This is a genomic window from Bradyrhizobium sp. Mp19 (assembly GCF_029952935.1).
In the GTDB taxonomy this organism is placed as follows: domain Bacteria; phylum Pseudomonadota; class Alphaproteobacteria; order Rhizobiales; family Xanthobacteraceae; genus Bradyrhizobium; species Bradyrhizobium elkanii.
In genome coordinates this window covers 1-111,096 of sequence record NZ_JASAUT010000028.1, presented here as the reverse complement: position 1 = coordinate 111,096, position 111,096 = coordinate 1, and the positions used below count along the sequence as shown (strand labels likewise).

The window sequence follows — 111,096 nt, the reverse complement described above, 5'->3', positions numbered from 1 at the left end:
ATTCCTGACTTTATAAACTATTTTGATTGGCGAACTGGCCAATGCATATTGAACCCGGCGGTAGGGGAATCTCGATCGTCCCGTTGCGGTGATCGTTCAAGTCCGTCGCACACCACAGATTGATCTGAGGGTGCGGGGTTTGGGGAAAACGGTCTTGGACAATGCGGGAGGATCACGGGGCGCTCGCGGCCTCGGACTCTCCGCATATGAGCAACTTGGAGGTTTAATATGAATTTGAAGAGCCTTATCCTGGGCTCGACGGCTGCGCTGGTCGCGGTCGGCGGGGCACAGGCGGCCGATCTTCCCGTCAAGGCCAAAGCGGTCGAGTACGTGAAGGTTTGCTCGCTTTACGGTCCGGGCTTCTACTACATCCCCGGCACCGACACCTGCATCAAGCTGGGCGGCTATGTGCGTGCTGACGTCGTGGTGAACGGCAACAGCGTGTACGGCGCGAACTACAACGGCGCCAGCGGTGCCAACAACCGTTTCACGAACGGCTACACCTGGCGTTCGCGTGAAGACTTCAACATCGATACGCGCACCGCGACCGAATACGGCGTGGTCCGCACCTATTTCGATGCGGTGTTCACCTGGACGTCCGACACCTACGCCGGCCAGGGCAACGGCTCGACCGTGTACTCGGCGATCGGCTCGTCTTCTGCGCCGAACAACGCAGGTTCGGGCAACGTGGCTGCCGGCACGGTCGGCGTCTACTATGCCTTCATCCAGTTCGCCGGCTTCACGATGGGTAAGGCGGTTTCGCAGTTCGCTGCCCCCTGGAACGGTTATCCGGGCAACAACTACGACGCGCTCGTCGGTGGCGTGAACACCACCAACGGCATCAACCAGTTCACCTACACCGCGCAGTTCGGCAACGGCGTGTCGCTCGCTCTGTCGGCGCAGGACCAGGTTGCCTACATGCAGGCTGGCGTGAACAACCTCGGTGTCGGTGGTGCTTACGGCTCCAGCGACTACGCCGGCACGATCGCTCCGGACTTCGTCGCTTCGCTCAAGGTCGACCAGGCTTGGGGTATCTTCCAGGCGTCGGTCGCCGCGCATGACAACCACGCTGCCTACTACGGCGGCACCGAGTTGACCGGTCATCCCGACGACAAGTGGGGTTGGGCTGGTGCGTTGGCCCTGTCGATCAAGAACATCCCGACCGGACCCGGCGACACCATCAACATCCAGGGCGTCTACACCGACGGTGCGACCCGTTACAACATCCAGGAACTGGCCAGCCAGGCCAGCTCGATCGCTATCTTCGGTGGTTCGAGCCTGCCGGGCGTCTATGGCAGCGTTGGCTTCGGTACGGCACCCGACACGGTGTTCGGCCCCGGCGGTCAGCAGCAGTCCATCAAGACCTGGGGTATGCGCGGTGCGTACACCCACAACTGGGATCCCTACTGGAACACCAGCTTGTACGGTGCGTTCGCCGCTGTTTCGTACAACGACGCGGCTAAGTCGCTCATCTGCGGCGTTGGTGGCGTCGGTGGTTCGTTCCGTGCTGCATTCGCTGGCGGCGCTGGCGTGACCGCCTGCAACCCCGACTACAACATCGCGCAGATCGGCGTGATCACCCGTTGGACCCCGGTCAAGAACCTGACCTTCTCGGCCGACGTGACCTACTCGCACCTCGATCAGAAGTATGCCGGCATCATCACCACGTCGTCGACTGCTATCGGCAAGCCGACCGCGACCTACGAGCTGAAGGATCAGGACACTGTCCAGATGCTCTTCCGCGCTCAGCGCAACTGGTAATACCGGTTGATCTGATCACGATCCAACAGAACCCCGGCAGGCAACTGCCGGGGTTTTTGTTTGCGGAAGATTCCGAGAAGAGCTGAGCTGCGTCATTTCGGTCCACGCGAACGACGAAGACGAGCCATGCGATTCATTAGCCGCAAACTTATTTACTTACCTGATCTACTAAACTATATACGCCACGGCCAACACATTGAATGTGGCTCTTAGCTAGCTGCTAAGCCTCCCAAACCTCCGGCAATGCCCTGCCGGAGGTTTTTGATTCAAGGGCCCAGCCGGCGTCGACGACGGTGGCGTGCGCGGCCCGCGCAAGCTGCGGCTGGCGATCGGGTTGCCGTCGCCTCGCCGATTCGACGCCGTCAAGATTTGACGGAATCGATCCGCAGTGCATTCTCGCCATTCATGGGACGCTTCAAGAACAGCCGCCTGGCGCGCATGAGCAGCGGCCACTATTGCCTGATCCGGGATCTCGGGCTGGTGAAGGGCGGCAAGGGATTGCGGCACCATGAGGTGATCATCGATTTCTCGTGGCGCGGCCTGCTCAAGCTGGCCCTGAGCGCGGGTGTGGGCGTCCTGCGGCGACGCGCATCCGTGCGCATCGAGACAGCCGAATAGCGCGGGGCCGCGGCTTGGCCTGCGGCCAAGATGCGCGCGATCATCGCGTGAGGCTCACGCGCTTCGCGAACAAGTATTCGAATTCGGGCGACCTGATTCCAGCTTTGTCAGAGCTTCGCCTATGAGGAGCGCGCGCTGTGTCACGCCGCGCGCCGCGCTCTGCGCCGATTGCGATCAACGTGGTCCATCTGCGCAGGTGCTGTCGTTCTGCTTCGCTGGAGTTACCTCGGCGGCCGCGGCCGCGGTGGAAATTCCGGCCGCGATCGCCATCAGCGTTGTCGCGACCAATCTGTTCAGGATGTGCACGATCATCGTCTCCTGGTGTCGATGTCGGATTGTTCGCAACGCGGAATGATTTCGTTACGCGGCCGCTGCTTCAATTTGCTGCAAGCGGCTCACTTGCGCGTGAGGAGGCGCCGTTGCTGGGCGACAATTCGGTGATGTAAGGTGCCGCAGCCAAGCGGTTGGGACTGCGATCCGCGCTCCGGCCGAAACAAAGAAGAACCAGGGCAAGAAAAATAACGGAAGGAACGAATCTCACATGAAGGATTTTGCCGGAAAGATCGCCGTCATCACCGGTGGCGGCACGGGCATGGGGCGCGAGCTGGCACGGCAGCTCGTTGCCGAGGGCTGCAATGTCGCGATGTGCGACGTCTCGGCCGAGGCGATGGCCGAGACCAAGCGGCTGTGCGAGGTCGAGAAGCTGCCGCAGGGCCTGCGCATCACGACCCACGTGGCCGACGTCTCGATCGAAGATCACTACAAGCGCTTCCGCGATGAGCTGATCGAGCAGCAGGCGACAGACAAGATCCACCTGCTGATCAACAATGCCGGCATCGGTGGCGGCGGCAGTCTGTTCAGCAACACGCGCGAGCAGTGGGAGCGCACCTTCAACATCTGTTGGGGCGGCGTCTATCTCGGCGTCCGCACCTTCCTGCCGCTGCTCGTGAAGGCCGACGAGGCGCACATCGTCAACACCTCGAGCGTCAACGGTTTCTGGGCCTCGGTCGGCATGGGCGTGTCGCACACCGCCTACAGCGCGGCGAAATTTGCCGTGAAGGGATTCACCGAGGCGATGATCAACGATCTCCGCCTCAATGCACCGCATGTGAAGTGCTCGGTCGTGATGCCCGGTCACATCGGCACCTCGATCGTGTCGAACTCGCGCAAGGTGCAGAACGGCTCCGACCAACTCAATGCCGACGAGCTCAAGCAGGCCCGTCAGCGTCTGCAAGGGCAGGGGATCGACGTCGCCAAGATGTCGGATGCCGACATCCAGCAGCTCGCGCTCGATCGCGCCCGCATCTTCCATGACGAAGCCCCGACCTCGGCGGCGGCCGCCGCCAAGATCATCCTCGACGGCGTCAAGGCCGAGCGCTGGCGCATTCTGGTCGGTGACGATGCGCATCTGCTCGACGAGCGCGTGCGCAAGACTCCGGAACAGGCCTACACGCCGGAGTTCTATCAAGGCATCGTAGCGGCAACCGGCTGGAAGGTCGGCTGAGCGACCGTCCCGCATCGCGTGCGGGACGGCTTCACTCAGGGCTAGCCGCGCATCGCGCGCTGGCGCGAGCCCGCCTGATAAGCGAGGCGGTAATGCCCCGAGCAATAGGGCATGCCGCCGAGCGGCGTGTTGCCGCAGAAGCAGAAATCATCGGCGCCCGGGGTGCTGATCGGCCAGCGGCAGCGCTGCTCGCTCAGTTCGAACAGCGAGCAGCTGTTGGCGCTGACGATCGGTGCGTCGTCGGGCTCCTGCTCGTAGACCGCCTGGAGCAACCGGAGCTGCTGTTTCGCGGTCGCCCGTTGCGCGGCGTGGGCGGCGGATTTCTTGCGCCGCGCCCGACGTTCGTCCGGCGTCGTGCGTGTGAGGTTCAGCCGCGACAGCTTGCCGATCACCGCATTGCGGCTGACGCCGATATTGACGGCGATGTCGCGGCAGGAGAGGCCGGCTTCAAAGTAGATCTTGAGTTGGTCGACGCGCTCCGGCGTCCAGGTTGGTTCGATGGCAATCATCTGACGGTTCCACGTTCTGTGTTGAACCGCCGCGCCGGCACATGCCTGAGCTCACCACGCGATGACAAGCGATCGCGCCGTGATCTCATCCCCTTTTGAGCATGATCTCTTCGGAAAACCGGTTTCCACTTTTCCGGATCATGCTCTAGGGCGTGCGGCCGTTGTCGCGGATTGCAAGCAACCCGTCCTTGATGGCGAGCCGAATGCCTTCCTCGATCAATGTCCGTGCGACGCCCGGGACGCTCGTGCCGTGGGTGCCCTGTCTCACCAGCTTCTCGAGGTATCCGATGGTCGAGAGCGCCAGCGTGACCGGGACGCGGTCGGTTTCGGCCTTTTCCGTAGCCATGGTGAAACGCTTAACCCTGAACGCCTGTACTGAAAAGTATCTATTTAGAGTCTATTTAGGAATATGACGGTCCGTCAAGCCTGGACCGCAAAATACGGGCGGCCGCGTCCAGCCGCGCCGGAGGCCAGTTCCGGCGCGGTATTGTAGTCAGATTGTCTTGAATAATGAGGCTGTTAGGACCGTAACTCGACCTTGACCGGGAACTTCTTGAGAAGCCGCTCAGCGGTCTCGGCCTTGTCCGGAGGCGCGCTCACACTCAGGTACAGCCCGCGGGACGGATCGGTGACCGCGTCGACACTGACCACGCCGGACAATCCTTCCAGCGCCAGCAGTTCGCGCGCGGCCTCGGCGGCGGCGATCTCGCGCAGCTTCGGCTTGAAGATCTTGCCGACAGGCGTGACCGGCATCTCAGGAATCACCGACACCACGCGCGGGCGTGCCGGCGGCTCCAGGATGTTGTCCTGCACGAAGGCGGCGAGCGCGTTCGGATCGATATGGGAGCCGGGCTGCGCCGAGACGAATAGCATCGGGACTTCGCCGGCGTAGGTGTCGGGACGTCCGACGGCCGCGGCAAGCGCCACGCCCGGGAAGGCCAGCGCGGCGTCCTCGATCGCGCGCGGATCGATGTTGTGGCCGCCGCGGATGATGACGTCCTTGGCGCGGCCCAGGATGTAGACGAAGCCGTCGGCATCGATCCGGCAGATGTCACCGGTGCGCAGCCAGCCGTCGCGGAACGCCTCCTCGGTCTGCTTCTTGTCGACATAGCCAGCGAACACCTGCGGGCCCCTGGTCAGCAGTTCGCCGACCGGCGAGGGCCACGGGCCGGTGTGGAGCTTGCCGCCGTCGAGGATCGCAAGCTCGACCAGCGGATTGCGGGTGCCGACGCTCTCGGCGCGCGGCTTCACGCCGTGCACATCGTGAGTGATGGCACCGGCGAGTTCGGTCATGCCGTAGAGCTGCTGGATGCAGGGACCGCCCCAGGTCGCAAGATAACGCCGCTCGATCTCCGGTGGGCAGATCGAGGCGCCGGTGGCAGTGACACGCAGGGTCGAGATGTCGCTGTCCGCGACCGGGATATCGGCGAGGGCGCCGAGTATCGTCGGCACGTTGCCGGCGATGTTGATGCGGTACTTCTCGATGATCTGCCAGAAGTGCCGGACCAGCGCCGGATCCCGCGCGCCGGCGGGGCCAGGGACGACCATCGTCGCGCCGGCCGCCAGGGAATTGGCCGTGGTGCAGAACAGGCCGCCAACATGGAACAGCGGCATCGTGATCATCGCGCGCTCGCCGCGATGGAAATCGAGCGCCATCCGCGAGGATACCGTGGAGGCGACCATCGCGCGATTGGTGAGCCGCGCCACCTTGGGGTGGCCGGTGGTGCCGCCGGTCGGCAGCATCACGGCGACGCGGTCGGCCTCGCTCATGTCCTTGGACTTGCCGTAGTCGTCGCGCCAGGCGGGATCAGGCCGCAGCACCTCGCCGTCGAAGGCGATGCTCCCGTCGAGCGGCACGGTCATGATGCGCTTCAGGGACGGCACCTCGCGCTGCAGGCCCTCGACCCTCTCATAGAGCCCGCCCGGCATGCCCGGCGGCGGCGCCAGCAACAGCTTTGCGTTGATCGCATTGAGCTGGGCGACGATCGCCTCGCGCGTGAACAGCAGGTTGAGCGGCTCGGCGACACCGCAGGCGGCAGCACCGAAGATCGCGACGACGGTCGCAGGGCACGCCGGGAGCAGGACAGCCACCGCATCGTCCTTGCCGATGCCGTGCTCACGGAAATAGGTTTCAGCGGCCTTGATGCAGCCCATCAAATGATCGTTCGAGATCACGACCGGGTCGGGATCGAGCGGCGAGCGCAGATAGATCGCGGCTTCAGCGTCCGGCGCGCCCTGCGGGCCGCGGGCAATGAGGTCGAGGATGCGCGGGCAGGCGGCGAGCGTCTCCTGCATCTCCCTGTCGCGCGCAGCCTCGTCGGCCGGCGAAAGCCTGTCCTTCAGCATATCCGTCCCCGTCCATTCTTGTTCGTTGGGACGGGGATTGTATCGAGCCGTGCTCGCGGAACACAAGTGCGGCTTATCGACCGCCTGTCAGCCGTGGACCACGGATTTGGCGATCATGCAGTGGATGCCCTTGGAGCCGTTGACCGTCTGCGTCACGCGCAGGTCGGCGGCCAGACTGCACAGCGTGTAGGCGTCCTCACGCGACAGATTGCGCTTCTCGCCGAGCAGCACGATCATGTCGCGTAGCGCCCGCACCACGCACTGGTCGAGATCGGGATCCATCGCCATGGTCATGTAATGATCGGCGGTCTCTGCGCGCGGATAGGCGAGCTTGATATCCTTGCGCAGTGTGAGGCGGAAGCGGCCGGTCAGCGCGGTCTCGATCGCGGTGACGCAGACCTCGCCGTCGCCCTGCACGCCATGGCCGTCGCCGCAGGAGAACAGCGCGCCCGGAACGAACACCGGCAGATAGAGCTTGGCGCCGGCGCCGAGCTCCTTGTTGTCGAGATTTCCGCCCATCGCGCGCGGGATCAGCGAGGAGATGCGGCCCCAGGCCGGCGGCGGCGACACGCCCATCACGCCGAAGAACGGCTTGAGCGGCAGATCGAGCCCCCAGGGCATGCGGCCGACCATGCGCCCGCGATCGAGCGGGATGTTGAGGACGCGTGTCTCGTGGAAATCGTCGGGCAGGGTGCCGGACAATGGCTTGATCAGATTGTAACCCCAGTCCTGTCGCAGCTGAACGTCGAGAATATCGACCTCGAGCACGTCGCCGGGTTCGGCGCCGGCAACCGCGATCGGCCCGGTCAGAATGTGTCCGGGTACCATCCGCTCGCACTTGGCATGGATGTCGTCGAGCTCCGGCGGAACGAAGAATTTGCCGCGGTCGGGCACCACGTCCGGGCCGCCGCTGACGGTCTCGATCGTGATCTCGTCGCCGCTCGCGACGGTCAGAACCGGTTTCAGCTTGGCTTCAAAGAAGCCCCAATGGCAGGTTTCGGGGCTCGACTTCAGATGATGATGGGTCATGTGACGGCTTTTGATTGGTTTCCCAGCAGCGTATGACGCTGTAGCAGAACTTCTCAGGGGCTTCTCTTGTTTTTTGTGCTCTCCAAGACGCTCGGCATCATGCTGCTGCCGATCAACTTCCTGATCGGCATCGGCGTGATCGGCGCCGTGCTGCTGTTGACGCGGTTTGCGCGCCTCGGCCGCAGGTTGATGGTCGCCGCGCTGCTGCTGCTCGCGATCTGCGGCTTCTCGCCGCTCGGCAATGTCCTGATCTCCACATTGGAGCAGCGCTTCCCGCCATGGGACGCCTCGCGCGGCGCGCCGGACGGCATCATCGTGCTCGGCGGCTCGATCGATGCCGATCTGTCGGTTGCGCATGGCACGCCGGTAGTGCGCAGCGCGGCCGATCGCGTCATCGCGGCGGCGGCGCTCGCGCGCAGATATCCGAATGCGCGCCTTGTGTTCACCGGCGGCAGCGCAAACCTGATCTCGAACGATGCGCGCGAAGCCGACTATGCCGCCGAGATGTTCGAGGGTCTCGGCATTGCCAGGTCGCGATTGATCATCGAGCGCCGCTCCCGCAACACGGTGGAGAACGCCGAATTCTCCAGGGCACTGGTCGATCCCAAGCCCGGTGAGCGCTGGCTGCTCGTCACCTCGGCCTACCACATGCCGCGCTCGGTCGGGCTGTTCCGCAAGGCGGGATTCAATGTCGAGGCCTATCCGGTCGACTGGCGCGTCGGCAATGTCTTCAGCTTCGCGACGCTTGCGATCGAGGGCCTGTCGCGCACCGATCTCGGCACACGGGAGTGGATCGGGCTTCTGGCCTATCATCTGGCCGGCAGAACCGATGATTTGCTGCCGGGACCGGCCGCGCGCTGAGCCGCAGGCACTTGTCGCCTCCAACGGCCAATCCTAACATCGACGCAACAGGCGGCGCCAAGCCGCCGATCACGGGAGTTCACGCCATGCAACAGCAGACACCGCCGGAACAGTTCGACCTCGGCGCAATCGTCACCGATCTGAACAATCTGCTGCGGTTGAAGACCACGGTCATCGGCATCAAGATGTTCGCGCGCGTCGAGGAGATGGAGGCGATCCCGAAGATCCGCCGTCCGTCGGCGGTCCACACGACGGACCAGATCGTCAGCATGGCCTCGCGACTCGGCTGGACCGTCGGCATCACCGGCGACGATCTGGTCGGCGCGCAATGCCGCGCGGTGATCGGACTCGCGCCGCAGGACGAGAAGTGGCTTGCCGGCGAGAACTATGTCGGCGTCTGGCACGGCACCGCCGAAGACGCGCGCAAGCGCCAGGAGGCGCTCGATGTGGTGCCTTACGGCCGGTACCAGGCGATGGCGGTGAGCCCGCTGACCAGCGGCCGCCTCAATCCGCCCGACATCTGCCTCGTCTATGCGACGCCGGGACAGATGATCATCCTGATCAACGGGCTCCAGTATACCGGCTACAAGAAGTTCGAGTGGGGCGTGGTCGGCGAGACCGCCTGCGCGGATTCGTGGGGGCGGGCGCTGAAGACCGGCGAGCCGAGCCTGTCGCTGCCATGCTTCGCCGAGCGGCGCTATGGCGGCGTGCCGGACGAGGAGATGCTGATGGCGCTGCCGCCGGCCTATCTGGTGAAGGCGATCGCCGGCATGAAGCAGCTTGCCAAGAACGGCCTGCGCTACCCGATCGCGCCCTACGGCATCCAGGCCGACGTGCGCGCCGGCATGGGCGTATCGTACAAGAAATAGCCGATTGCGTCGCCGCGCCCGCGATGACAAAAGGGCGCCCAATTCGCTGCGCAGGGAGCCTGATCCATGTCCTCGTCGAAACTCGACATCGTCGTCTACGGTGCGACCGGCTTCACAGGCCAGCTCGTCGCCGAATATCTCGCGGCGCATTATCGCGACGGCAGCCTGAAATGGGCGATGGCCGGACGCAGCAAGGACAAGCTCGCCTTGGTACGCGACGCGATCGGCGCGCCCGCCGACACGCCGCTGATTGTTGCCGATGCCGGCGATGCCGCCTCGCTGAAGGCGATGCTGGCGCAAACCAAGTCGGTCATCTCGACGGTCGGACCGTATCAGCTCTATGGCAACGAGCTGATCGCGGCCTGCGTGGAAAGCGGCACCGACTATTTCGATCTCTGCGGCGAGCCGGTCTGGATGCGGCAGATGATCGACAAATACGAAGCCGCCGCGAAGACGAGCGGCGCGCGCATCGTATTCTCCTGCGGTTTCGACTCGGTGCCGTTCGAGCTCGGTGCGTTCTTTGTCCAGGAGGAAGCGAGGCGGGTGTTCGGCGCGCCGGCGTCGCGCGTCAAGGGCCGCGTGCGCGACATGCGCGGTACGCTGTCCGGCGGTACCGCGGCGAGCGCCAAGGCGACTTTCGATGCGGTCGCGAAGGACCTCAGCCTGGTTGCGATCCTCAACAACCCGTTCGCGCTGACGCCGGGCTTCGAGGGTCCGAAGCAGCCGCGCGGCAGCAAGCCGGCCTACGAGGAGGATCTGCACTCCTGGACCGCGCCGTTCATGATGGCGCTGATCAATACGCGCAACGTCCACCGCTCCAACATGCTGATGGGCTTTCCCTACGGACGGGACTTCGTCTACGACGAGATGGTCCTGACCGGCCCGGGCGAGAAGGGCGAGGCCAACGCCAAGCGCGTGATGGCGCTGAATGCCGAGAAGACCGGCCCAAGCGCGCCGAAGCCGGGCGAGGGCCCGTCAAAGGAAGAGCGCGAGAACGGCCGCTACGATCTGCTCTATCTCGCGGTCGCACCCGACGGCCGGATGGTCCGCGCCGGCATCAAGGGCGATCGCGATCCCGGCTATGGCTCGACCTCGAAGATGATCTCGGAATGCGCGATCTGCCTGTTGCGCGATACGCCCGACGTTGCGCCCGGCTTCTGGACGCCGGGGGCCGCGATGCAGCACAAGCTCATCAAGCGCCTGGTCGATCACGCCGGGCTGACATTCGAGGTCGAGAAGTAACTTTATGCCGTCCCTATCGGCGTCATCGCCCGGCTTGACCGGGCGATCCAGTACTCCGCGGCCTCTCGGTTGAAGCACGAACGTCTCTGGAATACTGGATGCCCCGCTTTCGCGGGGCATGACAGCCGGCGCTACGCCGCCGCCCGCGGATCGTACGCGTACATGAAGTCCATGCCCTTGGACGACACCGGCAGCAGCAGCTTCAGGATATGATCGCGCAGCCAGGCGCCGGTCGGGCTGAACTCGCGCTTGCTGTTGCCGTTGCGGCGGGCGATCGCCACGATCTTCTCGGCGCGCGGCCGCCGCTCGTGCTCGAAGGCCTGGAACGTCATGCCGAACTCCTGGCCCTCGCGCATCAGGATCCCGAGCCGCAGCGCGTCCTCCAGCGCCAGCGATGCGCCCTGGCCGGCATGCGGGCTGGTGGCGTGCGCGGCGTCGCCGATCAACAGTGTGCGCTTGCGCGACCAGGTCGGTAGCGTTGCGACGTCGAGCGTGTCGGTGACCACGATATTCTCGGCGGCTTCGATGATCGCGGGGATCGGCGCGTGCCAGCCGGCGTGGAAATCGCGCAGATGCTGCCTGATCGCGTCCTGGCTCTGCAGCCGGTAGGCCGCCGCGGTCATGCCGTGCGACGGCTGCGTGCTCCACCACATCGCGCCCGTGTCCGGATCGGGGCTGCACATCCCATAGCCGAAGAAGCCGCTCTGCCCGAACGTGGTCGCCACCCTCAGGCCGATCGGCAGCTTCTCGATCACCGCGCGGGGCACGAATCCGCCGAAGCCGATCAGCCCGGTGTCGAACGGCGTCGGCCCATCCGGAATCACGTGGCGCCGCACCGCCGAGTGCACGCCGTCGGCGCCGATCACGAAATCGCCTTCGGCGGTGGTGCCGTCGTTGAAATAGGCGATCACGGGCTGGTCGCCTCGGTCTTCGATCTTCACCAGTTTCTTCTCGAAGAACACCGAGACGTTGGAGGCCCAGGCCTTGTCGATCAGCGTCTCGTTCAACGTCGCGCGGCACATGTTCACCGCTGGCTGGCCGAAGCGCTGCTGCATGTTCTGATTAAGCGAGCCGAGCTTCTTGCCGCCCTGCGAATAGAAGTCGAAGGACTCCGCGATCGAGCCGTTGCGGATCAACTCGTCGGCGAGGCCGAGCTCCGCCAGCACATGCATGCCGTTCGGCGCGATCTGAAGCCCGCCGCCGATCCCGGTGGAATAGGGCCAGGCTTCATAGAGCTCGGTCTCGATTCCGGCGCGGGTCAGGAACATCGCGGTCACTGGACCTGCGATGCCGGCGCCGATGATCAGAGCTTTACGGGGACGAGAGGTCATGCCTTGCTCCATGCATCCGTGTGGGGTAGGAAAGGTCAGTTGCTAACTATCTTAGTATCTAAGATATAAGGCGAGTAAGATACAGGAGCCGCTTTGTCAAGTGCGAAGTCGCGTGCAGCGCTGATGCAGGAACTCGAGGAGGCGATGCGCCGGTCATCGGCGCAGGGCGTGATGTACGGCCAAGCCGTTGCGAACATGGCCGGAATCTCCAACTCCGACATGGAATGCATGGACATCCTGCATCTGGAGGGGCGCGTGACCGCCGGCCGTCTCGCCGAAGTCACCGGCCTGACCACCGGCGCGATCACCGGCGTGGTCGATCGTCTGGAGAAGGCGGGTTACGTGCGCCGCGAGCGAGACGAGAGCGACCGCCGCAAGGTCTTCATCTCGGTTGTGGAGGAAAAGGCGGCGGAGATCGGCAAGTTCTACGTGCCGATGCAGGAGGCGATGCTCAAGCTGTGGAGCGGCTACACCGACGACGAGCTGCGCTTGCTGCTGCGCTTCGCCAATGACGGCTACAAGGGCGTGCTGGAAGCGACCGGAGCGTTGAAGGCGGTGATCGACATGCCGCCGGAGCAGCGCGCCAGTCTCAAGATGCCGCCGAAGACTCGTCGATGATCCGTGCCGACGTCGCGCGATAGCGCTCGGCGGCCGCATACATGCCCCACATCGTGCCCAGCATCATCCAGAAGTGCCGCCAGTGGTCGGTGTCGATGATGAAGCTCTCGCCGACGAAGCCGAGGAACGCCGAGAAGACCGCGAGATAGTCGCGCTGCCACGGCACCCGCAGATAGATGTAGCGGAAGCCGATAATCGCGGTGACGAACACCAGCGCCGGATAGCAGATGCCGGAGATCCAGCCGCCCGACATGAAGGCGTTGAGATAGGAATTGTGGGTGTCCTCGGGGAAGTAGGTGTGGAATTGCAGCGGCCCGATGCCGAACGGCAGCTCCAGCGCCATCTGGGCGCCGAGGATGTGGCGGCCGAACCGGCCGAAGCGGCCTTCGTCGTAGCTCTGGTCGAAGCTCGCGCGCTGCTTGAACATGTCGGCGACCGAGCCGATCGAGAGCAGCACCGCGATCAGCGCCACGGCCAGGATCGCGGCGATCAGCGTCATCACGATGATGCGCGAGCGCTGCGCCTGCGAGCGGCTGGTGAACACCATCAGCGCCAGCATGAAGACCGCGGTGATCACGAGGCCGCCCCAGGCGGCGCGGGAGAACGACAGCAGGATCGCAAGCGAAATGATGCCGAAGGCGATGGCGTTGCGGAGCGCCTTGCCGAAGCGGTCGGAGACGACGCTCTGCAGCGTGAACAGCGCCGGCAGGATCAGGAAGGCGCCGAGCACGTTCGGGTCCTTGAAGGTGCCGCGGGCGCGATCGTACAGCGTTAGCAGATCGTAGCCGCCGGGCACCAGACGGAAGTAGCCGGCGATGCCCGCGAGCGAGGCGATCATCGCGCCGACGATCAGGCCGCGGCGCAGCATGTCGAGGCGGGCTTCGGTGTCCTCCGACATCACCATCGCGAAGAAGATGACGGTGACGGCCATGTACCAGGAGGTGAGCACCCAGTTCACCACCTCCGGCTTGTCGAGGAACGGTATCGCACCGATGCTGTAGCCGACATTGAGCACGATCAATGTGAACAGCAGCGGCATGAACACGAGCCGCATGCGCAGGCCCGTGGCGAAGAACAGCACGCAGGCGGTCAGCGTGACGAGCTCATACGGGCTCGGCTCGATGAACACGATGGCGCCGGACGCGCCGGCCAGCCACACCAGCGCCCGCTGCAGCGCCAGCACGCCCGTTGGTGCTGATGTCAGCGAATGGGACGTCCCGGCTGTCGCCGCATAGGCCATCGGATACTCACGCAACTTGGTACAAAACACGCAACAGATGCTTCGTCATTGCGAGGAGCGAAGCGACGAAGCAATCCACCTATCCCCGAATTGCGAACTGGATTGCTTCGCTGCGCTCGCAATGACGACAGTAGGTTGGTTCTCAGTACGCGTTCTCGCTCTTGGTCAGCAGCGAGAATGGGGTCTTGAGCAGGATGTAGAGGTCGAACAGCACCGACCAGTTTTCGATGTAGTAGAGGTCGTATTCGACGCGCTTCTGGATCTTCTCGTCGGTGTCGACCTCGCCGCGCCAGCCGTTGATCTGCGCCCAGCCGGTGATGCCGGGCTTGACGCGGTGGCGGGCGAAGTAGCCGTCGACCGCCTCGTCGAACAGGCGGTTCTCCAGTTTGCTCTGCACGGCGTGTGGACGCGGGCCGACCAGCGAGAGATTGCCTTTCAGCACGACGTTGAACAGTTGCGGCAATTCGTCGAGCGAGGTCTTGCGGATAAAGCGGCCGACGCGGGTGACGCGCGGATCGTTCTTGGTCACCACCTTGGAGGCGGTGGGATCGGCCTGGTGATGGTAGAGCGAGCGGAATTTGTAGACGTCGATCCGCTCATTGTTGAAGCCGAAGCGCTTCTGGCGGAACAGCACCGGGCCGGGGCTGTCGAGTTTCACCGCGAGCGCCACCAGTCCCAAGACCGGCAGCGCGGCAAGCAGGGCCATGCCGCCGACCACGCGGTCGAACAGCCATTTCAGCACCAGATCCCAGTCGGTGATCGGGGCCTCGAACATATCGAGCGTCGGCACCTTGCCGATATAGGAATAGGAACGGGGGTGGAAGCGCAGCTTGTTGGTATGGGCCGACAGGCGGATGTCGACCGGCAGCACCCAGAGCTTCTTCAGCATTTCCAGGATGCGGGTCTCCGCCGAGATCGGCAGCGCGAACAGCACGAGGTCGACGCGGGTGCGGCGGGCGAATTCGACGATGTCATCGATCTTGCCGAGTTTCGGTGAGCCGGCGCAGGTATTGGTGGCGCGATCGTCATTGCGGTCGTCGAACACGCCGAGCAAATGGATGTCGGAATCATCCTCGGCGTTCAGCGCCTCGATCAGCTGCTCGCCGTTATGGTCGGCTCCGACGATGATGGTGCGGCGGTCGAGCCGGCCGTCATGCGCCCAGGCGCGCACCATCGATCGCAGCAGCAGCCGTTCGGCGATCAGGACCGCCAGGCCGACGCAGAAAAACGACGACAGCCAGACCCGCGAGACCTCGCCGCCGAGCTTGACCAGGAAGGAGATGCCGATGAACAGCAGGAACACGACGGCCCATGACGAGATCATGCGCGTCATCTGGCGAAGCTGGCCGCGGAAGATCTGCACCTGGTAGATATCGGCGGCCTGGAAGCAGATCACGGCGGCCGCCGCCATGCCGAGGATCGATGCGATGTATCCCCAGTGAATGCCCCCGCCGGCGAGCGGCCTGACATAGGCGAGATAGAGCCCGACGCCGACCAGGCTGAGCAGCACGAAGTCGGCGAGGCGAACCACGCCGGCGATCACGACCGGCGAGTAGGCGCCGCGAACCTTCTGGTTGGTAACGGCGAGCGCAGCCGGCGAGAGGCGCCGGCGCCGTTCGATCTGCGGCTGAGCGGCCGTCGCAGACGCAGCGGCATCCAGCATCGAGCGTGCGTTAAACGGTTCCACGAGTCCACGTCCATTCCTGCGCATGCAGATGGGCATCCGCGCGCAGCACGAAAATTCCCCCGGACGTGACTTAAGGGGACAAATCGGAAGAAACGGTTACGTGTGCAAGAAGTGGTTAACGTTTGGCAAATGCGTCGCGATAGCCGGCCAGCACACCTTCGACCATCGCGTCCTGCGAGAAATGTTCCGAAATCCGCTCACGCAGTCGCTCGGCGCGCGCCGCGGTCGCGGCGGGATTGTCCAGCGCGGTTTTGATCGCGTCGGCCATCGCCCCGGCATTGCTCGGCGCGAACAGGGCGTCGGTGTGGGTATCGAAGATCTCGGGGATGCCGCCGACATCGGCAGCGATCATCGGAACGCCGGCGGCTGCGGCTTCGATCACCACATAGGGCATCGAATCGCCGCGCGAGGGCACCACCAGCAGGCTGCCCTTGGAGAAACCGTAGCGCGCCTTGACGTGACCGATGAAGCGGACGGCCTCACCGAGCGACAGCCGCTTCACCTGCTCCTTGAGGCGCTCGAATTCCTCGCCGTCACCGCCGAGCGTCAGCGTCACTGGCTTGCCCTCGGCGCGCAGCTTCGCCACCGCGTCGATCAGGAGATCGGCGCCCTTGATGCGCCGGAACTCGCCCACATAGGCCACATCGGTGGCATCGTCGGCGTCGGGGACCGGTTCGAACTCTTCCGCCGTGACGCCGTTGAATACGCAGCGCACGAGACCTGCCGGCTTGCCGACGGTGCGCTGATAGGTGTCGCGGGCAAACGCGCTCTCGAACAGGAACAGGTCGGTGCTGTTCATCAGGGTGCGCTCGAGCTGGCTGTAGAAGCGGCCCTTCCAGGTGTCGAGCGGGTAGTGCAGCGAGCCGCCATGCGGCGTGTAGACCCGGATCACCTTGCTCGAGCGCCCCCGCAGCCGGACATAGGCGCCGGCCTTGGCGCCATGGCCGTGCACGACATCGGGTTTCAGCTTGCGGATCAGGCCGGCGATGTGGGCCCAGACCATGAAGTCGGCGAAGCGCGGCTCTCGGCGTATCGCCACCCGGTGGACGCCGAGCTTGAGCCGCGGCCCGATCTCGGCAAGCGCCGCGTCGGCCCGCGCGCCGCCGGTCAGGCTGTCGGCGACGATGCCGACATGATGGCCGCGCTCGATCTGGCCGTTGGCGACATCGAGGATATGACGAATGATGCCGCCGACCGGGGCACGGACGACATGCAGGATGCGGAGCGGCGGTTGCTGATTTTGATCCCGCGCCATCGATCAGAACCAGCGCTCGCCGACGAACACGGTGTCGCCGGGGCCGATCGGCGTGCCCAGCGGAGCGACGAAGCGGCCCGCGCCGGATGCATGGGTGTGGGTGAGGGTGACCTCGTCGCGCCTGGCGCGCGGCGAGAAGCCGCCGGCGATTGCAACCGCGCTTTCGACCGTCATGTTGGGCACATAGGGATATTGGCCGGGGGCCTGGACTTCGCCGAGGATGAAGAACGGCCGGTAGGCCTCGATCTCGACCGCCACGGACGGCTCGCGGATGAAGCCGTTGCGCAGCCGTGCGGTGATCTCGGCGGCAAGCCCGGCAGGGGTGCGGCCGCGCGCCGGCACCGAGCCGATCAGCGGCATGGTGATCGCGCCGGCGGCGTCGATCGCATAGGCGTTGGTGAGCCCTTCCTGGCCATAGACCACGACCCGGAGCCTGTCGCCGGGGCCGAGATTGTAGCCTTCGCGCGTCCGCGCGGGCTCGGCATAGGCCACGGGCGCAGCATACGCCATCGAATCGAGGCCGGGGTCGCCGGCGACCGGCGACGTCCGGCCCATGCAGCCCGACAGCGCGAGCGCAGCGACCAGGCAAATAAGGGGAGCGCGCAGATCGCGCATATGAGGAATCCCGCGACAATATCGGCCTCGATTAACGGCACTCGTGGTTAACAAAGAATGACGGGGTGGGTGGTGGCCGCGATGCCCGTCAACCCCACCGATTAACCCAGCGGCAACCTTAATGGACTGTAATCGCCCCATTGCGATGGAGTCGCGGCGTCCGCGGGAGTTCGTTATGCGTTTTGCATTCTGGCGTAGAGGCAAGGATAAGGCCGTCGTGCAACGGGCGTTGCCGAAGTCTGCGCCCGTCGCCGACGACGCTGTCGTGAAGGCGGCTGCGCCCAAGCCTGCGCCTGATAAGCCTGCTTCTGACAAGCCTGCTCCTGACAAGCCGGCGCGTCCAGCGGAGGCGGCCGATCTCGACCTGCACGTGCTCGGCCGCGCGCTGGCACGCAAGCGCGGCTGGATCATCGTGCCGACCGTGCTCGTATTTGCGCTGTCGCTTGCCGCGGTCAATGTCGTGACGCCGCGCTACAAGTCGGAAGCGCGAATCCTGATCGACAATCGCGAGAACGCCTTCCTGCGTCCGAACGGCGAGCGCGACCTCGAGCGTACCTCGCTCGACGCCGAGGCGGTGACGAGCCAGGTGCAGCTGTTGCTGTCGCGCGATCTCGCACGCGACATCATCAAGAAGAACAAGCTGGCCGAACGTCCGGAGTTCGATCCGGTGCTGCGGGGCTTTTCGCCGTTGAAGTCGCTGCTGGCGCTGTTCGGCATCGGCCGTGACCCGTTCAGCCTGACGCCGGAAGAGCGGGTGCTTGATTCCTATTACGAGCGCTTCCAGGCTTTCGCGGTCGACAAGTCGCGCGTCATGGTGATCGAGTTCCAGTCCGAGGATCCCGAGCTCGCGGCGCGCGTCGCCAACTCGATTGCAGACGGCTATCTCGTGCTGCAGCAGGCCGCGCGGCAGGACCAGGCCAAATCCGCCAGCACCTGGCTGCTCGGCGAGATCGACAAGCTGCGCACCAAGGTCGCGGACGCGGATTCGCGCGTCGAGGAATTCCGCTCTAAGTCGAGCCTGTTCGTCGGCACCAACAACATCCCGCTGTCGAACCAGCAGATGGGCGAGTTGAACACGCAGCTCAACAATGCCCGCGCGCTGAAGGCGGATGCCGAGACCAAGGCGCGGCTGATCCGCGAGATGCTCCAGGGCGGCAAGCCGATCGAGGCGTCGGAGGTGCTCAATTCCGAGCTGATCCGCCGGCTCGCCGAACAGCGCGGTACGCTGCGCGCGCAGCTCGCCGAGCAGTCCTCGACGCTGCTCGACAACCATCCGCGCATCAAGGAATTGAAGGCGCAGATCGCCGATCTCGATCGGCAATTGCGCGAGGAAGCCGGCAAGGTTTCGCGCTCGCTGGACAATGACGCCCGCGTCGCCGATGGCCGTGTCATGGCGCTGCAGGCGAGCCTGGACCAGTCGAAGAAGCAGGCGTCGTCGAGCAATAGCCAGGACGTGCAACTGCGCGGGCTGGAGCGTGAAGCCAAGGCGCAGCGCGACCTGCTGGAGGCCTATCTCGCCAAGTATCGCGAGGCGACGGCGCGCGAGAACATCGAGGCCGCGCCGACCGACGGCCGTATCATCTCGCGCGCCTCGGTTTCGAATACGCCGGCCTATCCGAAGAAGCTGCCGATCGTGCTGATCGCGACGCTGGCGACGCTGCTGCTGTCGTCCGGCATCATCATCACCGGCGAGCTGCTGCGCATCTCCGCGCCCGGTGCGGTTGGCCGCGCCTTCGCGCCGGCGGCCGCCGTGATCAGGCGCCGCGAGCCGGTCATGGATGCCGCAACCGTGGACCAACCCGCGCCGGCGCTGCCGCCTGAACCCGCGCTCGCATCGCCGGTCGCGCCGAGGCCGGCGGTGGAGCCCGAACTGCCGCTGGAGCCTGCGGCTGCCTATGAACCTCCGCCGCAGCCTGCGTCCGCCCAGACCGCCGACGAGATCGATGAACTCGCCGAGCGCCTCGTCGCCGTCGGTCACGCCGCCCACAAGGTCACCGTGCTCGGCCCGGCCGCGGCTGAGAGCGTTACGCTGACCGCTCTGACGCTGGCGCGTCTGATGGCGCGCCAGGCCAAGGTCGTCGTCATCGATCTCGTCGCGTCCTCGCCGGTACTGACGTCGGCGACCGTCGATCCCGCCGCGCCCGGACTTGCCGAACTGATGCAGGGCGAGGCGACCTTCGCGCAGATCATCACCAAGGATCGGCAGTCGCGTGTTCAGATCGTCAGCGCCGGGCGTCCGGGCTTCGATCGCTCGCATCTGCAGTCGCCGCGGCTCGCACTTGCGATCGACGCGCTGCTCAGGGTCTACGATCACGTGCTGCTCGACGCCGGTTCGGCCGTCGACCTGCCAGCCGAACTGCTGACCGCGAAGGCGCAGGCGGTCGTCGTGCCCGACGCCGCCATGGCGCAGGATGCCCGCCGTTCGATGGTCGAGCAACTCAGGGCGGTCGGCTTCGCCGAAGTGACGATGCTGAGCAAACCCTGCGCGGCGTCGGAAGCGGTCGCGAGGGGCCCGCGGGTGGTGGCCGCCTGACGGCCACCGTCAGCCCGTCGGGGTAAATCCGGTCGCCCGCACGATCCCTTTCCAGCGATCGGATTCGGTGGCGAGCAGTCGGGCAAAGTCGTTCATCGCGATTGCGTCGACGTCGACCGACAGTTTGGCCATGCCGGACTTGACCTCCTCGGTGCGCAGTGACGCCTGGATCGCGCTGTTGAGTTGCGCGACGATTGCGGGAGGGGTCTTCGCCGGCAGGAAGATGCCGAACCAGGTCACGTCCTGAAGCGCGGGGTAACCGGCTTCCGCCACCGTCGGCACATCGGGGAGAGATTTGAGACGGCTGGGACCGGTCGTCGCCAGAGCGCGAAGCTGTCCGGACTGGACCTGGCCCAGCAGGCTGTCGATCGGCATCACGGCCGACGCGATCTCGCCCTTGAGGAGATCCTGGACCGCCCCTCTGCCCTGATAGGGCACGTGGAGATAGTCGAAGCCCGCGGTCCGGCCGAGCATCGCACCGATGAAATGCAGCGTGGTGCCGACGCCCGGCGTGCCATAGGTCGCCTGCGTCGGGTTGGCGCGGCACCAGGCGACGAAGTCGGCGAGGCTCCTGACGTCGTTCGGGACTTTCGGGCCGACCGCCAGAAGCGTCGCGAACGAGCCGACGGTCGATACCGGCGTGAAGTCCTGCGGTGCATATGCGAGCGACTTGTAGGTGTGCGGAAACAGCGCGATGAATCCAAGCGGCGCGAGCAGCATGACCGATCCATCGGCCTCGGCGTTCTTCACGGCCTCGATCGCAATCCGGCCGCTCGCGCCGGGCCGGGTCTCGACGACGATGGTGTCGGCATAGTCCTTCATCTGCCCGGCAACGAGCCTTGCGACGGCGTCCGGCAATCCGGGTGTGTAGCCGGTCAGGATATGGGCGGTCTTCAGGCGGGGCTGCGCGGCGCCTGGCCGGACCAGGCTCGCGGCGGCGAGCGCGGCACCGGCCGCTGACGCGGTCAGGACGTCGCGACGGGTCAACATGCATGCCTCCATGGTCGTCGAGCCGCGCCGTCCGGGGCGCGACGATCTGCGTCATCGCACGCGGAGGATGCGTGAGGCGGGGATAAACGTCCAATGCTAGTGTCTGAGCCGTCCATAACCGTTTTGGTAAGGATCGCTGATGCAGGACATCGAGCGTGCCCGACGCCGGATCAAGCTGCGCGACCTGCACATCCTGCTCGTCATCGCGCAGCGCGGCAGCATGGCGAAGGCTGCCGCGGAGCTCGCGGTGTCGCAGCCGGCCATATCGCGGGCGGTCAGCGACATGGAGCACGCGCTCGGACTTCGGCTGTTCGATCGTTGCCGTAACGGCATCGAACTGACGGCCTATGGCCATGCGCTGGTGCGACGCGGGGTCTCGATCTTCGACGAGCTTACCCAGGGCTTGCAGGAGCTCGAGTTTCTGGCCGATCCGAGCATCGGAGAGTTGCGCATCGGCAGTACGGAGAGCATCGCAGCGGGCTTGCTTCCGGTGGCGATCGACCGCTTCACTCGGCAGCATCCCGGCATCCGCATCAATGTCGCGCAGACCGTTCTCAGCGATCTGCGTTACCGCGAACTGCGCGAGCGCAACATCGATCTGTTGCTTGGATGGACGCCGACGCCGTTTGACGAGACGGACCTGGCGGTCGAGCCCTTGCTCGATGATCGGCGCGTCGTGGTCGCGGGAAGGCGAAGCAAATGGGCGCGCGCATCCAGGCTCGAATTGGCCGACCTCGCGGACGAGCGCTGGGTGTTGCCTCCGCCAGACACCTTTCCGGGCTCCGCGGTGGCGGAGATGTTTCGCGAATTCGGAATGCAGACGCCAAGCGCGCCGATCACGACGCTGTCGCTTCATTTGTGCTGCCGGCTCGCCGCGGCCGGCCGCTTCATCACCGTGCTGCCGGGCTCGGTCGCGCGGTTTGCCGGCGGCGATCTCGGCCTGAAGGTGCTTCCGGTTCAGCTTCCGCGCGCGGCCGCCGTCTCGGCCGCGATCGTCACGTTGAAAGGCCGCACCTTCGGCCCGACCGCCGAGATATTCATCGCCTGCATCCGCGAGGTCGCCAAGGCGGCCGCAAGCAAGGCGGCCGCTGGCAAGTGACGGGCATTACGAGCGCCGTTCCCTTCGGTGCGGGCGCCCGACGTCTAATGCGCCATCATCGGCTCGCGCGCGGTTCGCTCGAGCACCGGATCGATCCGCAGCCTGATCGTGACCAGCGCGCCGATCAGTCCCATCACGGCGAGCAGCAGCAGGCCCGCCGTAAAGCTGCCGGTCAGGTCCTTCAGATAGCCGACGGCGAATGGGCCGGCGAAGCCCGACAGGTTGCCGAGCGAGTTGATCGCGGCAATGCCTGCCGCGGCCGAGGCGCCGGTCAGGATGCCGGCTGGCATCGGCCAGAACATCGGCGGCACCGCCGACACGCCGATCTGCGCAAGGCAGAGCAGGGCGACGATCAGCACCGGATTCGACATCAGCCCGGCAAGGCCGATGCCGACGGCGGCGAGCGTCAGTGCGCCAGCGACATGGTAGCGCCGCTCGCCGGTCTTGTCGGAATGGCGGCCGAGCAGCACCATGCCGACCGCGCCGAACACGAAGGGCAGGGCCGCGATCAAGCCGGTCTGGGTGTCGGTGACGCCAAACGCCTTGATGATCGTGGGCAGGAAGAAGGCGACGCCGTAGCTCGCCGCGTTGAGGCAGAAATACACGAAGGCGCAGGCAAGGACCCGCGAGTCGGTGAGCGACTGCAGAACGGAAATATGCTCCACGGCCTCGGTTTGCTGCCGCTCGCGTTCAAGCGTGGTCTGGATCCACTTGATCTCGTCAGGCTGCAGCCAGCTCGCCTGGCGCGGAAAGTCGGGAAGGAAGGTCAGGACAGCGAAGCCGACCAGGACCGACGGCAATGCCTCGCAGACGAACAGCCACTGCCATCCGGTCAGGCCGGCGCCCGACAGGTTGAGCAGCAATCCCGAGATCGGTGCCCCGATGATGCTCGAGATCGGGATCGCCAGCATGAACAGGCTGATGACGCGCGCGCGATACACCGACGGGAACCAGAGCGTCAGATAGAAGATGATGCCGGGGAAGAAGCCGGCTTCGCAGGCGCCGAGCAGAAGGCGCAGGAAGTAGAAGATCCATTCGCTCGACAGCCCGCTCGCCGCGGACATCTGCGGGATGAAGGCAAATGCGGCCGAGACGATGCCCCAGCTGATCATGATGCGGGCGATCCAGCGCCGTGCACCGAACCGCTCTAGCAGGATGTTGGAGGGCACCTCGAAGAAGAAGTAGCCGATGAAGAACAGACCGGCGCCGAGCCCGTAGGCGGCCTCGCTGAGGCCGAGCGCCGCGTTCATGTGCAGCTTGGCGAAGCCGACATTGACGCGATCGAGATAGGCCACGAAGTAACACAGGATGAGGAACGGAATCAGCCGCCGCATCATCTTTCCGATCGCGCGCTTCTCGATATCGTCGCTCATCGTTCCCATCCCTTCCTGTTTTTCGATTCGGCGGACGATCACTGCGCTGTTTCGGGGCGGCACCTGGCGCACCCGCAGCGGCTCGTCGCGTTGCCCTTGCAAGTCTTGTTCATTGTTGTGTAATCGACTGCCGCGTGACTAATGGCATTTGGGAATGGAGCCACGGCGAAACGGTCATGATGCACCGCGGTATAAACGCGGGAACCCTGGAGCGTTTTCCGGCGAAGTGGCTGCCGGTTCGCGTCAAGAAAACGCGTCAAAGCAGAATCTGGAGCCCCGTTCCGGTCTAATCGGAACGGAACAGGCTCTTGCCGGGCAGGATGGTGGCGAGCCGTGATCAATAATCTGAAACTGCGCCAGCTGCGCCTGCTGGTCGCTCTCGACAATGAGCGCAAGTTGCAGCTCGCCGCCGAGCGGTTGAACATCACCCAATCCGCTGCATCGAAAATGCTCGCCGAAATCGAGGCGCTGGCGCGGGTTCCCTTGTTCGAGCGCACGGCGCGCGGCGTCGAACCGACGGCCTATGGGTCGATCCTGATCCGTGGCGGCAAGAGCGTGCTGGCCGATCTCGACCAGGTCACCGACGAGTTCGCGGGCTACAAATCCGGTGAGCTCGGCACCGTCTCCGTTGGAACAGTCGCCAAGCCGAGCATCGACCTCGTCGTCGACGTCATCCAGTACCTCGGCGAGAAGCTGAATCGGGTGAACATCTCGCTCGATGTCAGCACCAGCCCGCCATTGATCACGCGACTGCTGGCGCTCGAGTTCGATTTCGTCGTCGCCAGGATTCCCGCCGGCATCGATCCCCGGCAATTCGACTATTATGAGATCGGCGCGGAGGAGGCGGTGCTGCTCGTCCGTGCGGAGCATCCGTTGGCCGGCCGCGAGACGGTCGAGCTGGAGGACATGGCCGACCAGCAATGGATCTGCCAGCCGCGCGAATCCTTCATGCGCCAGGCGCTCGAGAGGCTGTTCATGAGCCGCGGCGTGACGCCGCCGCGCCGGGTCATCAACACCGAGTCGTTTTTCGCCTCGGTCGGAATTGCCGCGGGCATCGACGCGATCGTGCCTGTCCCCATGCTGGTGTTCGATCTGGTCGATCCGCAGCGGTTCAAGGTGCTGCGCCTGCGCGACAGGCTGTTGTTGGAGAATTACGGCCTGATCAGGCTGCGCAAGCGTGCGCTGTCACCAGCCGCGGCACTGCTCTTCGACGCGATGAAGCGGCTCGGCGTACCGAATGGCGGCGCAGAGCAGGGCGACGCGGCGAGCTGAACGCTCAGCGGAACATGCTGCGCAGGTTCTGCGCAATCTCGAACAGCGCCGGATTTTGCTTCACGGCGCGCTTGGCGCGATTGATGGCCGACAGCGCGCTGGCCGCCGGCTTGCCGCGCAGGCTGAGCGGAACGAAGCTGTCAACGACGGATTCATCGTCCTTGCAGAACAGCCGCTTGTACTCGTCCGAGCCGATGCCGAGATCCAGAGCGCGGTAGTTCAGGCCGGCATGGCGGTCGATGATATCGCGCATCAGGATCAGGCCGGGACTGAACTTGGAATTGGCCGACATCGTGTAGGTGTTGAACATCATCGAAAAGCGATGACCGTCGGACACGCCGGCGAAGATCGCGATCACTTCCTCGTCGCACTCCAGCGCGTGGATGTCGATCGCATAGCCGTTGCCGTCGGCGCGCGGCGCGAGGCAGGCGGCACGAACAAATTGCTCGATACCCGGCTCGGCGAACACGTTCGGCAGCTTCTGCTCGGCCATGCGCTGCGGCTTGACGCGGAAGAACCAGTCGAGCAGGCGGCAGACATCGGCGCTCTCGCTCGCGACGTAATAGCGGTAGCCGGGCAGCGCCTGCAGCTTGCGCTCCTTGCCCTTGAGGCGGCGGCGGAACGAGTTGCTGACCAGCGTCGCCGGTGCCGCGCCGGGCTCGATCGCCAGCACCGGGCAATCGTTGACCGAAGGCTTATGCAGCAGCAGCGCCAGCGGATTCGGGAGGTCCTGCCAGCGCAGCGGCTGCTGGCAGAGCACGAGCGCATCGGCGCGGGAGCGTTCGGCGATCGATCCGATCAGAGCCGCGATGTCGGCTTCCGTCGCTTTGGCGGCGAAATCCTTCGCGCACAGCGCCATGTTGAAGGTCGTATGCTTGCCGCCCATGAAGCTCGCGCAGTTCGCGCCAAGGCGGGACTCGATTGCGAGCGGCAGCAGCAGCAGCGGCCGGCGTTCACTGTCATGAGCGACGACGATGAAGGGCCGCAGGCCCTCGCGCTCGCCGACCTGGCGCTGCCAAGCGGCGAGGAAATCGAACCGCTGATAGGGCGTGTAGCTGTGCTGCGATGTCTCGAAGCCGCGCCAGGTGGCCTCGGCCGCGGTGAGGTCATGAAAGATGTCGACGCCGGCGACGCGGATTGCGTTCGGCCACGCTCGCGCCTCAGCCGTCTGGCCTTCGATTGCCGCCGCCATGGTCATCTCGGAACTCGAAATTTTTAGGTATTAATTTACAGTTCTCGGCTGGGGCCGACCTTCGCAGGGAAATGTCAACAAAGAGTAAGAACAATGCCGCGGCGGCGTGCGGGAACCGCCAGGCAGGGACGGGTAGAGGGACCTTGGCGCCGGACAGTGAGATTTTACGACGGGCCCGAATGGAGCTCGCGTATTTCAGTGGCGCGTTCAGGCTGCGGGAACGCGAGACCGGCGGCGCCGGGGTGATCCTGCGGTTCGTCCGCGTTCGTCCCGCGCGACGCGGCCGGTTTCAGCCGCTGAAGTCCCAGGAGATCACGCCGGCATTCCTCGATCGCACGATCCGCGCGCTGAAGCGCTGGCGGTATGACATCGTCGGGATCGACGAGGCTTGCCGCCGCGCGGTGACCTTGCCGGAGCGCCGGCGCTTTGCCTGCCTGACCTTTGACGGCGCCAGCAAGGACATCGTCACCCATGCCTGGCCGGTGCTCGCCAGGCACGGCGTCCCCTTCACCCTGTATTTGCCGACGGCTTTCCCGGACGGCGTGGGCGTCGCGTGGTGGCTGGCGCTCGAGGACATCATCGCCCGCGAGAGCCGCATCGGCATGATGGTCGACGGCAGGGAGCAGCACTTTGCGATCTCGACGCCGTCGGACAAATACGAGCTGTTCGATTTCCTGTCCGGCTGGCTGCGCAAGCTGCCGCCGTCGGACCTGTCCTACGCGCTCAATGATCTCGCAAGGCGCTATTCGGTCGACGCGGCCCAATTGTCACGCCATGCGTCACTCGACTGGCAGGATCTGGCGAAGCTTGCCGCCGATCCGAACGTGACGTTCGGCAGTGCGACCGTGAACTATCCGGCGCTGTCGAGCCTCAGGGATGCCGACGCGCAGCGCGAAATGGCGATGGGCAAGGCGGTGGCCGAGAGCGCGCTGCGGCGGCAGGTCAGGCATTTCGCATTCCCGTTCGGGGACCGCGAAGCGTTCGGCCGTCCGCATGTCGTGATGGCCGAGGAGGCCGGCTTTGCCAGCGCGGTGTCGACCATCTCCGGGGTTGTCGAGGCGCAGGGCCGCACCAATCTGCACGCGCTGCCGCGGATCGCATGGGACGGCCGGGTGCGCTCGCTGCGGATGATGCGGGTGCTGCTGTCGGGCGTGATGTTCGCGCCGGTGCGGCCGACGCGCAGCGCGCGCGATCAGAACGTTACTTAGGCGCGATCGGGCCGCGACATCCAGGCGACGATCGGCATCGCCGGCAGCACCCAGCCGAGGCCCGCGACGACGTAGAAGATCGCTTGCAACAATCCGGAATTGGCGAGCCACGGCGTCTGCGCGACCGTCATGCCGAGCAGCGACCACACCACCACCAAGATGAGCAGGAAAATGGTTCCGAGCAGTTTGCGGGTGCGTATGGCCATGGCTGATATGGGTAACTCGTGATCTTGCGCTGCGGGCGCGGCGGACTATAAGGGGCCCGAAAATCCAATCAAGTCAGGGCGAAATGGCCGGTATTTCCGCAAAGACATCGCAGCTCCGCGCCGTCAGGGTATGGCTGGTCGCGGTGGCCGCCCTGATCGCCCTGATGGTCTTGGTCGGCGGCGCCACGCGGCTCACCGAGTCCGGCCTGTCGATCGTCGAATGGAAGCCGGTGACCGGCACGCTGCCGCCGCTGACCGAGGCGCAGTGGACCCAGGCCTTCGAGGGCTACAAGCGGATCCCGCAATATCGCGAGCTCAACGCCGGGATGACGCTCGCGGAGTTCAAGACGATTTTCTGGTGGGAGTGGAGCCACCGGCTGCTCGGCCGGGTGATCGGCGCGGCCTATCTGCTGCCGTTCCTGTATTTCCTGTGGCGCGGCGCGGTGAGCGGCGAGCTCGGCCGGCGGCTCTGGGTGATTTTCGGCCTCGGCGCGCTGCAGGGCGGCGTCGGCTGGTGGATGGTCGCGTCCGGCCTCTCGGAACGCGTCGAGGTGTCGCAGTATCGGCTGGCGACCCATCTGGTGCTGGCGCTCCTCATCTTCGCGGCGATCGTCTGGACGCTGCGGCGCCTGACGGATCGTCCGTCCGTGATCGCGCAGCTCAGGCTGAAGATCACGAGCGCGGTGCTGCTCGTGCTGACCTTCGTGCAGCTCTATTTCGGCGCGCTGGTCGCGGGGCTGCGCGCGGGCAGGGTTTATAATACCTGGCCCGACATCGACGGCGGCTTCATTCCGTCGGCTGACCGTCTCTGGTTCGAGACGCCGTGGTGGCGCAATCTGTTCGACAACACGTTGACCGTGCAGTTCGAACATCGCATGACCGCCTATCTGCTGTTCGTGCTGGCGATCGCGCATGCGATCGATGCCATGCGCGCGCGCGCCGGCGGCGCGGTCATTGCCGGCGCCTGGTGGCTGGTGGCCGCGATCACCTTGCAGGCGACGCTCGGCATCCTGACGCTGCTGCATCAGGTGCCGATCGATCTGGCGCTGACGCACCAGGCGGTCGCAATCGTCGTGCTGACGCTCGCCGTGCTGCAGGTCGAGCGCTTCGCGGCGCGCCGGACCGAACGGGACCAGCCGACCCTCGTTCCGGTCGGCCAGCCCGGTTGATCCATCAACCCTGTTGATCCATCAACCTCTTTGATCGATCAGGACAGATAGTCGAGCCCGATATCGAGCGCGGCCGAGCTGTGGGTGACCCAGCCGACCGAGATCAAATCGACGCCGGTGGCGGCAATCGCTGCCGCGGTCGCCGCCGTGATGCGGCCCGAGGCTTCGGTGATCGCCTTGCCGCGCGCCATCGCCACCGCCTGGGTGAGCTGCTCGGTCGTCATGTTGTCGAGCAGGACAGCGTCGACGCCCAGCGCCAGCGCCTCCTCGAGCTGCGACAGCGTGTCGACCTCGACCTCGATCTTGACCAGATGGCCGGCATTGGCCTTGGCGCGTTCGATCGCGGTGCGGATGCCGCCGGCGAGCGCGATGTGGTTGTCCTTGATCAGCATGGCGTCGTCGAGCCCGAAGCGGTGATTGCGGCCGCCGCCGGCGCGCACCGCATATTTCTCCAGTGCCCGTAGTCCCGGCGTGGTCTTGCGGATGCAAACAATCTGCGCGCGGGTGCCGGCAACGGCCTTGACGAGCGTGGCGGTTGCGGTCGCGACGCCGCTGAGATGGCAGAGGAAGTTGAGCGCGGTGCGCTCCGCGGTGAGCAGGCTGCGCGCCGGGCCGTCGATGATCGCAATCACCTGGTCGGGCTCGACCGCGCTGCCGTCGGGCCGCTCGGCGTGCAGCTCGATGGCCGGCGACACCGTCTGGAAGACTGACCGCGCAACATCGAGCCCGGCGACCACGCCGGGCTGCCGCGCCCGCATCACCAGCCGGGCCTGCTGGCCGGCCGGCACGATCGCGTCCGCCGTGATGTCGCCGGCGCTGCCGAGGTCCTCGCGCAAGGCGGTCTGCACGATCGGTTCGTATAGAAGCGGCAACAGGGGATTGAGGGTCATGAGCGGGCACTCCTGGCTGGTAGCTCGGATTCAACGATGTCGTGCGCGGCGGCGAGCGCTTCCGCACGGGTGAGGGAAGAGGGCGCCGCAGACAGGGCGGTGTGCGGGAAATCGGTTCGGAAATGACCGCCGCGGCTCTCCTCACGCCTGATCGCGGCAACCGCGATCATCAATCCGACCAGCGCTGCGTCGGATGCTCCACTCTGGCCGCGCGCGAGCGGATAGAGGCTGCGGATCGCGCGTGCGATGCCGTCGCGGTCGCGCAGCACGCCGAGCCCCTGGGTGAGGATCGGCCGCACAGCGGAAGGATCGGAAGCTTGTGGCATCGCGTCCTCGCGCAGCATGGCGCGCGGGCCCGCACTCACGCTTTCGATGCTTTCGGCGACCCAGCGCGCGCAGACGATCGCTTCCATCAGCGAGTTGCTGGCGAGGCGGTTGGCGCCGTGCAACCCGGTGCGCGCGGCCTCGCCGCAGGCCCACAGGCCCTGCACCGTGCTGCGGCCAAAACCGTCAACCGCGATGCCGCCCATGTGGTAGTGAACCGCCGGCCGGATTGGGATCGGATCATGGGTGGGATCGATGCCAGCCATCTTGCAGAACGCGCTGATCACGGGATAGCGCTGCGCAAACTCCGCGCCCGGATGTTGCCGCGCGTCGAGGAAGGTGCGAAGCCCCGCGGCGCGGTGGCGCCACACGGCGCGCGCGACGATGTCGCGTGGCGCAAGCTCGGCGCCGGGCTGATCGGCCATGAAGCGCCGGCCGGTCTCGTCGATCAGGATCGCGCCGTCGCCGCGGATCGCCTCGGTCAACAGCGGCATCGGGCGGGACGGCCCGTCGAACGCGGTCGGATGAAACTGGACGAACTCGATGTCCGACAGTTTCGCGCCGGCATGTGCGGCGAGCGCGAGCCCCTGGCCGAAACATCCGCCGGGATTGGTGCTGTCGGCGAACAGCCCGCCGATGCCGCCGGTCGCGATCACCACGCGGTTGGTCGCGATCGTCAGCGCGCCGCTTGGGCTGGCTGCAAGCACGCCCCTGACCGCATTGTCCTCGACGATCAGCCGGCGCGCCTCGACGCCTTCCAGCAGCGTGATCGACGGCGTCTGGCGGACCGCCGCGATCAGCGCGCGCATGATTTCCCGGCCGGTGCCGTCGCCGGTGGCGTGCACGATGCGGTTGCGGCGGTGTGCGGCCTCGAGCCCGAGGCGCCAGCTGCCGTCGGCGTGCCGGTCGAAGGCGACGCCGAGCCTCGCCAGCTGTTCGACGGCGGCGGGCGCGGCATGGACGATCCGGCTCGCGGCGGCCGCGTCGCAAAGGCCGGCGCCGGCCGAGAGCGTATCGGCGAGATGCAGGGCAGGGCTGTCATCGGCGCCGACCGGCGCGGCAAGGCCGCCCTGTGCCCACATGCTGGAAGCTTCCGCGCCGAGCGGCGATTTCGACAGCAGGACGACCGGCTCGGGCGCGAGCTGAAGCGCGGTCATCAGCCCGGCGGCGCCGCCGCCGATGATCACCGGGCGGCCGTTAAGATCGGAGATATCGGTGCTCATATCGCCAGCATCCTTTCGACGCTCTTGCGCGCGCGATCGGCGATCGCAGGGTCGATCGTGACCTCGTGCTGGTTGGTCTCCAGCGCGTGGCGGATGTTCTTCAGCGTGATCCGCTTCATATGCGGACAGAGATTGCAGGGGCGGACGAAGTCGACATCGGGGTTTCGTGCCGCGATGTTGTCGCTCATCGAGCATTCCGTCAGCAGCACGACGCGCGGCGGACGTTTGGTCTCGACGAACGACTGCATCGCAGCCGTCGACCCTGCAAAGTCTGCTTCGGCGACCACCTCGGGCGGGCATTCCGGATGCGCCAGGATGGTGATATCGGGATGATCCTCGCGCAGCTGACGCACGTCGTCGGCGGTGAACAGCTCGTGCACCTCGCAGTGGCCCTTCCAGGCGATGATCTTCTTGCTGGTCTGCTTGGCGATGTTCTGCGCCAGATATTCATCAGGGAGCATGATGACGCGCTCGGCGCCGAGCGATTCAACCACCTTCAGCGCATTGCCCGACGTGCAGCAGATGTCGGACTCGGCCTTTACCGCAGTCGAGGTGTTGACATAGGCGACGACCGGTGCGTCCGGGTAGCGCGCCCGCATCAGCCGCACGTCCTGCGCCGTGATGGAATCCGCCAGCGAGCAGCCGGCCTTGAGGTCGGGGATCAGCACGGTCTTGGCCGGATTGAGCAGCTTCGCCGTCTCGGCCATGAAATGCACGCCGGCGAGCACGATGACATCGGCGTCGACCTTGGTTGCTTCGCGTGCGAGCAACAGGCTGTCGCCGACGATGTCGGCGACGCCGTGGAATATCTCCGGCGTCTGGTAATTGTGCGCCAGCACCACCGCATGTCGGCGGCGTTTCAGCGTGAGGATCGCATCGACGTCCTCGGCGAACGTGGCCCATTCGAACGGCGGGATGACGCGCTTGACGCGCTCATAGAGCGGCGCGGTGCGGGTAAGCAGATCGGTATCGAGTGCAACCATTTATACTCTCCATGAGCATAAGATGGCTTATACTTATCCTGAGCATAAGGCATGTCAAGTGCGCGAAAGCGGGAGCTTGGTGCCGGCGACGGCCCGCTCGGCCAGCACGGCATGGCGGAAGCGGAATAGCTTGGCCGGCCGGCCGACGGTATCGGCGGCCATTGCGCCAGTTTCTTCAACGAGTTCCTGCTGCTCGATCAGCCGGCGGAAGTTCTGCTTGTGGACCAGCCGGCCTGCGAGTGCCTCAACACTGCGTTGCAGTTGCAGCAGGGTGAACTCGGCCGGCATCAGCTCGAATACCACCGGACGGTATTTGATCTTGGCGCGCAGCCGCGCGATCCCGGTCGCGAGAATGCGGCGGTGATCCGCCGTCATGGGCTTGCCCGGCACGACCGGCGAGTCGCGGCCATGCCCGCGCCCGGCTTCCGGGATCAGCGCGGCCTCGTAGAGCAGCTCATAGCGCTGCAGCACCAGCTCCTCATTCCAGTCGCGATCGTCGAGACCGAAGGTGATGGCGCAACGCTGCCAGCGCTCGCGCTGCAGCGTCGGCGACGGCGCTGCCTTCGCCCACGTTTTGAGCTTCGGCGCGATCGTCTTGGCCAGGAAGGCCGGCGCGCCGGCGCGATGATCCTCCCAGGGGAAGTAGTCGTACCAGCCGGACCAGTGCGCCTCGAAGCCTTCGCCGACACGATCCTCGCGGGTCAGGCCGAGATAGCTGATCGAGACGCTGTGCGGCCCCTTGGTGTCGCCGGACCGGCCGCGGTCGGCAAAGGTGTAGAGCTGCTCGACATAGCCGAGCGGGTGGCCGGTCTGCGCTTCGACCCAGGCCCGCAGCGCGGTCTGCAGCGAGCGATGGGTGAACTCGAACGGGCCGCTCGGCAGCGCGGAGCCGCCGGCGATGGTCACGATCTTCGGCGTGCCCTCGGTGACGGCGACCAGCACCGCGACGAGATCGGCGGTCACCGCGTTCCCCGAGGCCGGTGCGCTGGATTTCTTCGGCGATCTGGCCACGCGATCGGTCCGCGCTAGCAGTAGCCGTAGACGCCGCAGGCGTAGGGCAGGCGGTCCCAATAGGTCACATAGGCACCGCCGTAGTACGGGCCGAAATAGTTGTAGGAGTGCCAGTTGCCGTAATAGCCGGGCAGTGACGACGACCCCGGCAGCAGCGGTTCGCCCGGCACGAACGGGATATATGGCTCGGAATTGAGCGGGATCACCACGGGCTCGACGACCACGAGCTGGCGTCCGCGTCGGACATAGGTCGGCGATGTGATGGTGGTGCGGTAGGCATAATGCTGCCGCGGCAGGCCCGCCGGCAGCTGGCGCGCGGCCTTGACGGTCGCGCTCTTGGCGACGGCCGGGCCGTCGGCGGCGTCAGCAGGCGGGATCGCAAACAATGCGATCGCGAGCGGCAATGTCCAGCGCAGCATCAATGGTCTCCCGAATCATCCGGAGCCTATCACTGCCACTTTAAGCCGGATTGAACGTTAACGAGAGGCCCGTCGGTATTAAGCGTTAACGGGAGGTCGGTCGCCTTGGGCAAGTTGCCGGAGCGATGCGGCGCACCGCTCCGGAACAATTGCGGGATCAGGCGCGCAGGGCCTGGTCGAGGTCGGCGATCAGGTCTTCCTTGTCCTCGATGCCGATCGAAAGTCGCACCACCTCGGGCGCCGCGCCCGACCTCACCTTGGCGGCGTCGTCGAGCTGGCTGTGGGTGGTGGAGGCCGGATGGATCACCAGCGAGCGGGTGTCGCCGACATTGGCGAGATGCGAGAACAGCTTCAGGTTCGACACCAGATTGACGCCGGCGTCGTAGCCGCCCTTCAGGCTGAAGGTGAACACCGCCCCGGCGCCCTTCGGCGCATATTTGCGCTGCAGGGCGTTGCACCTGTCGCCGGGCAGGCCGGCATAATTCACCGCTGAGACCGCGGGGTGGGTGGAGAGGAATTCCGCCACCGCCTTGGCGTTGTCGCAGTGCTTCTGCATGCGCAGCGGCAGCGTCTCGATGCCGGTCAGGATCATGAAGGCGTTGAACGGCGACAGTGCGGGGCCGAGGTCGCGCAGGCCGAGCACGCGGCAGGCGATCGCGAAGGCGAAATTGCCGAAGGTCTCCTGGAGCCTGATGCCATGATATTCCGGGCGCGGCTCGCTCAGCATCGGATATTTGTTGTCCTTCGACCAGTCGAAGGTGCCGGCGTCGACGATGATGCCGCCGAGCGAGTTGCCGTGACCGCCGAGGAACTTGGTCAGGGAGTGCACGACGATGTCGGCGCCATGATCGATCGGCTTGATCAGATAGGGCGAGGCCAGCGTGTTGTCGACGATTAGCGGCACGCCGGCCTTGCGCGCAACGGCGGCGATCGCCTCGATATCGGTGATGCTGCCGGCCGGGTTGGCGATCGACTCGATGAAGATCGCCTTGGTGTGCGGCGTCACCGCGCGCTCGAAGCTTTCGATCTCATCGGGGTCGGCCCAGGCCACATTCCAGCCGAACGCCTTGAAGGCGTGGGTGAACTGGTTGATCGAGCCGCCATAGAGCTTGCGTGCCGCGATGATCTCATCGCCGGGCTTCAACAGCTGCTGCAGCACGACGACCTGCGCCGCGTGACCGGAAGCGACGGCGAGCGCCGCGGTGCCGCCTTCGAGGGCTGCGACACGTTCCTCGAGCACGGCATTGGTCGGGTTGCCGATGCGGGTATAGATGTTGCCGAATGCCTGCAGGCCGAACAGCGAGGCCGCGTGGTCGGCGTCGTTGAAGACGAATGACGTGGTCTGGTAGATCGGCGTCGCCCGCGCGCCGGTGGTGGGATCAGGCTGCGCGCCGGCGTGCACGGCGAGGGTGGAAAATCCCGGAAGGCGATCGGTCATTCTTTGTATCCTGTTGTGGCCTGGTCGAAACGCGCGGCATGCTGATGGCGGCGGCGCCCGCCGTCAAGCGAGTTGGGCACACCGCCAGTTTTTGGAGGGGCATCCCGCGCTATACCGGATGATCGCAGCGATTATTCCGCCGCGATGTCAGGTCGTCTCGGTCTTGTTCTTTGCCGCGCGGTCGGATGCCGCGGTCTGTCCGCCGCCGAAGCTCGTGCGATTGAGCGACAGCCGCATGCCCTGTGTCGGGATCGGCGCGCGCTTGGAACTCAACGTGCGCGAATTGACGCCCATCCAGGAGATCTCCGACGACAGCCGGCCATACTCGATCTTCGGGCAGCGGTTCATCACCACCTTAAGGCCCGCGGCTTCCGCCTTCTCGGCCGCGGCGTCGTCGCGCGCGCCAAGCTGCATCCAGATCACCTTCGGCGGCGTCGACAATTTCAGCGCCTCCTCGACCACGGGCATGATGTGGCTTGAATTGCGGAAGATGTCGATCATGTCGATCGGCCGATCGATGTCCGCAAGCGAGGCGACGAACGGCTTGCCCATCAGCGCCTTGCCGACATGGCCGGGGTTGACCGGGATCATGTCGTAGCCGCGCTGCGCCAGATATTTGAAGGCGAAATAGCTCGGCCGCACATTGACCGGCGACGCGCCGACCATCGCGATCGTCTTGACGTTGTTCAGAATGCTGCGGATGTAATTGTCGTCGTAGGCGTCGTGGTTCATCGTTCGTCTTTTTGCGTTGCGTCATTGCGAGGAGCGAAGCGACGAAGCAATCCATGCTTCCGTGTGGCGCGATGGATTGCTTCGCTTCGCTCGCAATGACGGGAAGTCACTTATCCTGCCACTTCGGATCGCGCTTCTCGATGAAGGCGCCGATGCCTTCCTCGGCGTCACGCGCCATCATGTTTTCGGTCATCACCTCGGCGGCGAAGCGATAAGCGTCGGCGAGGGTCATCTCGGCCTGGCGATAGAACGCTTCCTTGCCGAGCTTGACGGTGTAGGCCGATTTCAGCGCGACCTTCTCGGCCAGCGCGATCGCGGCGTCGCGTTCGGTGCCCGCGGATACCACGCGGTTGACGAGGCCGATGCTCTGCGCCGTTGCCGCCGAGACCGGCTCTCCGGTCAGCAGCATCTCCATCGCCTGCTTGCGCGGCACGTTGCGCGACAGCGCGACCATCGGTGTCGAGCAGAACAGCCCGATGTCGACGCCCGGCGTCGCAAACGCCGCCGCGTCGGAGGCGACCGCGAGGTCGCAGCTTGCGACCAGCTGGCAGCCGGCCGCGGTGGCGATGCCCTGGACGGATGCGACCACCGGCTTCGGCAGGCGCACGATGGCCTGCATCATCGCGCTGCAGGCGTTCATGATTTGCGCGAAATAGGCGCGGCCGCGGTCGGCATCGCGGCGGCGCGCGGTAAGCTCCTTGAGGTCGTGGCCGGCGCAGAACGCCGGGCCGTTGGCGGCGAGCACGACGGCGCGGATGCGCTTGTCGCCGCCGATCTCGTTCAGGGCGGCGTGCAGCTCGGCGATCAGGCCCTCGGAGAGGCTGTTGCGCGCTCCGGGGCGATTGAGCGTCAGTAGCGCGATACTGCCAATGGTCTCACGCAGCAGGATCGGCTGGCGTTGCGGCGCTTCGGCGCGGGCGGCTTGGGCGGACATGCTGAAATTCCACTTTGGTCTCTGTGACAACTTAATGTAACAGGCAGGCTGAAGCGAGGGCAGGGACGGCATGGCGACAGCGAAAATGAGCGTGGCTGACGTGGAGGAGTTCCTGCGGAGGGAATTCCCGCAGGCGTTCGTCCACGACGATGTCCGGATCGAAAGCGCCGACGGCGAGACGGCCCTGCTGCGCCAGCGCTTCAGCGAGCGCATGCTGCGGCCGGGCGGTACGGTGTCCGGGCCGACCCTGATGGGCCTGGCAGATTTCGCGATGTACGTGGTGCTGCTGTCGGCGATCGGGCCGGTCGGCCTTGCCGTGACCACCAACCTCAACATCAACTTCCTGCGCAAGGGCCAGCCGGGGCAGGACGTACTTGCGGTGGCGAGGCTGCTCAAGCTCGGCAAGCGGCTCGCGGTCGGCGAGGTCAACCTGCTGTCCGGCTCGTCTCCCGATCCCATTGCCCATGTCACGGCGACCTATTCCATTCCGAATCAATAGGCTTTTCTGCGGTATTATTGCACCATATTTACAAGCCATTGTTTTCGCTGGTGTAATTTGATCGCGGAGGCGTTGACGCGCGATCCCGGCTTCTCTAGAAAGCCGCCCAGTTCGGCGCATACGGCGCCGATTTCCTTTTCACGGATTTCACACATGAGCACGTTCTCGGCCAAGCCCGCCGAAGTGACGAAGAAGTGGGTCGTGATCGACGCCAAAGGTCTGGTCGTCGGTCGTCTCGCCACGCTCGTCGCGATGCGCCTGCGCGGCAAACACCTGCCCACCTACACCCCGCATGTCGATTGCGGCGACAACGTCATCATCGTCAACGCCGCGCATGTGGTGCTGACCGGTCGCAAGCGCGACCAGAAGACCTACTACAAGCACACCGGCTTCATCGGTGGCATCAAGGAGCGCACCGCGAAGCAGATCCTCGAGGGTCGCTTCCCCGAGCGCGTCGTCGAGAAGGCGATCGAGCGCATGATCCCGCGCGGTCCGCTCGGCCGCATGCAGATGGGCAATCTGCGCGTCTATCCGGGTGCCGATCATCCGCATGAAGCGCAGAGCCCCGAGAAGGTCGATATCGCTTCCCTGAATCGCAAGAACACGAGGGCCGCATAATGTCCGATACGTTGCAGTCCCTCGACCAGCTCTCGCAGGTCAAGCCGGCCGCGCCCGACGCGCCGAAATACGTCAAGAAGGTCGACAAGTACAATCGCGCCTACGCCACCGGCAAGCGCAAGGACGCGGTCGCCCGCGTCTGGGTCAAGCCGGGCTCCGGCAAGATCTCGGTCAACACCCGCGAGTTCGAAGTCTACTTCGCCCGCCCGGTGCTGCGCATGATGATCCAGCAGCCGCTGGTCGCTGCGGCCCGTAACGGCCAGTACGACGTGATCTGCACCGTCGCCGGCGGCGGTCTCTCCGGCCAGGCCGGTGCTGTCCGCCACGGCATCTCGAAGGCGCTGACCAACTTCGAGCCCGAGCTGCGCGGCGTCCTCAAGAAGGGCGGCTTCCTGACCCGCGACAGCCGCACGGTCGAGCGCAAGAAGTACGGCAAGGCGAAGGCCCGCAAGTCCTTCCAGTTCTCGAAGCGCTAATTCGAGTTCTAAAATTCGCGGCAATTGCCGCAAACATCGAGTTGCAGAGGGCGCCGCGAGGCGCCCTTTTTGCTGCGTCCGACCGGCCGTGCTTCGGCGAGAATTAGCGCAGTTTTTCATGAAAACTTGCGTGTGCGTGCAAACGAAATTGGAACTCGCACCTTCTAGCTTGCGGGCTCGCAGTGGCGCTGCATCACCGTATTTATTTGCGCCTGCGAACGTTGCATCACACCGGGCTGGGGTGAGTTTATGTCGTTCGATCCATCGACACTTTATTTGTTCGCCACCATGGTCGCGGGCATGCTCGGCGCCATGCTGTGGTTGTTCGGCAGGCAGGAGAACATTTCCGCGCTGAAATGGTGGGGCACCGCCTATCTGCTCGGCGCGGCCTCGGTTGCGGTCTGGACGGTCGGCAGTTCGACGCTCGATCCGATGGTTCTGCTGGGCCTCAATGCGATCGGCTTCGCTGCCTGCGGCCTGGTCTGGAATGCCGCGCGCATTTTCCACGGTCGCAAGGCCAACCTGCTGGGCCTCGTGCTCGGCCCGATCGCATGGATCGGGGCGGTGACGACGGTTGATGATCCCGCGATGCGCCTGACGATCGGCGCCGGGATCGTCGCGATCTACGCCGCGCTGACCGCCTCCGAACTGTGGAGCGAGCGCCGCCGCGCGATGCAGCGGCGCTGGCTTGCGATCGTCATCCCGGTCGCGCACGGTTGCGTCCTGATGCTGCCGATCCTGGTCGGCGACCTGCTGCGATTGAACGGCCAGAATTTCGTCTCCAGCTTTTGGGTCACGCTGTTTTCGATCGAGCTCGTGCTGTACGCGATCGGCACCGTGTTCGTGATCTTCATGATGGTGTCGGACCGCGCGGTGGCCGTGCACAAGACGGCCGCGTCGATCGACCCCCTGAGCGGCATGCTCAACCGCCGCGGCTTCACCGAGGCCTGCGCCCGGGTGATCGAGCGCGAGTCCGTTGCGGGCCGGCCGGTCACCGTGATGATCTTCGACATCGATCACTTCAAGTCGATCAACGACCGCTTCGGCCATCCCGCGGGTGACGAGATCCTGAAACTGTTCTCCGCCGTCGTGGTCAACAGCCTCAGGATCAGCGATCTGTCGGGCCGGATCGGCGGCGAGGAATTCGCGGCGCTGCTGCCGTGCTCGCTGGAGGAAGGTGTGCTGGTCGCCGAGCGCGTGCGCGAAGCCTTCGAGAACAGCAACATCACCTGCGAGGAAGGCGCGGTCGACACCACGGTCAGCATCGGCGTCGCCGGCGGTCCCGCCGGCACCGAGCTCGAGGTGCTGTTGGCCTCGGCCGACACTGCGCTCTACCAGGCCAAGCGCGGCGGCCGCAATCGCGTCGAGGCGGCGGAGGAATTACCGCTCTCGCTGGAGAACTGGCGGCGCAAGACCGCAGGCCTGCCGGCTTCGGCGCGGCAAAAGCCGGCGAGCGTCCGGGTGTGAGCGTGGTAACGAGTGGTTAACCATTCGATCCCATGCTTTCGGGCATGGAGTCGATCCGCACCCGCAATCCGCAGTCAGCCCTGATGTCGCTCGAAGCCGACGCGGTTTCGGCGCGCAGCGGTTTCGCCTGCCTGTTCTCGGACTCCAATGAATACGAGACCGCGCTGATCGCCGAACGGCGCGCGCAGGGGCGATACCAGCCGCCGAAGAGCCGCTGGCCGATGGTGATGCTGGCCGGCGTGATGCTGATGGTCGCGGGAACAGTGCTGCTGCTCTCCTGACGAGGGGTCACGCGGCCCGCGCCGGATCCTCCGTCTTGAAGTGGTCGATCATCACCTTGGCGATCGCCATCAGCGGCAGCGCCAGCGCCAGCCCCCAGATACCGAACACGACCCCAAGTAGGATCTGGAACGCGAACAGCGTGGCCGGCGGGATGTCGAGCGCCTGGCGCTGGATGATCGGCGTCAGCACGTAGCTTTCCAGCGCGTGGACGCCGAGGAACAGGATGAAGGCCGACAGCGCCGCGATCCACCCGGTCGCCAGGCTCGCCAGCACCACGATCAGCCCGCCGAGGATCGCGCCGACCGTCGGGATGAAGGCGAGCAGGCCGGCCTGGATGCCGAGGATGAACGAGCTCGGAATGCCGATGATGGCGAGCCCGATCCAGGTGACGAGGAACACCGCCGTCATCGTGATGATCTGCGCGATGAGCCAGCGCTCCAGCGTCTCGCCGATGCGGTCGACGATGACGGTCGCCTGCGCGCGGTACTTCGCCGGCGCGATGAACAACAGTCCGGCGCGGTAGATGCTTGGCTGGGCCGCAAAGGCGAGCCCGAGAAACAGCACGATGAAGAAGTTGCCGACGACGCTGACGGTGCCCAGCAGCACCTTCAGCGTCTGGCTGATGATGGCGCCGCCGCTGGAGGCCAGCGCGCCGGCGCCGGGGATGCCGTGGGACTGGGACGGCGCGGGTGTCGTCGTTGTCGTCACGGCGCTGCCTTCGCCCTTCGCCTCGCCGGCGGCATTGGTGAAATCGAGATAGCTGGTGTCGACCCCGTGCTGTTCCAGGAAGTCCTTGACGCTGCCGAGCTGTGATTTGATCGTGTTGCTCAGCACCGTGGCCTGCTGCGCGATCGTGGTGCCGCCGAGGAACACGATGCCGGACAGCAGCCCGGCCATCGCCAGGCAGACGATCGCAAGTCGCAACGCGTGGGGCAGCTTGGTCAGCCGGCCGAGCAGGGTGGTCATGGCATTGAGGGCGACCCCGAGCAGCATGCCCGCGAACAGCAGGAACAGGGTCGCGGCGAAATGCCAGGCGAAGGTCAGCAGGGCTGCGAACAGTACCACGCCGATGCCGCCGACGGCGATCGCCCATGCCAAGTCGTTGCGGGCCTGCAGGCGATTGTCAGCCGAGTCTGTCACGGGTGATTCCCCCTTCGCGACGGTCCGAAGCAGTCTTTGGCGAAAATCCCGCCGGGATCAAGCTGGCGGGAGCGTGCCGGTTTGCCGCTGACGCGCCGCGGCGCCGGGCGCGATTGGTGGGCATCTGGCCGGCTCTGGGTCCCGAGGGGCGCGAATCTGTGCAGGACTGCAAGGCCCCCTGTGCAGATATAGACAGTTGATCCGGCGGGAACTCGAAGGCATGATCGTCTCCGCAACGTCGCAAACTTAGAAGAATCATTGCGCGAGACTTCAATAATGAGACGGCCCGTGGTCGGCGTGATCGGAAACGCCCATCGCATCGAAAATCGTTTCACAGTCCAGATGGTCGGGGAGCGCAACCTTCGCGCGGTTGCCGAGGTGTCGGGCGCGGTGCCGCTGATGTTCGCGGGCAGCCCCGAAATCACCGAGGTCGGCGCCTTGCTCGACGTGGTCGACGGCGTCGTGCTGACCGGGGCCCGCGCCAATGTTCATCCGACCCGCTTCAACACAGAGCCTTGCGCCGCCCACGAGCCCTACGACATCCATCGCGACGACGTCGCGCTGGCGCTGTCGGAGGCCTGTGTCGCGCGCGGCGTGCCGATCTTCGGCATCTGCCGCGGCCTGCAGGAGATGAACGTCGCCTTCGGCGGCTCGCTGCATCCGGAGATCCGCGAGATTCCGGGCCGCATGAACCACCGGATGCCGCGGCTGGAGAACGGCGAAATCCATCCTGACCCGACCGTTGTGTTCGCCGACCGTCATGACGTCGCACTGACGCCGGGCGGCGCGTTCGCAAAAATCCTCGGCCGGGAGACCATTCGGGTCAATTCGCTGCACGGCCAGGGCATCCTTGTGCCCGGCAAGCGCGTCGTGATCGAGGGCATCGCCGAGGACGGCACCATCGAGGCGATCCGCATCGCCGATGCGCCGGGTTTTGCGCTCGGTGTGCAGTGGCACGCCGAATACGATCCGCAGCGCAATCCGATCAACCGCGCCCTGTTCGAGGCCTTCGGCGACGCGCTGCGCGAGCGGCGGCGGGCGGCGTAGGGGGGCTGCAAACGCTGTCGTCCCTGCGCGTTTAATCTCGACGTCGTCTCCGGAAAACGCCCTGTCGTCGCTGCGAAAGCAGGGACCCATACTCCGCAGCGGTTGTTGCGGAGGGGACTCGTCGTTGCAGCACTGCTCAACAATGACCATCGGTGGTTATGGGTCCCTGCTTTCGCAGGGACGACACCGAATGTGTGGCGTCGTCTGTGAAGACGGTGACAAACAAGCCCAGTCTCGCCGGTTTGGGAAGCCATGAAAGACGCGGGGCTTTCCTGAGCCAATCCGCGCGAGCCGAGCGGCAGGCGAGTAGATCGTCCCGAAATCAGGGCGTCACGACGCAAAGTGTGTTGTCCCCGCAACGTCACAAGAGTTCCGTCGAGCATCGCACCTGTTGGGACTTCACTGTGTGGCGAATTCCCAGTCTAATAACGGCGGACCTGAGGCAAAGATTTTACCACCAAGACGTTCATTTGAGATCAGGTTCAGGAGGCCGCTGACCAGCGCCAGCGGCCTCTTCGTGTTGCTTCATTGATCGCAAATGCAGGTAGGGGCCGTCGCCGCGTCGATGGCGCGCAGGAAGCAAGCACGTCACGGCATTAGCGCACTGACCATGGCCATGCCGGCGGTTGCGGTTTGTTGGTGGCGTGCGGCCGCGCCGGGGTTGGCGCCGGTTTGCGCGTTTGGGCAACATCGGCCGACGGCCGCGGACGCGGCAGTGGTATTTCCGGGGTTACCGTTGGTTGTTCGGGGCTCACCTTCGGCTCTGCGGCGTTGGCGATGACACCAGCCAGCTGTTCCTGGCTTGCGTTGAGCCGCTCGGTGACCGTCTCGCTTTCGCGCGCCATCTGATCCTGGGTCGCCTTGATCTGGTCGATGATATCTTTGCTGCGCGCCATTTCTGCTTGGCTCGCCTCGAGTTGGCTCGCGACGTTTTTATGGTCGCGGACCAATTGTTCCTGCCTCACCTCAAGCTGTTCGACCGCTTGCCTTAAGGCAGCGAGATCGCGCGCCATCGGTTGAAGCTGCTGCGCCAAGTCGGAAGAAAGTGCGGCAGCAGTCGGCGCAACGTCTTTCGGCGCGGCGTCTTTCGGCGGGGTTTGCGCGGGAGGCGATGGGTGGCCGGAGGAGGCCACCATCGCCTTATCGTCGGGTGACGACCACCACCAAGAAACGCCACCAATGCATGCTGCCAACACAGTACCGACAACAGCCAGGTGGCGCCAATCCGCCAATCGATGAACCGTCGCTAGCGGCGCGCGAAACGCCTTCATAGTGGTCGGCGGGTCGGAAGGAGTGACTCCCGCTTCGCGCGCGAGGTTCGAAAGCTGCTCTTCCAAGCTCGCGAGCCGCCCTTCCGCGCCCCTGTCATCCAGGATGGAATGCATTTTGTGCTCCGTATCAAATGCAAGGTCACCCGCCTTGAGAGCAGATCCGCTCCTCGGCGCGCTAACATTCAACGGGACCCGGATGGGTATTTGCAGCTTAAGCTTCCCAGGGATGAGGATGCGGCCTGTACGTCACATCGTCTTTCTTTTATCAGCTCACCCTTCCTGAACTGTCCCGACGATTTTGACCGAGATATCGTTCGTCCGCAATCGGGAACACCGCTTGCCATGGAGCGCTGGAGCTCGTGGATCGGGGTGCCGTTCGGCCGCCTCACGCTATCGAGCGCGAACATCGGAAGCCTCTCGGAGCCGAGGCACATTACGTCGAGGTATCGTTAGTCGGCGTTGAGAGCGTCACCAAGCGACGGAGAGGGGCGGGCTGGACCCGGAAGCGCGGGGATGCGGAGCGTTCCATGTTCTGCAAGGGACCATGTCGGCATCCTGCAAGGCGCCTTCGGCCGCCGGTGCCTGACCGTGGCGCCAGACATGTACCCCGGGGCCCTCACGCGCATTCTCGGTATGTTGAGTTGCGCTGCTGGCGAGAAAGTCCCGCTGGTCGACAGGTCGCAGCTATTCTTCCGGTATCGAGCGCGCGCCGGAATCGGTCTTTCTCCGTACTAATACGGATACGAAAGTGGCGGATTGCCGCGCCGGACTCGGCTAAGCAACAGGGATATTTGCTCCGGCGCCGACGACCCCTTTTCCGAATACTGTTTTTCCTTTTCCATTTTCGGTGCAGCCGACACGAGGGGTTGGTCGGGATGAATTTGTCGGGCCGTCTGGCGATGGGGATGATGTTTCCCGTCGCCGCGCTCCTGCTCGCGCTGGGCTTCATCCATGGCGTGACCTGGCCGGGCATTCTGCTCGCGGGTGGCGCGGTTGCGGTGGTATTGATGACGGCTGAGGTGATTGCGAGATCGCTGTCCAGGACGCCCGCCCAGCTGGTGCGGGCGGCGGAGGCGCTGTCGCGCGGCCAGCAGGTCTCGCTCGGCTCAAGCGATGACGGCGAGACCGCTCAGCTCGCGGCGACGCTGGCCGAATTGTCGGCCCAATTGGGCAGCAGGCAGCACCTGCTGGAGAAGACCGTCGAGAGCATCCGCGATCCGGTGGTGGTCGCCGACGAGCACGGGATGATCGTGATCGTCAACGCCGCGGCGCGGCGGCTGTACAGTGTCGAACCTGGTTTTGATACCCTGACCGGCGTTCGCACCTTCCAGAACTATTATGCCGACGGCACCACCGTGATGCCGATCCCGGACACGCCGATGGCGCGTGCGCTGCGCGGCGATGATGTCGACGATTTCGAGCTGATCGTCAAACCGCAACCGCCGCAACCGGCCGTCTGTCTTGTCGTCAACGCACGGCCGCTGCGCGACGATACCGGCAATCTGCGGGGCGCGGTCGCCGTGCTGCACGACGTCACCGCGCAGCGGCGGGCCCACCAGGCGCTGGTCGAGAGCGAGCAGATGGCGCAGGCCATCGTCAGGACCGCGCTCGACGCCTTCGTCCAGACCGACCAGGACGGCTTCATTCTCGACTGGAGCCCACAGGCCGAGGCACTGACCGGCTGGACGCGGTCCGAGGCGGTCGGCTATCGGGTGGTCGAACTGGTGTTTCCGGAGGAGCTGCGCCTTGCGCACCGGCAGCGGATCACCCGCTTCCTGCAGGAGACCGCGGCCGGCGGCATGGGCATGCGCTATGAAACGGCGTGCCTGCACCGCGACGGTCACCGGTTCTATGTCGAGGTGTCGCTCAACGCGCTGCGCCGCGGCGATGGCTGGATCATCAATTCCTTTGTCAGGGACGTCAGCCTGCGCCGGATCGCCGAGGAGCAGTTGATCCAGGCGCAGAAGTCGGAATCGCTTGGCCGCTTGACCGGCGGCATCGCGCACGACTTCAACAACATGCTGACCGTGATCACCGGCACGATCGAGATCCTCGCCGACGGCGTCAAGGACAACCCGCAGCTTGCCGCGATCGCCAAGCTGATCAGCGAAGCTGCCGATCGCGGCGCGCAGCTCACCTCGAGCCTCCTGGCATTCGCGCGCAAGCAACCGCTGCAGCCCGCCGAGACCGACGTCAACGACCTGGTCGGCGAGGTGGTCCGGCTGCTGTCGCAGACGCTGGGCTCGCAGACCGAGATCAGGACGGAGCTCGGCCGCAACGCCTGGCTCGCCTTGGTCGACCGCAGCCAGCTTGGTGCCGCGCTGGTCAATCTCGCCATCAATGCGCGCGATGCCATGCCTGACGGCGGCACGCTGACTTTTGCGACCCGCAACATCCAGCTCGGGATTCCCGACGCCGTGGCGTGCGGCGTCGAGCGCGCCGGCGATCATCTCGTGATCGAGGTGACCGATACCGGCACCGGCATTTCGCCGACGCATCTGGAGAAGATCTTCGATCCCTTCTTTTCCACCAAGGAGGTCGGGCAGGGCGCCGGGCTCGGGCTCAGCATGGTGTTCGGCTTCGTCAAGCAAAGCGGCGGCGGCATCGAGGTCAAGAGCGAGCAGGGGCGCGGCACCATCTTCAGGATCTATCTGCCGAAGGCCGACGGCACCGCACAGCGCGCGGCGGAGGAGGACGATCTGCCCGTCAGGGGCGGCGACGAGACGATCCTGTGCGTCGAGGACGACCCTACGATCCGGGACTATGTCACGGGCCAGCTCGAAAGCCTCGGCTACCACGTGCTGGTCGCGGCGAACGCGGACGCCGCGCTCGAAATCGTCAAACGTGGCACCGCCTTCGACCTGCTGTTCACCGATATCGTGATGCCCGGCAGCATGAACGGCCGGCAATTGGCGGAGACGCTGATGGCGGGGCGCCCGGCGCTGCGGGTGCTGTTCACCTCGGGCTACAGCGACGGCGTGCTGCCCGCACAACAGGGGCGTGGCGGCCACGGCATTCCGCTGCTCACCAAGCCCTACCGGCGCGGCGAGCTGGCGCGGGTGCTGCGGCGCTGCCTTGATCTTCAGGTCGACTTTCAGGGCGATCCGGTTCCACAGCCCTATTCCGTGCAGCCCGATCTCGAACGCTTTCTGCGCGAGAATCCGCCCGGGAAGACGTAGACCGCGGCGCGGCCTGGATGCCACCGGGTCCGCAACGCACGGCCCGATGATAAACTGCGCGAAATCCATCATCCCTGATGCGGCCGCTATTTGATGGGTTTCGCTTCGCTCTACCCATCCTACGCGCTAAGCTCCCGCGACAAAGGCGCGGCCGGTCAACGGCCCGATCTCAGGGAGTATGGAATGCAGGACCGCAAATGGTCGAGGCGCGACTGGCTCAAGGTGACGGCGGCCACCGCCGCCGGCATGGTATTCGCGGAGCCGCTGCGCGCGGCGCCGCCGCCGGCGGAAGCGGTGACGCCGGAGCTGATCGCAGCAGCGAAGAAGGAAGGCAAGATCTCGTTCTACAGCGCGCTGGAACTGAACACGGCCGAGCGTCTCGCGCGTGACTTCGAGCAGAAATATCCCGGCATCAGCGTCCGCGTCGAGCGCTCCGGTGCGGAACGCATCTTCCAGCGCATCGCGCAGGAGCAGGGCAGCGGCATCAACGCCGTCGACGTCGCCAATTCCACCGATCCGGCGCACTACCTCGACTGGAAGAAGAACGACTGGCTTGCGGCCTATGTGCCGGAGGACGTCGCCAGGCATTTTCCGGCGGACCAGATCGATCCCGACGGCACCTCGGCGACATCCTGCGCCTGGTTCGAGGTGATCGGCTACAACACCGAGCAGGTGAAGCGCGAGGAGGCGCCGAAAAGCTACGCCGACCTGCTCGATCCCAAGTGGCGCGGCAAGATCGTCAAGGGTCACCCGAGCTACTCCGGCGCGATCATGACCGCGACCTTCGTGCTGGCGCGCGATCTCGGCTGGCCGTATCTGGAGAAGCTTTCTCAGCAGCGGGTGATGCAGGTGCAGTCGGCGGCCGATCCACCGAAAAAGATCCTGCTCGGCGAGCGCGCGGTGATGGCCGACGGCAACGACTATAACCTCGTGCTGGCCAAGGATCAGGGCAAGCCGGTCGAGGTGGTCTATCCAACCGAGGGCGCGCCGCTGATCATCGTCCCCAGCGGCATCTTCAAGAACGCGCCGAACCCGAATGCCGCGCGCCTGTTCCAGAGCTATTTCTTCAGCGCCGAGACCCAGCAGATGCTGGCCGACGAATTCGCGCACCGCTCGTTCCACGCCAAGGTGAAGGAGAAGGCCGGGCACGTGCCGCTCGACAAACTGAAAATGCTGAAAGCCGATCCGGCTCAGGTGCAGGTGCAGTCCGAGGAGATCAAGGCGAAGTACGCGAAGCTGTTCCGGGTGTAGTGCGGCCCCCGTAGGATGGGTAGAGCGAAGCGAAACCCATCGCCTGTGCAAAGGGGCGAGGGTGATGGATTTCGCTGCGCTCTACCCATCCTACAGATCGCGCTAACCGCCCACTTCCGCGCTGAGCATCGGCCCGAACAGCTCCCATCTCTCGCCCTTGAGTCGTCTGAGTTGCATCTGCTTGATCGGCGCGAAATCGATCGGGCTGGTGTTCATCGTGATGCCGGGAAGCAGGTTGGTGGTCCGGAAGGCCTTCAGGTTGGCGGCCTGTTTCATCACGTTGGCGCGCGTGAGATCGTCGCCACACTGCTTCAACACCTGAACCAGCGTCTGGGCGGCATTGTACCCTGTCACAATCAGGCCGTCGGCCCGATTGCCCTCGGGGAAATATTTGGAGAGATATTCGTCGAACGCCTTCATGCCGGGGTCGTCCTTCCATTGCGGATCGAGCGGATCCATCAGGTAGGCCACCGAAATGATGCCTTGCGCGTTCTCGAAGCCGGCGGGCTGGATCACGGCACCGAGCGAGGAACCGACCGAGTTGAGGATGTGCAGCGGTTTCCAGCCGATCTCGGCCGTCTTCTTGATGGCCTGCGCCGCGAATTTCGGTGTGGCTATGTCGACGAATACATCGGCATTCATCGATTTCATCTTGACGATGTGCGTGTCGATGGTCGGCTCGGCCACCTCATAGGCATCCTCGATGACGATCATCGACGCCGCCTTGTCGCCGAGGCCGTCCTTCAGGCCCTTGAGATAGTCCTTTCCATAATCGTCGTTCTGGTAGAGGACCGCGATCCTGCCGTTCGGCTTTTCCTTCAATATGTGCTTGGCGTAGATCCGTCCCTCGCTCTGATAGCTGGGCTGCCAGCCCATGGTCCACGGGAAGTTCTGCGGATCGTTCCACTTGGTGGCACCGGTTTGAATGAACAGCTGCGGTACTTTCTTCACGTTCATGTATTTCTGAATCGCGCCGTTGGATGCCGTGCCGAGAGAGGCGAAGATCAGCAGGACCTCGTCGCCTTCGACCAGCTTGCGCGCCTGCTCGACCGTCTTCGGCGGACTGTAACTGTCGTCGTAGGAGATGAAGTTGATCTTGCGGCCGTTGATGCCGCCCTCGGCGTTGATCTTGCGGAAATAGGCCGCCTGGGCCCGGCCGCTGGTGCCATAGGCCGATGCCGGCCCGCTATAGGGCATGATGTTGCCGATCTTGATTTCAGTATCGGTTGCGCCGGTGTCGTATTTCTTCTGGGCAAATGCGCTGCCAGCACAGACAGCGAGAATGGTGATGGCGGTCGAAAGCGCCGCCATTCGTCGAGCGACGAAAGACATCTCGTTTCTCCCCATGCAGAAAATGAATGCGTGTTTTATCGGAGGCCGCTTTTCGAGTCCTTGGCGGCAGTGAACACCCGAGCCCAGGCGTTGTCGATCCCGGAAACACAACCTTGTGTGCGGTTCGCAGCACGTCATCAGGTTCGTCAGCGTTGCTGACCGTAGTCTTCCGGGGCTTCCCGCCGATCAGGCCGCGCGCATCGATCGCTGCGCGCGATAGGCCTGCGGCGATGTCAGCGTGAGCTTGCGGAAGGCTTTTCGAAAGCTGCTCTCGTCCTCATAGCCGGTGGCGCGGGCGATCGCCTTGATCGGCTGTGCCGTGGTCTCCAGCAGCGTGCGGGCGTGCTCGACGCGGCGGCGCATGATGAAAGCCTGCGGCGGCTCGTGGGTCAGTTCGCGGAAGCGGCGGTTCAGCGTGCGCTCGCTGAGGCCGAGCGCGTGTGCGAGGCCGCGCACCGTGATCGGGGTCTTGCCGGTGCGGCGCACCAGCATGTCCGCCTTGATCAGCAGCGGATCCTGGCCGAGCATGTAGCCGAGCGGCATGAAGATCGCCTGGGTGCGCTGCGCGGTGTCGATCACCGCATAGTCGGCGCAAATTTTTGCGACCTCCGCGCCTTCGACAAGCTCGATCAGCCGCAGCAGGAGATCGACCCACGACATCGGGCCGGCGGCGCAGACCAGGCGATCGGCCTGTGTGATCACGGCATCGCCGGCGAGATCGACCCTGGGATGGCGGCGGCGAAGCTCGCTCTGCAGCCACCAGGTGATGGTGGCGCGGCGGCCGTCGAGCAGGCCGGCATTGGCGAGCAGCAGCACGCCGCTGCAGAACGCGCCGATCAAGCGGCCGCTGGCATGCTGCCGGCGCAGCCAGGCGCCGGCACGGTCATATTGCGGCTGCAGGCGCTCTGCGGTGAGATGATCGACCAGGCTGCCCGGCACGATGATCGCGTCGCACGCCGTCCGCCTGCTCACCGCACCATCGACGGCGAGCAACTTGCCGCCGCCGGCGCGCACCGCCTTGCCGTCGAGCGAAAGCGTCTGCCAGCTGAAGCGCGCCTTGCCGCCGCGCAACTGCATCACGTGGTTGGCGAGGGTGAGGATGTCGGCGATGCCGGCGACCGCCGATTGCATGCAGCCTTCCAGCGCGAGGATCGCAAGCTTCATGGGACCTCCGGAATTTGCCGTATGCTAGCCGATCAGCGCAATCGGGCGGTGGCAGATATTGCCCGATCTCTGTCCGATCGGCCACTGCCTGATTGTGCCGTGCCGGTCCATCTTCGCTGCGTTGTCACACCCTCAGCAATGGAGAGAGACCATGCCTTACGTCACCATTTCCACCGTCCGCGGCATCTTCGATGTCGCGCAGAAGCAGGCGCTGCTGGAGCGCGTCACCGATCTCATGGTCGAGATCGAGGGGCAGGGCAACCCGGACTTCCGCCGCAACGTCTGGGTCAAGATCGAGGAGGGCGATCCGGCGAGCTGGTCGCTCGGCGGGATGATCCCGACGCCCGACATGATCGCGGGCAAATTCGGCGCGCTCGACGCCGGCGGACGGCGGCTCGCCAAGGCGAAGGTGTAGCCGCCCTTCGTAGGATGGGTAGAGCGAAGCGAAACCCATCGCGCCGGTGCAAGCTTCGAGATGATGGGTTTCGCTTCGCTCTACCCATCCTACGGATCGCGCGCGACGGCGACACCCCGCAAAACAAAAGGCGCTTCCGGTGGAAGCGCCTTTCGCATTTCGTCGGTGCCGCAAAACTTACAGCGAGTAGTACATCTCGAACTCGACCGGGTGCGGGGTCATTTCGAAACGCGCGACCTCGGTCATCTTCAGCTCGATATAGGCGTCGATGAAGTCGTCGTCGAACACGCCGCCGTTCTTGAGGAACGCGCGGTCCTTGTCGAGGCTCTCGAGCGCCTCGCGGAGCGAGCCGCAGACGGTCGGGATCTGCTTCAGCTCTTCCTTCGGCAGATCGTAGAGGTCCTTGTCCATCGCCGGACCCGGATCGATCTTGTTCTTGATGCCGTCGAGGCCGGCCATCAGCATCGCGGCGAAGCCGAGATAGGGGTTGGCCATCGGGTCGGGGAAACGCACCTCGACGCGCTTGGCCTTCGGGTTCGCCGTGTAGGGGATGCGGCAGGCCGCCGAGCGGTTCCGCGCGGAATAGGCGAGCAGCACGGGGGCTTCATAGCCCGGGACCAGACGTTTGTAGGAGTTTGTCGACGGGTTGGTGAAGGCGTTGATCGCCTTGGCGTGCTTGATGACGCCGCCGATGTAGTGCAGGCAGGTCTCCGACAGGTCGGCGTATTTGTTGCCGGCGAAGGTCGGCTTGCCGTCCTTCCAGATCGACTGGTGGACGTGCATGCCCGAGCCGTTGTCGCCATAGACCGGCTTCGGCATGAAGGTGGCGGTCTTGCCGTAGATGTGGGCGACCTGGTGGATGCAGTACTTGTAGATCTGCATATGGTCGGCCATCAGCGTCAGGGTGTCGAACTTCATGCCGAGCTCGTGCTGGGCCGAGGCCACCTCGTGGTGGTGCTTTTCGACCTTGACGCCCATCTTGGCCATCGCGCCGAGCATCTCCGAGCGCATGTCCTGCACCGAGTCCTGCGGCGGCACCGGGAAGTAGCCGGCCTTGGTGCGGATGCGGTGGCCGAGATTGCCGCCCTCATATTCGGTCGCCGAGTTGATCGGCAGCTCGGAGGAGTCGAGGCGGAAGCCGGTGTTGTAGGGCTCGGCCGAATAGCGCACGTCGTCGAACACGAAGAACTCGGCCTCGGGACCGACGAACACGGTGTCGCCCACGCCCATCGACTTCACCATCGCCTCGGCCTTCTTGGCGATGCCGCGGGGGTCGCGGTTGTAGGGCTCGCCGGTGGTCGGCTCGAGCACGTCGCAGGTGATGACCATGGTGGTCTCGGCGAAGAACGGGTCGATCGTCGCGGTGACCGGGTCGGGCATCAGGCACATGTCGGATTCATTGATCGCCTTCCAGCCGGCGATCGACGAACCGTCGAACATCGTTCCCTCGGCGAAGATGTCATCGTCGATCATGCTGACGTCGAAGGTGACGTGCTGCCACTTGCCGCGCGGATCGGTGAAGCGCAGGTCGACGTATTTGACGTCGTTGTCCTTGATCGATTTCAGGACGTCTTTGGCGGTCTTCATGAATACCCCTTATGGATGTGCGGGTCGGTTTCCAGCGGAGAGCGACGTTATTCCCGCTTTTGGCGAGTTCGTGTGACTGCACAAACGAAATCAGGCTGCCGAAGCAGCCTTTTTTCTCTTTAGCCGTCAGAAAATTCGGATAGCACCGCCCTCAAATAGCGTCCAGCCCGGATTCGCCGGTCCGGATGCGGATGGCTTCCTCGATGTTGGAGACGAAGATCTTGCCGTCGCCGATCCGGCCGGTCTGCGCCGCGCGGCGGATCGCGTCGATCGCCTTCTCGACCAGGTCGTCGCCGATCACGATCTCGATCTTCACCTTGGGCAGGAAGTCGACGATGTATTCCGCACCGCGATAGAGTTCGGCATGGCCCTTCTGGCGGCCAAATCCCTTGGCCTCGGTGACGGTGATGCCTTGCAGTCCGACTTCCTGGAGCGCTTCTTTCACCTCGTCGAGCTTGAAGGGCTTGATGATGGCTTCAATCTTCTTCACTGAGCGCCTCCCGGGCATTGCAGATTGCAGGGTCGAGTTCGATGCGCGTGGGGCGCAGTCTGGTTGGTCTTAAGGCTTCCGGCCGGTGGCCGGAAACACGCGCAATGGTCGCATGGAGCGGCCTTGCGCGCGGCTTCCTCAAAAGCAGGGTCTATGCCAAGTTGTTAAGGTCCCCGATTTCGGAATGTTATCAGCCTTTTAACAGGCAATCGGCTGATATCGAACCACATGGGCTATGATATCCAAGCCTAACAAATAGGCAAATAGATCAATCCGTATGCAGTCAGCCAGTAGAAACCCCGCGAACGTCACAGGAATTGCCTCTCGAAAAGGCGAAGCGATTGAGGATTCGGCATGGACGTTCTGACGACGACCGAGATGGAACGCGCCGACCGGCTGACCATCGCAGCCGGAACGCCGGGCTTCGCGCTGATGATGAGCGCCGGCCAGGCCGTCGCGGAAGCCGCGATGGACCTGGTCGAGGAGGGGCCGATCGTGGTGGTCGCCGGCCGCGGCAACAATGGCGGCGACGGCTTCGTTGCGGCCGCAGAGCTTGCCGCGCGCGGCCGCGAGGTCTCGGTGATCCTGCTCTGCGAGCGCGACAGCCTGCAGGGCGACGCGGCGCTGGCGGCGAAGGGTTGGAAATATCCGGTGCTGCCGTTCAACCCGCAGGCACTCGGCAAGCCGGCGCTGATCATCGACGCGCTGTTCGGTGCCGGCCTCAACCGGCCGGTGAAGGGCGATCCGCTGGAGATGATCGCGGCCATCAATGCCAACGGTACGCCGGTGCTGGCGGTCGACCTGCCGAGCGGCATCAACGGCACATCGGGCGCCGTGATGGGCGCGGCCGTGCAGGCGACCGAGACCGTCACCTTCTTCCGCAAGAAGCCCGCGCATCTGTTGCTGCCGGGCCGGATGTATTGCGGCCGGGTGCGCGTTGCCGACATCGGCATCGCCGCGCAGGTGCTCGACGAGATCAAGCCGCTGACCGCGGAGAACTTGCCGGAGGCCTGGCGCTGGTCGTTTCCGGTGCCGCGGATCGACGGCCACAAATACGCGAGGGGGCATGCCGTCGTGGTCTCGGGCGATCTCGCCTCGACCGGGGCGGCACGGCTCGCCGCGCGCGCGGCGCTGCGCGCCGGCGCCGGCCTCGTGACGCTGGCCTCGCCGCGTGAAGCGCTTGCCGTCAATGCCGCGGCGTTGACCGCGGTGATGGTGCGCGCGGTCGACAACCCGATCCAGTTCGCCGAGCTGCTCGGCGACAAGCGCCTCAATGCCTGCGTGATCGGTCCCGGCGCCGGGGTCAGCGCGCGGACCCGTGACTTCGTCCACACCGCGCTGTCGGCGCAGCGGCATCTGGTGCTCGACGCCGACGCGCTGACCAGCTTTGCCGGTGCGCCGGACCGGCTGTTCGAGGCGATCAAGGCAAGCGACGGTCAGCAGGTGGTGCTGACGCCGCATGAGGGCGAGTTTCCACGGCTGTTCAGCGATATCTCCAACAAGCATCCCGGCCGTTCCAAGCTCGAGCGCGTGCGCGCGGCGGCCGAGCGCTCCGGCGCGGTGGTGCTGCTGAAAGGCGCCGACACGGTGATCGCGTCTCCCGACGGCCGCGCCACCGTCGCCGCCAACGCGCCGCCGTGGCTCGCCACCGCCGGCGCCGGCGACGTGCTGTCGGGCATCATCGCGGGTTTCCTGGCGCAGGGCGTCGCGGCCTTCGAGGCGGCCAGCATCGGCGTCTGGATGCACGGCGAGAGCGCGAGCGAGGCGGGCCCCGGCCTGATCGCGGAAGATCTCACCGAAGTGCTGCCCGCCGTGTTCCGCCGTCTCTATGACGAGTTCGGGGTTGAGTATTAGGCGGCTCACGCTGGCCGACATGGATGCCGCCGCGCGCGTGCATCGCACCGCGTTCGATCAGGCGCTGCCGTGGCTCGCCGGCCTGCACACGCCCGACGAAGATCGCTGGTTCTACCGCGAGCAGATGTTTGCGACCTGCACGCTATGGGGGGCGTTCGACGGCGCGGCGATGCGGGGCGTGATTGCGTTTCATGACGACTGGATCGAGCAGCTCTATGTGCTGCCGGACGCGCAGGGCCGCGGCATCGGCGGCGCGCTGCTCGAGATCGCAAGGCAAGACGCGGACCGGCTGCAGCTCTGGACGTTTCAACGCAACGCCCGCGCGCGCCGCTTCTACGAGACGCGCGGTTTTGTCGCGGTTGAGGAGACCGACGGCAGCGGCAACGGGGAGAGGGAGCCGGGCGTGCGCTATCGCTGGACGCGCGCGCCGGCGGGTGAGTGATTTTGACCGGAATAGCTGACCGCGGCAGGCCCGGGGATAGGACCGGGCTCGCGGCAAGACGAAATATCGTCTGGCTATCCGCCACCTTTTGAGCACTTAATGCCTGTATCGACCAGCGAATGTACCCTTGAGCCTTGAGGTTTTGTGGTACGGACCGGAGCAACATGACGAGTCCCTGCCGCGTCCTCATGATCTATCCGAAGTTCGTTCCGGATTCTTTCTGGAACTATACGGAGGCTTGCGAACTCGTCGGCGCGAAGTATCCGGCGGCGCCACTCGGACTGATCACCGTGGCCGCCATGCTGCCGAAGCACTGGGAGATTCGCCTCGTCAACCGTAACACCGAGCCTTCGACCGACGCGGACCTCGACTGGGCCGATCTCGTCATGATCGGCGGTATGCTCAACCAGCAGCCTGATTTTCTCCACCTGATCGATCTCGCCCACCGGCACGGCAAGCCGGTATGTGTCGGCGGGCCCGACGTCTCCTCCAGCCCGCACCTCTACGCGGATGCGGACTTCCAGGTGATCGGCGAGGCCGAGCACATCATCGAGGAATTCATCGCCGCTTGGGAACGCGGTGAGCGCAAGGGCGTGTTCACCGCCGAGAAATTCAAGATCGACGTCACGCTAAGCCCGATGCCCCGCTACGATCTGATCAAGTTCGAGCATTATCTCTTCATTGGCGTGCAGTATTCGCGCGGCTGCCCGTTTACCTGCGAGTTCTGCGATATTATCGAGCTGTACGGGCGCGTGCCGCGTACCAAAACTCCCGATCAGATTCTCGCCGAGCTGCAAGCGCTCTACGATCATGGTTATCGAGGGCATGTCGATTTCGTCGACGACAATTTCATCGGCAACAAGAAAAACCTCCGAGTCTTGCTGCCGCGGCTCAAAGCCTGGCTGGAAGAGCGGGACTATCCGTTCGAATTCTCGACCGAAGCCTCGATCAATATCGCTGACGACAGCGAACTGCTGCAGGCAATGAAGGACGCCAACTTCTTCGGCATTTTCGTCGGCATTGAGAGTCCGGATCCAGAGACCCTCGTGCAGATGAAGAAAAAGCAGAACACCAGGCGCAACATCGCCGAGAGCGTTCACAAGATCTATGACTATGGCATGTTCGTCACCGCGGGTTTCATCGTCGGGTTCGATACCGAGAAAGTCTCGATGGCACAGGCGATGATCGACTTCATCGAGGAGGCGAGCATTCCAGTCTGCATGGTTGGACTGCTCTATGCGCTGCCTGGCACACAGCTGACGCGGCGGCTGGCCCAGGAAGGCCGACTGCACGAGGGCCATGATCTCATGAAGGTCGAGCAGGCGGGCGACCAATGCACGCTGGGCTGCAATTTCGACACCAAGCGTCCGCTTCGTGACATCCTCACGGATTACAAGGCTGTGCTCGGGCACGTGTACAGCCCGACGGAATATGCAGGACGGCTGTCGCGGCTTGCTGTCATGCTCGACCGGTCGGACCGGCGCCGCGACCTGCCGGATGGCGACATGCGCAAGAGGCTTGGCGGCATCGAAGGCGTACACAAGATCATAAATGCCCTGCCGGAGGTTCGCGAGCCGTTCTGGAAGGTCTTCGTCGAGGTCGCCAAGTCCAATCCAGGCGCGCTGCGCTACATCGTGATGCTGATGGCGCTGTACTTGCACTTCGGGCCGTTCTCGAAATACGTGATCGGTGTGATTGAACGGCGGATTGCCGAGTTGGACGGTACACCGCCAGTGAAGGCCAGGGCGCTTGTGCAATGAGTTCATCTAGTCTGCCGGTTGATGGACGGCAAAGTTCGCTACAGCTTCGGTTCTGATTGGATCAGGACTGAAGCTCTGGCTTCTTGTTCGAGCGGCTGACGCCACTCAGGCAACGTCGGTGGAGAGCGAAACGCCCTTCCACGCGTCGAATTCGGCCCGCTGCAGTTTGATTTTGTCCTCGACCAGCCGCACGGCACCGCTGCCGAGCAGCAGATGCGCCGGTGGATCGGCCGACATTGCGAGCTTCAGCATCGCCTGCGCGGCCTCTTTGGGATCGCCAACCTGGCGGCCACTCATTTCCATGCGGCGCTAGCGGATTGGATCGATGACAGCGTCATAGTCCGCGATCGACGTTATGTTTTTGCCCAAGGCGAACTGGGGATTGCCGGACCTTTCGGCATTGATCGGCTGAACTGAACAACTCGTTAGATATTTGCGTTTCCGCGATCGGTTCGACTGACCTATAGGATCGGCATCCTTGTCACTTGCGCGGAACAGTCAGATGATCGCACCGAGCAGCCAGCTCTCTACCGCCGCACGGACCGCCGGCGCGCTTCACCACGACGTCGACCCCGCGTCCTATCGCGCGGCGATGCGCCACCACGCCGGCGCGGTGACGATCCTGTCGGCGGGCGGGCCGGGCGACAGAACGGGCATGACGGCGACGTCGGTCTGTTCGCTGTCGGACACGCCACCGCGGCTGATCGCCTGCGTCAACCGTTCGGCGAGCGCGCATGGCCTGATCCGGCGCACCGCCGCGTTCGGCGTCAACATGCTGCACGCCGACCAAGCCGAGCTGGCCAACGTGTTCGCCGGCCGCCGCGGCATCGAGCGGGACGATCGGTTTTCCGACGCCGACGGCTGGCTGTCGCTTGCGACCGGCGCGCCGATCCTTAAGGGTGCGCTGATCGGGCTCGACTGCGAGCTGATCGACGAGCATGCGCACGACACGCATTCGATCTTCGTCGGCGCGGTCCGCGCGATGCATCTACGTGAGGGGGAGACGCCGCTGATCTATTTTGGCGGCGCGTTCTGCGGGGTGGCCCGGCAGACCTAAGGGCGCGGCTTGAGGAATTTGTGAATCACTGATGTCAGCGCGCCGGCGGCCGGCGAGAACGATTGTCCGCGCAGCGAGACGATGCAGACCGTGCGCTCCAGCGTCGGATTGACGATCGGCAGCGCCTGCATCGTCTTCCTGATCGGCCGCGGCAAGGCGACCTTCGGCAGGATGCCGACGCCGAGGCCGGCGCCGGCCAGCGCGGCCAGCGTGTAGCTGTGCTCGACCTCGAACTTGATCTTCATCTGCAGATTGCGCGTGGCGAGCGCGCGCTCCAGCATCGAGCGCAGCGCCGCCGATTTTGAGTTGAGCAGGATCGGGTAGGCGGACAGCTCGGTCAGGTCGACCGCGCTGCGCTTGCGAAACGGAAACGCCTTGGTCGCCAGCGCATAGATCGGGTCGTTGAACAGCGGCGCAAACTGAAACTCGGTCGAGCCGTCCATCTCCGGCCCGATGCCGAAATCCGCCTCGCGGCGGCGCAGGCAGTCCAGCATGTCCTCGGCCGCAAGCTCGCGCAGATTGATGTTGATGCCGGGATAGCTCGCCTGGAAGGCATGCAGCGCCTGCGGCAGGATGGTCGCGGCAATGGTCGGAACGCAGGCCAGCGACAGCGTGCCGCGCTGGATGTCGATGACCTCGCGGATCTCGCGCAGGCCGTTCTCCCATTCGCCGAGCGCACGCCGCGCGTGCGTCAGCAATTGCAGTCCCTCGGCGGTCAACTCGACGCGCCGCGTGGTGCGATGAAACAGGGCGGCGCCGACCTGGTCCTCCAGCAGCTTGATCTGCATGCTGACCGCGGATTGCGAGCGATTGAGCTGCTCGGAGGCCTGGCGAAAGCTCTTGTTCTCGGCGACCGCGATGAACATGTGCAGCAGCTTGAAATTGATCTGCGACATCGTTTTGCCCTGCAGGGGATCGTCCCGAAGAACTGAACAGTTCTTAAGATAATCTCGTTGGAAAGATCAGTGCCGGACATCTAGCATGGTTGTGTTGGCCGCGGGAGACGATCCTGCGGCGCGATGCAGAAAAGATGCTTCATGTCCTTCACCGTCACCAAGCCGCGCACCCGCCGCGTCCAGCGTTCCGAACTCGCGGTTCCCGCGACCTCGACCCATTTCTTCGAACGCGCCGCGAGTAGCGCCGCCGATTTCATCTTCCTCGATCTGGAGGACGCGGTTGCGCCGCCGCGAAAACCCGAGGCGCGCGAGATCGCGATCGAGGCGCTGAACCGGATCGACTGGGGCAACAAGACGCTGGCGGTGCGGATCAACGGCCTCGACACTGAGTGGGCGCATCGCGACATCATCGAGATCGCCAGCCGCGTGCCGCGCCTCGACATCGTCATGGTGCCGAAGGTCGGCACCGCATTCGACGTCCGTTTCGTCGATGCGCTGCTGACGGGGCTCGAGCGAGAGTTCCCGCGCGCAAGGCCGCTGGGCATCGAGATCCTGATCGAGACCACGCTTGGCCTTGCCAATGTCGAGGACATCGTGCAGGCGTCGGAGCGGTTGGAGGCTGTGATCTTCGGCATCGGCGATTACTCGATCGACCTGCGCACCTGCGGCGAGATCATCGGCGCCTCCGATCCGCGCTATGCCGTGCTCACCGATGCGGACGAGGGCGGTGCGCGCCGCGTGCACTGGAACGACCAGTGGCACTTCGCGCTGGCCCGGATTGCCAATGCATGCCGCGCCCACGGCCTGCGTGCGATCGACGGCCCCTATGCCAATTTCGGCGATGCCGCAGGTTTTCACGCCAGTGCGGCGCGGGCGGCCGCGCTCGGCTTCGAGGGCAAATGGGCAATCCATCCCTCGCAGCTCGAGACCGCCAACGAGGTGTTCTCGCCGACCGCGCGGGAGATCGGCTGGGCGCGCGAGATCACGGCCAAGATTCGATCCGCCAGCGCCAGCGGCGACGGCGCCTTCGGGCAGGACGGCGTGCTGATCGATCTTGCGGTGCTCAAGCGCGCGCAGGCGATCATCGACCGCCATGACGCAATTCAGGCAGCGGGCAGGGCAGGAGCGCGCGATGTCGCATGAACCACCGCTTGCCGGAATTCGCGTGCTCGACATCGCGACCTTTGTGGCGGCGCCGTTCTGCGGGACGGTGCTGTCCGACTTCGGCGCCGAGGTGATCAAGATCGAGCAGCCAGGTGTCGGCGATCCCTTGCGGCGGTTCGGAACGCCGAGCGACTGCGGCGACACCTATGTCTGGCTCAGCGAAGCCCGCAACAAGAAGTCGGTGACGCTCGATCTGCGCAGCGAGCGTGGCGCCGCGCTGTTTCGCGAGCTGGTCCGCCAATCCGACGTGGTGCTGGAGAACTTCCGGCCTGGCACGCTGGAGAAATGGGGACTCGGCTTCGAGGCGCTGCGCGAGATCAACCCAAAACTCGTGATGCTGCGCGTCAGCGCCTATGGGCAGGACGGCCCGCTGCGCGACAAGCCCGGCTTTGCCCGGATCGCGCACGGCTTCAGCGGGCTCGCCTATCTTGCCGGCGAGGCGGGACGGGCGCCGGTGATGCCGGGATCGACCTCGCTCGCCGATTATATTTCCGGGCTATGGGGCGCGCTCGGCGTGCTGCTGGCGCTGCGCCATGCCGAAGCCACCGGACACGGGCAGGTGGTCGATATCGGGCTTTATGAATCGGTGTTTCGGCTGCTTGATGAAATGGCGACCGTGTTCGCCAAGACCGGCTTCGTCCGCGAACGCCTCGGAGCCGACACGGTCAATGTCGTGCCGCACAGCCATTACCAGACCGCCGACGGCAAATGGGTGGCGCTGGCCTGTTCGAGCGACAAGATGTTCGAGCGCCTGGCGCAGGCGATGCGGCGGCCGGATCTCGCGACCGACCCGCGCTATGCAGCCATGGCCGGCCGCCTGGCGCGACGCGAGGAGGTCAACGGGATGGTCGCCGACTGGATCGGCTCCATGCCGCTAGAGACGGCGCTTGCCGAGTGCGAGCGCTACGACGTGCCCTGCGGGCCGATCTACAGCATCAGTGACATCTTCGCCGACCCGCAATACCGCGCCCGCGGCAACATCGCCGAGGTGCCCTCCCGCGCCGGCCCGATCGCGGTGCCGAGTGCGATCCCAAAAATGTCGCGCACGCCGCCGCAGTTCAGGCATGCCGGCGTCGCGCTCGGCGCACACACCGACGAAGTCCTGACCTCGCTTGCCGGCGCAACCGCGGCGGCGCTCGCCGCGCTGCGCAGCGACGGGGTGATCTGACATGCCCCAATTCTCCCGCGGCCACGAAGGAACCACGCCATGACCAGGCAGATGAAATTGATCGGCTTCCTGCAGGCCCAGAATTGCTCGAACTATCCCGCCTCCTGGCGCCATCCGGATTCGAAGCCGAACTGGTTCTCGCGCGACTACTATCAGGAGATCGGGCGCACGCTGGAGCACGGCAAGTTCCATCTCGCCTTCTTCGACGACCGGCTCGCAATCCCCGATCGCTTCGGCGACGACTTCCGCGAGACCATCCGCCACGGCGTGCGCGCGGCGAAGCTCGATCCGGTCTCGGTCGCGCTGACGATGGGATTGGCGACCGAGCGGCTCGGCATCGGCGTGACCTATTCGACCACCTATTACGAGCCGTTCCACGTCGCGCGGGTGTTCGCAACGATGGACCTGCTGCTGAACGGCCGCGCGGCCTGGAACGTGGTGACCTCGCTGAACGACTCCGAGGCGGCGAATTTCGGTGCCTCGCAGCATCTCAGCCACGATCTGCGCTATGACCGCGCCGACGAGTTCATGGAGGTCGTGCTCGGCCACTGGAACAGCTGGGAGGACGGCGCCGTCAGCTTCAACCGCGAGAGCGGGCTGTTCGCCGACCCGGCCAAGGTGCACCGGCTCGACCATCACGGGCAGTTCTTCCGCTCGCGCGGCCCGTTCACGGTGCCGCGCTCGCCGCAGGGCCATCCGGTGATCATCCAGGCCGGGCAGAGCGGCCGCGGCAAGACCTTCGCGGCGCGCTGGGGCGAATTGATCTTCGTGATCTATCCCAATCTCGACCTTGCGAAGAAGCAATATGCCGACCTCAAGGGAACGCTGGCCAAGACGGGCAGGGACATCAGCATCGCGCCGGCGGTCTATCCTGTCGTCGCCGAGACCCAGGCCGAGGCCGAGGACAAATTCGCGGCGATCAGCCGGCTCGCCAAGCCGATTGATGCGCTGACGCTGTTGTCGGAGGTGCTGAACTACGATTTCGCGGCCAAGCCGATGGACGAACCGTTCACGTCGGACGAGCTGGCTTCGATCAGCGGATTGCAGGCAATCCGCGACCGCGTGATGAATCTCAGCGGCAAGCCCAATCCGACGCCGCGGGACTTCGTGCAGTTCAGCGGGCGCGGGACACTCGCCGAACTGCCGACCTTCGTCGGCTCGCCCAAGGCGGTCGCCGATCAGATGGAGCGCTGGTTCTGCGAAGGTGGCTGCGACGGCTTTGTCGTCGCCGCCACCCATGTGCCCGGCACCTACCAGGACTTCGTGCGCTTCGTGGTGCCCGAGCTGCAACGCCGCGGCCTGTTCCAGCGCGAGTATCAGGGTGACACGTTGCGCGAGAATCTCGGCCTGCCGCGGCCGCAAGCCGCGCATGCAAGCGCAGACGACGAGGCGCGCGTCTCGATCGGATAGCCCCGGCACAAAAATCGGCGCAGACAACGATCAGAACAAAATCAAAATCAGGGAGGCTGAAGTGACCAAGGGCGTTAACGCGGGGGGCCGGCTCGATAGATTGCCGATCGCCGGATTTCACTACCGGATATTCGCGCTGATCGGAGCCGGACTGTTCGTCGACGGCTTCGAGATCTTCCTCGCCGGCAGCATTCTCGGCGCACTGGTTCAGTCCGGCTATTCGGACCTCGCCCAGAATGCGCGCTTCATCTCGGCGACCTTTGTCGGGATGCTGATCGGCGCCTGGCTGGCCGGCGTCGCCGGCGACCGCTTCGGCCGCAAGTTCGCCTACCAGGCCAATCTCCTGATCTTCGGCCTCAGCGCGCTGGCGGCAACGCTTGCGCCGTCGATGAACTGGCTGATCGGGGCCCGCTTCGTGATGGGCCTTGGACTCGGCGCCGAGATCGTCGTCGGCTATGTCGTGCTCAGCGAATTCATCCCGCCGCAGCAGCGCGGCCGCTGGGGCGCGGCGCTCGCGACCTGCACCAATGGTGCGCTGTTCGTCGCGACGCTGGTCGGCTGGGTCGTTATTCCGCATCTCGGCTGGCGCTGGATGTTCGCGCTGTGCGGCGTCGGCGCGATGATCGTCTGGTTCCTGCGGCGCTCGCTGCCGGAATCGCCGCGCTGGCTCGAGACGCAGGGCAAGAGCGCCGAGGCGGAGGCGGTGCTGGCGGCGATCGAGCAAGAGGTCGGCAAGGGCAGGACCCTGCCGACTCCGGCCTATCAGCCGGCCCCGGTGCAGCCGGACGTTCGCTTCACGCGCCTGTTCTCGCGCGCGTTGATCGCGCGGACCATCGTCGGCTGCCTGATCCTGATCGGGCTCAACACCGCGGTCTACGGCTTCATCGCCTGGATCCCGACCTTCTTTGTCAAGCAGGGCATCAACCTGTCGTCATCGCTCGGTTACACCATGCTGATGACGCTCGGCAGCCCGCTCGGCACGCTGTCGGGCATGTGGATCGGCGAGAAGATCGACCGCAAGCCGTCCCTGATCGTGCTGTCGCTCGCGGCGGCCGGGCTCGGGCTGATCTATCCGATGTTCATCAACCCCGTCGCTTTCGTCGTGATCGGCTTCCTCCTGGTCTTCACGGTGGCGGTGATGCTGGCGCTGGCCTGGGGGCTCTACATCCCCGAACTGTTCCCGACCGAGCTCAGGATGCGCGGATCCGGCATCTGCAACACCGCCGGTCGCCTGATGTCGATCGTGACGCCGTTCATCGTGGTCGAGCTGTTCACGAGGTTCGGCGTCACCGGCGTTGTCTCTGTGGTGGCCGGGCTCCTCGTGGTGCAGGCGATCGCGGTCGCGGTGCTCGGCATCGAGACCCGCAAGCGTCCGCTGGAAGCGTTGCGGCCGGAGGCGATGGACGGCGAAGCGTCATCCGCGGAGGTGCGCGGCAAGCTGCAACCTAGCCCCGGCGGGATCGCCGCCGGCGGGGAGTAGCGGGACGAAGCGCGCGATGTCCGCGTGATCAACGCATGCGGACATCCGGGCCTCGTCTGTCCCACGATACTTTTGGTGGACGTGTCGAAAGATGCGGGCTAAACGCGCAGGATAATTCCTCGGCACCGTGAATCTCGCTCGTGAGTGGCAGGCAGAACAATTTCCTCGCTCAGGCGCTGCAACAAGGCGCCTTGGCGTTGCGGGCGCAGCAGTTTGCTCAAGCCGAGCAGATTGCGACGGGCATCCTGAAATCAAACCGCACGGACAGACACGCCGCGCTTCTTCTGGCGCATGCCCTGATGGGGCAGAACCGGGGAGGCGAGGCGATCGCAGCGCTGGAGCGCGTTGCGCGTCGCGGCGACGATGGAGAGGTCGAGACTTTGCTCGGCGCGCTGCTGTGCGGCGCGGGCCGCGTCACCGACGGTATCGCACAGCTTCGGCGCACGGCGGCACGCCGCCCGCCATATTTTCCGTCCTTTCAGGAACTCGCCGGGCAGCTTGCCAAGGCCGGTCAACACGACGAGGCGATCAGCACGATCGAGGCCGGTCTCGCGCTGGCCCCTGAGAGCGTCGACCTGAAGCTTGATCTCGGGCGCCTGTTGCAAGAGACCAATGACATCGCGCGGGCTGCAAGCGTCCTGACGGCGGCACGTGATGCTGCGCCGGGCCGCCCCGACGTTCTCAACCAACTCGGGCGGGTCCTGATCCTTCGTGGCGACTACGCCGCAGCCGCGGATGCGTTCCGCCGCGTGCTCGCGCAATACCCGGATGATCGCTCGACCCGCGCCCACCTCGCCACTTGCCTTTTCGAGCAGGGTGAGCGCGATGCTGCCGAGGCAGCGCTGCGCTCGGTGATGCGCGGTCAGCCCCAGCTATTTGGACGCGCGGCATTCGTCATGGCCTCGGGATCTCACGGCCGCTTCTTCTTCTCCCAGAGCGCCGCTGCGAAGTTCCTCGGCGGGGAGTGAGATTGAGCGCGGCGGACGACATTCCGCCTTGCCTTACGCCCTGAAGTTTCTCCGGTAGAGGTTCGGCTGCCGTTTGAGCTCGGTGCGGAGTTCGCCGACCCGCTTGGCGTCTTCCGCGGTGAACGGCGATGCCTGCGCGGTCCAGTCGTCTCGCTTGACGGGAATGCATTGCGCGATCGGAGTCCCCTTGGGCAGGACGCCTCTGAAATTCCTGTCGTGCCAGTACGCCGGAAAGTGCACCCAATTGTCGGCATAGAGGTCGGAATTGACCAGGCCGCTGAGTGTGGTGAATGGCAGATCGAAGCGGTTGACGGGATGGGTGAAGTAGATCGCGTAGCCTTCCGGGGCTTCGACGGTCCACAAGTTGTGGAATTTGAGAAAGAAGCGGCCCTCTTCAAACAACGGGGTACCGGTGACCTGACCCGGGTCGTGGAAGCCGATCGGTGAGCGTGGGAATTCCGGCGTGCCTCCCGGCGGCAAATCCTGGTCCCATGTGATTTCGCCGTCCTCGACCTTGAGATCGCAAACCAGCGGTAGCAAGAATCCGCAGGTCATCGCATCCACGAACGGCGGGCAGCGCTTGATGGTGTCCTCGTCGTGCAGGTTGATCGAAGAGAAGGCCGTCGCCGGCATGGCCTTGAGCCAGTCGGGAACGCCCTGCGCCGCCGGTATGGGGGCCGGTATCAGTCCGTCGAGCTCCGTCGGGCAACGGAATTTGAGCGTCAGCTTGCTATTGGTCGACATTGGGCGCTCCGATTTCGGATCGACCTACATGAATGCGTCGCAAAGGTGAAGCGCGCGCTCACCAGCCAGGATCGCCGCTAGGTCACGAGATACTTCGCGACCGCCGGCTCGTTCCATTCGATCCCGAGCCCGGGACCGCGGGCGGTCACCGCGCCGTCGACGATTTCGGCGGGCCTTGTGAGGATGGAGCCGGCGAAGTCGAGGAATTCGAGCCAGTGCGCGGTCGGTGTCACCGCGAGCAGATGCGCGCTGACCTCCGCGAACAGATGGCTCGACATCGGGATCGACGCGGCGTCGGCTTGTCCCGCGACTTGCATCCAGCCGGTGACGCCGCCGACCTTCATCACGTCGGGCATGATGAAGTCGGATGCGCCGGCCGCGATCGCTTCGGCAAAGCCGCGCGGAAACCACCAGTTCTCACCGGCCTGGATCGGTGTCGGCGAGGTCTCGCGGACTTTGGCGTGGCCGGACAGGCTCTCCTGCGGCACCGGCTCCTCGATCCAGTGCAAATCGTAGGGCGCAAGGCGGGCGATGCGCCGGGTCGCCTCCGCCGGATCGAGCGACTGGTTGAAGTCGATCATCAGCGCGATGTCGGGGCCGAGCAGGGCGCGCACGCCCTTCACGACGCGCTCGTCATTGGCGGCATCACCGTCGCCGCCCTTGATCTTGATGCCGCGAAAGCCCTGGTCGAGCGAGCGGCGCAGCGCGCGCTCATCGGCGACGGGATCGACCACGCCGTAGCTGTCATAGGCCTTGATCGGCTTGGCCGAGCCGCCAAGCAGTTCGACCAGCGGCCGGCCGGCGAGCTGGCCGAGCACATCCCAATAGGCCATGTCGAGTCCGGATACCGCCATGCCGACCAGGCCCTGCCAGCCGAGCAGGCGAAACTTGGCGTCCATCGCCTTCATGAGGTCGAACGGGGCGACCGGCTTGCCGATGAGCTCGCGGCCGATCTCCCCGATCAGATAGGCAAGAGGTTTAAGCGTGAGCTTGCTGTAGGCGAAGATGTAGGTGCGACCGGTAACGCCCTGATCAGTCTCGACATCGATCAGAACCAGCGGGCCGGAATCGATCACGCCGAAGGCATTCTTCACAGGGCGCTTGAGCGGCACCACGGCGCTTCGCGCCCGAACTCCGCGGATCGCTGCAACTGTCTGGCTCATGGACGTTTCCTCTTTTTGTTATTGGACACTGTACCATCGGACCAGCCGCGGCCCGGCCCAGTCGGTCGCGACCTGCTCGATCAAATAGCGGCCGGGATATTCAGCGAGGAAGGCGATGCGCTGGGTCTGGCCCGGCTCAATCGCGAGCGTGTCGAGCCAGAACGGCTTCCAGCCGTCGTCGAGCCGGTCGAGCAGACGGAAGTGATGGCCGTGCAGATGAAACACGCTGGCGATCGGGCCGCGGTTGGTCAGCGCCAGCACGACCGGCCGGCCGGCCTTGGCCTGAAAGGCCGGCGCGGTTGACGGCTTGAAGTCCGCCGGACGGAACCATTCCGTTGGCGTGCCGAGGGTTAGCTCGAACCTGGCGGCGCTCTTGAGATCGAGCTGGGCGGGCATGTCGTTGCCGGGCAGCGGCGGTGCCGGCGGGAACGGCGCCGGGCGGACTGGCGGGTCGTTCGAGACGGCCAGCCTGCCGACCGGGCGGGCCTGCTTGCCGTCGTGCAGCAGGATCGGAAAGCTGGTTCCGGCCGGTCCGGCCGCATCGACGAAGACATCGGTGCGGCTGCCGGGAGCGAGGACCAGCGCACCGTTGCGGGCCGGAAACGGTTCGGCCGGCTGGCCGTCAATGGCCATCACCCGGACGTCGAGGTTCTCCAGCTTGACCGCCAGTACGCTGCGTTGGCTGCCGTTGATAAAGCGGAGTCTGAGGCGGGCATTGGCCGGTGCCGAGATATCGTATGAGGTTTTGCCGTTAATTGTATGAATCTGCGTCGAATCTTTTGGATCGTTGCCGGCCGGAATTGCGCTTCCGTCCGGCTGCAGGCGCCACTCCTCGATCAGCAGGACCTCGTCGCGATCGACTGCGACCGGCGAAGTGCCGGTCACGATCAGCGGCCGCGGCCGTGCCGGTGCCGTGCCGCCATCACCGAGCAGCGGCTCGCACAGGAAGGTGCCGGCGTGCCGAAGCGGCAGCTGGAAGCTATCCTTGGCCCCGGCGCCAAGCAGCGCCCGGGAGGCCAGTGGCTCCGCGGCCGCGACGCCGTCGAGCCCGCGGCAATCCAGCGCGGCCGCGACCGGCAGGTCATTGCCGAAGGTCACGTCGAGGACCTCGCCGCGCTTGAAGCGGAGCTCGCCACTGCCGAGTGACCAGACCGGTGTCTCCGGTCCGCTAGGACCCGGTCGGCCAGGACCCGGTCCGTCGCCCGGACGAAGCGAGATGCGGTCGGGTCTGGCCTGGAGCGCGACCGCGGTCCGGCCCTGCGCCGCGCCGGTGGCCGGCAGAGCGGGGCAAAGCGCCGCGGCGCCGAGGGCGGCGATCAGGTTGCGCCGGGTGAGTGAAAATTCGGGAGTTGCGGGAGGACTTGCCATCCGGCCGATGCGGACCATTTTCAAGAGTACCTGTCCAGTCGCGATCGGTCGCAGGGCGGGCTCAACAGCGGCCATTTTTTTGCTGCGAACCGGTGGGCGCATGTTATAAGCCCGGCCGCCCGCGGCATCGCGGCCGGACTGGGATGCTTTTCGCGCGGGCGTGGCGGAACTGGTAGACGCGCTGGATTTAGGTTCCAGTGACGAAAGTTGTGGGGGTTCGAGTCCCTCCGCCCGCACCAAGCGCTTACAGCGTTTGCATGACGAATTCTTGGAGAACCTTTGGCCCCGATGGGGTGAGGGTTCGCCGAACCCACAGACGTTAGGCCGCAAGGCCCATCGTCGAACAGATTGAACACTGCCACGGCCGCTCGGGCCGCGGCAAAAGCGGAAGAAGATTGATACCATGCAGGTCACCGAGACCCTCAACGAGGGATTGAAGCACGAATTCAAGATCAGCGTCCCGGCATCCGATCTCGATGCCAAGGCGGACGCCAAGCTGGTCGACCTCAAGGACAAGGTCCGTCTCAACGGCTTCCGTCCCGGCAAGGTGCCGGTGGCGCATCTGAAGAAGATCTACGGCCGCTCGGTGATGGCCGAGACCATCGACCAGACCATCAGCGACACCAACCGGCAGATCTTCGAAGATCGCGGCTTCCGCCTCGCCGGCGAGCCGAAGATCACGATGCCGACCGAGAAGGACCAGGTCGAGGAATTGCTGTCGGGCAAGACCGACCTGACCTACACCGTCGCGATCGAGGTCGTGCCGCCGATCCAGCTCGCCGATTTCAAGTCGTTCTCGGTCGAGAAGCCGGTGGTCGACGTCTCCGACGCCGACGTCGACGATGCCATCAAGCGGATCGCCGAAGGCAGCCGCCCGTACAATGCCAAGGCCGAGGGCGCGGCGGAGAAGGGCGACCGCGTCACCATCAGCTTCAAGGGCACCATCAACGGTGAGGCCTTCGAGGGCGGCACCGGCGAGGGCATCCAGGTCGTGATCGGCGCCGGCCAGTTCATCCCGGGCTTCGAGGAGCAGCTGATCGGCATCGGCACCAACGAGACCCGCACCCTGAAGGTCTCGTTCCCGAAGAACTATCTGAACGAGAAGCTCGCCGGCCAGCCGGCCGAGTTCGAGACCACGGCAACGCTGATCGAGGCGCCCGGTGAGACCACGATCGACGACGAGTTCGCCAAGACGCTGGGCCTTGAGTCGCTCGACAAGCTGAAGGAAGCCGCCCGCGAGCGCCTGACGGCCGAATTCGCCGGCGCCACCCGCCAGAAGGTCAAGCGCGCGCTGCTCGACCGGCTCGACGAGAGCCACAAATTCGAGGCGCCGCCGTCGCTTGTCGGCGAAGAGTTCAACCTGATGTGGAACTCGATCAAGGCCGAGATGGACTCGTCCGGCAAGACTTTCGCCGACGAGAACACCACCGAGGAAGCGGCAAAGGAGGAGTACCACAAGATCGCCGACCGCCGCGTCCGCCTCGGCCTCGTGCTGTCGGAGATCGGCGAGAAGAACAAGATCACCGTGACCGACGACGAGGTGTCGCGCGCCGTGATCGAGCGTGCGCGCCAGATGCCCGGCCGTGAGAAGGAGGTCTGGGACTACTACCGCAGCAACGCCCAGGCGCTGGCCCAGCTCCGCGCCCCGATCTACGAGGACAAGGTCGTCGACTTCGTCCTGGAGCTCGCCAATGTGACCGAGAAGAAGGTCACCAAGGAGGAGCTGTTCAAGGATGAAGACGCCGAGAAAACTGCCGCCTAATTCCGGCACCTCGCGTTAATGATGAACCGCGAAAGCGCGCCTCGCGACGGGTCCCGTCGCTAGGCGCACCGACGCGAATCGGCTTGAACTTCTGCGACCTGCCCAGGTGGCTAGTGCGGCGAGTTGACGGTCTTGTCGGCCGGAAATTGGCCCATATCTGGGTTAAGCCTTGAGGCAGTAGTCTTGAGCCAAGTAGTCTTGAGCAAAGTTCTGCATCACCCCTAACCCTTGGGTTCTTTCATGCGCGATCCCGTTGAAACCTACATGAACCTCGTGCCGATGGTCGTCGAGCAGACCAATCGCGGCGAACGCGCCTACGACATTTTCTCGCGCCTTTTGAAGGAGCGCATCATCTTCGTCACCGGTCCGGTGGAAGACGGCATGTCGACGCTGATCGTCGCGCAGCTGCTGTTCCTCGAGGCCGAGAATCCGAAGAAGGAAATCTCGATGTACATCAACTCGCCGGGTGGCGTGGTGACGTCGGGCCTTGCGATCTACGACACGATGCAGTTCATCCGTCCGCCGGTATCGACGCTGTGCACGGGGCAGGCCGCCTCGATGGGCTCGCTGCTGCTGGCCGCCGGCGAGAAGGACATGCGCTTCACGCTGCCGAATTCCCGCATCATGGTGCACCAGCCCTCCGGCGGCTTCCAGGGCCAGGCCACCGACATCATGCTGCACGCGCAGGAGATCCTGAATCTCAAGAAGCGCCTCAACGAGATCTACGTGAAGCATACCGGCCAGACCTACAAGGCGATCGAGGACGCGCTCGAGCGCGACAAGTTCCTCACCGCCGAGGACGCCAAGGCGTTCGGCCTCGTCGACAAGGTCATCGACAAGCGTCCGGACGATCCGGCCGCCGCGAAGGCGGCCTGATCTGGGCAGGCATCTCGAGGCGTCGGTGTGATCTCCACATTGACGCCTCACATAACCGGCAAAAGCAGGGCGGTGGACCCGCGGGCGGGTGCATGCGCACAGGCGGAAAGTTCCGCTTTCGTGCTCATATACTGACGTGGTAATCCCGCAACGTTCCGTGGATTTCGACGCGTATTCCACGTGCGATCGTTGAAAATCACGGTATTGTCACGGTCTTGAGCCGGCCATCCGATTAGCGAATTCTTGATAGTCGGGTGCCAGCATGGTTGGCTGTGATGCATCGGCTATGATCGCGGAGATTCGAATAAACCGTGATCCACACGGTCAGTATTGCGTAGGGTCTTTTTTGGTACGGAATTTGCTCTATCTACCCAAGACCCCGGTTTTGTGCCGGATTGGGTCGATCTGGCAAACAAGATCGAACGGCGGACGGAGATAATGAATGAGTAAGGTCGGCACGAGCGACGCCAAGAACACGCTATATTGCTCGTTCTGCGGCAAGAGCCAGCATGAAGTTCGCAAGCTGATTGCCGGACCGACTGTCTTCATTTGCGACGAGTGTGTCGAACTCTGCATGGACATCATTCGCGAGGAGAACAAGTCCTCGCTGGTGAAGTCGCGCGACGGCATCCCGACGCCGAAGGAAATCTGCAAGGTCCTGGACGACTACGTGATCGGCCAGAGCCATGCCAAGAAGGTGCTGTCGGTCGCCGTCCACAACCACTACAAGCGGCTCAACCATCAGACCAAGCACAACGACGTCGAGCTGGCGAAGTCGAACATCCTGCTGATCGGTCCGACCGGTTCGGGCAAGACGCTGCTCGCGCAGACGCTGGCCCGCATCCTCGACGTGCCCTTCACCATGGCTGACGCGACGACGCTGACCGAAGCCGGCTATGTCGGCGAGGACGTCGAGAACATCATCCTGAAGCTGCTGCAGGCCGCCGACTACAACGTCGAGCGTGCGCAGCGCGGCATCGTCTATATCGACGAAATCGACAAGATCAGCCGCAAGTCGGACAATCCCTCGATCACCCGCGATGTGTCGGGCGAGGGCGTCCAGCAGGCGCTGCTGAAGATCATGGAAGGCACGGTGGCCTCGGTCCCGCCGCAGGGCGGCCGCAAGCATCCGCAGCAGGAATTCCTGCAGGTGGATACCACCAACATCCTGTTCATCTGCGGCGGTGCGTTCTCGGGTCTGGAGAAGATCATCTCCGCGCGCGGCCGCTCGACCTCGATCGGCTTCGCGGCGCAGGTGCTTGCACCGGAGGACCGCCGCACCGGCGAGATCTTCCGTCACGTCGAGCCGGAAGACCTGCTGAAGTACGGCTTGATCCCGGAATTCGTCGGCCGTCTGCCCGTCGTTGCGACGCTGGAGGACCTCGACGAGGCCTCGCTGAAGAAGATCCTGACCGATCCGAAGAACGCGCTGGTGAAGCAGTACCAGCGGCTGTTCGAGATGGAGAACATCGAGCTGACCTTCGCCGACGAGGCGCTTGGCGCGGTCGCCCGCAAGGCGATCGAGCGCAAGACCGGCGCGCGCGGCCTGCGGTCGATCCTGGAGAGCATCCTGCTCGAAACCATGTTCGATCTCCCGGGCCTGGAAGGCGTCGAGGAAGTCGTCATCTCGCGCGAGGTCGTCGAGGGAACGGCGCGTCCGCTCTACATCTACGCGGATCGTTCCGACCGCGCCGTCGAGAGCAGCGCGAGCGCCTAAACGGCGCTCGTCTCGACCCGCCAAAAATGCACGGCTGCCGGACGCTCCGGCGGCCGCGGTGGCGCAGCAGCAGCGCCCTTGCGGCGTAGCAGCAAATGCCTGTTTAGCCTATATTTCCCGACACTTCTGAGACTTGACACCCCCCCGCCTGATAGCCACCTAATGCTATCGGTGAGGGATCTCATGCGTTGAGATTCGTCGCTTCACGATGCGGAATAAGCGGCTGCTGACGGCACTCTCATTCCGGATCACCAAGGCACCTTGTGGCGGTTGCGCAAGCAGGCGGACTGCGTGCAAGGGGGCACAACAAAAGGATTAGGCCATGACGACCTCAAAACCCCGGCCAACGATCGTCCACGGCGAAAGCCACTCCTATCCGGTGCTGCCGCTCCGCGACATCGTCGTCTTCCCGCACATGATCGTGCCGCTGTTCGTCGGCCGCGAGAAATCGATCCGCGCGCTCGAAGAGGTGATGAAGAACGACGCGCTGATCATGCTCGCGACGCAGAAGAACGCGTCCGATGACGATCCGGCACCCGATTCAATTTACGAGACCGGTACGCTCGCCAGCGTCCTGCAGCTCCTGAAACTGCCCGACGGCACCGTGAAGGTGCTGGTCGAGGGTCTCGAGCGCGCGCGCGTCGAGAAGTATTCCGACCGCAGCGAATATTACGAGGCGACCGCGGTCGCACTCGCCGACACGGACGCCAACTCGGTCGAAGCCGAGGCGCTGGCGCGGTCGGTCGTGTCCGACTTCGAAAGCTATGTGAAGCTGAACAAGAAGATCTCCGCCGAAGTCGTCGGCGTGGTTCAGGCGATCACCGATTTCGCCAAGCTCGGCGATACCGTTGCTTCGCATCTCGCGGTCAAGATTGCCGATCGGCAAGCGATCCTGGAGACGTTGTCCGTCACGCAGCGCCTGGAGAAGGTGCTGGGCCTGATGGAAAGCGAGATCTCGGTGTTGCAGGTCGAGAAGCGCATCCGCTCGCGCGTCAAGCGCCAGATGGAGAAGACCCAGCGCGAGTATTACCTGAACGAGCAGATGAAGGCGATCCAGAAGGAGCTCGGTGACGACGAAGGTCGCGACGAACTGGCCGATCTGGAGGAGAAGATCTCCAAGACCAAGCTGTCCAAGGAAGCACGCGAGAAGGCCCAGCACGAGCTGAAGAAGCTGCGCCAGATGTCGCCGATGTCCGCGGAAGCGACCGTCGTGCGCAACTATCTGGATTGGCTGCTGTCGATCCCGTGGGGCAAGAAGTCCAAGGTCAAGAAGGACCTCGAGGCCGCGCAGGCGGTGCTGGACTCCGATCACTACGGGCTTGAGAAGGTCAAGGACCGTATCGTCGAGTATCTCGCGGTGCAGTCGCGCGCCAACAAGCTGACCGGACCGATCCTGTGCCTGGTCGGGCCTCCCGGCGTCGGTAAGACCTCGCTTGGCAAGTCGATCGCGAAGGCGACGGGGCGCGAATTCGTGCGCGTGTCGCTCGGCGGCGTGCGTGACGAGGCCGAGATCCGCGGTCACCGCCGCACCTATATCGGCTCGATGCCCGGCAAGATCATCCAGTCGATGCGCAAGGCGAAGACCTCGAACCCGCTGTTCCTGCTGGACGAGATCGACAAGATGGGCGCCGATTTCCGCGGCGATCCGTCGTCGGCGCTGCTTGAGGTCCTGGACCCCGAGCAGAACTCGACCTTCAACGACCACTACCTGGAGGTCGACTACGACCTGTCCAACGTGATGTTCATCACGACCGCGAATACGCTGAATATTCCCGGCCCGCTGATGGACCGCATGGAGATCATCCGGATCGCCGGCTACACGGAGAACGAGAAGGTCGAAATCGCGCGCAAGCATCTGATCCCGAGCGCGCTCTCCAAGCACGGTCTGGACTCCAAGGAATGGTCGATCGACGACGCGGCCTTGCTCTTGATGATCCGCCGCTACACCCGCGAAGCGGGCGTGCGTAACCTGGAGCGTGAGCTCTCCACACTCGCCCGCAAGGCGGTGAAGGAGCTGATGATCTCCAAGAAGAAGTCGGTGAAGGTCACCGAGGCGAATATCGAAGAGTTCCTCGGCGTTCCGAAGTATCGCTTCGGCGAGATCGACGACGAGGATCAGGTCGGTATCGTCACCGGTCTGGCGTGGACCGATGTCGGCGGCGAGCTGTTGACCATTGAAGGCGTCATGATGCCCGGCAAGGGCAAGATGACCGTCACGGGCAATCTGCGCGACGTGATGAAGGAGTCGATTTCGGCGGCGGCGTCTTACGTCCGCTCGCGTGCGATCGTCTACGGCATCGAACCGCCGATGTTCGACCGCCGCGACATCCACGTTCACGTGCCGGAGGGCGCGACGCCGAAGGACGGTCCGTCCGCCGGTGTGGCGATGGCCACCGCGATCATCTCGGTCATGACCGGCATCCCGGTTCGCCACGATGTCGCGATGACCGGCGAGATCACGCTGCGTGGTCGCGTGCTGCCGATCGGCGGTCTGAAGGAGAAGCTTCTGGCTGCCGCGCGCGGTGGCATCAAGACGGTGCTGATCCCGGAGGACAACGCCAAGGATCTCACGGAGATTTCCGATGCGATCAAGGGCGGCATGGACATCATTCCGGTCTCGCGGCTGGATGAGGTCGTCGCCAAGGCGCTGACCCGCGTGCCGGCGCCGATCGTCTGGGAAGAGGAGACCAGCAAGGTCGACGTTAAGCCCGATGCTTCCGATGAAGCGTCCGGCGGCCTGACGGCGCACTGAAGCGAGCTCAGATCGACATAAGAAAACGGCGCCTTAGGGCGCCGTTTTTGCTTTCGCTGTTCGCGATCAGGTCGGGAAGGCTGCGGCTCTGTCCGCGGCGGCAAAGTGCGCCATCTGATCGGCATGCGCTTTTGCGAAAGCCGGCCGGGCCGTGGCGCGCGCGACGTAGTCGCGACACGCGGGATATTCCGCCAGTCCGTCGAAGCGGTCGACCAGGCGCAGCACATCCGCCATGAGAACGTCGGCGACGGAGAACGGCCCGGCCAGCCATTTGCGGCCCGTCAGCACCGGCTCCATGTGCCTGAGCCGGGATTGCAGGAAGCCGTCGAAGCGTGTCCATGCCGACGTGCCGCCGCTCTCGCCCGAGAATACCAGGAGCGACCAGGGCAGGCTCGCCATCTCGACCGAGTTGAGCGCTGCGAACAGCCATTTCAAAGCCTCGTTGCGTTGGCGCGGATCGGTCGGCAGCAGCGCGTCGCTGCGCTCGCCGAGATGCAGCAGGATCGCGCCGCTCTCGAAGATCGAGATGTCGCCGTCGGTCAGCCACGGCACCTGGCCGAACGGCTGGTGCGCGAAGTGCTCGGCGCTCCGATCGCGAAATGGCACGCTCGCAACGCGATACGGCAAGCGCGCCTCTTCCAATGCCCAGCGCACCCGGAGGTCGCGCACAAATCCCCGCGGCATCTCCGGAACCCAATCGAAGGTGGTCAGCGTCAGGTCGGCCATTGGGTATCTCCATTTGCTGGCTTCACAGGCAAAAGGACGAACGAATGGCGCGCGTTCCGACACCCCGACGGGCTTTTTCGTCGTTGCGGTACGGAACGATCGAGTTGCCGACGTGGGTACGCCGGCGCCGGAACTAGTCTTTCCTCTCGACGATGAAATTGCCGATCGCGCCGAGTGCCATCAGCACGCTGGTGCCGAGGAACACCGCGGGCATGCCGATATGGCCGCCGATGAAGCCGCCTGCGAGCGGGCCGATCACCTGGCCGGCATATTGCGCCGAGATCGAATAGCCGAGCATGCTGCCGGTGACCGCATCGGGCACGTTGTGCCGGATCACGCTCGCGATGCAGGGCAGGAGGCCGCCGAGCGCGAGCCCCATCAGGAAGCGGAGCAGGATCAACTGCCAGCCGCTGACCACGAAGGCCTGCGGGATCAACAGCAGCGCCGAGACAGCAAGGCAGATGGTGATGATCCGCCAGTGGCCGACCCGATCGGCCAGCTTGCCGAGATGCGAGGACGACAACAGGCTGCCGAAGGCCGCCGCCGACATCACGAGGCCGGCAACGAACGTCACCTGCGGTGTCTCGACGAGCTGCGCGACATAGACCGTGATGATCGGCTCGATCGACATGTTGGCGACCATCAGCAGCAGGCCCGTTCCCCACATCGCGACGACAGGGCGCTTGTCCGGGACCAGCGACCAGCCGCCACGCGCCTTGCCGCCTTTCGCGGTCTTCGGGCGTGCTTCCTCTCGGATCAGGAACGTCGTGCCGAGGAAGGTGAAGAAGATGACGCCGCCGATCAGGAAGAAGGTCGCGCGGATGCCGATCAGCCCCGGCAGCACGCCGCCGATCAAGGGACCGACCAGGCTGCCGGCCATGATGCCGGCCGACAGCACGCCGATTGCCCAGCCGGACCTCGCTTTCGGCGTCTGCGCCGCGACCAGCACGGTCGAACCCGACGCGTAGCCGCCGAGCAGGCCGGTCAGCAGCCGCAGGCCGACCAGCTCGTAGACATTGTCCGCCACGCCGATCAGCGACATGGCGATCGCCATGCCGAGGCTGGCGCGGATCAGCATCAGCTTGCGGCCGTAGCGATCGGCGAGTCGTCCCCACAGGGGGGCCGTCAGCGCCGCGCTGAAAAAGGTTGCGCCATAGGCGACGCCCGACCATTGCACGATCGCGGCGTGATCGGTCACGCCGAGCTGCTCGACATAGAGCGGCAGGAACGGCAGCAGCAGCGTCATCCCCACGATTGTCGTGAAGGAGCCGAACACGCAGACGATCAAATTGCGTTTCCAGGGGCCCGCGTCGAGCAGGGCTTCGCGATCGACTTCGATGTTCATGTTAGCGCAGCCCGATCACGGCGAAGCCGCGCGCGCGCAGGCCGCGGCGATCCTCGTTGAGCGAACGCAGCAGGCGATCGCGGGTATCGGTGATGTGGTCGGCGGCCTCGCGCGCGGCGGCCTCCGGATCGTTGGCCTTGATGAAGCCGAGGATGCGCCGGTGCTCGCGCCAGGCCTGCTCGCGCGACGGCTCGGTCCACACTTCCAGCCAGCGCGCCCGCGACAGCCGGGTCATGGCGCCGGCGATTGCCTTGACGATGAAGGGATTGCCGGAGAGCCGCGCGATCTCGACATGGAAATCGGTGCCGACCCGGTGCCATTCCTCGCGCGGCGCGCCGGACTGGCAGGCATCCAGCATTTCCTCGACGCCGGCGATATCGGCCGCACTCGCCCGCGCGCAGGCGAGGCGGACGGCCGTCGTCTCCAGGGGAATCCGGAACTCGGCCAGCGCCTCCAGCTCACCGAGGTCGATCGGTGCGACGATCCAGTTGCGGCCGTCGCGACGCACCAGCTCTTCGCCTTCGAGCCGGACCAGCGCGGCACGGATCGGCGTGCGCGATCCCTCGAACCGGCTCTCCAGCCAGCGCTCGGTCAGCCGCTCGCCGGGGCCCAGGTCGAGGGACAGGATCATCTCCCGGAGCTGGTCATGGATCTGAAGCATCTGCGACATGGCGCCGTCCCTTGGCCGCCCCTTGGCGGGCACGGAATCTCGGTCAGCTTTTGTATCCCGATTTGGTATCCCAAACAAGGCGGGTACGGGATACCGGCGTTGCTCCGCCAAGGGAGGCAGCGGGCCGAGCGCCGGAGCCCTGGACGATGGAACCGCGCCCACGGCGGCTGCTTTGTTTGACGGAATTGGAGCGCGCCACATGCGTATCGACGGGCAATGCCATTGCGGGGCTATCATCTATCAGGCCGAGATCGACCCCGAACGGGTCTCGATCTGCCATTGCACAGACTGCCAGGCGCTGACCGGCTCGCCCTACCGCGTCACGGTGATCTGTGGCGCCGAACGGGTGCGGCTGACCGCAGGTGCGCCGAAGCTCTACAGCAAGCGGGGCGACAACGGCCGGATCCGCTTCCAGCATTTTTGCGGCGATTGCGGTTCGCCGCTGTTCACGAGCGGCGAGGACGGCGGGCCCGACGACTGGGGCATCCGCTGGGGCAGCATTCGCCAGCGCGACCGATTGATCCCGCGACGCCAGGTCTGGTGCCGCTCCACCGCGCCATGGATCAATGATCTCAAGGAATTGCCAGCGCGACCCAAGGACTGGAGCTGACAGATTGAGGCGTTTGCGACCTTGCGCCCTGAGGGCTGGCGAGGCTAAAGAGGCGCGCTGGCAAGGGCGGTTAGCTCAGCGGTAGAGCACTGGTTTTACACACCATTGGTCGGGAGTTCGATCCTCTCACCGCCCACCATTCGCGACCCTCAGACGAAGCCTATCGAGCGGCCCAGCCGTCCGGACGAGTGGGCATGCTTCTCCCGATGATTGGGAGATTGCATCGGCGCTTGCCCGTTGAGGTAAAGGCGCTGGATCCAGCCTATGGCTGAAGCATTCTGATGGTCGCGATCGGCCACTTCCCGATGTGGCCCTTGATCGAGATGCGCAACCCATGAGATTCGTCCAGAAACACGCCCTCGATGGTCCCTGCGGTTCCATCGGTGAGAACCGCGGCTCGTCCGACCAGCTCGGCCTCCGCTTGCACATGCTCGCGCAGGATGACGGTGGCGCGGTGTTTCACGAGCTGCAAAGCGGCCTCTGGTTGATGAGCCCTACGGAGCAAGCCCATTGCACGGCTCTCGGTGAACGCGTGGAGAGGGCGCGATCCCGGCCGTGGCGTGGATGGGGTGGCCGGGACCGCGCTTGCTCCGCGCTGGCGTGGCAAGTGTCGTTCGATGGCCGATTGCGCGAAAGGTGCCGAAAGTCACGCGCTCAGGTTTGATGCCGACGCTGCAGCGATGCTATTCTGTCCGCCTAACCGGGAACTTGATGCATGCGCAAACTCGCCGCGATTTTTCTTCTCACGATGATTGCCGGACCCGCATTCGCACAGTCGGATCACGTTCAGCGCTATCGCGAAGAGGTCGAGAAGTCGCCGGCCGATGTGGCCAACGAAGCGCGGCAGCAGCGTGCCTATCAGCGTGCGCTCAGCGGTGTGCCGGATCAGAAGCCGACCGATCCCTGGGGCATTGCGCGCAGCGACGGGCAGGGCGCGCCCAAGGCGAATGCCGCGAAGCCGAAGCCGGCCAAGCCCACGAGCGCAGCCGCCAAATAATCTCCGAGCGCGGATCGGGTCGATGAAATACTACGTCTGCAAATTGACCGGACCGCGCCCGACCTTTCCGCAGGACATGACGCCGCAGGAAGCCGCCATCATGCAGGCGCACGTCGCCTATTGCGGCGAACTGCTGCAAGCCGGCAAGGCGCTGGTGTTCGGGCCGGTCGCCGATCCCGCCGGCGTCTGGGGCCTCGGCGTGCTGCAACTGCCTGACGACGCCGATCCGCAGGAGATCGTCGCCAACGATCCCGTCACCAAGGCCAATGCCGGATTCACCTATCAGGTGATGCCGATGCTGCGCGCCGCGACGCGCGAGAGCTGCTAGGGCATGATCCGGAAAAGTGCGAAGCGGTTTTCCCCAAACATGAGACGACAGAAGCTTCCTGAGAAGGTTTGGATCGCATGAACGCAGGCCACCCGCAAAACGCCGATCAGATCGCATACTGGAACGGGCCGGGCGGTCAGCGCTGGGCCACACGGCAGGCCGCGCAGGACATCGTGCTGCAACCGGTGCTCGACCTCCTGGTCGATCGCGCCGCGCCGAAAGCCGGCGAACGCGTCGTCGATGTCGGCTGTGGCAGCGGAGCCTCGAGCTTTGCGCTGGCGGCCAAGGTCGCGCCCGCTGGTCACGTGCTCGGCGTCGATGTCTCGGAGCCGATGCTGACGCGGGCGCGGCAGAGCGCGCCGCAGGGTTTGCCGGTCGAGTTCGCGCTGGCCGATGCGACCGTCTATCCGTTTGTCAGCGAGAGCTTTGATCTGTTGGCCTCGCGCTTTGGCGTGATGTTCTTTGCCGATCCCGTGGTGTCGTTCGCCAATCTGCACAAGGCCATGAAGCCGACGGGCCGTCTCGCCTTCGCCTGCTGGCAGGAGCCGCGCGAAAATCCGTTCTTCATGACGCCGCTTGCTGCCGTCTACAAGCACGTGCCGAAACTGCCGCCGCTCGGGCCCGAGGATCCCGGCCCGTTCGCGTTCGCCTCCGAGGCGCGGGTGAAGCGGATCCTGGGCGAAGCCGGGTTCTCCGGCATTGCCATGGAGCCGTGCCGGATTGTGCTCGATGTCGCGACCGGGCGCGGCATCGATGCCGCGATCCAGGGCGCGCTTGAGATCGGGCCGGCCAGCCGCGCGCTGGAAGGGCACCCAGATGAGGTGCGCGCTACGGCGATCGCCTCGATGCGCGAGGCGCTGGCGCCGTTCGTCAAGGGCGATGCGGTGCTGCTGCCCGGCGCGATCTGGATCGTGACGGCGCGGGCCTGATCAGGCCTTCTCTTCCCAGATCATCGCCAGGTGCACGATGGTCTGCACGGCCTTCTCCATGTCCTGCCGGCTGACCCATTCGAGCCGCGAATGGAACGCGTGCTCGCCGGCGAAGATGTTCGGGCAGGGCAGTCCCATGAAGGACAGCCGCGAGCCATCGGTGCCGCCGCGGATCGAGGTCTTCACCGGCGTGAGGCCGGCGCGCTCGATCGCCTCGATCGCATAGGCCACGATCTGCGGGTGGCGATCGATCACATCCTTCATGTTACGGTACTGCTGCTTGACCTCCATGCGGTAGGTCGAGCGAGGATAGCCTTTCATGACATCGTTCACGATGTCTTCCAGCAGCGCTTCCTTCTGCTTCAGGCCGGCCTCGGTGAAATCGCGTACGATGAAGTCGATCCGCGCGTTCTCCAGCGCGCCCGAGATCGCGACCGGATGCAGGAAGCCTTCCTTGCCCTCGGTAGTCTCGGGCGAGCAGGTGTCCTTGGGCAGGCGATCGACGATCGCGGCGGCGATCTTGATCGCGTGCTCCATTTTGCCCTTGGCGAATCCCGGATGGGTCGCGACGCCTTCGATGATGATGCTGGCGCCGTCGGCCGAGAAAGTCTCGTCCTCGATATGGCCGGCGGTCTCGCCATCCATGGTGTAGCCGAAATCGGCCCCCAGCTTCTTGATGTCGACCTTGTCGACGCCGCGGCCGATCTCCTCGTCCGGCGTGAACAGGATCTTGATGGTGCCGTGCTTGATCTGCGGATTGGTGACCAGGAAATGCGCGGCATCCATGATCTCGGCAAGGCCCGCCTTGTTGTCGGCGCCGAGCAGGGTGGTGCCGTCGGTGGTGATGATGTCGTTGCCGATCTGGTCGGCCAGCGCTTCGTGCTCGGCGGGGCGGATCACCTGCGAGGCATCGGCGGGAAGCACGATGTCGCCGCCGCGGTAGTTCTTCACGACCTGCGGCCTGACGTTCTTGCCGGTGCAGTCGGGGGAGGTATCCATGTGCGAGCAGAAGCAGATCACCGGCACCGTCTTGTCGGTATTGGCCGGGATCGTCGCATAGACGTATCCGTGCGGATCGAGATGCGCGTCGGATACTCCCATCGCCTGCAGCTCGGCGACCAGCAGGCGCCCGAGATTCTTCTGCTTCTCGGTGGAGGGGCAGGTCGGTGAATCCGGGTCGGACTGGGTATCGATCACGACATAGCGCAGGAAGCGCTCGGTGACGGTGTGCTTGAAGTCGAGAGCCGGTGCCAGCATGAAAACCGCGCAAAAACAGGGAAAAGGAACAATGCGCTTTGGCGAAGTTGGTTCGCGCGAGCAAACCCCCGTCAAGGCGAGTTTCGAAGGACAATAACAGAAAAGCGCCACTCCGGGGCCGCGTCACGAGCCGGAATGGCGCTTTGCCTTAACGGAGAGAGAAGGCGCTAGACGGCTTCCTTCAGCTCCTTGGCGGCGCGGAAGGCGACCTTCTTGCTTGCCTTGATGTGGATCTGTTCGCCGGTCGCCGGGTTGCGGCCCATGCGGGCGGCGCGCTTGCGGACCTGCAGGATGCCGAGGCCGACGATCCTGATGCGCTCGCCCTTCTTGAGGTGCTTGGTGATCCTTGTGACCATGTCGGTCAGGATCGCCTCGGCCTGCTTCTTGGACAGCTCCTGCTCTTCGGCGATGGCCGCCGCCAAATGCTTCAGCGTGATCGTCGCCGGTGTCGCTGCTTTCTTCGCCATGTCTGGCCCTCCTCGTTGCTGAATGGCTGGATTGCTGCTTTCACGCGAATGGCGCGCCGTTCGCGTCGGGAAAGTGCGTCCGGACAAGTCCTGAAAACCGCCGGTTCCGGGAACGGGCAGCGCCGGGCCGGCCACAGGAAACCCAGACGTATCAGGCCTTATTTGATTCGGGGCTTCGCTGACTACGCCGTTTCCCCTGAAAACAGGCGACAACTCGCGCCGGCGCCGCGAAAATGCCGACGCTGTGCAGGGATCCGCAACGTCCTTGACTAACCGGATGCGGGCCTTTATGCCCTCGGTCCTGCGCGGATCAATCCGATGATCGGCATCCGCGGGAGTAGCTCAGTTGGTTAGAGCGCCGCCCTGTCACGGCGGAGGCCGCGGGTTCGAGTCCCGTCTCTCGCGCCATTCATTTCAATGACTTAGCAGCGTGTTTGGCCCGGAACCATCGGACCCTCAGGGCCGGTGCCGTAACGAGTTGGTTGCTCTCCCTGTTCACTGCACTTGGCGACTGTCACGACAGCTCAGGACGCCGCGAGGCCGACGGCGCCGACCGGTTGAGCGGCCTGCTCGGGCCTGACGGATAATGCCGTCCGCTGTTCGGGCGTCAGCCACCACAGCAGGAACAGCAGCGCTATGCCGTTCGACAGCAGGCCTGTCGTGAGCGGCACGTTCATGATCGCCTGAACTGCGATGCCGGACGAAACCGCAATGAAGCGCGGCGACAGGTGCTTTGAGACCATCGATCCCACCGACAGGATCAGGCCGCAGACAAGCGCCGACAGCGGGGCGAGCGCAAGACCGACCGACGCGATGCCCTCGGTGGCGAGGAACGACGCGTTGAAATTGCCGTCCTGATAGATCGCTCCGAGGGTCGGGCCGAGCTCGCCGTACGGGCAGGCGGTCATGTATCGCACGACGGTGATCTGGCAGAACCGGGTGAGCTCGCGGTGCGCGAAGAAGTCGGCGTATTGATCGAGGGCGAGCGACGGGATCGCGACGAAGCGCAGATTGATGGCGCTGAACACGATGTAGTTCTTGTCGGCGACGAGAATGACGAAAGCCGAAAGGCCGATGAGCATCGGGATCAGAAATGCGAGCACCGTGGCCAGCCGCGGGTCGAACCGGCCGTACAGCCAGAACAGAAACGGCAGCCAGATCGGCAGCAGCAGCACGGTCTTGTTGTTGACGACGGGATAGAAGCAAAGCGCAAGCAGCAGCACACCGGCCGCCGGAATCCATCGCCTGCGGGATGCGAAATGCGCGAACAGATAGGGCAGGACTGCGCCGATCATGATCCCGGTGAGATAGTTCATTAGCGCCGGCCGCACGACGGCGGTGCGGGCTGCGCCATAGGGATTGCCAAGATTGGCCCCGTAGGAGATGTCGCCGACCAGCACGGAGAAGCACGACGCCAACAGCAGAATCGCGATGCGCTTGACGGCCGTTTCGGACAAATCGGGCCGCCAAACCGGGATATTCTGCAGCATCAGAGGGATCATCGCGGCGGCCAGCGCGGCGATCATGGCCCAGCGGGCGATGGCGTGCGGATAGTCGAATGCGCTGAAGAAGCTGAGCCAGACGAAGCCGAACACGGCTGACAGCAGCGAGAAGCCCACCAGATAACCGAAGCTGAACCGTGTCGCGACGAACGCCGGGACGAACGCGACCATGATGGCGGTGCCGAGGACGGCCTGCGCGGTGATGCCGGATCGCCAGACATGCATCGCCGGGAATGCGTGCCCGCAGGCGATCATCGAGACGACGCTGAGGACGAAGAACCCGGGGATCGTGACCCCGATAACCAGGTCATCGCGCGCCAATGTCATCGGTCCGTCCGAATCCGAAATGCTGCCGGGCAGCTAGCCGGTCGGCCCTGGACGAAGCAAGTAAAGCAATATCTCGGTCTGTGTTGTTATGTTTCTGCTTGGCGATTCGTCACCGCGACGCCTTATTGAATTCACAGAACGGCAACACGTTGTCTTGATCAGGCAAAGAATGCGGCGACCGCGTTGAGGTCGGATTGTCCCGGCGCATCGCCGCGCAGATTGGCGTCGATCACGCGGCGGCAGGCGTCAACCGTGTGGGTATCGCCCAATTCGTTGGCGGCCTCGAGGATCGACCAGACCGTGTCCAAGGGAACGTCGCTCTGCACGGTTGCCTTCGGGTCTGACAGCATCGGCGGGGCCGCGGTTAGAATTCGAACAGGTCGCGGCCGTGCCGCGCCAGGTTGTGCAGGTCCGCCACCGTGCCGCGCACCGCGTTGCAGCGGCGGCATTCAATGATGGTGTCGCCGGATGCGTGCGCCGGATCGGCGACCTTGATCGCCAGACTGCCGCAATCCGTGCAGATGATCTTGAAGCCGGTTGAAATTACTTGCCGCTGCAAATTCATTGTGGCCTGCGCCTCTGTTGACGCCGACCTTAACCGAACAACTTTTAAGACTGGGGTCGCGGAGCGGATTGCAATCGAGCGACCGCGTTAGGACGCGATTAAGACTTCGCTGCGGCCGCGCGGCCCTGCAGATGCAGCGTCGGCCTGCCGAGCCCGGCCGCGACGGCGCGCACGGCATCGCGGGCATTGACGGTGATGATGCCGGCAGCGTGGGCCCAGACCGCGAGGTCGGAGGCGCTGTCGCCGGCGTAGATGAAGCCCCCGGGAAATGTCTTCAGCAACAGGTCGGCCTTGTTGGCGCCCTTGAGATTATGTTGGCCGTCGGAGGCGAGCACCTGGTCGATCCAAGGCAGACGCGACGCCAGCTTCTGTGCGAGCAGCGCGTCGGCCGCGGTTGCCAGCACGATGCGGCGGCCGGCCGCGTTCTCGCGCTCGGCCAATGCGACGACGTCCTCGCGCAGTTCGATCCGGCTCCAGTCGATGCGCTGGCGCTGTGCGAGCCGGCGCTTCAGTGCCGCGCGGCCGCGCGTCAGCCAAACGGCGCATGACACGGCGATCAGCGGATTGCGGCGCAGGATCGAGAAGAAGCTCAGATAGAGCAGGTCGCCCGTGATCAGCGTGCCGTCGAGGTCGAGCACCAGCGGCAGCGATGCCGGGAGGCCGAGCAAAGGGCGCGACCCGTCGGTACGGGAAGCATCCTGCGGCTTCGCAATGTTGTCGCCGGCGAGGCAAGGCTCAGTCATTCGCGGCGCTCAGCCGGGTTGCGACCTTGCACACGTCGATCGCGCGCGCCCCGGTCTCGGTGGTCCAGCATCGCCGTAGCCGAACTTGCTCGCAAAGGCCACACCATCCTGGTCCGAGCTCGAGGACCAACAAAAAAGGCCGCCCGAGGGCGACCGTTTTGTCTGCCGAAGCCTGAATGCGTCTTAGCGGACCGTCGAGGTGCCCGAGGAGGTAATCGCGACCGGCTTGCCGGCCTTGATGACCTGCGTCGTCTGGGCAGTCTGGGTGAAATCCGCGTTGTTCCGGGCCGAGATGCCGAGCGCCGCAATCCCGATCGCCGCAACAAGGGCAACCACCACAATCTTGAGATGGGTCGCGCGGTCAGCTGAATGGATCGAGTGGTTCATGGTCGCCTCCGGGCGTCTGTGCGCCGTCTATGGCAGGTACTGGTAGGCCCCATCTGTTTCCGGATCGTTTCGTGAGTTCCGGGAAATGGTTTCGTGCCACGGGCGGATTGGTTTCACCGTGCCTTGCGTCACACTGGCGGCCGGCTAAAACTGGCCGTGAGCGCGGACATGCGCTTGGGAGAAAAACAATAATGAAAACAATGAGAATGACCCGCCGCCGGGTGCTGGGAGCCGGTTCTGCTGCAGTTGCCGCCACGATGTTTGGTAAGCCGGCCCTTGCCGCCGCCGAGTTCGATCTCAAGCTCGGCGTCAACACTCCGGAAACCCATCCGCTAACAATGCGCCTGACTGAGGCCGCCAAGGCGGTCGGCGCGCAGTCGTCCGGCCGGGTCCTCATCACGGTGTTCGCCAACAGCCAGCTCGGCGGCGATCCGGAGATGCTGTCGCAGGTCCGGGCCGGCGGGATCGAGCTGTTGGCGGCGCCCAGCATGACGCTGTCGACGCTGGTGCCGCTGTCGGGGCTGCCCAGCATCGGCTTTGCCTTCCAGTCCTACGACCAGGTCTGGGCGGCGATGGACGGTGGCGTCGGCGACCTCGTGCGCGAGGCGATCACCAAGACCGGCGTCGTGCCGCTGAAGAAGGTCTGGGACAACGGCTTCCGCCAGATCACCTCGTCGTCGAGCCGGCAGCTCAACAGCGTCGACGATATCAAGGGCTTCAAGATCCGCGTGCCGGTGACGGCATTGCTGACGTCGCTGTTCTCAGGGCTCGGCGCATTGCCGTCGAGCATCTCCTACAGCGAGCTCTATTCGGCGCTGCAGACCCACATCGTCGAAGGGCAGGAGAATCCGCTGGCGCAGGTCTCCACTGGAAAGCTCTACGAGGTGCAGAAATTCTGCGCGCTCTCGAACCATTGCTGGAGCGGTTACTGGATCCTCGGCAACCGCCGCGCGATGGCGGGTCTGCCGACCGATCTGCTCGAGCTCATCAAGGCCGCGTTCGACGCCGCGGCGGTGAAGGAGCGCGCCGATCTGGTCGAGATGGACCGCTCGCTGCAGGCCGAGCTGACCGAGAAGGGCATGACCTTCAACAAGCCCGATCCCGTGCAGTTCAGGGCCGCGTTGGTGAAGGCTGGCTTCTACACGCAGTGGCAGAAGACCTATGGCGCGGACGCCTGGTCGGCGCTGGAGAAGTATACCGGGAAGCTGACGTGAGCGCCGCCTGACGCCACGCGCGGGTTCGGCTGAGGTGCTAGCTCGCGCGCGCGATGTCGGTGCGGATCGCGCGCGCCGCCCACACGAACAGCAGGGCACCGAGCGTCGTCGTGAGCGCGGCCGACAGCAGCGAGTAGCGAACCGCATCGACGCCGTAGGTGCCTTTCAGCTCGTCGTTGATCATGCCGACGGCGAGGGGGCCGACGCCCTGGCCGAAGCAAGTCGCGGTCAGCAGCACGATCGCCGAGGCCAGCGCGCGCATGCTGGGTTTTACCACCGTCTGCGCGATCGCGAAGATCGGGCCGAGATGAAAGCCGACCATGAACGAGGTCAGCGCCAGCGTCGCGACCATCAGCGTGAAGCTTTGCGTCAGCATGCACAGCGCGAACACCGGGCCGGCGAGGCCCGACATGATCGCGGGCGCCCACAGCTTCCAGCGGTCGTCGCGACGGCCGATCTGCGCCACCACGAGGCCGCCGATCAGCGTGCCCGCCATGCCGGCGAGACCCTTGAAGGTGCCGGCATAGGTGCCGATCTCGGCGCTGGTGAGGTGATGGATGCGCGCCAGGAACGGCGGGATCCACACCGCGGTGGCGTAGTTGGTGTAGGTCGTCAGACAAAAGCCGACCAGCACGATAACGAAGCTCGGCTGCGATACCAGGAAGCGCAATGTCGGCCCGATCGGCTCGGCCTTGAAGGTCTCGGCCATTGCGCCGCGCTTCGGTTCAGTGATCGTCAGCCACAGCACGGCGGCGAGCGCGATGCCGGGCAGGCCCGCGGTGAAGAACGCCATCCGCCAGCCATAGTGCTGGTTGACATAGCCGCCGATGAAATAGCCGAGGAAGACGCCGAGATAGGTGCCGATCGCGTAGATGCCGAGCGCGCGCGGTCGTTCATTCTTGTCGAACAGGTCGGCGATCATCGATTGCGAGGCCGGCGTTCCCGCTGACTCCCCGATTCCGACGCCGACCCGCGCCAGCGCCAGCGTCGTGACGCTGGAGGCGAGGCCGCAGAGATAGGTCATGGCGCTCCAGAACGCGAAGGCGACCGCGACGATGTTGCGGCGGTTGAGGCGATCGGCCATCCGCGCGATGGGAATGCCGAGTAGCGAATAGAACAGCACGAAGCCGAACCCGGCGAGCAGGCCCATAGTGGTGTCGCTGAGCGTGAACTCCTTCTTGATCGGTTCGATCAGCACGTTGAAGATGGTGCGGTCGAGGAAGTTGAGGGCGTAGATGATCGTGAGCAAGGCGAGGACGTAGTAGCGGCGCGCCGAGGGCGCGGCCGCAGCTTGTATTGGCGCGGCCGCTTGCGGTGCGACATCGACCATGACTTGCTCCCCCGATCTTCTTTGTTGTTGCTTGCGCGCGGGCTTTACGCCTCGCGGATGTAATTCCCTGCCTCGAATTCGACCGGCCTCGTGTCGGCGTCGAACGACACCCCGATCGGGTCGCGGCCGCTGGCCATGGCCTCGAGCTGGTCAGAGAGCATCCGGCGGATCATCAGGATGCCGCGGTCGCTCTGGCCAAAATGCTCTTCCGAATGGATCGTCATCGGCCCCTGGCCGACCTGGGCCTCGTAGTCGCCGGGGAATTGCTGGTGCTCGGCCTCGGTCATGTCCCACCAGAACTTGCCGTTGAACTTCGAGCGCATTCGCCCGATATCGCCCGCGTTCTTGACCCGGCCGGCGACGTAGATGCGAAACGAGGTGTCGTCGATCGGCAAGGTCCAGCCGATCGATTCGACGCGCGCGAACTGCGCGACCCGCGGATTGGGCACGACGCGGAGTGTGGGGAGGGCGGCCTCGGTGACGCGGTAGAACACCTTGCCGTCGTCCTGCCTGCGGATCGAACGCACCGCGACCCCGCGCGGCGACATCTCGAACTTCACCTCGGGCATCGAGGCCATCATATTGGTGAACTGCGGCCCTGAGAACGAGCCGTGCAGCACCGGCACATGATAGGGGTCGGCGACGTTTTCGAAATGCTGCAGCCAGTTGCAGGGGATCACGGCAGGGCCGCCGCCGCCGATCGAGGAATCATCGGCCTCGACGAACTCGCCGTCGTCCATGTTCTCCAGGCACTCGTAGCGCGGCAGCACCGGCCGTTTCTCGGCCGGCCCCATATAGGCGAAGATCAGGCCGTAGCGTTTCTGCACCGGATACCAGGGCTGGCGCACCCTGTCCTTGAACAGGCCGCCTTCGGGCTCGCAGGGTTGTTCGAGGCAGCGGCCCTCGGTGTCGAACTTCCAGCCGTGATAGCAGCAGCGGATGCCGTCTTCCTCGACCTTGCCGTAATAGAGTGTGGTGCCGCGGTGGCAGCAGCGCGCATGCAGCAGACCGACCCGGCCATGCCGGTCGCGGAACAGGATCAGGTCTTCGCCAAGCGCGCGGACTTTTCTGGGGATATCGGTGGCGTCACCGGTGAGGCCGACCGGGTGCCAATACCGGCGCAGCAGCTCGCCCATCGGCGTGCCGCGGCCGACCGAGGTGAGCTCGGTCCGGGTGCTGGACGGCTTCATCGCATAGGCCGTGCCGAGATCGCGGTCCCGCTGGCTGATCGTCATGTTGTCCTCCCCGCCGCTGGTCTGGCGCCGGCGGCTGATCTATCGTTGACCAAGTCAACGATATGTCGATGACAATGTCAACGATCTCGTTGAACTTGGCAGCGCGCGGCTTTGTTGGCAGAGGTTGGTGATGACCGAGAAGCTCAGGACTGAGAGGGCCTTGCCGCCGGAGGCCGTTGTCGATTCCGAACTGGCGCCGATTACCGCGATGATGTCGTCGCGGCTGATGGTGCTGGCGAACCTGCTCAGGCGCGGCGCGATGCTGCGCTACAAGCGCCTGACCGGCCTGTCCTCGGTCGAGTTCGGCCTGGTCGCCTCGCTCGGCCGGCGGCCGCCGATGAGTGTGGTGCGGCTCGCCGAGGCCGTCGGCATGGACAAGGGGCAGATCAGCCGGGCGCTCGCCGAACTCGTGGCGCGCAAGCTGGTGGCGAAGGCGGCCAATCCGCGCGACAACCGGGAGACTTTAGTCTCTCTTACCAAGGCCGGCCTGGCGGCTCATGATGCCATCGTGGCCGGCGCGCAGGAGCGAAACCGGCGCCTGCTGGAACAGCTTGCGCCGGGGGATCTCGAGCTGCTGCTCGGACACATCGATCGGCTCACCCTGACCGCCGCCGAGATGCTCGCTGCCGAACGGGGGCTGGGCTGATATGGGAAGAGCGCAGGGCACAGGATGGCCGTCGCGGCGTTACCCATGGAGGCAAGCGCATCCGCCTGATGAGGCCAAGAGCCCGCGGGAAGGACGGTAAAAGCGTCAAAATAGCTTGTCTTGCGCCCCCTGTTGCGCTGCGCTAAAGCCTCAAGAACAATTCCAATCAACGAATCTGCGGCACGTCCGAAACCGCAGCAAGAAGGCCTCGCCGATGACCGGCATCCTGCAGAATTATCTCCCACTTGTGGTCTTTGTCGGAGTTGCGAGCCTGATCGGTCTGGCGCTCCTGATCGCACCGTTCCTGGTCGCGTTCCAATCGCCGGACCCGGAAAAGCTGTCCGCCTATGAATGCGGATTCAACGCTTTTGACGACGCCCGCATGAAGTTCGACGTCCGCTTCTATCTGGTGGCGATCCTCTTCATCATCTTCGACCTCGAAGTGGCGTTCCTGTTCCCCTGGGCCGTGGCGTTCGGAAAGCTCGGCGCCACCGGGTTCTGGTCGATGATGGTGTTCCTGGCCGTGCTGACGGTCGGGTTTGCGTATGAATGGAAGAAAGGCGCGCTCGAATGGGATTGAGCCCCACCGCCGCAACCTCCCAGCCGGCGATTGCCAAATCTGAGATCGCCATGGCTCCGAAGGGGATTCTTGATCCGTCGACCGGCAAGCCGGTCGGCGCCAATGATCCGTTTTTCCTCGAGGTCAATCACGAACTGTCCGACAAGGGCTTCTTCGTCGCCGCGGCCGATGACCTCATCACTTGGGCGCGCACCGGCTCCCTGATGTGGATGACCTTCGGTCTCGCCTGCTGTGCGGTCGAGATGATGCAGGTCTCGATGCCGCGCTATGACGTCGAACGCTTCGGCTTCGCACCGCGCGCCTCGCCGCGGCAGTCCGATGTGATGATCGTTGCGGGCACCCTGACCAACAAGATGGCGCCCGCGCTGCGCAAGGTCTACGACCAGATGCCGGAGCCGCGCTACGTCATCTCGATGGGCTCCTGCGCCAATGGCGGCGGCTACTATCACTACTCCTATTCGGTGGTGCGTGGCTGCGATCGCATCGTGCCGATCGACATCTACGTGCCGGGCTGTCCGCCCACGGCGGAAGCGTTGCTCTACGGCGTGCTGCTGCTGCAGAAGAAGATCCGCCGTATCGGCACCATTGAACGCTAAGGTTTCAGGTATGGACGACGGCAAGCTCGACGCCCTTGGGCAGACGATCGTGAGCGCGCTTCCGGGCGCGGCCACGGCGCACTCGGTCGCGTTCAATCAACTCACTATCGACGTCGAGATTGGCAGAATCGTGGAGGTCGCACGTTTTCTGCGTGACGATCCCGGCTGCCGCTTCGTCAACGTCACCGACGTGACCGCAGTCGACTATCCGAGCCGCGAGAAGCGCTTCGACGTTGTCTACCATCTGCTGTCGCCGACGCTGAACGCGCGCATCCGTTTGCGCGGCGAGGCCGACGAGACCACGCAGGTGCCGTCGCTCATCGGCGTCTTCCCCGGCGCCGACTGGTTCGAGCGCGAGACCTACGACCTGTATGGCGTGATCTTCACCGGTCATCCGGACATGCGCCGCCTGCTGACGGATTACGGCTTCGACGGCCATCCGCTGCGCAAGGATTTCCCGCTCACCGGCTTCGTCGAGGTCCGCTACGACGACCAGGAGAAGCGAGTGCTGTATGAGCCGGTCCGGCTCAACCAGGAATTCCGCAAGTTCGATTTCCTGTCTCCGTGGGAGGGGGCTGACTACCCCTTGCCGGGTGACGAAAAGGCGAAGGCGGAACCGAAGGCCGGATCATGAACGAACAGAATCTTCGCAATTTCACTATCAACTTTGGACCGCAGCATCCGGCGGCGCACGGCGTGCTGCGCCTCGTGCTGGAGCTCGATGGCGAAGTCGTCGAGCGCGTCGATCCGCATATCGGCCTGCTTCACCGCGGCACCGAGAAGCTGATCGAACACAAGACCTATCTGCAGGCAATTCCGTATTTCGACCGGCTCGACTACGTCGCGCCGATGAACCAGGAGCATGCGTTCTGCCTCGCGGCCGAAAAGCTGCTCGGCATCACGGTGCCGCGCCGCGGCCAGCTGATCCGCGTGCTCTATTGCGAGATTGGCCGCATTCTCTCGCACCTGCTCAACGTCACCACGCAGGCGATGGACGTCGGCGCGCTGACCCCGCCGCTGTGGGGCTTCGAAGAGCGCGAGAAGCTGATGGTGTTCTATGAGCGCGCCTCGGGCTCGCGCATGCACGCGGCGTTCTTCCGCGTCGGCGGCGTGCATCAGGACCTGCCGCCGAAGCTGATCGACGACATCGAGACGTGGTGCGATCCGTTCCTCAAGGTGGTCGACGACCTCGATCGGCTGCTCACCGGCAACCGCATCTTCAAGCAGCGCAACGTCGATATCGGCGTGGTGCCGCTGAAGGAAGCCTGGGAGTGGGGCTTCTCCGGCGTGATGGTGCGCGGCTCGGGCGCGGCCTGGGACCTGCGCAAGTCGCAGCCCTATGAGTGCTACGCCGAGATGGATTTCGATATTCCGATCGGCAAGAACGGCGACTGCTACGACCGCTATCTGATCCGCATGGAAGAGATGCGCCAGTCGGTGCGCATCATGAAGCAGTGCATCCAGAAGCTCAAAGCACCCGACGGGCAGGGCCCGGTCGTGGTCGAGGACAACAAGATCGCGCCGCCGCGCCGTGGTGAGATGAAGCGCTCGATGGAAGCGCTGATCCATCATTTCAAGCTGTACACCGAAGGCGTGCACGTGCCGGCCGGCGAAGTCTACGCCGCGGTCGAGGCGCCGAAGGGCGAGTTCGGCGTCTACCTCGTCGCCGACGGCACCAACAAGCCCTACAAGTGCAAGATCCGCGCGCCGGGCTTCGCCCATCTGCAGGCGATGGATCACATCTGCAGGGGCCATCTGCTGGCCGACGTTTCCGCCATCCTGGGCTCGCTGGACATCGTGTTCGGCGAGGTCGACCGGTGACGATGTCCGCATCCGCACCGCGCGCAATGAGAGTTTGATCGATGTCCGTCCGCCGCCTTGCCCCGAAGGAATTGCAGCCCGCGAGCTTCACGTTCACGGACGAGAATCTCGCCTGGGCCAAGAAGCAGATCGAGAAATATCCGCCCGGACGGCAGGCTTCGGCCGCGATCGCGATCCTGTGGCGCGTGCAGGAGCAGCATGAAGGCTGGGTCTCGGAAGCGGCGATCCGCGCCGTCGCCGACCTGCTCGAGATGCCGCATATCCGCATGCTGGAGATCGCGACCTTCTACACCATGTTCCAGCTCTCGCCGGTCGGCAAGAAGGCCCATGTGCAGGTGTGCGGCACCACGCCGTGCCGGCTGCGCGGCGCCGCCGACCTGATCGAGGTCTGCCAGCATCGCATCCATCACGATCCCTTCCAGCTGTCGAAGGACGGCAACTTCTCATGGGAAGAAGTGGAGTGCCTAGGGGCCTGCGTGAACGCGCCGATGGTGCTGATCTGGAAGGACACCTATGAGGACCTGACCAAGGAAAGCTTCGGCAAGGTGCTCGACGGCTTTGCCGCCGGCAATCCGCCGAAGCCGGGCCCGCAGGTCGACCGTCAGTTCTCGGCGCCCGTGGGTGGGCCGACGACGCTGAAGGAAACCACCTGATGCGGAGCTTTCAGGTGCTAGCAGATGAGACGGGAAGGGGCGCTGCGATGAAGGCCTGGCGCACGATTGCCCTGCATACCGTTGTCGCGGCGGGCTTCATGTTTCTGCTGCAACGCTACGGCCTAAGCGCCACGCTGGAATCCAGCCTGTTGTGGGCCATCGTGTTCGGCGGCTGCGCTGCCGGGCTCGCTTATTCGCAAGCCAATCGGTGATGTTCGGAAAGTTTTGAGCATGCTCGACGACAAGGACCGCATCTTCAAGAACCTCTACGGCCTGCATGATTGGGGCCTCGAGGGCGCGCGCCGCAGAGGCGCCTGGGATGGCACCAAAGGGATCATCGACAAGGGTCGCGACTGGATCATCAACGAGATGAAGGCGTCGGGCCTGCGCGGCCGCGGCGGCGCCGGCTTCCCGACCGGCATGAAGTGGTCCTTCATGCCGAAGGAATCCAAGGACGGCCGTCCGAGCTACCTCGTCGTCAACGCCGACGAATCGGAGCCCGGCACCTGCAAGGACCGCGAGATCATGCGGCATGACCCGCACCTTTTGGTCGAGGGCTGCCTGCTCGCGAGCTTCGCGATGGGCGCACATGCCTGCTACGTCTATATCCGCGGCGAGTTCATCCGCGAGCGCGAGCGGCTGCAGGCGGCGATCGACCAGGCCTATGAGGCCAAGCTGGTCGGCAAGGACAACATCAACGGCTGGCCGTTCGACATCTATGTCGCGCACGGCGCCGGCGCCTATATCTGCGGCGAGGAGACCGCGCTGCTCGAAAGCCTCGAGGGCAAGAAGGGCCAGCCGCGGCTGAAGCCGCCGTTCCCGGCCAATGTCGGCCTCTATGGCTGCCCGACCACCGTCAACAACGTCGAGTCGATCGCGGTCGCGCCCGACATCCTGCGCCGCGGCGCCGCCTGGTTCGCCGCCATCGGCCGGCCGAACAATGTCGGCACCAAGCTGTTCTGCATCTCCGGCCACGTCGAGCGGCCCTGCAACGTCGAAGAGGCGATGGGGATTCCGTTCCGCGAGCTGATCGAGAAGCATTGCGGCGGCATCCGCGGCGGCTGGGGCAATCTGAAGGCCGTGATCCCCGGCGGCTCGTCGGTGCGCATGGTGCCGGCCGAGCAGATCATCGACACGCCGATGGATTTCGACTCTTTGAGCAAGCTGCGCTCGGGCCTCGGCACCGCGGCGGTGATCGTAATGGACAAGTCGACCGACCTGATCCGGGCGATCGCGCGCATCTCCTATTTCTACAAGCATGAGAGCTGCGGCCAGTGCACGCCGTGCCGCGAGGGCACCGGGTGGATGTGGCGCGTCTTGACCCGCATGGCCGAGGGCCGCGCCCACAAGCGCGAGATCGACATGCTGCTCGAGGTCACCAAGCAGGTCGAGGGCCACACCATCTGCGCGCTCGGCGACGCCGCTGCCTGGCCGATCCAGGGCCTGATCGCGCATTTCCGTCACGAGATCGAGGAGCGCATCGACCAGTATTCGCACAGCGCCGATCTCGACGATCAGGGCGTGCGCGATCCCATGCACATGGTTGCTGCGGAGTAATGCTGACGATGACGCAACAGGCCGCATGGTGGCAGAAATACGGGACGCTTGCGCAGATGGCGCAGGCGACCGTGGCGCTGCTCGGCTTTGTTGCAATCCTGCTGCAGATCAACGAAATCCGCACTTCGAACCGCGCCTCCAGCGCGCGTTCGGCGTTTCTCGGCTACACCGATCTCGCATTCCAGAATCCGAAATTCGCTCAGCCCGATTACGACGCCATCAAGGCTGGTGGCCGCGAAGAGCGATCGCAGTATGAGAGTTTTGTCTCGTACTTCCTCTATGCCTGCGAGGAGACCTTTGCCGCATTCGCGGACAAGCGCGAATGGCAGGCATCGTGTGACTACGACCTGAAACCGCATCTGCCGTTCCTCTGCGAGAAGAACCAGGCGCAGCCTGCCTACCTCGCGACCTACGGCACCGACACCCAGCAATGGGTGAAGACCTCATTGAAAACCGCGAGCGTCGCACCGCCCGACTGCAAGCTCGGAAAGACTTGAGACAGACATGAGCAAGATCATCGTCGATGGCAAAGAGATCGATGTGCCGCCGGAGTACACGCTGCTGCAGGCATGCGAGGCGGCCGGCGCAGAGATTCCGCGCTTCTGCTATCACGAGCGGCTGTCGATCGCCGGCAATTGCCGGATGTGCCTGGTCGAGGTGAAGGGCGGCCCGAAGCCGGTGGCGAGCTGCGCCTGGGCCGTGCGCGACTGCCGTCCGGGCCCGAAGGGCGAGCCGCCGGAGATTTCGACCCGTTCGCCGATGGTGAAGAAGGCACGCGAAGGCGTGATGGAGTTCCTGCTGATCAACCATCCGCTGGACTGCCCGATCTGCGACCAGGGCGGCGAGTGCGATCTGCAGGACCAGGCGATGGGCTACGGCGTCGACACCAGCCGTTTCGCCGAGAACAAGCGTGCGGTCGAGGACAAGTATCTCGGCGCGCTGGTCAAGACCTCGATGAACCGCTGCATCCAGTGCACGCGCTGCGTCCGCTTCTCCGCCGAAGTCTGCGGCGCGCCCGAAATGGGCGCGACCGGCCGCGGCGAGGACATGGAGATCACCACCTATCTCGAGCAGGCGCTGAGCTCGGAGCTGCAGGGCAACCTCGTCGACATCTGCCCGGTCGGCGCGCTGACCTCGAAGCCCTACGCCTTCGCGGCCCGGCCCTGGGAGCTCGGCAAGACCCAGTCGGTCGACGTCATGGACGGCGTCGGATCTGCGATCCGCGTCGACACCCGTGGCCGCGAGGTGATGCGCATCCTGCCGCGCATCAACGAGGCGGTGAACGAGGAGTGGATATCCGACAAGACCCGCCACGTCGTCGACGGCCTGCGCACGCAGCGCCTCGACCGTCCCTATGTGCGCGAGAACGGCCAGCTCCGGCCGGCGACCTGGCAGGAAGCCTTCGCCGCCATCGCCGCCAGGGCCGGCCGCAGCGACGGCAAGCGGATCGGCGCGATCGCCGGCGATCTCGCCGCGGTCGACGAAATGTATGCGCTGAAGGAACTGCTCGCGAAGTTCGGCTCGGTCAATCTCGCCGTGCAGGGCGGCGATGCGTTCGACGCCAAGGCCGGCCGCGGCTCCTACATCTTCAATCCGACCATTGCCGGCATCGACCAGGCCGACGCGATCCTGATCATCGGCTCGCATCCGCGCAAGGAAGCCGCCGTGCTGAACGCGCGGATCCGCAAGCGCTGGCGTACCGGCGGGCTTAAGGTCGGCATGATCGGCGCCAAGGCCGATTTCACCTATGACCACGACTATCTCGGCGCGGGCACCGATACGCTGGCCGATCTCGTGGCGGGCAAGCACTCCTTTGCCGACGTCTTGAAGAAGGCCCAGCACCCGATCATCCTGGTCGGCGCCGGCGCCTACACCAGGCATGACGGCGCAGCCGTGCTGGCGCAGGCCGCCAAGCTCGCACTCGACGTCGGCGCGTTGAAGGACGGCTGGAACGGCTTTGCCGTGCTGCAGGATACCGCCTCCCGCGCCGGCGCACTCGATATCGGCTTCTCGCCGGCGGCGGGCGGGCTGACCTCGGCGCAGATGACGACCTTCGGTACGATCGACGTGCTGTTCCTGCTCGGCGCCGACGAGATCAAGGCGCCGGACGGCACCTTCGTGGTCTATATCGGCACCCATGGCGACCAGGGTGCGCATCGCGCCGATGTCATCCTGCCGGGCGCGGCCTATACCGAGAAGTCCGGCATCTACGTCAACACCGAGGGCCGGGCGCAGATCGCCAACCGGGCCGCGTTCCCGCCGGGCGAGGCCCGCGAGGACTGGGCGATCATCCGCGCGCTGTCCGACGTGCTCGGCAAGAAGCTGCCGTTCGACTCGCTGCAGGCGCTGCGCCAGGCGATGTTCAAGGCCTATCCGCATCTGATGCGGCTCGACCAGATCGAGGCCGGCAAGGCCGACGACGTCAAGGCGCTGGCCGGCAAGGGCGGCAGCGTCGACAAGGCGGCATTCAAGCCGACCGTCGAGGATTTTTATCTGACCAACCCGATCGCGCGGGCCTCTGCCGTGATGGCGGAATGCTCGCGGCTGGCGTCGGGCCGAATGCTGACGGCAGCGGAGTGAGCGTGACCTGATGGCTGAATTCTTCGCAAGCTCGTTCTGGACCGGCTTCCTCTGGCCGCTGATCATCATGGTCGCGGAGAGCCTGTTGCTGCTCGTCGTGCTCCTGATCGCGATCGCCTACATCCTGCTCGCCGACCGCAAGATCTGGGCGGCGGTGCAGATCCGCCGCGGCCCCAACGTGGTCGGCCCGTTCGGATTGCTGCAATCCTTCGCCGACCTCCTGAAATTCGTGCTGAAGGAGCCGGTGATTCCGTCTGGCTCCAACAAGGGCGTGTTCCTGCTGGCGCCGCTGGTCTCGTGCGTGCTGGCGCTGGCCGCCTGGGCCGTGATCCCGTTCGATCTCGGCTGGGTGATCTCCGACATCAATGTCGGCGTTCTCTACATCTTCGCGATCTCGTCGCTGTCGATCTACGGCATCATTATGGCCGGCTGGTCGTCGAACTCGAAATACCCGTTCCTGGCCGCGCTGCGCTCGGCGGCGCAGATGGTGTCCTACGAGGTCTCGATCGGCTTCGTCATCATCACCGTGCTGCTCTGCGTCGGCTCGCTGAACCTGTCGGCGGTGGTCGAGGCGCAGAATACCCGCGGGCTTGCGCACCTGATCGGCCTGCCGCAGCTCACCATCCTGAACTGGTACGTGTGGCCGCTGTTCCCGATGTTCGTGGTGTTCTACGTCTCGGCGCTGGCGGAAACTAACCGTCCGCCGTTCGACCTGGTCGAAGCCGAATCCGAACTGGTCGCCGGCTTCATGACCGAATACGGCTCGACGCCGTATCTTTTGTTCATGCTCGGCGAGTATGTCGCGATCACCACGATGTGCGCGCTGGCGTCGATCCTGTTCCTGGGCGGCTGGCTGCCGCCGGTCAACCTGCCGCCGTTCACCTGGATTCCGGGCATCGTCTGGTTCGCCCTGAAGGTGTTCTTCATGTTCTTCATGTTCGCGATGGCGAAGGCGATCGTGCCGCGCTACCGCTACGATCAACTGATGCGGCTCGGCTGGAAGGTGTTCCTGCCGCTGTCGCTGGCGATGGTGGTGATCGTGGCCGGCGTGCTGCAGTTCGCCGGCATCGCGCCGAAGTGAGGCCGTCATGAGTGTCAATGTCAACGCAACAGCCCGCTCGCTTCTGCTCTCGGAATTCGTCTCGGCGTTCTTCCTTGCGATGCGCTATTTCTTCCAGCCGAAGCCTACGCTGAACTATCCCTTCGAGAAGGGCCCGATCTCGCCGCGCTTTCGCGGCGAGCACGCGCTACGCCGCTATCCGAACGGCGAGGAGCGCTGCATCGCCTGCAAGCTGTGCGAGGCGATCTGCCCGGCGCAGGCGATCACGATCGAGGCCGGTCCGCGCCGCAACGACGGCACCCGCCGCACGGTGCGTTACGACATCGACATGGTGAAGTGCATCTATTGCGGCCTGTGCCAGGAGGCATGCCCGGTGGACGCCATCGTCGAGGGACCGAATTTCGAATTCGCGACCGAGACCCGCGAGGAACTGTACTATGACAAGGCCAAGCTGCTCGCCAATGGCGACCGCTGGGAGCGCGAGATCGCGAAGTCGATCGCGCTCGACGCGCCGTACCGGTGAGGTGAGGGCATGATCCTTTCGGCGCTGTTCTTCTATCTGTTTGCCGCGGCCTGCGTGGCCTCGGCGGTCATGGTGATTGTCTCGCGCAATCCCGTGCACTCCGTGCTGTTCCTGATCCTGGCCTTCGTCAACGCGGCCGGGCTGTTCATCCTGATGGGCGCCGAGTTCCTCGGGATGATGCTGATCGTGGTCTATGTCGGCGCCGTCGCGGTGCTGTTCCTGTTCGTGATCATGATGCTCGACGTCGATTTCGTCGAACTGCGCGAGGGCTTCATCCAGTATCTGCCGATCGGCATCGTGATCGGCGGCATCTTCATGTTCGAGCTGCTGCTCGTCGTCGGCGCCTGGGTGATCAACCCGGCCGTGACCAAGACGATCACCGCGGCGATCCCGACCAATGTCAGCAACACCGAGGCGCTCGGCCTCGTGCTCTATACGAAGTACATCCATTACTTCCAGCTCGCCGGCATGGTGCTGCTGGTCGCGATGATCGGCGCCATCGTGCTGACGCTGCGCCACAAGGCCAAGGTCAAGCGGCAGAACATCAACGTGCAGAACGCGCGCACGCCCGAGATGGCGATGGCGATGCGCAAGGTGGCGTCGGGGCAGGGCCTGCAGGATGCCGACGCGGCGGAGTGGGTGAAATGACGATCGGGCTCGGACACTATCTCGCGGTCGCCGCGATCCTGTTCACGCTCGGGATCCTCGGCATCTTCCTCAACCGCAAGAACATCATCGTCATCCTGATGTCGATCGAGCTGATCTTGTTGTCGGTCAACATCAACCTGGTGGCGTTCTCGACCTTCCTCGGCGACATCGTCGGCCAGGTGTTCGCGCTCTTGGTGCTGACAGTGGCCGCCGCCGAGGCTGCGATCGGTCTCGCCGTGCTGGTGGTGTATTTCCGCAACCGCGGTTCGATCGCGGTTGAAGACGTCAATCTGATGAAGGGCTAGGCGCAGTTATGGTTCAGGCAATCGTATTCCTGCCTCTGCTGGGCGCCATCCTCGCAGGCATCATCTCGCTGGTCGGTGCCCATGCGCGCTGCCCGAGCGGCGATACCGTCGACCATCACGACGACGCGCATGGCGACGCCCATGCCTCCGCCGCCCATGACGATCACGGTCATGACGACCATGGCCATGACGATCACCATGTCTCCGAGCCGGCGGCCGCCGGCTCGCGCCTCGCCGAGCTGATCACCACCGGCCTGCTGTTCGTCTCGGCGGCGCTGTCCTGGTTCGCGCTGGTCGATGTCGGTTTTATGCACCATGACGCGCGCGTCGTGCTGCTGCCCTGGATCACCTCGGGCGACCTGCAGGTGGCCTGGACGCTGCGGGTCGACACCCTGACCGCCGTGATGCTGGTCGTGGTCAACACGGTATCCGCGCTCGTCCACCTCTACTCCATCGGCTACATGGACGAGGATCCGAACCGGCCGCGCTTCTTCGGCTATCTCTCGCTGTTCACCTTCGCGATGCTGATGCTGGTGACATCAGACAACCTCGTGCAGCTGTTCTTCGGCTGGGAGGGCGTCGGCCTCGCGAGCTACCTCCTGATCGGGTTCTGGTATCAGAAGCCGTCGGCCAATGCCGCGGCGATCAAGGCCTTCGTGGTCAACCGCGTCGGTGACTTCGGCTTCGCGCTCGGCATCTTCGCGATCTTCGCGCTGGTCGGCTCGACCGATTTCGAGACCATCTTCCATGCCGCGCCCGGTCTGACCGGCAAGACCATCAACTTCTTCGGCCATCAGGTCGACGCGCTGACCTTGACCTGCCTGTTGCTGTTCATGGGCGCGATGGGCAAGTCGGCCCAGTTCCTGCTGCACACCTGGTTGCCGGACGCGATGGAAGGTCCGACCCCGGTGTCGGCGCTGATCCACGCCGCGACCATGGTCACCGCCGGGGTCTTCATGGTGGCGCGGCTGTCGCCGCTGTTCGAGCTGTCGCCGACCGCGCAGGCGGTGGTGATGTTCTTCGGCGCGACCACGGCGTTCTTCGCCGCCACGATCGGCCTCGTGCAGAACGACATCAAGCGCATCGTCGCGTATTCGACCTGTTCGCAGCTCGGATACATGTTCGTGGCGATGGGAGCGGGGGCTTATTCGGTCGGCATGTTCCACCTGTTCACGCACGCCTTCTTCAAGGCGCTGCTGTTCTTAGGGTCAGGCTCGGTGATCTACGCGATGCATCACGAGCAGGACATCCGCAACATGGGCGGCCTGTGGCGCAAGATCCCGTACACCTTCGCGGTGATGTGCATCGGCACCCTGGCGCTGACCGGCTTCCCGCTGTTCGCCGGCTACTTCTCGAAGGACGCGATCATCGAGGCGGCCTATGCGGCGCATAACCCGTTCGCGACCTACGCCTATCTCTTGACCATCGTGGCCGCCGGCCTGACCTCGTTCTACTCCTGGCGTCTGATCTTCAAGACGTTCTTCGGCGAGCCGCACGACCAGAAGCACTACGAGGCGGCGCATGAGAGCCCGGTGTGGATGCTGGTGCCGATCGGCGTGCTCGCCGCCGGCTCGATCCTCGCCGGCCTGCCGTTCAAGGAGCTGTTCGTCGGCCATCACGGCGTGGAAGAGTTCTTCCGCGAGTCCGTGAAGATGAACCCGCACATCCTCGAGGACATGGAGCACATGCCGGGCTGGCTCGCGCCGCTGCCCACCGTGATGATGGCGCTCGGCCTGTTCATCTCGTATCTGTTCTACATCCGCAGGCCGTATCTGCCGGTCGAGCTCGCGCAGCAGCAGCCGATGCTGTACCAGTTCCTGCTCAACAAATGGTACTTCGACGAGCTGTACGACTGGATCTTCGTGCGCCCGGCGAAGTGGCTCGGCTACACGCTGTGGAAGAAGGGCGACGGCTTCATCATCGACGGCTTCGGTCCCGATGGCGTTTCCGCCCGCGTGCTCGACGTCACCCGCAACGTCGTGAAATTGCAGACCGGCTACCTCTATCACTACGCATTCGCGATGCTGATCGGGGCCGCCGGATTGATCACCTGGTTCATGTTCGGCTTGGGAGGCCAGTAAATGACAACCTGGCCCATCCTTTCGGTCACGACCTTCCTGCCGGCGGTCGGCGCGATCCTGGTCTATCTGCTGGCGCGGGGCGGTGACGAGACCGCGAGCCGCACCGCGCGCTGGATCGCGCTGTGGACCACGCTGATCACCTTCGCGATTTCGCTGATCCTGGTGGCGCGCTTCGATCCGGCCTCGACCGACTTCCAGTTCGTCGAGAAGGCGTCCTGGCTTGCCACCGGCATCACCTATCACATGGGCGTCGACGGCATCTCGCTGCCGCTGATCATCCTGACCACCGCGATCATGCCGCTCTGCATCATCGCGAGCTGGAAGTCGGTGACGCAGCGCGTCGGCGAATACATGATGGCGTTCCTGATCCTGGAAACGCTGATGGTCGGCACCTTCTCGGCGCTCGACCTCGTGCTGTTCTACCTGTTCTTCGAGGGCGGCCTGATCCCGATGTTCCTGATCATCGGCGTCTGGGGCGGCCCGCGCCGGGTCTATGCGTCGTTCAAGTTCTTCCTCTACACCTTCCTCGGCTCGGTCCTGATGCTGCTCGCCATCATGGCGCTGTACTGGAACGCCGGCACCACCGACATCCCGACCCTGATGCACACCGCGGTGCCGCGGTCGATGCAGACCTGGGCGTGGCTGGCCTTCTTCGCCTCGTTCGCGGTGAAGATGCCGATGTGGCCGGTGCACACCTGGCTGCCCGACGCGCACGTCGAGGCGCCGACGGCGGGCTCGGTGATCCTGGCCGCGATCCTGCTGAAGATGGGCGGCTACGGCTTCCTGCGCTTCTCGCTGCCGATGTTCCCGCTGGCCTCGCACGACTTCGCGCCGTTCGTGTTCGTGCTGTCCGTCATCGCCATCATCTACACCTCGCTGGTGGCGATGATGCAGGAGGACATGAAGAAGCTGATCGCATATTCGTCCGTCGCGCATATGGGCTTCGTCACCATGGGCATCTTCGCGGTGACGACGCAGGGCGTCGCCGGCGGCATGTTCCAGATGGTCTCGCACGGCATCGTCTCGGGCGCGCTGTTCCTCTGCGTCGGCGTGGTCTACGACCGCATGCACACCCGCGAGATCGCGGCCTATGGCGGCCTCGTCAACCGGATGCCGCTCTATGCGCTGACCTTCATGGTCTTCACCATGGCCAATGTCGGTCTGCCGGGCACGAGCGGATTCGTCGGCGAGTTCATGACGCTGCTCGGCACCTTCAAGATCTCCTTGCCGACCGCGTTCTTCGCCACCACGGGCGTGATCCTGTCGGCCTGCTACGCGCTCTGGCTCTACCGCAAGGTGGTGTTCGGCGCGCTGGTCAAGCCGTCGCTGATGTCGATCAAGGATCTCACCTTCCGCGAATGCGTGACGCTGTTCCCGCTGATCGCGCTGACCATCCTGTTCGGCGTCTATCCGAAGCCGGTGCTCGACATGTCGGCCGCCTCGGTGCAGCAGCTCGTCAACAATTACCAAACCGCCGTGACTGCCGTGAAGGCAGCCGCGCTGACCGTCCAGTAAGGCCCTCGTCATGAGCTTTTCCAGTGCAGGTTATCAGTTGCAGCCGGTGCTGCCGGAGCTGGTGCTCGCGGTCGGCGCCATGGTGCTGTTGATGATCGGAGCCTATCGCGGGCAGGGGACGACGCGGCTCGTCACGGCGCTCGCGATCTGTCTCCTGGTGCTGACCGGCGTGCTGGAGCTCTGGCTGCCGGCCGGCAAGCTCGTGACCTTCGGCGGCAGCTTCATCGTCGACGATTTCGCCCGCTTCCTGAAGGTCCTCGCCCTGATCGCCTCGGCGGCAACCCTGATCCTGTCGACCGAATACCTGTCTCAGCCGTCGAGCCGCAACTTCGAGTTCTCGATCCTGGTGCTGCTGTCGACGCTCGGCATGATGGTGCTGATCTCGGCCGGCGATTTGATCTCGCTCTATCTCGGCCTCGAGCTGATGAGCCTTGCGCTCTACGTCGTCGCCGCCAGCCAGCGCGACAACGCCAAGTCGAGCGAGGCGGGCCTGAAGTATTTCGTGCTCGGCGCGCTGTCGTCAGGCATGCTGCTCTACGGCGCCTCGCTGATCTACGGCTTCACCGGTACCGTCAGCTTCGCCGGCATCGCGGCGGCGGCAACCACCGGCAGCATCGGCATCGTGTTCGGCCTGGTGTTCCTGCTCGCCGGTCTCTGCTTCAAGGTCTCGGCGGTGCCGTTCCACATGTGGACGCCGGACGTCTATGAGGGCGCGCCGACGCCGGTGACGGCGTTCTTCGCGTCCGCCCCGAAGGTCGCGGCCCTCGCGGTGTTCACCCGCGCGACGCTGACCGCGTTCCCGGGCATCGTCACCCAGTGGCAGCAGATCCTGGTGTTCGTGGCGATCGCCTCGATGGCGCTGGGTTCGTTCGCGGCGATCGGCCAGACCAACATCAAGCGCCTGATGGCCTATTCCTCGATCGGCCATATGGGCTTTGCGCTGGTCGGCCTCGCCTCGGGCACGGTCGAGGGCGCCCAGGGCGTCCTGATCTACATCGCGATCTATGTCGCGATGACGCTCGGCTCGTTCAGCATCATCCTGGCGATGAAGCGGAACGGCCAGGCACTGGAGCAGATCAGCGATTTCGCCGGCCTGTCCCGCACCAACCCGCTGCTCGCCTTCATCTTCGCGATGCTGTTGTTCTCGCTGGCCGGCGTGCCGCCGCTCGCCGGGTTCTTCGGCAAGTGGTACGTGTTCGTCGCCGCGATCAAGGCCAATCTGTTCACGCTCGCCGTGATCGGCGTGCTGACCAGCGTGGTGGGCGCGTTCTACTATCTGTCGATCGTCAAGGTGATGTATTTCGACCAGCCGCTCGGCAAGCTCGACCCGGTCCGCGTCGAGCTGCGCACCGTGCTGGCGGTCGCAGGCATCTTCAACATCTTCTTCTTCGCCTATCCGGGTCCGCTGGTGAGCGTGGCCACGGCGGCAGCCAAATCACTATTTTGACGCCTGCGGTTCCGAAATCGGGATGCTGGCTTTCGGAACCAATCATGCGCATAACGCTGACATGACCTTCACGCTCGGGCCGCGGGCCATAGCGGCGGGCTACCGGCTCGCCGCCTTCGATCAGATCGGCTCGACCAATGCCGAGGCGATGCTGCGCGCCCGCGACGGCGAGCAGGGGCCGATGTGGTTCGTGACGCCGGAACAGACCGCGGGCCGCGGGCGGCGGCAGCGGGTCTGGGTCGCGCCGCGCGGCAATCTCGCCAGCACGATCCTCGAGGTGACGGACGTCCAGCCGGCAGTCGCCGCCACCCTCGGCTTTGCCGCCGGGCTGTCGCTCGAAGCCGCGCTGCGGAAGGTCAGCATCGAGGCGGCGCTGCGGCTCGGGCCGGACAGCCCGAAGTTCACCCTGAAATGGCCAAACGACGTGCTGGCCAATGGCAAGAAGCTCTCGGGCATCCTACTGGAGGCCGAGGCCATCGGGAGCCGGCTGGCGGTCGTCGTCGGCATCGGCACCAATGTCGTCGCAGCACCCGAGGGGACGCCGACGCCGGCCGTATCGCTCGCGGCGCTCGGCATCCAGATCGGGGCGGAGGAGCTGTTTGCCGCGCTGTCGGACGCCTGGGTCGAATTTCGCGGCATCTGGGACGACGGCCGCGGTTTCCCCGAGATCCGCAGGCTGTGGCTGGAGCGCGCGGCTGGGCTCGGCGAGAAGGTCGCGGTCCAGACCGGCTCGGCGACCCTTGAAGGCACGTTCGACACCATCGATGATACCGGCTGCCTGATCGTCCGCACCGCTGACGGCGAGCGCCTGCCCGTGACCGCCGGCGAGGTCTATTTCGGCTCCGCAGCCTCGGTGAGGGCGAACTGATGGCGCGTCCCGACGAACTCACCTTTGCGCCGCTCGGCGGCGTCGGCGAGATCGGCATGAACCTGTCGATCTACGGCCTCGGCAACCGCCACCAGCGCTCCTTCCTCGCGGTCGATCTCGGCGTCTCCTTTGGCGACGAGGAGCATCTGCCGGGCATCGACCTGATCATGCCCGACGTCCGCTTCCTCGAGAAGGAGCGCAAGAATCTGGTGGGCCTCGTGCTGACGCACGCCCATGAGGATCATTTCGGCGCCATCATCGATCTCTGGCCGAAGCTCGGCTGCAAGATCTATGCGACGCAATTCAGCGCCGCGCTGTTCGAGGCCAAATGCGCCGCCGAGCGCAACCCGCCAAAAATCCCGGTCACGGTGATTCCGTCGGGCGGGCGGGTCGATATCGGTCCGTTCAATGTCGAGTTCATCCCGGTCGCGCATTCGATTCCGGAATCGCACGCGCTGGCGATCATGACCGATGTCGGCACCGTGCTGCATACCGGCGACTGGAAGATCGATCCGACCCCGATCATCGGCCAGCCGACCGACGAGCGGCGGCTGCGCGAGCTCGGCGATGAAGGCGTGCTGGCGCTGGTCGGCGATTCCACCAATGCGGTGCGCGACGGACGCTCGCCGTCGGAGACCGAGGTCGCCGCCACAATCAAGAAGCTGGTCAAGGCGGCCAAGGGCCGGGTCGCGGTCACGACCTTCGCCTCCAATGTCGCCCGGGTGCGGGCTGTGGCGGACGCCGCGAACGCCGCCGACCGCGAGGTGGTCGTGGTCGGCCGCGCCATGGAGCGCGTGGTGCAGGTGGCGCGCGAATGCGGCTATCTCGACGGCTCGCATAAATTCCGCAGCGCCGACTATTACGGCCATTTCCCGGCCGACAAGGTGCTGGCGCTGTGCACCGGCAGCCAGGGCGAGCCGCGCGCAGCGCTGGCGCGGATCGCCAATGACGACCATCCGCAGGTCACCCTGAACAAGGGCGACACCGTGATCTTCTCCTCCCGCACCATTCCCGGCAACGAGAAGGCGGTCGGCTCCATCATCAACAACCTGGTCATGCAGGGCGTCGAGATCATCACCGACCGCGAGCACCTGGTGCACGTCTCCGGCCACCCGCGCCGCGACGAGCTGCGCGACATGATCTCCTGGGTGCGGCCGCAGCTCTTGATCCCGGTCCATGGCGAGGCGCTGCATCTGGCCGAACACGCCAAGCTGGCGCGCGCCGCCGGCGTGCCCAAGGTCTTGACCTGCCGCAACGGCGACCTCGTCAAGCTCGGGCCCGGTGAGCCCGGCATCGTCGGCGAGGTGCCGGCGGGCCGGCTCTACAAGGACGGAACCATCCTTGAGGACTCGAAGTCGCGCGCCGTGGTGGAGCGGCGGCGGATGGGCTTTGCCGGCTGCGCCTTCGTCGCCATCGCCATGACCGCGCAGGGCGAGCTCGTCGACGACCCCGAGGTTGATCTGGTCGGCATGCCGGAGAACAATGCGGCAGGCGAACTGCTCGACGACATCGTGTTCGATGTGGTGGTATCGACGATCGAGGGCCTGCCGAAGCCGCGGCGGCGCGATCCGGACGCGCTGGGGGAATCGGTGCGGCGCGCGGTGCGGGCGGTGCTGAACGAGCAATGGGGCAAGAAGCCGATCTGCGTCGTGCACGTTCTGACGGTTTGAGCCTAAGCATGATCCGGAAAAGTGCGAAGCGGTTTTCCGAAAAGATCATGCTCAACTAAAGGGAGAGAGAGATGCTGGGCCGGCTCAATCACGTCGCGATCGCGGTCAAGGACGCCAAGCAGGCCGCGAAGATCTACGGCACTGCCTTCAATGCCGAGATTTCCGATGCGGTGCCGCTGCCGGAGCACGGCGTCATCACCGTGTTCGTGACGCTGCCGAACACCAAGATCGAGTTCATCGAGCCGCTGGGCGATGCCTCGCCGATCGCGAAATTCGTCGAGCGCAATGCCGACGGCGGCATCCACCATGTCTGCTACGACGTGCCCGACATCATCGCCGCCCGTGACCGCATGATCGCCGAGGGCGCGCGGGTGCTCGGCGACGGCCAGCCGAAGATCGGCGCGCATGGCAAGCCGGTGCTGTTCTTCCACCCGAAGGACTTTTCCGGCGCGTTGGTCGAGATCGAACAGGCCTGAGGCCATATGGCGTACCAGATCTCCACAGGGCTAGCGATCTACTTCGTGCTTTGGTGGCTCGTGCTGTTCCTGACGCTGCCGTTTGGCATACGCAGCCAGCATGAGGACGGCGTCGGCGCGCCCGGCACCGATCCCGGCGCGCCGATCCTGGCGCGGATGGGCCGCAAGCTGTTGTGGACCACGCTGATCTCGGCCGTGATCTTCGCGATCGCGATGTGGGCCTATCATTCCGGCTATCTCTCGATCGAGCGGCTGTCGAAACTGATGGGGATGCCGTTCTGATACGCAGTTTTCGTTGGATCAGAAGTAGCCCGCATGAGCGAAGCGACATGCGGGATCACTTTCCCGGGTATCGCTTCGCTCACCCGGGCTACGTACCGATGGGGATGCTGTTTTAGAAACTGACGCCAATGGAGCGGGGATCAACCTCGCCCTGGCAATGCGGAGGAGGCGACCACGATGAACCTGCAGTCCCAGCCAGGCTCCGGGCAGAGCGCATATCGAATCCTGCGGGAAGCCGATCTGCGGGATTATCTCGCGGGGCTGCCCGCCATCGGCGCGCAGCTCGGCGGCGCGCCGGCGGACTGGTCGATCAGCGAGGTCGGCGACGGCAATCTCAACCTCGTCTTCATCGTCAAGGGCGGAAGCGGCGGCCTCGCGGTCAAGCAGGCGCTGCCCTATGTGCGCCTCGTCGGCGAGAGCTGGCCGCTGCCGCTGTCGCGGGCGCATTACGAGCACATGGCGCTGGTGCATCAGGCGCGGCTGGCGCCGATGCTCGTGCCGGCGGTGCTGCATCATGATGCGCCGCTCGCGCTCACCGCGATGGAGCTGCTCGAGCCGCACATCATCATGCGCAAGGGCCTGATCGAGGCCACGCGGTACCCGCGCTTTGTCGAGGATATATCGACCTTCCTGGCGCAAACGCTGTTCTTCACGTCCGACCTTGCGTTGTCGGCCGCGGAGAAGAAGCAGGGCATCGCCGATTTCGCCGGCAACCACGCGCTGTGCAAGATCACCGAGGATCTGATCTTCACCGATCCCTATCGCACCGCCGAGCAGAACCGCTGGACCGCGCCCTACCTCGACGCGACCGCAGCGGCGTTCCGCGAAGACCTTGACCTGCACGTCGCGATCAGCAGGCTCAAGCTGAAATTCATGGCGAGCCCGGAGGCGCTGCTGCACGGCGACCTGCACACCGGCTCGATCATGGTCACCGAGAGCGAGACCAAGGTGATCGATCCCGAGTTCGCCTTCTACGGCCCGATGGGCTTCGACATCGGCGCCGTCATCGGCAACCTCCTGATGGCCTATCTGGCCTCCGCCGGCCACGAGCGCACGCCGGGCGAGCGCGCCTCGTTCGAGGCATGGCTGCTCGAGACCATCGAGGGCGTCTGGGCCGGGTTCTCGCGAAAATTTCTCGCGCTGTGGCGCAACGAGGCGAAGGGCGACGGTTATCCGTCGTTGCTGTTCACGGGCGAAGCTGGCGCCGCGCGGCTGGAGGCGGAACGGCAGGCTTATATGGCGCGATTGTTCCAGGATACCGTCGGCTTCGCCGCGGCCAAGACCATCCGGCGCATCCTTGGTCTCGCGCACAACATCGATTTCGAGTGGATCGCCGACGAGCAGCAGCGGGCGATCTGCGAGGCGCGGGCCCTCAGGCTCGCACGCAATATGATGCTGGAGGCGGCGTCCTACACGACAATCGGCGCTGTCACCTACGCCACGCGCGAACTGCGCCACTGGCAGCCGGATTTTGCCAGGTAGCGGGGATGGAGATATTCGTGTTTTCAGAATTTTGTCTTGACGTGGACCCCAACTCAGATGTTTAATCCCTCCGTCTCGCCCGACACGAGGGGCGCTTCGCGGTCGTCACGAACGTGGGTCGAGATGCGGTGGACGCCGATTGCGCAGTTGACGAACGCGCATGAGGCGGACGGTGAAGTCGTGTGGTCCTGACGCCCTAGCGGCAGGTGTCTTTTCCGATTGCGCGGTGCGCGTTGCGAAGACGGTGACAAGCAAGCCCAGTCTCGCCGGGGAGAGCACGAAGTAAGCCGTAGCCCATCGCGCAGGGAAAGCCGGGTTGTTTCCGGTTACACCTGTGGTCCTACCCCCGTGCTTTCTACCTTTTGCACGGGGCCCATGGGTGCGATCGGCACCC

At 64.9% G+C, this 111,096-nt stretch carries 107 protein-coding genes and 3 tRNA genes; 64 read left to right on the top strand and 46 right to left on the bottom strand.

The window, feature by feature from the left end; genetic code table 11:
* Positions 1-228: 228 nt before the first annotated feature.
* Both QJT82_RS27250 and QJT82_RS27245 read left to right on the top strand, forming a co-directional pair.
* Positions 229-1,761 carry a porin gene (locus QJT82_RS27250; RefSeq protein ID WP_016844978.1) on the top strand — a complete coding sequence of 511 codons (1,533 nt, stop codon included), beginning with the start codon at positions 229-231 and terminating at the stop codon, positions 1,759-1,761.
* Between the two features lie 438 nt (positions 1,762-2,199).
* On the top strand, positions 2,200-2,379 hold the full coding sequence (locus tag QJT82_RS27245; protein WP_155258447.1) for a hypothetical protein: 180 nt from the start codon (positions 2,200-2,202) through the stop codon (positions 2,377-2,379).
* 174 nt (positions 2,380-2,553) lie between these two features.
* On the opposite strand, the gene QJT82_RS27240 is transcribed toward QJT82_RS27245, so the two are convergent.
* Positions 2,554-2,691 carry a hypothetical protein gene (locus tag QJT82_RS27240; RefSeq protein WP_155258433.1) on the bottom strand — a complete coding sequence of 46 codons (138 nt, stop codon included), beginning with the start codon at positions 2,689-2,691 and terminating at the stop codon, positions 2,554-2,556.
* Positions 2,692-2,920: 229 nt separating this feature from the next.
* On the opposite strand from QJT82_RS27240, the gene QJT82_RS27235 reads away from it, so the two are divergent.
* On the top strand, positions 2,921-3,883 hold the full coding sequence (locus tag QJT82_RS27235; RefSeq protein WP_028340206.1) for an SDR family NAD(P)-dependent oxidoreductase: 963 nt from the start codon (positions 2,921-2,923) through the stop codon (positions 3,881-3,883).
* A gap of 41 nt (positions 3,884-3,924) precedes the next feature.
* Here the strand turns inward: QJT82_RS27235 and QJT82_RS27230 are convergent, their stop codons facing one another.
* The 4 genes from QJT82_RS27230 to QJT82_RS27215 form a co-directional block, all read right to left on the bottom strand.
* Positions 3,925-4,392, bottom strand: coding sequence for a GcrA family cell cycle regulator (locus QJT82_RS27230; RefSeq protein WP_028340205.1), 468 nt, complete (start codon positions 4,390-4,392; stop codon positions 3,925-3,927).
* Positions 4,393-4,537: 145 nt separating this feature from the next.
* Positions 4,538-4,738, bottom strand: a complete 201-nt coding sequence (locus QJT82_RS27225) for a hypothetical protein (RefSeq protein WP_016844973.1) — start codon at positions 4,736-4,738, stop codon at positions 4,538-4,540.
* A gap of 173 nt (positions 4,739-4,911) precedes the next feature.
* Positions 4,912-6,738, bottom strand: a complete 1,827-nt coding sequence (locus QJT82_RS27220; RefSeq protein ID WP_028340204.1) for an AMP-binding protein — start codon at positions 6,736-6,738, stop codon at positions 4,912-4,914.
* 87 nt (positions 6,739-6,825) lie between these two features.
* The gene (locus QJT82_RS27215; protein ID WP_028340203.1) at positions 6,826-7,767 is read right to left on the bottom strand and encodes an acetamidase/formamidase family protein; all 942 of its coding nucleotides are present in this window, start codon (positions 7,765-7,767) and stop codon (positions 6,826-6,828) included.
* A 66-nt stretch (positions 7,768-7,833) separates the two neighbouring features.
* Between QJT82_RS27215 and QJT82_RS27210 the strand changes: the two genes are divergently transcribed.
* The 3 genes from QJT82_RS27210 (at position 7,834) to QJT82_RS27200 (ending at position 10,739) form a co-directional block, all read left to right on the top strand.
* A complete protein-coding gene (locus QJT82_RS27210; protein WP_028340202.1) occupies positions 7,834-8,628 on the top strand; it encodes a YdcF family protein in 795 nt (264 codons plus the stop codon).
* 86 nt (positions 8,629-8,714) lie between these two features.
* Positions 8,715-9,497: a DUF169 domain-containing protein gene (locus tag QJT82_RS27205; protein WP_028340201.1), complete on the top strand. Its 783-nt coding sequence runs from the start codon at positions 8,715-8,717 to the stop codon at positions 9,495-9,497.
* 66 nt (positions 9,498-9,563) lie between these two features.
* Complete coding sequence (locus QJT82_RS27200) at positions 9,564-10,739, top strand: saccharopine dehydrogenase NADP-binding domain-containing protein (protein WP_028340200.1); 1,176 nt, start codon at positions 9,564-9,566, stop codon at positions 10,737-10,739.
* Between the two features lie 131 nt (positions 10,740-10,870).
* Here QJT82_RS27200 and QJT82_RS27195 read toward each other — a convergent pair whose 3' ends face one another.
* Positions 10,871-12,070: an FAD-dependent monooxygenase gene (locus tag QJT82_RS27195; protein WP_028340199.1), complete on the bottom strand. Its 1,200-nt coding sequence runs from the start codon at positions 12,068-12,070 to the stop codon at positions 10,871-10,873.
* A gap of 123 nt (positions 12,071-12,193) precedes the next feature.
* Between QJT82_RS27195 and QJT82_RS27190 the strand changes: the two genes are divergently transcribed.
* Positions 12,194-12,688: a MarR family transcriptional regulator gene (locus tag QJT82_RS27190; protein WP_155258446.1), complete on the top strand. Its 495-nt coding sequence runs from the start codon at positions 12,194-12,196 to the stop codon at positions 12,686-12,688.
* On the opposite strand, the gene QJT82_RS27185 is transcribed toward QJT82_RS27190, so the two are convergent.
* From QJT82_RS27185 to QJT82_RS27170, 4 genes are all read right to left on the bottom strand, one after another.
* Positions 12,660-13,928 (bottom strand): O-antigen ligase family protein, encoded by a 1,269-nt coding sequence (locus QJT82_RS27185; RefSeq protein ID WP_028340197.1) that lies wholly within the window; start codon positions 13,926-13,928, stop codon positions 12,660-12,662. The two genes, QJT82_RS27190 and QJT82_RS27185, sit on opposite strands and share 29 nt — an antisense overlap.
* A gap of 142 nt (positions 13,929-14,070) precedes the next feature.
* Entirely contained in the window at positions 14,071-15,615 is a 1,545-nt protein-coding gene (locus QJT82_RS27180; RefSeq protein WP_028340196.1) for an undecaprenyl-phosphate glucose phosphotransferase, read from the bottom strand.
* A 115-nt stretch (positions 15,616-15,730) separates the two neighbouring features.
* Positions 15,731-16,870, bottom strand: a complete 1,140-nt coding sequence (locus QJT82_RS27175) for a glycosyltransferase family 4 protein (protein WP_028340195.1) — start codon at positions 16,868-16,870, stop codon at positions 15,731-15,733.
* A gap of 3 nt (positions 16,871-16,873) precedes the next feature.
* The gene (locus tag QJT82_RS27170; protein WP_063607074.1) at positions 16,874-17,476 is read right to left on the bottom strand and encodes a polysaccharide biosynthesis/export family protein; all 603 of its coding nucleotides are present in this window, start codon (positions 17,474-17,476) and stop codon (positions 16,874-16,876) included.
* 184 nt (positions 17,477-17,660) lie between these two features.
* Here QJT82_RS27170 and QJT82_RS27165 point away from each other — a divergent pair, with 184 nt between their 5' ends.
* Positions 17,661-20,018: an exopolysaccharide transport family protein gene (locus QJT82_RS27165; RefSeq protein WP_028340193.1), complete on the top strand. Its 2,358-nt coding sequence runs from the start codon at positions 17,661-17,663 to the stop codon at positions 20,016-20,018.
* A 9-nt stretch (positions 20,019-20,027) separates the two neighbouring features.
* Here the strand turns inward: QJT82_RS27165 and QJT82_RS27160 are convergent, their stop codons facing one another.
* Complete coding sequence (locus QJT82_RS27160; protein ID WP_035631376.1) at positions 20,028-21,008, bottom strand: tripartite tricarboxylate transporter substrate-binding protein; 981 nt, start codon at positions 21,006-21,008, stop codon at positions 20,028-20,030.
* Positions 21,009-21,147: 139 nt separating this feature from the next.
* On the opposite strand from QJT82_RS27160, the gene QJT82_RS27155 reads away from it, so the two are divergent.
* The gene (locus tag QJT82_RS27155) at positions 21,148-22,107 is read left to right on the top strand and encodes a LysR family transcriptional regulator (protein ID WP_028340191.1); all 960 of its coding nucleotides are present in this window, start codon (positions 21,148-21,150) and stop codon (positions 22,105-22,107) included.
* 44 nt (positions 22,108-22,151) lie between these two features.
* Here the strand turns inward: QJT82_RS27155 and QJT82_RS27150 are convergent, their stop codons facing one another.
* On the bottom strand, positions 22,152-23,480 hold the full coding sequence (locus tag QJT82_RS27150; RefSeq protein ID WP_035631374.1) for an MFS transporter: 1,329 nt from the start codon (positions 23,478-23,480) through the stop codon (positions 22,152-22,154).
* Positions 23,481-23,813: 333 nt separating this feature from the next.
* On the opposite strand from QJT82_RS27150, the gene QJT82_RS27145 reads away from it, so the two are divergent.
* Positions 23,814-24,752: a LysR family transcriptional regulator gene (locus QJT82_RS27145; protein WP_028340189.1), complete on the top strand. Its 939-nt coding sequence runs from the start codon at positions 23,814-23,816 to the stop codon at positions 24,750-24,752.
* Between the two features lie 4 nt (positions 24,753-24,756).
* On the opposite strand, the gene QJT82_RS27140 is transcribed toward QJT82_RS27145, so the two are convergent.
* The gene (locus QJT82_RS27140; protein WP_028340188.1) at positions 24,757-25,950 is read right to left on the bottom strand and encodes a GNAT family N-acetyltransferase; all 1,194 of its coding nucleotides are present in this window, start codon (positions 25,948-25,950) and stop codon (positions 24,757-24,759) included.
* A 173-nt stretch (positions 25,951-26,123) separates the two neighbouring features.
* On the opposite strand from QJT82_RS27140, the gene QJT82_RS27135 reads away from it, so the two are divergent.
* Positions 26,124-27,152: a polysaccharide deacetylase family protein gene (locus QJT82_RS27135; RefSeq protein ID WP_028340187.1), complete on the top strand. Its 1,029-nt coding sequence runs from the start codon at positions 26,124-26,126 to the stop codon at positions 27,150-27,152.
* On the opposite strand, the gene QJT82_RS27130 is transcribed toward QJT82_RS27135, so the two are convergent.
* The gene (locus QJT82_RS27130; RefSeq protein ID WP_016844954.1) at positions 27,149-27,358 is read right to left on the bottom strand and encodes a DUF2842 domain-containing protein; all 210 of its coding nucleotides are present in this window, start codon (positions 27,356-27,358) and stop codon (positions 27,149-27,151) included. The genes QJT82_RS27135 and QJT82_RS27130 overlap by 4 nt on opposite strands.
* A gap of 83 nt (positions 27,359-27,441) precedes the next feature.
* On the opposite strand from QJT82_RS27130, the gene QJT82_RS27125 reads away from it, so the two are divergent.
* A complete protein-coding gene (locus tag QJT82_RS27125; protein ID WP_028340186.1) occupies positions 27,442-28,527 on the top strand; it encodes a COX15/CtaA family protein in 1,086 nt (361 codons plus the stop codon).
* Positions 28,528-28,565: 38 nt separating this feature from the next.
* On the opposite strand, the gene nadC is transcribed toward QJT82_RS27125, so the two are convergent.
* From nadC to QJT82_RS27085, 8 genes are all read right to left on the bottom strand, one after another.
* The gene (gene nadC / locus QJT82_RS27120) at positions 28,566-29,417 is read right to left on the bottom strand and encodes a carboxylating nicotinate-nucleotide diphosphorylase (protein ID WP_028340185.1); all 852 of its coding nucleotides are present in this window, start codon (positions 29,415-29,417) and stop codon (positions 28,566-28,568) included.
* Positions 29,414-30,964 (bottom strand): L-aspartate oxidase, encoded by a 1,551-nt coding sequence (locus tag QJT82_RS27115; RefSeq protein ID WP_259243101.1) that lies wholly within the window; start codon positions 30,962-30,964, stop codon positions 29,414-29,416. Before QJT82_RS27115 ends, nadC begins: the two co-directional genes overlap by 4 nt.
* Positions 30,961-31,947 carry a quinolinate synthase NadA gene (nadA, locus tag QJT82_RS27110; RefSeq protein WP_028340183.1) on the bottom strand — a complete coding sequence of 329 codons (987 nt, stop codon included), beginning with the start codon at positions 31,945-31,947 and terminating at the stop codon, positions 30,961-30,963. The genes QJT82_RS27115 and nadA overlap by 4 nt, the downstream gene beginning before the upstream one ends.
* A gap of 54 nt (positions 31,948-32,001) precedes the next feature.
* Positions 32,002-32,958, bottom strand: coding sequence for a membrane protein (locus QJT82_RS27105; RefSeq protein ID WP_028340182.1), 957 nt, complete (start codon positions 32,956-32,958; stop codon positions 32,002-32,004).
* A 14-nt stretch (positions 32,959-32,972) separates the two neighbouring features.
* Positions 32,973-33,377 (bottom strand): hypothetical protein, encoded by a 405-nt coding sequence (locus QJT82_RS27100; RefSeq protein ID WP_028340181.1) that lies wholly within the window; start codon positions 33,375-33,377, stop codon positions 32,973-32,975.
* Between the two features lie 157 nt (positions 33,378-33,534).
* Positions 33,535-34,815 (bottom strand): O-acetylhomoserine aminocarboxypropyltransferase, encoded by a 1,281-nt coding sequence (locus QJT82_RS27095; RefSeq protein WP_028340180.1) that lies wholly within the window; start codon positions 34,813-34,815, stop codon positions 33,535-33,537.
* A 147-nt stretch (positions 34,816-34,962) separates the two neighbouring features.
* A complete protein-coding gene (locus tag QJT82_RS27090) occupies positions 34,963-35,547 on the bottom strand; it encodes a CoA-binding protein (protein ID WP_028340179.1) in 585 nt (194 codons plus the stop codon).
* A 106-nt stretch (positions 35,548-35,653) separates the two neighbouring features.
* Entirely contained in the window at positions 35,654-36,481 is an 828-nt protein-coding gene (locus QJT82_RS27085) for an enoyl-CoA hydratase (protein WP_028340178.1), read from the bottom strand.
* Positions 36,482-36,551: 70 nt separating this feature from the next.
* Between QJT82_RS27085 and QJT82_RS27080 the strand changes: the two genes are divergently transcribed.
* The 5 genes from QJT82_RS27080 to QJT82_RS27060 all read left to right on the top strand — a co-directional run bounded on the left by QJT82_RS27080 (position 36,552) and on the right by QJT82_RS27060 (position 39,822).
* Positions 36,552-36,980 (top strand): PaaI family thioesterase, encoded by a 429-nt coding sequence (locus QJT82_RS27080; RefSeq protein ID WP_028340177.1) that lies wholly within the window; start codon positions 36,552-36,554, stop codon positions 36,978-36,980.
* Positions 36,981-37,133: 153 nt separating this feature from the next.
* Entirely contained in the window at positions 37,134-37,598 is a 465-nt protein-coding gene (gene rplM, locus QJT82_RS27075; RefSeq protein WP_016840522.1) for a 50S ribosomal protein L13, read from the top strand.
* On the top strand, positions 37,598-38,074 hold the full coding sequence (gene rpsI / locus QJT82_RS27070) for a 30S ribosomal protein S9 (protein WP_028340176.1): 477 nt from the start codon (positions 37,598-37,600) through the stop codon (positions 38,072-38,074). The genes rplM and rpsI overlap by 1 nt, the downstream gene beginning before the upstream one ends.
* 249 nt (positions 38,075-38,323) lie before the next feature.
* The gene (locus tag QJT82_RS27065; RefSeq protein WP_028340175.1) at positions 38,324-39,541 is read left to right on the top strand and encodes a GGDEF domain-containing protein; all 1,218 of its coding nucleotides are present in this window, start codon (positions 38,324-38,326) and stop codon (positions 39,539-39,541) included.
* 44 nt (positions 39,542-39,585) lie between these two features.
* Complete coding sequence (locus QJT82_RS27060; protein WP_028340174.1) at positions 39,586-39,822, top strand: hypothetical protein; 237 nt, start codon at positions 39,586-39,588, stop codon at positions 39,820-39,822.
* 7 nt (positions 39,823-39,829) lie between these two features.
* On the opposite strand, the gene QJT82_RS27055 is transcribed toward QJT82_RS27060, so the two are convergent.
* Positions 39,830-40,963 carry an AI-2E family transporter gene (locus QJT82_RS27055; RefSeq protein ID WP_028340173.1) on the bottom strand — a complete coding sequence of 378 codons (1,134 nt, stop codon included), beginning with the start codon at positions 40,961-40,963 and terminating at the stop codon, positions 39,830-39,832.
* A gap of 276 nt (positions 40,964-41,239) precedes the next feature.
* Here QJT82_RS27055 and QJT82_RS27050 point away from each other — a divergent pair, with 276 nt between their 5' ends.
* On the top strand, positions 41,240-42,010 hold the full coding sequence (locus tag QJT82_RS27050; RefSeq protein WP_028340172.1) for a gamma-glutamyl-gamma-aminobutyrate hydrolase family protein: 771 nt from the start codon (positions 41,240-41,242) through the stop codon (positions 42,008-42,010).
* 596 nt (positions 42,011-42,606) lie between these two features.
* On the opposite strand, the gene QJT82_RS27045 is transcribed toward QJT82_RS27050, so the two are convergent.
* Entirely contained in the window at positions 42,607-43,395 is a 789-nt protein-coding gene (locus QJT82_RS27045; RefSeq protein WP_080686711.1) for a hypothetical protein, read from the bottom strand.
* A gap of 791 nt (positions 43,396-44,186) precedes the next feature.
* On the opposite strand from QJT82_RS27045, the gene QJT82_RS27040 reads away from it, so the two are divergent.
* Together QJT82_RS27040 and QJT82_RS27035 are read left to right on the top strand one after the other, a co-directional pair.
* The gene (locus tag QJT82_RS27040) at positions 44,187-46,460 is read left to right on the top strand and encodes a PAS domain S-box protein (RefSeq protein ID WP_245288689.1); all 2,274 of its coding nucleotides are present in this window, start codon (positions 44,187-44,189) and stop codon (positions 46,458-46,460) included.
* Between the two features lie 183 nt (positions 46,461-46,643).
* A complete protein-coding gene (locus tag QJT82_RS27035; RefSeq protein ID WP_028340170.1) occupies positions 46,644-47,711 on the top strand; it encodes an extracellular solute-binding protein in 1,068 nt (355 codons plus the stop codon).
* A gap of 102 nt (positions 47,712-47,813) precedes the next feature.
* On the opposite strand, the gene QJT82_RS27030 is transcribed toward QJT82_RS27035, so the two are convergent.
* Positions 47,814-49,043, bottom strand: coding sequence for an ABC transporter substrate-binding protein (locus QJT82_RS27030; RefSeq protein WP_259243111.1), 1,230 nt, complete (start codon positions 49,041-49,043; stop codon positions 47,814-47,816).
* Between the two features lie 186 nt (positions 49,044-49,229).
* Positions 49,230-50,207: a helix-turn-helix domain-containing protein gene (locus tag QJT82_RS27025; RefSeq protein ID WP_028340168.1), complete on the bottom strand. Its 978-nt coding sequence runs from the start codon at positions 50,205-50,207 to the stop codon at positions 49,230-49,232.
* Positions 50,208-50,358: 151 nt separating this feature from the next.
* On the opposite strand from QJT82_RS27025, the gene QJT82_RS27020 reads away from it, so the two are divergent.
* The gene (locus QJT82_RS27020; RefSeq protein WP_028340167.1) at positions 50,359-50,622 is read left to right on the top strand and encodes a tautomerase family protein; all 264 of its coding nucleotides are present in this window, start codon (positions 50,359-50,361) and stop codon (positions 50,620-50,622) included.
* Positions 50,623-50,799: 177 nt separating this feature from the next.
* On the opposite strand, the gene glnA is transcribed toward QJT82_RS27020, so the two are convergent.
* Together glnA and QJT82_RS27010 are read right to left on the bottom strand one after the other, a co-directional pair.
* The gene (gene glnA / locus QJT82_RS27015) at positions 50,800-52,209 is read right to left on the bottom strand and encodes a type I glutamate--ammonia ligase (RefSeq protein ID WP_028333940.1); all 1,410 of its coding nucleotides are present in this window, start codon (positions 52,207-52,209) and stop codon (positions 50,800-50,802) included.
* 151 nt (positions 52,210-52,360) lie between these two features.
* Positions 52,361-52,699, bottom strand: coding sequence for a P-II family nitrogen regulator (locus QJT82_RS27010; protein ID WP_011441447.1), 339 nt, complete (start codon positions 52,697-52,699; stop codon positions 52,361-52,363).
* 354 nt (positions 52,700-53,053) lie between these two features.
* On the opposite strand from QJT82_RS27010, the gene QJT82_RS27005 reads away from it, so the two are divergent.
* From QJT82_RS27005 to QJT82_RS26995, 3 genes are all read left to right on the top strand, one after another.
* A complete protein-coding gene (locus QJT82_RS27005) occupies positions 53,054-54,553 on the top strand; it encodes a bifunctional ADP-dependent NAD(P)H-hydrate dehydratase/NAD(P)H-hydrate epimerase (RefSeq protein WP_028340166.1) in 1,500 nt (499 codons plus the stop codon).
* Positions 54,528-54,995, top strand: coding sequence for a GNAT family N-acetyltransferase (locus tag QJT82_RS27000; RefSeq protein ID WP_028340165.1), 468 nt, complete (start codon positions 54,528-54,530; stop codon positions 54,993-54,995). Before QJT82_RS27005 ends, QJT82_RS27000 begins: the two co-directional genes overlap by 26 nt.
* 164 nt (positions 54,996-55,159) lie before the next feature.
* Positions 55,160-56,755, top strand: coding sequence for a B12-binding domain-containing radical SAM protein (locus tag QJT82_RS26995; protein ID WP_028340164.1), 1,596 nt, complete (start codon positions 55,160-55,162; stop codon positions 56,753-56,755).
* 105 nt (positions 56,756-56,860) lie between these two features.
* On the opposite strand, the gene QJT82_RS26990 is transcribed toward QJT82_RS26995, so the two are convergent.
* Positions 56,861-57,007 carry a hypothetical protein gene (locus QJT82_RS26990; protein ID WP_155258431.1) on the bottom strand — a complete coding sequence of 49 codons (147 nt, stop codon included), beginning with the start codon at positions 57,005-57,007 and terminating at the stop codon, positions 56,861-56,863.
* A gap of 250 nt (positions 57,008-57,257) precedes the next feature.
* On the opposite strand from QJT82_RS26990, the gene QJT82_RS26985 reads away from it, so the two are divergent.
* A complete protein-coding gene (locus QJT82_RS26985; protein ID WP_028340162.1) occupies positions 57,258-57,812 on the top strand; it encodes a flavin reductase family protein in 555 nt (184 codons plus the stop codon).
* Here the strand turns inward: QJT82_RS26985 and QJT82_RS26980 are convergent.
* Entirely contained in the window at positions 57,809-58,708 is a 900-nt protein-coding gene (locus tag QJT82_RS26980) for a LysR family transcriptional regulator (RefSeq protein ID WP_028340161.1), read from the bottom strand. The genes QJT82_RS26985 and QJT82_RS26980 overlap by 4 nt on opposite strands.
* A 141-nt stretch (positions 58,709-58,849) precedes the next feature.
* Here QJT82_RS26980 and QJT82_RS26975 point away from each other — a divergent pair, with 141 nt between their 5' ends.
* The 5 genes from QJT82_RS26975 to QJT82_RS26955 all read left to right on the top strand — a co-directional run bounded on the left by QJT82_RS26975 (position 58,850) and on the right by QJT82_RS26955 (position 64,898).
* Positions 58,850-59,851, top strand: coding sequence for a CoA ester lyase (locus tag QJT82_RS26975; protein WP_028340160.1), 1,002 nt, complete (start codon positions 58,850-58,852; stop codon positions 59,849-59,851).
* Complete coding sequence (locus tag QJT82_RS26970; RefSeq protein WP_028340159.1) at positions 59,841-61,040, top strand: CaiB/BaiF CoA-transferase family protein; 1,200 nt, start codon at positions 59,841-59,843, stop codon at positions 61,038-61,040. The genes QJT82_RS26975 and QJT82_RS26970 overlap by 11 nt, the downstream gene beginning before the upstream one ends.
* A 39-nt stretch (positions 61,041-61,079) precedes the next feature.
* Positions 61,080-62,450, top strand: coding sequence for an LLM class flavin-dependent oxidoreductase (locus QJT82_RS26965; protein WP_028340158.1), 1,371 nt, complete (start codon positions 61,080-61,082; stop codon positions 62,448-62,450).
* A 61-nt stretch (positions 62,451-62,511) separates the two neighbouring features.
* Positions 62,512-63,930: an MFS transporter gene (locus tag QJT82_RS26960; RefSeq protein WP_028340157.1), complete on the top strand. Its 1,419-nt coding sequence runs from the start codon at positions 62,512-62,514 to the stop codon at positions 63,928-63,930.
* Positions 63,931-64,070: 140 nt separating this feature from the next.
* Positions 64,071-64,898 carry a tetratricopeptide repeat protein gene (locus tag QJT82_RS26955; protein ID WP_338132174.1) on the top strand — a complete coding sequence of 276 codons (828 nt, stop codon included), beginning with the start codon at positions 64,071-64,073 and terminating at the stop codon, positions 64,896-64,898.
* Between the two features lie 33 nt (positions 64,899-64,931).
* Here QJT82_RS26955 and QJT82_RS26950 read toward each other — a convergent pair whose 3' ends face one another.
* From QJT82_RS26950 to QJT82_RS26940, 3 genes are all read right to left on the bottom strand, one after another.
* Entirely contained in the window at positions 64,932-65,642 is a 711-nt protein-coding gene (locus QJT82_RS26950; protein WP_016847725.1) for a hypothetical protein, read from the bottom strand.
* Positions 65,643-65,719: 77 nt separating this feature from the next.
* Complete coding sequence (locus QJT82_RS26945; protein ID WP_028340155.1) at positions 65,720-66,805, bottom strand: enolase C-terminal domain-like protein; 1,086 nt, start codon at positions 66,803-66,805, stop codon at positions 65,720-65,722.
* Between the two features lie 18 nt (positions 66,806-66,823).
* A complete protein-coding gene (locus QJT82_RS26940; protein WP_051447816.1) occupies positions 66,824-68,191 on the bottom strand; it encodes a multicopper oxidase domain-containing protein in 1,368 nt (455 codons plus the stop codon).
* Positions 68,192-68,327: 136 nt separating this feature from the next.
* Between QJT82_RS26940 and QJT82_RS26935 the strand changes: the two genes are divergently transcribed.
* The 5 genes from QJT82_RS26935 (at position 68,328) to lon (ending at position 75,280) form a co-directional block, all read left to right on the top strand.
* Positions 68,328-68,412: transfer RNA gene (locus QJT82_RS26935), tRNA-Leu, on the top strand.
* Positions 68,413-68,576: 164 nt separating this feature from the next.
* Positions 68,577-69,935 carry a trigger factor gene (tig, locus tag QJT82_RS26930; RefSeq protein ID WP_028340153.1) on the top strand — a complete coding sequence of 453 codons (1,359 nt, stop codon included), beginning with the start codon at positions 68,577-68,579 and terminating at the stop codon, positions 69,933-69,935.
* 240 nt (positions 69,936-70,175) lie between these two features.
* The gene (locus QJT82_RS26925) at positions 70,176-70,811 is read left to right on the top strand and encodes an ATP-dependent Clp protease proteolytic subunit (RefSeq protein WP_016847729.1); all 636 of its coding nucleotides are present in this window, start codon (positions 70,176-70,178) and stop codon (positions 70,809-70,811) included.
* Between the two features lie 442 nt (positions 70,812-71,253).
* Entirely contained in the window at positions 71,254-72,528 is a 1,275-nt protein-coding gene (gene clpX, locus QJT82_RS26920; RefSeq protein ID WP_024583449.1) for an ATP-dependent Clp protease ATP-binding subunit ClpX, read from the top strand.
* A 322-nt stretch (positions 72,529-72,850) separates the two neighbouring features.
* Positions 72,851-75,280: an endopeptidase La gene (gene lon, locus QJT82_RS26915; protein WP_028340152.1), complete on the top strand. Its 2,430-nt coding sequence runs from the start codon at positions 72,851-72,853 to the stop codon at positions 75,278-75,280.
* A gap of 66 nt (positions 75,281-75,346) precedes the next feature.
* Here lon and QJT82_RS26910 read toward each other — a convergent pair whose 3' ends face one another.
* The 3 genes from QJT82_RS26910 to QJT82_RS26900 all read right to left on the bottom strand — a co-directional run bounded on the left by QJT82_RS26910 (position 75,347) and on the right by QJT82_RS26900 (position 78,021).
* Positions 75,347-76,006 (bottom strand): glutathione S-transferase family protein, encoded by a 660-nt coding sequence (locus QJT82_RS26910; protein ID WP_028340151.1) that lies wholly within the window; start codon positions 76,004-76,006, stop codon positions 75,347-75,349.
* Positions 76,007-76,139: 133 nt separating this feature from the next.
* Positions 76,140-77,351 carry an MFS transporter gene (locus QJT82_RS26905; RefSeq protein WP_028340150.1) on the bottom strand — a complete coding sequence of 404 codons (1,212 nt, stop codon included), beginning with the start codon at positions 77,349-77,351 and terminating at the stop codon, positions 76,140-76,142.
* 1 nt (position 77,352) lies between these two features.
* The gene (locus tag QJT82_RS26900) at positions 77,353-78,021 is read right to left on the bottom strand and encodes a GntR family transcriptional regulator (protein ID WP_028340149.1); all 669 of its coding nucleotides are present in this window, start codon (positions 78,019-78,021) and stop codon (positions 77,353-77,355) included.
* A gap of 199 nt (positions 78,022-78,220) precedes the next feature.
* Here QJT82_RS26900 and QJT82_RS26895 point away from each other — a divergent pair, with 199 nt between their 5' ends.
* The gene (locus tag QJT82_RS26895; protein ID WP_028340148.1) at positions 78,221-78,631 is read left to right on the top strand and encodes a GFA family protein; all 411 of its coding nucleotides are present in this window, start codon (positions 78,221-78,223) and stop codon (positions 78,629-78,631) included.
* Positions 78,632-78,695: 64 nt separating this feature from the next.
* Positions 78,696-78,770 (top strand) — tRNA-Val (locus QJT82_RS26890).
* Between the two features lie 123 nt (positions 78,771-78,893).
* On the opposite strand, the gene QJT82_RS26885 is transcribed toward QJT82_RS26890, so the two are convergent.
* Entirely contained in the window at positions 78,894-79,103 is a 210-nt protein-coding gene (locus tag QJT82_RS26885; protein WP_028340147.1) for a hypothetical protein, read from the bottom strand.
* Between the two features lie 243 nt (positions 79,104-79,346).
* On the opposite strand from QJT82_RS26885, the gene QJT82_RS26880 reads away from it, so the two are divergent.
* From QJT82_RS26880 to QJT82_RS26870, 3 genes are all read left to right on the top strand, one after another.
* A complete protein-coding gene (locus tag QJT82_RS26880; RefSeq protein WP_028340146.1) occupies positions 79,347-79,628 on the top strand; it encodes a hypothetical protein in 282 nt (93 codons plus the stop codon).
* 22 nt (positions 79,629-79,650) lie between these two features.
* Positions 79,651-79,956, top strand: a complete 306-nt coding sequence (locus tag QJT82_RS26875; RefSeq protein ID WP_028340145.1) for a YciI family protein — start codon at positions 79,651-79,653, stop codon at positions 79,954-79,956.
* 77 nt (positions 79,957-80,033) lie between these two features.
* Positions 80,034-80,885, top strand: coding sequence for a class I SAM-dependent methyltransferase (locus QJT82_RS26870; RefSeq protein ID WP_028340144.1), 852 nt, complete (start codon positions 80,034-80,036; stop codon positions 80,883-80,885).
* Here the strand turns inward: QJT82_RS26870 and pepT are convergent, their stop codons facing one another.
* Positions 80,886-82,142, bottom strand: a complete 1,257-nt coding sequence (gene pepT / locus QJT82_RS26865; RefSeq protein WP_028340143.1) for a peptidase T — start codon at positions 82,140-82,142, stop codon at positions 80,886-80,888.
* Positions 82,143-82,309: 167 nt separating this feature from the next.
* The gene (locus tag QJT82_RS26860; protein WP_259171327.1) at positions 82,310-82,633 is read right to left on the bottom strand and encodes an HU family DNA-binding protein; all 324 of its coding nucleotides are present in this window, start codon (positions 82,631-82,633) and stop codon (positions 82,310-82,312) included.
* Positions 82,634-82,940: 307 nt separating this feature from the next.
* Here QJT82_RS26860 and QJT82_RS26855 point away from each other — a divergent pair.
* A tRNA-Asp gene (locus tag QJT82_RS26855) sits at positions 82,941-83,017 on the top strand.
* Positions 83,018-83,133: 116 nt separating this feature from the next.
* Here QJT82_RS26855 and QJT82_RS26850 read toward each other — a convergent pair.
* The 5 genes from QJT82_RS26850 to QJT82_RS26830 form a co-directional block, all read right to left on the bottom strand.
* Positions 83,134-84,438: a hypothetical protein gene (locus tag QJT82_RS26850; protein ID WP_028340142.1), complete on the bottom strand. Its 1,305-nt coding sequence runs from the start codon at positions 84,436-84,438 to the stop codon at positions 83,134-83,136.
* Positions 84,439-84,596: 158 nt separating this feature from the next.
* Positions 84,597-84,788, bottom strand: coding sequence for a hypothetical protein (locus tag QJT82_RS26845; protein ID WP_028340141.1), 192 nt, complete (start codon positions 84,786-84,788; stop codon positions 84,597-84,599).
* 14 nt (positions 84,789-84,802) lie between these two features.
* Entirely contained in the window at positions 84,803-85,003 is a 201-nt protein-coding gene (locus QJT82_RS26840) for a hypothetical protein (protein ID WP_028340140.1), read from the bottom strand.
* Positions 85,004-85,101: 98 nt separating this feature from the next.
* Positions 85,102-85,746 carry a haloacid dehalogenase-like hydrolase gene (locus QJT82_RS26835; protein ID WP_028340139.1) on the bottom strand — a complete coding sequence of 215 codons (645 nt, stop codon included), beginning with the start codon at positions 85,744-85,746 and terminating at the stop codon, positions 85,102-85,104.
* Positions 85,747-85,929: 183 nt separating this feature from the next.
* Positions 85,930-86,133 carry a hypothetical protein gene (locus tag QJT82_RS26830; protein ID WP_016847743.1) on the bottom strand — a complete coding sequence of 68 codons (204 nt, stop codon included), beginning with the start codon at positions 86,131-86,133 and terminating at the stop codon, positions 85,930-85,932.
* Between the two features lie 200 nt (positions 86,134-86,333).
* Here QJT82_RS26830 and QJT82_RS26825 point away from each other — a divergent pair, with 200 nt between their 5' ends.
* The gene (locus QJT82_RS26825) at positions 86,334-87,347 is read left to right on the top strand and encodes a TRAP transporter substrate-binding protein (protein ID WP_028340138.1); all 1,014 of its coding nucleotides are present in this window, start codon (positions 86,334-86,336) and stop codon (positions 87,345-87,347) included.
* A 37-nt stretch (positions 87,348-87,384) separates the two neighbouring features.
* Here QJT82_RS26825 and QJT82_RS26820 read toward each other — a convergent pair whose 3' ends face one another.
* Both QJT82_RS26820 and QJT82_RS26815 read right to left on the bottom strand, forming a co-directional pair.
* Positions 87,385-88,677: an MFS transporter gene (locus tag QJT82_RS26820; RefSeq protein WP_028340137.1), complete on the bottom strand. Its 1,293-nt coding sequence runs from the start codon at positions 88,675-88,677 to the stop codon at positions 87,385-87,387.
* A gap of 44 nt (positions 88,678-88,721) precedes the next feature.
* Entirely contained in the window at positions 88,722-89,912 is a 1,191-nt protein-coding gene (locus QJT82_RS26815; RefSeq protein WP_028340136.1) for an aromatic ring-hydroxylating dioxygenase subunit alpha, read from the bottom strand.
* A gap of 130 nt (positions 89,913-90,042) precedes the next feature.
* Here QJT82_RS26815 and QJT82_RS26810 point away from each other — a divergent pair, with 130 nt between their 5' ends.
* The 22 genes from QJT82_RS26810 to mtnK all read left to right on the top strand — a co-directional run bounded on the left by QJT82_RS26810 (position 90,043) and on the right by mtnK (position 110,702).
* Positions 90,043-90,558, top strand: a complete 516-nt coding sequence (locus QJT82_RS26810; protein WP_050384956.1) for a MarR family transcriptional regulator — start codon at positions 90,043-90,045, stop codon at positions 90,556-90,558.
* Between the two features lie 214 nt (positions 90,559-90,772).
* Positions 90,773-91,138 (top strand): NADH-quinone oxidoreductase subunit A, encoded by a 366-nt coding sequence (locus tag QJT82_RS26805; protein WP_028340135.1) that lies wholly within the window; start codon positions 90,773-90,775, stop codon positions 91,136-91,138.
* Between the two features lie 50 nt (positions 91,139-91,188).
* The gene (locus tag QJT82_RS26800; RefSeq protein WP_018271859.1) at positions 91,189-91,734 is read left to right on the top strand and encodes an NADH-quinone oxidoreductase subunit B; all 546 of its coding nucleotides are present in this window, start codon (positions 91,189-91,191) and stop codon (positions 91,732-91,734) included.
* A 10-nt stretch (positions 91,735-91,744) separates the two neighbouring features.
* Positions 91,745-92,368 carry an NADH-quinone oxidoreductase subunit C gene (locus tag QJT82_RS26795; RefSeq protein ID WP_028340133.1) on the top strand — a complete coding sequence of 208 codons (624 nt, stop codon included), beginning with the start codon at positions 91,745-91,747 and terminating at the stop codon, positions 92,366-92,368.
* Complete coding sequence (locus QJT82_RS26790; RefSeq protein WP_028340132.1) at positions 92,365-93,555, top strand: NADH-quinone oxidoreductase subunit D; 1,191 nt, start codon at positions 92,365-92,367, stop codon at positions 93,553-93,555. Before QJT82_RS26795 ends, QJT82_RS26790 begins: the two co-directional genes overlap by 4 nt.
* A 41-nt stretch (positions 93,556-93,596) precedes the next feature.
* Positions 93,597-94,208, top strand: a complete 612-nt coding sequence (gene nuoE / locus QJT82_RS26785) for an NADH-quinone oxidoreductase subunit NuoE (RefSeq protein ID WP_028340131.1) — start codon at positions 93,597-93,599, stop codon at positions 94,206-94,208.
* The gene (locus QJT82_RS26780) at positions 94,208-94,420 is read left to right on the top strand and encodes a hypothetical protein (protein WP_035631350.1); all 213 of its coding nucleotides are present in this window, start codon (positions 94,208-94,210) and stop codon (positions 94,418-94,420) included. The genes nuoE and QJT82_RS26780 overlap by 1 nt, the downstream gene beginning before the upstream one ends.
* 19 nt (positions 94,421-94,439) lie before the next feature.
* Positions 94,440-95,765: an NADH-quinone oxidoreductase subunit NuoF gene (gene nuoF / locus QJT82_RS26775; protein ID WP_028340129.1), complete on the top strand. Its 1,326-nt coding sequence runs from the start codon at positions 94,440-94,442 to the stop codon at positions 95,763-95,765.
* A gap of 8 nt (positions 95,766-95,773) precedes the next feature.
* Positions 95,774-96,262, top strand: coding sequence for a hypothetical protein (locus QJT82_RS26770; RefSeq protein ID WP_155258430.1), 489 nt, complete (start codon positions 95,774-95,776; stop codon positions 96,260-96,262).
* Positions 96,263-96,269: 7 nt separating this feature from the next.
* The gene (nuoG, locus tag QJT82_RS26765) at positions 96,270-98,345 is read left to right on the top strand and encodes an NADH-quinone oxidoreductase subunit NuoG (RefSeq protein ID WP_028340127.1); all 2,076 of its coding nucleotides are present in this window, start codon (positions 96,270-96,272) and stop codon (positions 98,343-98,345) included.
* A 10-nt stretch (positions 98,346-98,355) separates the two neighbouring features.
* Positions 98,356-99,426: an NADH-quinone oxidoreductase subunit NuoH gene (nuoH, locus tag QJT82_RS26760; RefSeq protein WP_028340126.1), complete on the top strand. Its 1,071-nt coding sequence runs from the start codon at positions 98,356-98,358 to the stop codon at positions 99,424-99,426.
* A 7-nt stretch (positions 99,427-99,433) separates the two neighbouring features.
* Positions 99,434-99,928 carry an NADH-quinone oxidoreductase subunit NuoI gene (gene nuoI, locus QJT82_RS26755; RefSeq protein ID WP_018271854.1) on the top strand — a complete coding sequence of 165 codons (495 nt, stop codon included), beginning with the start codon at positions 99,434-99,436 and terminating at the stop codon, positions 99,926-99,928.
* Between the two features lie 9 nt (positions 99,929-99,937).
* The gene (locus QJT82_RS26750; protein WP_028340125.1) at positions 99,938-100,576 is read left to right on the top strand and encodes an NADH-quinone oxidoreductase subunit J; all 639 of its coding nucleotides are present in this window, start codon (positions 99,938-99,940) and stop codon (positions 100,574-100,576) included.
* On the top strand, positions 100,573-100,881 hold the full coding sequence (gene nuoK, locus QJT82_RS26745) for an NADH-quinone oxidoreductase subunit NuoK (RefSeq protein ID WP_016841823.1): 309 nt from the start codon (positions 100,573-100,575) through the stop codon (positions 100,879-100,881). The genes QJT82_RS26750 and nuoK overlap by 4 nt, the downstream gene beginning before the upstream one ends.
* Positions 100,882-100,889: 8 nt before the next feature.
* A complete protein-coding gene (nuoL, locus tag QJT82_RS26740; protein ID WP_028340124.1) occupies positions 100,890-102,962 on the top strand; it encodes an NADH-quinone oxidoreductase subunit L in 2,073 nt (690 codons plus the stop codon).
* Positions 102,963-104,477, top strand: a complete 1,515-nt coding sequence (locus QJT82_RS26735) for an NADH-quinone oxidoreductase subunit M (RefSeq protein ID WP_016841819.1) — start codon at positions 102,963-102,965, stop codon at positions 104,475-104,477.
* 10 nt (positions 104,478-104,487) lie between these two features.
* Positions 104,488-105,924 carry an NADH-quinone oxidoreductase subunit NuoN gene (nuoN, locus tag QJT82_RS26730; RefSeq protein ID WP_028340123.1) on the top strand — a complete coding sequence of 479 codons (1,437 nt, stop codon included), beginning with the start codon at positions 104,488-104,490 and terminating at the stop codon, positions 105,922-105,924.
* Between the two features lie 61 nt (positions 105,925-105,985).
* The gene (locus QJT82_RS26725; protein WP_028340122.1) at positions 105,986-106,792 is read left to right on the top strand and encodes a biotin--[acetyl-CoA-carboxylase] ligase; all 807 of its coding nucleotides are present in this window, start codon (positions 105,986-105,988) and stop codon (positions 106,790-106,792) included.
* The gene (locus QJT82_RS26720) at positions 106,792-108,462 is read left to right on the top strand and encodes a ribonuclease J (RefSeq protein ID WP_028340121.1); all 1,671 of its coding nucleotides are present in this window, start codon (positions 106,792-106,794) and stop codon (positions 108,460-108,462) included. The genes QJT82_RS26725 and QJT82_RS26720 overlap by 1 nt, the downstream gene beginning before the upstream one ends.
* A 71-nt stretch (positions 108,463-108,533) precedes the next feature.
* A complete protein-coding gene (gene mce, locus QJT82_RS26715; RefSeq protein ID WP_024583489.1) occupies positions 108,534-108,938 on the top strand; it encodes a methylmalonyl-CoA epimerase in 405 nt (134 codons plus the stop codon).
* Between the two features lie 6 nt (positions 108,939-108,944).
* Positions 108,945-109,220, top strand: a complete 276-nt coding sequence (locus QJT82_RS26710) for a DUF1467 family protein (RefSeq protein ID WP_028340120.1) — start codon at positions 108,945-108,947, stop codon at positions 109,218-109,220.
* A 177-nt stretch (positions 109,221-109,397) separates the two neighbouring features.
* Positions 109,398-110,702, top strand: coding sequence for an S-methyl-5-thioribose kinase (mtnK, locus tag QJT82_RS26705; RefSeq protein ID WP_035631346.1), 1,305 nt, complete (start codon positions 109,398-109,400; stop codon positions 110,700-110,702).
* Positions 110,703-111,096 lie beyond the last annotated feature (394 nt).

Bases quoted from the DNA above. Each gene is read 5' to 3' on its own strand.
- QJT82_RS26830 (WP_016847743.1), bottom strand. From the start codon at position 86,133: ATGAACCACTCGATCCATTCAGCTGACCGCGCGACCCATCTCAAGATT.
- QJT82_RS26965 (WP_028340158.1), top strand. From the start codon at position 61,080: ATGACCAGGCAGATGAAATTGATCGGCTTCCTGCAGGCCCAGAATTGC.
- QJT82_RS27150 (WP_035631374.1), bottom strand. From the start codon at position 23,480: ATGAGCGACGATATCGAGAAGCGCGCGATCGGAAAGATGATGCGGCGG.
- QJT82_RS27030 (WP_259243111.1), bottom strand. From the start codon at position 49,043: ATGTCTTTCGTCGCTCGACGAATGGCGGCGCTTTCGACCGCCATCACC.
- QJT82_RS26735 (WP_016841819.1), top strand. From the start codon at position 102,963: ATGACAACCTGGCCCATCCTTTCGGTCACGACCTTCCTGCCGGCGGTC.
- nuoF (WP_028340129.1), top strand. From the start codon at position 94,440: ATGCTCGACGACAAGGACCGCATCTTCAAGAACCTCTACGGCCTGCAT.
- QJT82_RS26820 (WP_028340137.1), bottom strand. From the start codon at position 88,677: ATGGTCGATGTCGCACCGCAAGCGGCCGCGCCAATACAAGCTGCGGCC.
- nadA (WP_028340183.1), bottom strand. From the start codon at position 31,947: ATGGTTGCACTCGATACCGATCTGCTTACCCGCACCGCGCCGCTCTAT.
- QJT82_RS26805 (WP_028340135.1), top strand. From the start codon at position 90,773: ATGACCGGCATCCTGCAGAATTATCTCCCACTTGTGGTCTTTGTCGGA.
- QJT82_RS27060 (WP_028340174.1), top strand. From the start codon at position 39,586: ATGGAGTCGATCCGCACCCGCAATCCGCAGTCAGCCCTGATGTCGCTC.
- QJT82_RS26985 (WP_028340162.1), top strand. From the start codon at position 57,258: ATGATCGCACCGAGCAGCCAGCTCTCTACCGCCGCACGGACCGCCGGC.
- QJT82_RS27215 (WP_028340203.1), bottom strand. From the start codon at position 7,767: ATGACCCATCATCATCTGAAGTCGAGCCCCGAAACCTGCCATTGGGGC.
- QJT82_RS26870 (WP_028340144.1), top strand. From the start codon at position 80,034: ATGAACGCAGGCCACCCGCAAAACGCCGATCAGATCGCATACTGGAAC.
- mce (WP_024583489.1), top strand. From the start codon at position 108,534: ATGCTGGGCCGGCTCAATCACGTCGCGATCGCGGTCAAGGACGCCAAG.
- QJT82_RS26875 (WP_028340145.1), top strand. From the start codon at position 79,651: ATGAAATACTACGTCTGCAAATTGACCGGACCGCGCCCGACCTTTCCG.
- QJT82_RS26990 (WP_155258431.1), bottom strand. From the start codon at position 57,007: ATGCTGAAGCTCGCAATGTCGGCCGATCCACCGGCGCATCTGCTGCTC.
- QJT82_RS26770 (WP_155258430.1), top strand. From the start codon at position 95,774: ATGACGCAACAGGCCGCATGGTGGCAGAAATACGGGACGCTTGCGCAG.
- QJT82_RS27085 (WP_028340178.1), bottom strand. From the start codon at position 36,481: ATGTCCGCCCAAGCCGCCCGCGCCGAAGCGCCGCAACGCCAGCCGATC.
- QJT82_RS27235 (WP_028340206.1), top strand. From the start codon at position 2,921: ATGAAGGATTTTGCCGGAAAGATCGCCGTCATCACCGGTGGCGGCACG.
- QJT82_RS27230 (WP_028340205.1), bottom strand. From the start codon at position 4,392: ATGATTGCCATCGAACCAACCTGGACGCCGGAGCGCGTCGACCAACTC.
- QJT82_RS27025 (WP_028340168.1), bottom strand. From the start codon at position 50,207: ATGAAGCTTGCGATCCTCGCGCTGGAAGGCTGCATGCAATCGGCGGTC.
- QJT82_RS26975 (WP_028340160.1), top strand. From the start codon at position 58,850: ATGTCCTTCACCGTCACCAAGCCGCGCACCCGCCGCGTCCAGCGTTCC.
- QJT82_RS26995 (WP_028340164.1), top strand. From the start codon at position 55,160: ATGACGAGTCCCTGCCGCGTCCTCATGATCTATCCGAAGTTCGTTCCG.
- QJT82_RS26790 (WP_028340132.1), top strand. From the start codon at position 92,365: ATGAACGAACAGAATCTTCGCAATTTCACTATCAACTTTGGACCGCAG.
- QJT82_RS26810 (WP_050384956.1), top strand. From the start codon at position 90,043: ATGACCGAGAAGCTCAGGACTGAGAGGGCCTTGCCGCCGGAGGCCGTT.
- QJT82_RS27140 (WP_028340188.1), bottom strand. From the start codon at position 25,950: ATGACCATGGCGGCGGCAATCGAAGGCCAGACGGCTGAGGCGCGAGCG.
- QJT82_RS26945 (WP_028340155.1), bottom strand. From the start codon at position 66,805: ATGAGCCAGACAGTTGCAGCGATCCGCGGAGTTCGGGCGCGAAGCGCC.
- QJT82_RS27020 (WP_028340167.1), top strand. From the start codon at position 50,359: ATGCCTTACGTCACCATTTCCACCGTCCGCGGCATCTTCGATGTCGCG.
- QJT82_RS26895 (WP_028340148.1), top strand. From the start codon at position 78,221: ATGCGTATCGACGGGCAATGCCATTGCGGGGCTATCATCTATCAGGCC.
- QJT82_RS26815 (WP_028340136.1), bottom strand. From the start codon at position 89,912: ATGACGATCAGCCAGCGGGACCGCGATCTCGGCACGGCCTATGCGATG.
- QJT82_RS26720 (WP_028340121.1), top strand. From the start codon at position 106,792: ATGGCGCGTCCCGACGAACTCACCTTTGCGCCGCTCGGCGGCGTCGGC.
- QJT82_RS26950 (WP_016847725.1), bottom strand. From the start codon at position 65,642: ATGTCGACCAATAGCAAGCTGACGCTCAAATTCCGTTGCCCGACGGAG.
- QJT82_RS27250 (WP_016844978.1), top strand. From the start codon at position 229: ATGAATTTGAAGAGCCTTATCCTGGGCTCGACGGCTGCGCTGGTCGCG.
- QJT82_RS27155 (WP_028340191.1), top strand. From the start codon at position 21,148: ATGCAGGACATCGAGCGTGCCCGACGCCGGATCAAGCTGCGCGACCTG.
- QJT82_RS27050 (WP_028340172.1), top strand. From the start codon at position 41,240: ATGAGACGGCCCGTGGTCGGCGTGATCGGAAACGCCCATCGCATCGAA.
- QJT82_RS27185 (WP_028340197.1), bottom strand. From the start codon at position 13,928: ATGGCCTATGCGGCGACAGCCGGGACGTCCCATTCGCTGACATCAGCA.
- nuoH (WP_028340126.1), top strand. From the start codon at position 98,356: ATGGCTGAATTCTTCGCAAGCTCGTTCTGGACCGGCTTCCTCTGGCCG.
- QJT82_RS27200 (WP_028340200.1), top strand. From the start codon at position 9,564: ATGTCCTCGTCGAAACTCGACATCGTCGTCTACGGTGCGACCGGCTTC.
- QJT82_RS26880 (WP_028340146.1), top strand. From the start codon at position 79,347: ATGCGCAAACTCGCCGCGATTTTTCTTCTCACGATGATTGCCGGACCC.
- QJT82_RS26845 (WP_028340141.1), bottom strand. From the start codon at position 84,788: ATGCTGTCAGACCCGAAGGCAACCGTGCAGAGCGACGTTCCCTTGGAC.
- QJT82_RS26900 (WP_028340149.1), bottom strand. From the start codon at position 78,021: ATGTCGCAGATGCTTCAGATCCATGACCAGCTCCGGGAGATGATCCTG.
- nuoE (WP_028340131.1), top strand. From the start codon at position 93,597: ATGTCCGTCCGCCGCCTTGCCCCGAAGGAATTGCAGCCCGCGAGCTTC.
- QJT82_RS27065 (WP_028340175.1), top strand. From the start codon at position 38,324: ATGTCGTTCGATCCATCGACACTTTATTTGTTCGCCACCATGGTCGCG.
- QJT82_RS27005 (WP_028340166.1), top strand. From the start codon at position 53,054: ATGGACGTTCTGACGACGACCGAGATGGAACGCGCCGACCGGCTGACC.
- QJT82_RS27095 (WP_028340180.1), bottom strand. From the start codon at position 34,815: ATGACCGATCGCCTTCCGGGATTTTCCACCCTCGCCGTGCACGCCGGC.
- QJT82_RS27195 (WP_028340199.1), bottom strand. From the start codon at position 12,070: ATGACCTCTCGTCCCCGTAAAGCTCTGATCATCGGCGCCGGCATCGCA.
- QJT82_RS27165 (WP_028340193.1), top strand. From the start codon at position 17,661: ATGCGTTTTGCATTCTGGCGTAGAGGCAAGGATAAGGCCGTCGTGCAA.
- tig (WP_028340153.1), top strand. From the start codon at position 68,577: ATGCAGGTCACCGAGACCCTCAACGAGGGATTGAAGCACGAATTCAAG.
- QJT82_RS26825 (WP_028340138.1), top strand. From the start codon at position 86,334: ATGAGAATGACCCGCCGCCGGGTGCTGGGAGCCGGTTCTGCTGCAGTT.
- QJT82_RS27240 (WP_155258433.1), bottom strand. From the start codon at position 2,691: ATGATCGTGCACATCCTGAACAGATTGGTCGCGACAACGCTGATGGCG.
- nadC (WP_028340185.1), bottom strand. From the start codon at position 29,417: ATGACCCTCAATCCCCTGTTGCCGCTTCTATACGAACCGATCGTGCAG.
- clpX (WP_024583449.1), top strand. From the start codon at position 71,254: ATGAGTAAGGTCGGCACGAGCGACGCCAAGAACACGCTATATTGCTCG.
- nuoL (WP_028340124.1), top strand. From the start codon at position 100,890: ATGGTTCAGGCAATCGTATTCCTGCCTCTGCTGGGCGCCATCCTCGCA.
- QJT82_RS26850 (WP_028340142.1), bottom strand. From the start codon at position 84,438: ATGACATTGGCGCGCGATGACCTGGTTATCGGGGTCACGATCCCCGGG.
- QJT82_RS27080 (WP_028340177.1), top strand. From the start codon at position 36,552: ATGGCGACAGCGAAAATGAGCGTGGCTGACGTGGAGGAGTTCCTGCGG.
- QJT82_RS27245 (WP_155258447.1), top strand. From the start codon at position 2,200: ATGAGCAGCGGCCACTATTGCCTGATCCGGGATCTCGGGCTGGTGAAG.
- QJT82_RS27045 (WP_080686711.1), bottom strand. From the start codon at position 43,395: ATGCATTCCATCCTGGATGACAGGGGCGCGGAAGGGCGGCTCGCGAGC.
- QJT82_RS27125 (WP_028340186.1), top strand. From the start codon at position 27,442: ATGGCCGGTATTTCCGCAAAGACATCGCAGCTCCGCGCCGTCAGGGTA.
- QJT82_RS27205 (WP_028340201.1), top strand. From the start codon at position 8,715: ATGCAACAGCAGACACCGCCGGAACAGTTCGACCTCGGCGCAATCGTC.
- nuoK (WP_016841823.1), top strand. From the start codon at position 100,573: ATGACGATCGGGCTCGGACACTATCTCGCGGTCGCCGCGATCCTGTTC.
- QJT82_RS26910 (WP_028340151.1), bottom strand. From the start codon at position 76,006: ATGGCCGACCTGACGCTGACCACCTTCGATTGGGTTCCGGAGATGCCG.
- QJT82_RS27040 (WP_245288689.1), top strand. From the start codon at position 44,187: ATGATGTTTCCCGTCGCCGCGCTCCTGCTCGCGCTGGGCTTCATCCAT.
- nuoI (WP_018271854.1), top strand. From the start codon at position 99,434: ATGAGTGTCAATGTCAACGCAACAGCCCGCTCGCTTCTGCTCTCGGAA.
- QJT82_RS26710 (WP_028340120.1), top strand. From the start codon at position 108,945: ATGGCGTACCAGATCTCCACAGGGCTAGCGATCTACTTCGTGCTTTGG.
- QJT82_RS27225 (WP_016844973.1), bottom strand. From the start codon at position 4,738: ATGGCTACGGAAAAGGCCGAAACCGACCGCGTCCCGGTCACGCTGGCG.
- QJT82_RS27160 (WP_035631376.1), bottom strand. From the start codon at position 21,008: ATGTTGACCCGTCGCGACGTCCTGACCGCGTCAGCGGCCGGTGCCGCG.
- QJT82_RS26940 (WP_051447816.1), bottom strand. From the start codon at position 68,191: ATGGTCCGCATCGGCCGGATGGCAAGTCCTCCCGCAACTCCCGAATTT.
- nuoG (WP_028340127.1), top strand. From the start codon at position 96,270: ATGAGCAAGATCATCGTCGATGGCAAAGAGATCGATGTGCCGCCGGAG.
- QJT82_RS26780 (WP_035631350.1), top strand. From the start codon at position 94,208: ATGCGGAGCTTTCAGGTGCTAGCAGATGAGACGGGAAGGGGCGCTGCG.
- pepT (WP_028340143.1), bottom strand. From the start codon at position 82,142: ATGCTGGCACCGGCTCTCGACTTCAAGCACACCGTCACCGAGCGCTTC.
- nuoN (WP_028340123.1), top strand. From the start codon at position 104,488: ATGAGCTTTTCCAGTGCAGGTTATCAGTTGCAGCCGGTGCTGCCGGAG.
- QJT82_RS26750 (WP_028340125.1), top strand. From the start codon at position 99,938: ATGATCCTTTCGGCGCTGTTCTTCTATCTGTTTGCCGCGGCCTGCGTG.
- QJT82_RS27220 (WP_028340204.1), bottom strand. From the start codon at position 6,738: ATGCTGAAGGACAGGCTTTCGCCGGCCGACGAGGCTGCGCGCGACAGG.
- QJT82_RS26800 (WP_018271859.1), top strand. From the start codon at position 91,189: ATGGCTCCGAAGGGGATTCTTGATCCGTCGACCGGCAAGCCGGTCGGC.
- QJT82_RS27090 (WP_028340179.1), bottom strand. From the start codon at position 35,547: ATGAACCACGACGCCTACGACGACAATTACATCCGCAGCATTCTGAAC.
- QJT82_RS27130 (WP_016844954.1), bottom strand. From the start codon at position 27,358: ATGGCCATACGCACCCGCAAACTGCTCGGAACCATTTTCCTGCTCATC.
- QJT82_RS26905 (WP_028340150.1), bottom strand. From the start codon at position 77,351: ATGAACATCGAAGTCGATCGCGAAGCCCTGCTCGACGCGGGCCCCTGG.
- QJT82_RS27035 (WP_028340170.1), top strand. From the start codon at position 46,644: ATGCAGGACCGCAAATGGTCGAGGCGCGACTGGCTCAAGGTGACGGCG.
- QJT82_RS26795 (WP_028340133.1), top strand. From the start codon at position 91,745: ATGGACGACGGCAAGCTCGACGCCCTTGGGCAGACGATCGTGAGCGCG.
- QJT82_RS26925 (WP_016847729.1), top strand. From the start codon at position 70,176: ATGCGCGATCCCGTTGAAACCTACATGAACCTCGTGCCGATGGTCGTC.
- QJT82_RS27100 (WP_028340181.1), bottom strand. From the start codon at position 33,377: ATGCTGCGCTGGACATTGCCGCTCGCGATCGCATTGTTTGCGATCCCG.
- QJT82_RS26970 (WP_028340159.1), top strand. From the start codon at position 59,841: ATGTCGCATGAACCACCGCTTGCCGGAATTCGCGTGCTCGACATCGCG.
- QJT82_RS27000 (WP_028340165.1), top strand. From the start codon at position 54,528: ATGACGAGTTCGGGGTTGAGTATTAGGCGGCTCACGCTGGCCGACATG.
- QJT82_RS27175 (WP_028340195.1), bottom strand. From the start codon at position 16,870: ATGGCGCGGGATCAAAATCAGCAACCGCCGCTCCGCATCCTGCATGTC.
- QJT82_RS26980 (WP_028340161.1), bottom strand. From the start codon at position 58,708: ATGTCGCAGATCAATTTCAAGCTGCTGCACATGTTCATCGCGGTCGCC.
- glnA (WP_028333940.1), bottom strand. From the start codon at position 52,209: ATGAAGACCGCCAAAGACGTCCTGAAATCGATCAAGGACAACGACGTC.
- QJT82_RS26840 (WP_028340140.1), bottom strand. From the start codon at position 85,003: ATGAATTTGCAGCGGCAAGTAATTTCAACCGGCTTCAAGATCATCTGC.
- QJT82_RS27115 (WP_259243101.1), bottom strand. From the start codon at position 30,964: ATGAGCACCGATATCTCCGATCTTAACGGCCGCCCGGTGATCATCGGC.
- mtnK (WP_035631346.1), top strand. From the start codon at position 109,398: ATGAACCTGCAGTCCCAGCCAGGCTCCGGGCAGAGCGCATATCGAATC.
- QJT82_RS27135 (WP_028340187.1), top strand. From the start codon at position 26,124: ATGGAGCTCGCGTATTTCAGTGGCGCGTTCAGGCTGCGGGAACGCGAG.
- rplM (WP_016840522.1), top strand. From the start codon at position 37,134: ATGAGCACGTTCTCGGCCAAGCCCGCCGAAGTGACGAAGAAGTGGGTC.
- rpsI (WP_028340176.1), top strand. From the start codon at position 37,598: ATGTCCGATACGTTGCAGTCCCTCGACCAGCTCTCGCAGGTCAAGCCG.
- QJT82_RS26835 (WP_028340139.1), bottom strand. From the start codon at position 85,746: ATGACTGAGCCTTGCCTCGCCGGCGACAACATTGCGAAGCCGCAGGAT.
- lon (WP_028340152.1), top strand. From the start codon at position 72,851: ATGACGACCTCAAAACCCCGGCCAACGATCGTCCACGGCGAAAGCCAC.
- QJT82_RS27190 (WP_155258446.1), top strand. From the start codon at position 12,194: ATGCAGGAACTCGAGGAGGCGATGCGCCGGTCATCGGCGCAGGGCGTG.
- QJT82_RS26725 (WP_028340122.1), top strand. From the start codon at position 105,986: ATGACCTTCACGCTCGGGCCGCGGGCCATAGCGGCGGGCTACCGGCTC.